A 115,343-nucleotide genomic window follows, 5' to 3' on the forward strand; every position below is an offset into this window, starting at 1 on the left:
GCGGTGCCGGGAACAGCGTTTTCCGGCAGGGCGTCCACGCTGTGCCAGAGGATGCCGTCGCGCTCGTGCACATCGGTCACATTCAGCGTGGTGCCGTCCGGCAGGGTCAGGGTGCCCCGGTCGGCAGGCTGACCGCCGCCCTCCGGGTAAAACACTGTGCCGTCCAGCGCAATGCGCCCGCCGCCGGTCTTTTCATCCGGCTCTGCGGCAAGGATGACGCTCTCGCACTGGGTGCGGAAGGCGTCCGGTTCAAAGTATTTTTCTGTGCGCTGCATGGCGCGGGTACCTCCTGTTCAGGGTGCAGTTTGACGATTTAAAATGGCCGCCGCAGGCTCTGGCCATATTCAGCGGAAAATTATTTTTATTTCGGGATTCAGGAAAGTCTGCGGACTTTCCTGAATCCCATTTTCACGGGTGGGGTCGTAAAGGGAAACAGCCGCTGCAACCTTTAGCGTCCTCGCCCTCTCAGGCGCTCCCGCGCAAGCCGTGACGGAGAGGGCAAGGACGGTTATCCCGTAAAAATAAGTATACCACGTTTTTTGCCTGTGGAAAATAGTCTGCGGATATGTTATGATAAGAAACAACGACATTCCCATAAAATGTTAAAAATGAGGAAGGTAATAGCATGCGTGAAAGTGGAATCCTGATGCCGGTGTCCAGCCTGCCCGGCCCTTACGGTATCGGCTGTTTTGGCAAGGAAGCCTTCGAGTTCGTGGATTTTCTGGCACAAGCGGGCCAGAAGATCTGGCAGATCCTGCCGCTCAGCCCCACCGGATACGGCGACAGCCCCTATCAGAGCTGCTCGGCCTTTGCGGGCAACCCCTATTTCATCGACCTTGACACCCTGAAGGAAGAGGGGCTGCTCACCGCCGCCCAGCTCAAGGCCGAAAAATGGGGCACGAACCCCAAAGAGGTGGACTACGGCACCCTGTACGTGAGCCGCTTTAAGGTTTTGCGCACCGCCTACGCCGCATGGCGCAAGCAGTGCGCAGGGCTGCATGGCTGTGCATATTACTTCCCGGACGATTATTATGCCTTTACCCTTGCCAACGAGGAGTGGCTGGACGACTACGCCCTGTACATGGCCCTGAAGGCAGCCAACGGCATGAAGAACTGGGTGGAGTGGGACAAGCCCTACCGTCTGCGCGACAGGAAGGCCCTTGCCGCCTTTGCCGCCGAAAACGAGGAAGAGATCGGTTTCTGGAAGTTCGTGCAGTACAAGTTTGCGGCCCAGTGGCAGGCGGTGAAGGCCTACGCCAACAAAAAGGACGTGCAGATCCTGGGCGACATCCCCATCTACGTCTCTGCCGACTCGGTGGATGCATGGGTGGGCGGCGCGCTGTTTGAGCTGGATGCCGACGGCGGCTTTGCCCGTGTGGCGGGCTGCCCGCCGGATTACTTCTCTGCCGACGGTCAGCTGTGGGGCAACCCGCTGTACAACTGGGAATACCACAAAAAGACCGGCTACGCGTGGTGGGTGCGCCGGGTGCGCCACGCACTGGGCATCTACGACCTGCTGCGCATCGACCACTTCCGCGGCTTCGATACCTACTGGGCCATCCCGGCGGACAGCACCACCGCCCGCACCGGCAAATGGGAGAACGGCCCCGGCATGGAGCTGTTCGACGCGCTGGAAGCTGCCCTTGGCAAGCTGCCCATCATTGCCGAGGACTTGGGCGAACTGTTTCCCAGCGTGCGAAAGCTGCTGGCCGACAGCACCTTCCCGGGCATGAAGGTGCTGCAGTTCGCCTTCAGCGGTGGGGACAGCGAGTATCTGCCCCACAACTACGTCAAGAACAGCGTGGTATATCCCGGCACCCACGATAACACCACCCTGACCGACTGGTGGGAGAACGGCGCATCGGAAAAGGAAAAGGCTGCCGCTGCCGCTTACCTGCACCTGACCGGCGTAAAGCCCACCGCAAAGGAGCTGGCGGCCATCCGGACCGATGATGTCCGCATTGCTCTGCTGCGCGCAGCGCTGGGGTCGGTGGCCGACCGGGCCATCATCCCCATGTACGACTGGCTGGGTCTGGGCGCGGAAGCACACCTGAACACGCCCGGCAAGCTGGGCGGAAACTGGGCATGGCGCGCCGCAGACGGCTTTGCCGCCAAGGCACTGGCCAAGACCATCCACGACGAGTGCAGTGTGTACTGCCGCGTATAAACAGAAGGCACAGAGCGGCGGGCGCTTAGCAATTTGACGAAAATGTAAAAACTCCGGCAGAAAATTGTGCGTTTTGCTGGTAAAATCAGAAGCTGAATGGTATAATGTTGCTAAAGCGGCATTATGCCATTTTTCTTTGCCTGATGCGTTCCCGGGATTCCCGGAAACAGGGCGGCGGGCGCGGGATGCATAATGCGGCAGATGGTTCCTGAACGTATGGGGAACAGGTGACTGCACGCGGGATACGGGAGCGCCGCGTGCGCAGATGATGGGGAAAATTACATGAAGAAAGAATGTACCGAGCAGGATCTGCGGGAACTTGCGCGCTCAGCGCAGGCCGTATTTGAGGCAGTGACCCTGACCGAAGCGCCGCGTTGTGACGGCTGGCAGGACGATGGCCTGCGGGTGGACTACGAGCTGCGCAATGGCCGTGTGGACTGTGTGCTGCACCGCAGGGTGGAAGCGGACGGCAAATGCTGGGAGCTGGAAATGAGTGCACCGCTGGCAGGCAATGTGCTGCCGGAAGAGCGCATGACGCCCCGGGAGCGGGAGCTGTGCCGCGAGGATATGAGCCACGATTTCCTTACCGGCGTGTACAACCGCCGCTATCTGGAAACGGTGTTTGCCCAAAAGCTGGAACAGTGTGCAGCGCAGGGCCGCAAGGCGGCTGTGGCGCTGGTGAGCATCGACAACGGCCAGAAGCTGCGGGACACCTACGGCCAGCCTGTGATGGATCAGCTGCACTGCTTTGTGGGCAACCAGTGGAAAAAGAGCTTTGATACCCCTGCGGTCCGCGTGGTCTGCCGCCTGACCGGCAGCATCTTTGCGGTGGGCTGTCTGGACACCGACGGCAAACAGCTGGCAGAGGAGATGCGGAACCTGTATCGGCAGATGCCCCGGGAATGCATCACCACCACCGGCATGATGCGCCGGGTGCCCTTTACCCTGAGCTGCGGCGCAGCCGGGCTGGAGGATGTCTCTGCAAAGAACTGGCAGGCGCTGTACGAGCTGTGCGACGCACGCCTGCGGGAGGCACAGAACGCCGGCGGCGATCAGATGCGTGCAGAATAAAACCAGTGTATAAAATCCCCCTTTTGGCGCAGACTAAGGCCAGAAGGGGGATTTTTTGTATGGAAAACCAGAAGAACGACAACCTGAACCTGCTGGAAGCCGTGGTGCAGAACACGGAGATGGGCAAGAATACGTTGGAACAGATCGTGCCGATGACCGATGATGTGCAGTTCAAGGCCGAGCTGCTGCGCCAGCGCAATGTGTACCACCAGCTCAATCAGGAAGCACACACCGCCATCGAGGCCTGCGGCGGCACCGCGCAGGGGCAGAGCGCCATGGCAAAGCTGAACACAAAAATGGGCATCGGCATCAAGACCCTGACGGACAAATCCACCCGCAATCTGGCCGAAATGCTCACGCAGGGCAGCGGCATGGGGGTGGTGGACTGCGTAAAGGCCCAGAAGGATTACCCCAATGCCGCGCCCGGCGCAAAGCGCCTTGCCCAAAGGCTGCAGGAGTTTCAGGAGGACAGCCGGGTAAAGCTGGAACAGTTTTTGTAAAAGAAAACCCTCTCAGGCTCACTTTGTTCGCCAGCTCTCCCGAAAGGCGAGCCATTGGCAAAACGGAAAACGTTTCCGGAATGTCAAAAGCTCCCCCTTTCGGGGGAGCTGGCAATGCGAAGCATTGACTGAGAGGGTTCTTTTTTACAGTGCTTCCACCATCGCGGCCACGATCCTGGTGGCGGTGGCTACATATTCCGCAATGCTGAACTTTTTCACCACCAGCACCTCGTGGCCGTCCTCATCGGCGTTGTCGCTCATGGCGCGCAGGATGACGCAGGGCACACCGTTCTTGGCGGCGATCTGGCTCACAGCGGCACCTTCCATCTCCACGCAGTCAGGGGCGCATTTGGCTTCAATGGCAGCCTTGGTCTCGCTGTCGCCCACAAACAGGTCGCCGGTGGCGATCTTGCCCACCAGAGCCTTCACGCCTGCATCGGCGCAGGCCTTTTCGGCGGCGGCGATCAGCTCCGGGTCGCCGGTGTATTCCTTGAGGAACGGCGGATTCTGGCAGATCATATCCAGCTGGGCGTCATGGTACAGCACGGTCTTGCCGATAACCACATCGCCAATGCCGATCTTCGAGGTCATATTGCCTGCGATGCCGGAGAAGATGATCTTCTCGGCGCCGAATTTTGTGATGAGCACCTGCGTGGTGGCGGCGGCATTGGCCTTGCCCATGCCGGCACAGCACACCACCACCTGTTTGCCGGCCAGCGTGCCCTTGTGGTAATCCACGCCGCCGTAGGGCTCCACGGTGACATTCTCCAGCTTTGCACACAGCTGATCGACTTCATCGGGCATTGCGCCCATAATACCGAAAATCATAGGAAACCTCATTTACGATTTTAAATGGCCGACGCGTGCGCTCTGGCCATATATAGCGGAAAGTTATTTTTGATTTTGTAAGTTCCAAAAGCCTGCGGGCTTTTGGAGCTTACTTTTTCACGGGAAGGGGCGAAACCGAAAGCGGCATCTTTGCCGAAAATCAAACGTTGAACAGGAACTCGATCACATCGCCATCGTTGACAACGTACTCCTTGCCCTCGGTGCGCTGCAGACCCTTGGCCTTGACGGCAGCGTAATCGAAGTTGTTGGCTTCCAGATCGCTGTAGCCAATGACGCTGGCGCGGATGAAGCCGCGCTCGAAATCGCTGTGGATCTTGCCGGCAGCCTGCGGTGCCTTGGTGCCCTTGCGGATGGTCCATGCGCGGCACTCCTTCTTGCCGTCGGTCAGGAAGGAGATCAGGCCCAGCAGGTCGTAGCTGGCGGTGATGAGGTTGTCCAGACCACTGGCTTCAATGCCCATTTCAGCCAGAAAAGCCTTCTTTTCCTCGGGAGAGTAGTCGGCGATATCCTCCTCGGTCTTGGCGCAGATGGGAATGTAGCGTGCGCCCTCTTCCTTGGCGCGTGCGGCCACCAGCGGGACATACTTGTTGTTTTCGATGCCCTCCATCAGGTCGTCCTCGCCCACGTTGCAGGCGTACAGCACCGGCTTAGCGCTCAGCAGACCCATCTCGTGCAGCACGGTCTGCTGCTCGGCATCGCCCTCGTCAAAATCGAAGCTGCGGGCAGGCTTGCCTGCGCTCAGGTGATCGGCCAGCTGCTGCAGCCATGCGGCTTCGGCGGCAGCGCCCTTGTTGTTGCCGCTCTTGGCAGCCTTTGCCATGCGGCCTGCGCGGTTCTGCACCACCTCAAGGTCGGACAGGATCAGCTCGTAGTCGATGGCATCGATGTCAGCAATGGGGTCCACGGCCTCGGCCTTGGAAACATCCTCCACCACATGGATGATGTTGTCATCGTCAAAGCAGCGCACCACATGCACAATGGCGTCGCACTCGCGGATGTGGCCCAGGAACTTGTTGCCCAGACCCGCACCCTGGCTGGCACCCTTCACAAGGCCCGCGATATCCACGAACTCCACGATGGCAGGGGTCTTTTTATTGGTCTGCCAAATCTCGGCCAGCTTGTCCAGACGCTTGTCCGGCACGGCTACGATGCCGCTGTTCGGCTCGATGGTGCAGAAGGGATAGTTTGCGGCTTCTGCGTTTTTGGTGGAGGTGATGGCATTGAACAGAGTGGACTTGCCGACATTCGGCAGGCCGACGATACCTAATTTCATTTTATTATACTCCTTGCGAAAAAGATTTTACGCTGCGGTAAAAAGCGATATTATAACAGAATAATTGTAGCACAATGGACGTTTTTTCTCAATACTCACTTAAGCGGAAACGAAAAGCCGCCCGCGGAAGAGCAGTGCTGCTTTTCCAAGAGCGGTCCTTATAATTCAGGTTGTACGGGCCTTACTTGCTGATGGTAAGGGTGCCGGATGCGGTCTCTTCAAAGTGGCTGGCGTAGAATTCCTCCATCAGCCGGATGAGAGAAACGGTGTCCCGGGCACCGGCGGTCTCGTAGCAGGAGTGCATGGCCAGCTGCGGCAGGCCGATGTCCACGCAGTTCATGGATACCTGCGCCATGGCAAGGTTGCCCAGAGTGCTGCCGCCGACTTTATCGGAACGGTTGGCAAAATACTGCAGCGGGACACCGGCGCGGGCGGCAAGCTCTTTTGCCACGGCCATGCTCATGCCGTCGCTGGTGTACTTCTGGCCGGCGTGGACCTTGACCACAACGCCCTCGTTCATGTAGGTGCAGTTGTTCACATCGGTGTATTCCGGGTGGTTGGGGTGCACGGCGTGGGCGTTGTCGGCGCTGAACATGAAGCTGGACGCCACCGCACGGTGGAAGTCCTCATCGCCGGGGCAGACGTTCTGCGCGATGCGGTGCAGTACATCGTACAGGAAGGTGGAAGCTGCGCCCTGCTTGGTGCCGGAACCCACTTCTTCGTTGTCGAAGAAGGCGGCAACGTTGATGGACTGGGTGCTGTGTGCGTTCAGAAAACCTTTCAGGATGCCGAACACACACTGCTGGTCGTCCAGACGGCCGGAGGAGATGAACTCCTCATTGCAGCCCCAGACGGCGGCCTTTTCACGGATGCAGAGGAACAGGTCGCTGCCAAGGATCTGCTCTTCTGCCACCTGCAGCTCGGCGGCGATCAGCTTTTTCAGCACGCCTTCCTCGGCGGCACCGCCCAGCAAAGGCAGCATATCCACCTGCTTGTTGTAGGAAGCCCTGTCGTTGACGTCGCGATCCATGTGGATGGCTACGCTGGGGATCATCAGCAGGTCGCGGTCCAGCGTGAGCAGGCGGGAAGTGATGGCATTGTTCTCCTTTATCAGCACGCGGCCTGCCACCGACAGCGGCCTGTCCATCCATGTGGAGCAGATCATGCCGCCGTAGCCCTCGGTGTTCAGCTTGGTGTACTTCCGGCTCATGTGGATCTCGGCGTTTTCCTTGATGCGGAAGCAGGGGGAATCCGTGTGGGCAGCAGCCACGTTGAAGCTGTAGTTTTCCAGCTGCTCTCCCATGCGGAACGCAAGGATGCTGGAGCCGTTGCGGCAGACGAAATAGCTCCTGCCGGGTTCCAGCTGCCACCGGCGGCTCTCCAGCAGCTCGGAAAAGCCTTCCTTCAGCAGAATGTTCCGGACGGATGCAGTGGTGTGGTATGCGGTGGGATTGCCGTCAATGAAGGACAGCAGCTCCTGTACTTCTTTTTCGATCATTGGAAGACCCTCCATGGATTTATCGGTTTGGATGCTCCTATTCTACTTCTGCGGTCTGCGCTTTGCAATAGCCGGTCCTGCGGGCGGGAAAGAATTTGTTTTACATTGCGCGGGTTTTATAGTATACTACTCCTGTTGGTAAATATTGAATCGACAGGAAAGGCAGGGAACCGTCATGGAACGCAGTGATCCGCGCTATCAGGCGTATGTAGAAATATTAAAAGAAGAGCTCATCCCGGCAATGGGCTGCACAGAGCCCATTGCACTGGCTTATGCTGCGGCCCGGGCACGCGAGGTGCTGGGCGCACTGCCCGAGAGCGTGCAGCTGCAGGTGAGTGGCAGCATCATCAAAAACGTGAAGAGCGTCATCGTGCCCAACACCGGCCACCTGAAAGGCATGGAAGCCGCTGTGGCAGCGGGCATCATCGCCGGCTCGGCAGAAAAGGAGCTGGAAGTAATCTCGGAGGTCAGCGAGGACAAGAAGGCTGCCATCCGGGACTATCTGCAGACGGTGCCCATTTCCATCCAGCACATCGAGCAGGGGCATGTGTTCGATATCATCGTTACCGAGCGCAGCGGAGATTCCTACGCAAAGGTGCGCATTGCAGATTTTCACACCAACATCTGCCTGATCGAAAAGAATGGCCGGGTGCTCTACGAAAAGCCGCTGCTGAACGAGGAGGCCCGGCGGGACAGCCGGGCTGACCGCAGCCTGCTGAACATGAAGGACATCTGGGACTTTGCCGAGACCGCCGACCTGCAGGATGTGGCAGATCTGCTGGAACGCCAGATCCGCTACAACAACGCCATTGCAGAGGAGGGCCTTCTGGGCGACTATGGCGCGAACATCGGCCAGGTGCTGCTTTCTACTTACGGCAATGATGTGTCCATCCGGGCCAAGGCCAAGGCAGCCGCCGGTTCGGACGCCCGCATGAACGGCTGCGAGCTGCCGGTCATCATCAACTCCGGCAGCGGCAATCAGGGCATCACCTGCTCGGTGCCGCTTATTGAATACGCCAAGGAGCTGCACAGCGGCAAGGAAAAGCTTTACCGTGCCCTCATCATTTCCAATCTGGTGGCCATCCACGAAAAGACCGGCATCGGCACCCTGTCCGCCTACTGCGGCGCAGTCAGCGCCGGTGCGGGCGCTGGCGCGGGCATCGTATATCTGTGCGGCGACGGCTATCAGGCCGCCATCCACACGGTGGTCAATGCGCTGGCCATCGTGTCCGGCATCGTGTGCGACGGCGCAAAGGCCTCCTGCGCGGCAAAGATCGCATCCTCGGTGGACGCGGCGCTGCTGGGCTACAACATGTACAAGTGCCATCAGGAGTTCAAGGGCGGCGACGGCATCGTGATGAAGGACATCGAGACCACCATCAAGGGCATCGGACGTCTGGGCAAGGACGGCATGAAGGAAACCAATGAGGAGATCATCCGGCTGATGATCGAGTAAGGCCGGGCCGGAATCGTGAAAAAATCATACAAATCCTTCTTTATTTTGTCATAACTCTTCCGTATAATAAGAAGTGGAATACTTTGCTGCTCTGTCCGCCCCGGCGGGCATCCGATAAAATGGGAGGAAATCATTATGGCCAACGAAAAGATCCTCGTTGTGGACGACGATACCAATATCTGCGAGCTGCTGCGGCTGTACCTGACTAAGGAGGGCTATCAGGTCACGGTGGCAAACGATGGCGAAGAAGGTCTGGAAAAGTTCAATCAGGTCAAGCCCGATATGGTGCTGCTGGATGTGATGATGCCCAAGATGGACGGGCTGGAGGTCTGCCGCCGCATCCGCAAGGCGGGCAACACCCCGGTGATGATGCTCACGGCCAAGGGCGAGACCTTTGATAAGGTGCTGGGCTTGGAGCTGGGCGCAGACGATTACATGGTGAAGCCCTTTGACGCCAAGGAAGTGGTGGCCCGCATCAAGGCGGTGCTGCGCCGCTGCCAGACCACCACTGCCGCTGCCGAGAGCACCGAGGGCGTGATCGAATTCGACAACCTGCGTCTGGACATGAACAGCTATGAGCTGCGGGTCAAGGGCAAGGTGGTGGAGGCTCCCCCCAAGGAGCTGGAACTGCTGAACTGTCTGGCCTCCCATCCGAACCGCGTCTACACCCGCGACCAGCTGCTGGACGAGGTGTGGGGCTTTGAGTATTACGGCGACAGCCGCACCATTGATGTGCATGTCAAGCGCCTGCGCGAGAAGCTGGCCGGTGCTTCCGACAAATGGGAGCTGAAGACCGTATGGGGCGTTGGCTATAAGTTCGAGGTGCGTCAGTAATGCGCAAAAGTATCTCGGTGGCGTTCTTCTCGCTGGTGTCCACCCTGATGGTGCTGGGCATCGTGCTGATGGGAGCTTCGGAGTGGGTGCTGTTCAAGAACTACTTCGCCAAGGACCGCTACGAAACACTGGATCAGGTGGTGGGCGTCACCCAGCGCACGGCCCAGTATCTGGTCCAGCAGGCGGAGCTGCCGGAAGGCGATGAGCTGGACGCACTGAGCACCAAACTGGAGATCATCGGCGAGAGCGCAGAGGCCTATCTGTTCTTTACCGACAACGACGGCCGGGTGATGATCGCCTCCAGCCCGGACAAGCTGGAAAGCCTGACCGTGCCGGAAGAAATGATGGAGAAGATCGACACTGCCGATGCGGACTACTACCATGTGTTCGGCACGCTGGACGGTATGCTGGACGGGAAAAGCTACATCACGGTCAGCGAAATGCGCAATGAGCACGGCCAGCCCAGCGGCTACCTGTTCCTGTGCTCTTCCGGCGAGCAGCTGACCCAGTTCAAGCAGCAGTTCTGGTCCAACTTCCTGCTGTCGGCCTGCGTGATGCTGCTGTGCGCCAGCATCCTGACCAAGATCCTGATGCGCCAGCTCACCGACCCGCTGCAGAAGGTGACGGACGCCGCCCAGCGCTTTGGCGGCGGAGACCTTTCGGTCCGCGTGGAAGGCGTGGAGGGCGAAGGCGAGGTGGCAGACCTTGCCCGCACCTTCAACCGCATGGCGGACAACATCCAGATGAACGACAACTCCCGGGGCCAGTTCATGGGCAACATCGCCCACGAGCTGCGCACCCCCATGACCACCATCAAGGGCTTTGTGGACGGCATTCTGGACGGCACCATCCCGCCGGATATGCAGAACCACTACCTGCAGCTGGTCAGCGAGGAAACGGGCCGTCTGGCACGGCTCATCCAGAACATGCTGGATCTCTCCAAGCTGGAAAGCGGCGAATATCAGGTGAACGCCCGGATGTTCAACATCTGGGAGACCATCACCGGCGTGGCGCTGTCGGCAGAGCAGCGCATCAACGACGGCATGATCGACATCGACGGCCTGACCATGGACGAAAAGGTGCTGGTCTACGCCGACCCCGACCTGATCCATCAGGTGGTGTATAACCTGCTGGACAACGCCATCAAGTTCACCCCGGCAGGGGGCACCATCCGCTTCAGGGTGGAAAAGCTGGGCCCGGAAGCCGAGATCTCCATCTGGAACTCCGGTCAGGGCATCAGCCCGGAGGCGCTGCCCTACGTGTTCCAGCGGTTCTATAAGGAGGACCGCTCCCGCGGCCTGCACGCCCGGGGCGCGGGTCTGGGCCTGAACATCTGCAAGGTGCTGGTGAACCTTTCCGGCGGGCAGATCGGGTGGAGAGCCAGCAGGGCGAGTGGTGCCGGTTCGTGTTCACCCTGCCCACCGTGGCGCCGAACCCCGGCGGCATGAAGCGCCTGCCGGATGAGGCCGGCGGAGAGCCCGTTGTGGAAGACCCCGCCAGCATGAAGCCCGTAGAATGAACTTCCAGCCAGACTGTCCCATGGAGCGGGGCGGTCTGGCTGTTTGTTGTGTCAACGATTAAAAATAGCCGCCGCGTTCGCTTTGGCTATAAAGTAAGGAAGAAAATTTTTATATTTGCAATTCAGAAAAGCCTGCGGGCTTTTCTGAATTGCGTTTTCACAGGAAGGGCCGTCAGGATAAAAGGCATCTGCTGCCGCTGGCATCCTGCGGGAGCGATCCGCGCAGCAAGGCTGGAAAATGCAGGTTTCCGTACCGACCTTTTTCGTGAAAATGCGTTTGTCGCGCTCAGCAGAGCGCGACAAACGCGAAATGAAAATCAAATTTCCGCTGACTATGGCCAGAGCGAAGCGGAGGCCATTCTGGATGGTTTGGCTGATAAAAGAAATGCCGCAAATGGACAGATCTTTCCAAATACGTCATTTCGGTGAAAAAGCCGTTGGCGGGTTTGATTTTTTGGGCGTTTTCATGTAAACTAAAAGATAACCATGTCCATGCTGTTTCAGAGGCCGTGAACCGGCACAACAGTGGGACAATGGGGAATAATAAACTATAAAATAACGGAGCGTAAAGATAGAATATGGCGATCGTAAGTCCTTCGATTCTTTCTGCTGATTTTGGCAAACTGGGTGCAGACTGCCGCATGGTGCTGGACGCCGGTGCACAGATGCTGCATTACGATGTGATGGACGGCCACTTTGTGCCCAACATCAGCTTTGGTGTGCCGGTGCTCAAGAGCCTGCACAAAAACCTGCCGGATGCTTTTTATGATGTGCACCTGATGATCAGCCACCCGCTGCAGTATGCGGAAGCCTTCATCAAGGCCGGTGCCACCCTGTACAACTTCCACCTTGAGTGCGAGGACGATATTCAGGCCACCATCGATGCGGTCAGGGCGCTGGGCTGCAAGGTGGGCCTGACCATCAAGCCCGGCACCGACCCGCAGGCGCTGGCACCCTATCTTGACCAGCTGGACCTTGTGCTGGTGATGAGCGTGGAGCCCGGCTTCGGCGGGCAGAAGTTCATGCCCTCGGCGCTGGACAAGCTGCGCTGGCTCAAGGCGGAGCGCGCGGCACGCGGCGCACACTACCTGCTGGAAGTGGACGGCGGTGTGGACAGCACCACCGCGCCCCAGTGCGTGGAAGCGGGTGCCGATATTCTGGTGGCGGGCAGTGCGGTGTTCGGTGCAGCAGACCCTGCTGCAGCGGTGCAGCACCTCGCCAGCCTTTGACCCTTGAAAGGAAAACCATTTATGGATGAATCTTTGATCCGGGAACAGGAAGCGCAGCTCCAGAAGACCGGCCGCTACTATAAGCATATCTGCTTTATGGCGGTGCCGGTGCTGTGGATGGCCTGCTTCCTGTACGGTGTGCGCCCGCTGCTGCTGTGCGGCATCGCGGTGCTCACCGGAAATCTGTGCGACCGTCTCGTTTCGCTGCTGCGCCGCCGCGTGTATCAGGCCGGTGACTTTTCCAACGAGAGCTTTGCGCTCGTCATCGCCCTGCTGATGCCGGTAACGGTGGATATCTATGTTCTGATCATCGCAGTGCTTGCCGGTGTGCTCATCGGCAAGGAGATCTTCGGCGGCTACGGCAGCTACCCCTTCAACCCCGCCGCTGTGGGCTATGTGGTGGCGGCGGTGTCATGGCCGGAGCAGGTGTTCCGCTACCCCCAGCCCTACACCAGCATCCCCCTGTGGGACGCTTCCATGGTGCCGGTGTCCAGCACCATTGAGGACACCCTGCGCAGCGGCGGTATGCTGAACATCCGTTCGCTGGTGCTGAGTCTGGGCGAGTATGCCGCCCCCATGGGCACCGGCGCGGCGCTGGTGATCCTGGCCTGCGGCCTGTTCCTGTGGACCCAGAAGGATGCCCACATGTCTGCCTCGGTCAGCTTTCTGCTCACCTGTGCCCTGATCGCCTTCCTCTTCCCGCGGCAGGCGGGTCTGGCCGACAGCGCCGTGCTGGCAAATGTGCTGCCCCGCCTGCGGTGCGTGCGGGACGAGCTGCTCACCGGCGCGATCCTGTTCAGCGCAGTGTTCCTGCTCAACGAACCCTATACCTGCGTGCACCACCGCATGGGCCGCATCCTGTACGGTGTGCTGGTGGGTGTTGTGAGCATGGGCTTCCGCTACTACGGCGTGTATGAGACCGGTGTATGCTTTGCGCTGCTGGTGGTCAACAGTGTTTCGGCATGGATCGACCGCACCGAGGCAAAGCTGTATCACCTGACCCATCTGCAGGCAGATGCCGGAAAGGGGGCAGCACAATGAGACGCGCAAAAGCTGAACTGATCGTAAAAGACCCCGGCAAATTTGCCCACCATGACCGGGTGTTCCTGAATAACCCGGTGGTCATGCAGGGCATGGGTCTGGCCCCGCTGGTGGTGCTTGCCACCAGCGGCCAGAATGCGGTGATGCTGGCGGCGGCGGTGGCGCTGCTGCTGGTGCCCTCCCGCGTGCTGGCCTGCCTGCTGAGCCGCCTTGTGCCCCTGTACGACGAGGACCCTGCCCCGGAAACGCTGCAGAAAAAGCTGCTGCCCCGTGCACTGGTGTACGGCTTCAGCACTGCTGTGGTGTATCTGGCGGTGTACCCCATCCTGAACATGCTGTTCGGCACCGGCCTGCTGAGCCTTGGCATCTATCTGCCCATGCTCACGGTGGAGCCGCTGCTGACCTACCGTTTCGGCCGCGTACAGGAGACGGTGCGCAAGGCCGTTTCCAAGGGCCTGCGCATCACCGTGGGCTATGCTTTGCTGCTGGTGCTGCTGGGCTGCATCCGTGAATGGCTGGCCGCAGGCACCGTGTTCGGCGTGGCAGTCAGCCGCCCGGTGCTGCCCATGGCCGGGATGCCGGCGGGCGGCTTTATCGTGCTGGGCGTGCTTTGCGCGGTATGGCGTGCGCTGGCCGCAAAGCGCAGGGCATATCTCACCAAAGAGGCGGGCAACCTTGTGGATGTGCATTCCCAGAAGGAGGCGGACCGCGAAGGATGAAAGATGTTGTTACGACCAGTGCAGTGTTCTTCAACTATGCACTGCTGGCGGTGTTCGCACAGAACGCCGTCTTTACCCGTGCGCTGGGCGTGTCCCGTCTGGTGCAGCTGGTGGGCGATGACCGCACCAGCAGCTGGCTGTTCGGTATGCAGCTGTGCATCACCCAGATCATGGTAACGCCCTTTGCATGGTATGCCGGCAGCCGGATCGCGCCGCTGGCAAACCGTGTCCAGCTGCGCCCGCTGGTCTATATTGCCAGCATCGCCGTGGTGTGCCTGCTGGAACACGCGGTGCTGTGGCTGGCAAAGGGCCTGCCGCACCGCAGTGCGCTGCTGCGCATCGTTCCGCTGGCGGGCCTGAACAGCTGTGTGCTGGGCACCGTGCTGGTGGAGCGCACCCAGAGCTTTACGCTGGGCCAGTCCCTCGGGTTTGGTCTGGGCAGCGGCCTTGGCTATGTGCTGGCAGTGCTGCTGGTAACGGAAGCCCGCCACCGCCTGCGCAGCAAGGCCATCCCGGAAGCCTTCCGCGGCCTGCCCATCACGCTGGTGTACATCGGTGTGCTGGCACTGGCGATCTATGGTTTTACCGGACATTCTGTGATCCTGTGATTTTTGCAGGGAGGAGGATCGACAATGGCAAAGTATAAACGGCAGAAGGTCAAGCGCTACCACCGCAGCTTCTACAGCCGGGGCGCCCGCATCAAGCGCGGCGTCGGCATCCTGGTGCTGGTGCTGGTGGTGCTGGGCGCGGCATGGCTGGCGGCACCCCATGTGCTGGACTGGGCCACGCACACCTGGTACACCGTGGTGAAGAACCGGGATCTGGAAGCGGAATCTGCATCCCGCGCAGCGGCTTCCTCCGAAGCAGCTGCATCTGCGGCGGCAGAGGAAGCGGCCTCGTCCCAGCCGGAGCCGGAACAGCCCAAGGGACTGGACGGCAGGGCCGTCACCGGCGGCAGCTGGGCTGCGGTGGACGTGAGCGCCCTTGCCGATGACGCATCCATCCGTGCGGCGGCACAGCAGCTCAAGGCACAGGGGGCAGACTACGGCCTTGTGACCCTGAAAACACCGGACGGCAGCATCTGCTACGCTTCGCAGGTGCCGGCTGCCGCCCAGAGCATTGCCGGTACCACCGTGGACCCGGCCCGCATCGCGGCTATCTTCCGGGAAGAGGGCGTGATCCCTGTGGCCCAGCTTGCAGCCTTCAAGGACCCCATCTCCTCCCGCACTGACCGCAGCATGGCTATCCACTACGGCGACGGCCTGTGGCTGGACGCCCAGAAGGACGGCAATGCATGGCTGAACCCCTACTCCGCTGCGGCAGTGGAATATGTAGGCGACCTTGTGGCCGAGGTGCAGGGCATGGGCTTTGAGCAGGTAGTCCTGACCAATGTCCAGTTCCCGAAGCTCAGCCGCAAACAGGACTACGGCGAGACCAGCGGCGTTTCCCGCGCGGATCAGCTCAAGGCGGATATCGCCGCCCTGCAGAGCCGCTTTGCGGGCAGCATGACCCTGTGGTTCAGCTACACGCTGGATCAGTGCAACACCAACAGCGTGTCGCTGGATGTGCCCGCTGTGACGCTGGGCATGGACAACCTGCTGGTGACGGCAGACAAGGCGGTGGACGCCGACAGCCGCACCGCACTGGAGCAGTCTGCCGCCGGACAGGGCGTGCAGCATCTGGTGCTGCACAGCGCCGACATTTTCCAGTAACGTCTCTGGTTTTATAAGAGGGAGGAATCTGCTATGAATACCAAATCCTGCTTTGCACCGGCCCATATCCTTCTGCCTTCGGCACAGATCCCGCTGGAAAAGTGGGGCTGCATCGCCTGCGACCAGTTCACCAGTGACCGGGATTACTGGCAGAAGGCCGAGGCCGCAGCAGCGGGCAGTCCCAGCACCCTGAATCTGATCCTGCCGGAGGTCTATCTGGAGGACGGCGATGCGGACGCCCGCATTGAAAAGATCCACGCCGCCATGGACGATTACGCACAGAATGTGCTCACCCGCGCGGTGGACGGCTTTATCTACGTAGAGCGCACCGAGCAGAGCGGCAAGGTGCGGCAGGGCCTTGTGGGCATGGTGGATCTGGAAGCCTACAGCTACCGCCGGGGCGAGAAATGCACGGTGCGCCCCAGCGAGAGCACCGTGGAAAGCCGCATCCCGCCCCGCATGAAGGTGCGCACCGGTGCCAGTCTGGAAACGCCTCACATCATGATGCTGGCCGATGACCCGGGCTGCACCCTCATCGAGCCGGTGGCGGCGCACAAACAGGAGCTGCCCAAGGTATACGAGGGCGAATTGATGCTGAACGGCGGCCACATTGCGGGCTGGGCCGTGGAAGACCCTGCCCTCATCGCGCAGATCGAGGATGCACTGGCCGTGCTGGGCAGTCAGGAAGAGTTTGACAAAAAGTATCCGGATGCCACCCGCCGCGACCCGCTGACGCTGGCCGTGGGCGACGGCAACCATTCGCTGGCCACCGCAAAAGCCTGCTGGGAGGAGCTGAAAAAGACCCTGACGCCGGAGCAGGCCGCGGTGCATCCCGCCCGCTGGTGTCTGGCCGAGGTGTGCAATGTGCACTCGCCCGCCATCGAGATCGAGCCCATCCACCGGGTGCTGTTCAATGTGGACTGCGCCACGGTGCTGCTGAGCCTGATCACGTGGAGCGACTCCAATATGGTCGGCTGCTGCTTCGGCGGCAGCAAGCAGCAGCCCTTCACGCTGGCAGGGCCGCACATGTCCAACGTGCTCAGCTTCGAGAACCCCACCGAGCCGCTGACCGTGGGCACCATCGACGATTTTATTGCGGACTATATGGAACGCCACACGGAGGCACGGGTGGATTACGTCCACGACGAGCCTGCCGTCCGCGCCCTGTGCAAAAAGGGTGCTGTGGCCTTTCTGATGCCGCCGTTTGCCAAGAGCGACCTGTTCAAGGGCGTTGTGATGGGCGGCGTGCTGCCCCGCAAGACCTTCAGCATGGGCCACGCCGAGGAAAAGCGGTACTACGTGGAGTGCCGGAAAATTACGGAATAAGCCTCTCAGTCAAAACCTGACGGTTTTGCCAGATTCCCCCTTTTGTCGCTGCGCGACATCTTCCCCCGGCCGGGGGAAGTCTTTCCTCTCAGGGGGGCTCTTCGGGATGTGCACAAAAGTGATCCTTCTTGTAAAAGCTCCCCCTTTGGGGGAGCTGGCGAGCGAACGCGAGCCGGAGAGGGTTTGTGTGCCGAACGAATCACATGAGAAATAATTAGGAGAACCATGACTTTTAAAGAATTGAATCTGTCCGCCCCGCTCCTGCGCGCTGTGCAGGAAGCAGGCTATGAGACCCCGTCGCCCATTCAGGCGGCGGCGATCCCGCCGGTGCTGTCCGGCCGGGTATCTGATGGGCTGTGCCCAGACCGGTACCGGCAAGACGGCTGCTTTTGCGCTGCCCATGCTGGACCGGCTCACGGCCAATGCGCCCCGCAGAAAGGGGGCCATCCGCGCCCTGGTCCTGACCCCCACCCGTGAGCTTGCCCTGCAGATCGGCGAGAGCTTTGACGCCTACGGCAAGTATCTCAAGCTGCGCAGCACCGTCATTTTTGGCGGCGTAGGGCAGGCACCGCAGGTGGAAGCGCTCAAAAAGGGGGTAGACATCCTCATTGCCTGCCCGGGACGGCTCAACGACCTGATCGGGCAGGGCTTCATCGACCTGTCGGACCTTGAGATCTTTGTGCTGGACGAAGCCGACCGGATGCTGGATATGGGCTTTGTGCACGACGTGAAAAAGGTGATCGCAAAGCTGCCCGGGGAGCGCCAGAACCTGATGTTCAGCGCCACCATGCCCACCGAGATCGAGCATCTGGCGGCCGGCATCCTGCGCAAGCCCGCCTTTGTCAAGGTGGACCCGGTGTCCAGCACCGTGGACCGTATCCAGCAGAGCCTGTATCATGTGGAAAAGGGCAACAAGAAATTCCTGCTGCCCTGGCTCATCAAGAACCTGCAGCCCCCGGTGGTGAATGCGCTGGTGTTCAGCCGCACCAAGCACGGCGCGGATAAGATCGCAAAAGACCTCACCAAGCAGGGCATCCCGGCTGCGGCGATCCATGGCAACAAGAGCCAGACCGCCCGCGTCACCGCACTGGAAAACTTCAAGGCCGGCAAGACCAAGGTGCTGGTGGCCACCGATATCGCCGCCCGCGGCATCGATATCAGCGAGCTGTCCCACGTGTTCAACTACGACCTGCCCGAGGTGCCGGAGACCTATGTGCACCGCATCGGCCGCACGGCCCGTGCCGGTGCCGACGGTACGGCGGTCAGCTTCTGCGCACCCGAGGAGCAGGAGTATCTGGCGGGCATCGAAAAGCTGAACCGCCGCAAGATCCTGTGGTGAGCGGCCACCCGTGGGACGGCGTGCCCGCGCCGGTGCGCCCGGAGCCGCCCGTGCGCGGCAAAAAGCCCAAGGCCGCTGCCGCCGAACCGGCAGAAAAGCAGGCCGCAAAACAGGCAAAGCCTGCAAAGAGCGAAGCAAAGCCTGAAAAAAAGGCCGCACCCGCACCCAAAGTGCAGGCGAAGCCTGTAAAAATCGAAAAAGAGGAACCACTCATGGATGATACCAAGCGCACTTCCGGCGGACGCAGCAGCGACCGCCGTTCCAATACTGGCAGCCGCCCGCGCCGGGAACAGAATGCTCCTGCCCGCGGCAGCAATGCACAGCCCAAGTTTGACCCGCACTTTGTCAGTGCGCCGGAGGCCACGCCGCTGCGCCCGGCCAAGAAGGCCCCGGCTGCACCTGCCGCCCCGGCCATCCGCACCGCCGCGCAGCCTGTACAGCAGTCCGGCGGCAGTCAGGGCCCGCGCGGCCGCCGCAATGAACGCCCGGCACGCCAGAACGGTCAGCCTGTCGCTCAGAACCAGAACGCGGAGCAGGGCCGCAGCGCAAACAACGGTCCCCGCAGCCGTCAGAACGGCCCCCGCAGCGCCCAGCCCGCAGCGGCCCGCGCACCCAAAACGGAGTCCGGCCGCCGCAGCCGTGCCGCTGTACGGGACGAAGACCCGGGTCTGGTGCTCATCAGCCGCCGCCCGCCGCAGCAGAAGTTCACCAACTTTGAGGAATATATGAATGCCCACGGCGGCGCAACTGCCCCCATTGAGGATCACAGCGACGAAGTATGAGCAAAAATGAACCGTTTGCCCCATGGCAGTGCCCGCTGTGCGGGGAAAAACTGACCGGCGACAGCACCCTGAAATGCACAAAGGGCCACTGCTTCGACCGTGCAAAGGAGGGCTACTGGCACCTGCTGCCGGTGCAGAGCATGCGCACCAAGGCCCCCGGCGACAGCAAAGAGATGGTAGCGGCCCGCCGCGCGTTTCTGAATGCCGGATACTACGGCATCTTCGGCAGGGCGCTGGGAGAGCTGTGTCTGGAATACGGCCTGCCTGCCGCGCCGGATGCGCCGCTGCATCTGCTGGATGCGGGCTGCGGTGAGGGCTGGTACGACCGCTGCATCGCACAGGCTTTTGCCGAAAAGGGCAGCCGGGTGCAGCTGGCGGGCTTTGATATCGCAAAGCCTGCGGTGCGTCTGGCCGCAAAGGCTCTGCCCACGGCACAGTATGCGGTGGCGTCCAGCTTCAGCCAGCCGGTGCGCACCGGCTGGGCCGACCTGCTGCTGAACTGCTTTTCGCCCTTTGCGCAGGAGGAGTTCCTGCGGGTGCTGCGCCCGGGCGGGCGGATCAATCTACGTGGTGCCCGGTGCGGAGCACCTCTATCAGATGAAAGCGGTGCTTTACGAAAAACCGTATAAAAACCCGGTGCAGCAGATCGCCTACGCAGGCTTCCGGGCCATTGGAGAGCGGAAGGTGTCGGGCCGCATCACGGTGCCGCAGGACCAGCTGGAAGCCCTGTTCGCCATGACGCCTTACTACTGGAAAACGCCCCGCGGCGGTGCAGAACGTCTTGCCGCCCTGCCGGAGCTGGAGACTGAGATCTCGTTCCGGTTCCTGCTGCTGGAAAAAGAATGATGATAAAACGCAGGGGCCGTCCACGATTTGTGGACGGCCCCTGCGTCTCTTTTTTTATTTGTTCGCGGCCTTTTCCAGCTCTGCTTCCTCTGCAGCGGCTTCCGCTTCTTCCTGTTTCTGGTATTCCGGGAAGGCCGACCACATGGGCTCGATGTCCTTGCCCTTCACCCTGCGGTCGAAGTAGTTGCGGGTGATGTCCACCACAGTGCCGGACAGCACCAGCACGCCGATGAGGTTCGGGATCATCATCAGACCGTTGAAAGTGTCGGAAAGATCCCACGCAAGACCCAGCTTCATGGTAGCGCCCACCACAGTCATGCACACGAACACCACCTTGTAGATGCGGCTCCCGGCGGCGCCGAACAGGTACTCCACAGCCTTGGTGCCGTAGTGGCTCCAGCCCAGCGTGGTGGAGTAGGCGAACAGCAGGATGGAGATGGCAATGAACTTGGGGCCGAAGCTGCCAAAGGCTGCGGTGAACGCCTGACCCACCAGCGCGTTGTCCTGCACGCCGACCAGCACCGCACCGCTCTGCAGATCCACAACGCCGGTGGTCAGAATGACCAGCGCGGTGAGCGTGCAGACCACGATGGTATCCGCAAACACCTCAAACACGCCCCACATGCCCTGATGCACCGGCTCCTTGACGTTGGAGGCCGAGTTGACCATGACGGCAGAGCCGAGACCGGCTTCGTTGGAGAAGGCACCGCGCTTGAAGCCCCATGTGATGGTCTGGCTGATGCCGTAGCCCAGGGCACCGCCGCCTGCGGCGTTCAGGTTGAAGGCACCCTTGAAGATGGCGGCAAATGCTGCCGGGATATTGCCTGCGTGGAGCACCACGATCACAAGTGCGCCTGCAATGTAGAACAGTGCCATCAGCGGCACCAGCTTCTCGGTGACAGCGGCCACCCGCTTCAGTCCGCCAATGACAATGAGGGCTGTGACCGCCATCAGGCACAGGCCGGTGACGAGGGTCGGCACGCCGAAGGCGGCGTTCATGTTGCCGGCAATGGAATTGATCTGGCTCATGTTGCCGATGCCGAAGGATGCAAGGATGCAGAAGCAGGCAAACAGCACCGCCAGCACTCTGCCGATCTGTCGGCAGCCCTTTTTCGCGCCCAGACCGTCGGTGAGGTAGTACATGGCACCGCCCGACCACTCGCCCTTTTCGTTTTTGCGGCGGTAGTAGACGCCCAGCACATTCTCGGAAAAGCTGGTCATCATGCCAAGCAATGCCATGACCCACATCCAGAAGATGGCACCCGGGCCGCCGGAGACGATGGCCGTTGCCACACCTACGATGTTGCCGGTGCCGATGGTGCCCGCCAGTGCCGTGCACATGCTCTGGAACTGGCTGATGGCCATGTCCTCCTTGCTGGTGTGCGCGGTGATGTCCTTGTTGGTGAAGATCGCGCCGATGGTGTGCCGGAGCCAGTAGCCCATTTTGCGGAACTGGAAAAAGCCTGTGCGGGCGCTCATCCAGAAGCCGGTGCAGAACAGCAGCGCCAGACCAAAGGGCCCCCACACCACACCGTTGACGGCGTTGTTCACCTGTGTGATCATCTCGACCATTCTCTCTTTTCCCCCTATACACAAAACAAAAGCGGACAGAACCCGCCAAAGGCTCTGTCCGCAAAATTCGGAACGCTCTCATTTTCCGCAGCCGGGGCGCGCCGCAATCCCGGCTGCGCCCCATTGCGCAAAGACGATGGCTCTGTCCTTTTGCCTGAGAGATACAGCCGCCTTTCCCTGCGGCCTTACACCTTCGGCACCCGCCGCTCTGAAACGCGGGCTTCTCCAGAGTGCACGGACACTGCCTGCCGTACACGTCTTTTTCAGTTCTTCCGGCGCACAGCTGTGCGCGATAGAAAGACTATACCATATTCTGTCCTTGTGCGCAAGACATTTTGTATATCATATGCTGCTTTTTCATCTGTTATGCAGACAGATGAATTTTATTTTGGTGTGACTTTTCAGGGCCGGTCGATGGGCGGCAGATCATCCCAAGGTTCCAGTGCGGGGCTATCCGGCGCAGCTCCACGGGGGCCGGTGCCCGGCTCTGCGCCGTCAAAGCCAAGACGCTTCCCGTCCGGGCTGGCATCGCCGTTTTCTCTGGCTGTTTCATAGGAATCTGTGCCGTAATAGGCACTGGCCGGGCCGATCTCCAGCCAGAAGTCCTCCCGCTCTTTTTCTGTGGATGGTGCGGTCTCTTTGTTGTGTTTCATCTGCAAACGCCTCCTTTTCTGCATAAAGTCTTGCCTATGGGCCAAAGCTTTATGCAAAAACCGAAAGGCGGTATGTACCATGCGCAGTGGAGGTTGGAGACCTTTCTGGACATCGCTGCTGGCGTCGCTGCTGGTTCTGGTCCCGCTGGTGGGCGGCACGGTGCTGCTGTCCCGCCAGCAGCTGCGTGCCCAGCTGCGGCAGGCGGCCCGCAGCGAGAGCGGCGTGCCCGTTCAGCTGCCCCGGACGACCGATCAGCTCACGGTGCTGTTGTGCGTCTCCGGCGAACAGCCAGGCTTTGTGCTGGCCTACCTGAACGCCAGCCAGAACTGCGTGCATCTGCTCGGCGTGCCCGCTGTGCTCACAGTGCCCTTTGCCGATGAGCAGGCGGCCCTTGCGCAGTGCTATGCCGCGGCAGGCCCGGCCCGCTGCCGGGAAGCACTGATGCAGGTGCTTGCTCTGCCGGAGGATACCCGGTATCTGGCCTTCTCTCCCGATGTGCTGGAGCGCATTGCCAGCCGCTACGGCCCGGTCCGGATCGGCTTTTCCGGCGCGTTGACCGAAAACGAGCTTGCCCGCTATGGCCGCAGCCGGGCGGTACAGGGCATTTCGGCCGGGGATGCCCATGTGTTTCTGTGCCAGTTGCAGGCGGACACTGCGCTCTCGCCCCAGCGCACTGCGGCGGCCCGTGCAGCCGCGTGGGACGCCTTTTTCCGGCAGAATGCAGAGCTGCTGCCCACCACCCTGCCGGACGCGCTGCGGGGCGTCAGCTCTTTGCTGCTCACCGACCTGACCGCGCTGGACTACGACGCGCTGGGCCGCACGCTGGAATTTCTGGCCAACAACGGTGCCGCCGTGGAAGCGCAGGCTCTGCCCGGCCGGTGGGATGCCGCCAGCGGCACCTACACGGTCACGGACGCTTCCCGCGCCGCCGTGCAGACCTTTTTCAACGTTTCGCCCACCGAGGCACAGGCCTCGTCCTTCAAGGAGCCGTAGCCCAGCACCAGCGTGCCCGCCGCCGAGGGGGCTTCGCCGGTCAGGTCATAATCGCTCAGCAGGCCCAGCTGTACGCCTTCGACTTCGGCGGCGCGGCGCAGGGCGTCGTCCGGCGGCGGGTCCCTGAGCTTTGCCAGCAGATGCAGACCGGTGTGCAGGCCCGCAAGGGTCAGCTCCTCCGGCCCGAAGGCTGCCGTCAGCGCTGCAGCCAGTGCGTCCCGCCGGGCCTTGTAGGCCACCCGCTCCCGGGCCAGATGCCGGGTAAAATAGCCTTCTGTGATGAACCGGGCCAGCGTCTGCTGCTCAAAGCGGCTCACGGTGCCGGAATAGAGCCGGTACTTCTCTCTCCATGCGGGCAGAAGGTGTTCCGGAAGCACCATATAGGCAATGCGGATGCTGGGAGCCAGACTGCGGGAGCAGGTGGAGAGGTACACCACCGGGCCGTCTGCACCCGCCATGCCCTGTAAACTGGGCAGGGGACGGGTGTCAAAACGGAACTCGGAGTCGTAGTCGTCCTCTATGATGTACCGCCCGCCCGGCCGGCGGGCTGCCCAGTGCAGAAGCTCGGCTCTGCGTCCCGCCGGCATGGTGACGCCGGTGGGGAACTGGTGGCTGGGCGTGACGTAGCACACCGCCGCATCCGACCGGTTCAGCGCCTCCACCGAGAGACCATCGCCGTCCACCGGCAGGCAGCAGCAGTGCACGCCGCTGTTTTCCAGCACCTGTTTTGCGCGGGGGTAGCCCGGCGTTTCCACTGCGGCCATGCCCGGCAGCAGCGGGGCCAGCAGGCTCAGCAGGTATTCCAGACCGGCTCCCACCACGATCTGGTGCGGCCCGCACTGCACGCCCCGGTATTCGGAAAGATATTCGGCCAGTGCCCGCCGCAGGGCCGGGTCGCCCTGCGCATCGCCGTGGGTGAGCAGCTCCGGCGAAGAGTACAGCAGCTCCTTCTGCAGCCGCGCCCATGTGCGGAAGGGGAACAGCCCCGGGTCCACGCCCCGGGTGGAAAGGTCGTATCGCACCGGCGGCGCGGGGGGCGGCACAGGCGGCGCCGGCGGCTGGGGCAGACCGGCCGGGCGGGAGGGCAGGGCCAGATACTCCTGTACATAAAAGCCGCTGCGCTCCCGGGACTCCAGATATCCTTCCGCCGCCAGCATCTGATAGGCGGCATCCACCGTGTTCACCGAGACGGACAGCTCTGCCGCCAGACGCCGCTTGCCGGGCATCCGGACGCCTGCCGAAAGCGTACCGCTGCGCATCTCTCCGGCAAGGCTGTGGTACAGCTGCTCGTACAGCGGCACGCTGGAAGATGGGTCCAGCGCTGTGGTCAGATGGACCATAAAGCATCCCTCCTGTTTGGGTATTGCGCCAAACTGATACCATAAAAAAACTTTGTTCTGGGTATTTTCATGGTGTCAGTTCTGCGTATAATAGGAGCATACCCGCTGGACACCCAAATGTCAAGTAGGATTGTAGGTAAGCGGTTGCGAAGCAATCAAAGCCCCAGTGGGGCTTTGAAGCGGCGAACGGTCTTGCCGCAGGCAAGATGGAAGGGCCTCGCCCTGACAAGTTCGCATGGGTTTGGGCTGGTATTTTGGAAAATTGGAGGGAAAGTAAATCATGTCTACTACTGCAATGTGGCTGCTGCTGGCAGTCGTTGTCATCGCCATCGTCATTGGCAGTGTGCTGTACAAGCGCACCTTCACCACCGAGGAGCTGGCCCTCACCGGCGTCATGGCCGCTTTGAGCCTTGTGGCCTATCTGTTCTTCCGTGTGCCGTTCTACGGCGGTTCGTCGTTCCATCTGGGCAACACCTTCACCGCCCTGACCGCTCTGCTGCTGGACGGTGTATCCGGCGGTCTGGCCGGTGCCATTGGTCTGGCGCTGGCCGATATCCTGGCCGGTGACCCGGGCTACGCCGTCACCACCTTTGTGCTGAAGTTCATCATCGGCATCACCTGCGGTGCTGTGGCGCACAAGGTCTTCAAGCTGCGCGAGCTGGACAGGCACAGCTCCGGCTATCTGGCAAAGGTGATCGTCTCTGCCGGTTCCGGCCTGTTCCTGAACGTGCTGACCGACCCCTTCCTTGGCTACTTCCGCAATGTGTACATCTTTGGTCAGGAATACACCGTGGCACAGGCGCTGACCAAAATTGCAGGCGGCATCACCTTTGTGAACAGTGTGGCTTCCACCGTGTGCGTGGTGATCCTGTACCTTGCCCTGCGTCCGGCTCTGGAACGCGCCGGTCTGCTGCCCAAGGGCAAAAACTAAGCGATCTCTCTATCCTGATACAGCACTGCTGCCCTCGTCTGCCGGACTTCTCCTATCCCCCGGCGGGCGGGGGCAGTGGTGTTTCTGCCTGCCGGGTCTGTTACGCAGGGAACGAAAAAGCGGACGGCCCTTGCTTTTGCCTGCACGGCTGCCTTATAATAAGCTCAAAAAAGGGGAGGGAGCACCCATGAGCGAATTTTCTCATCTGAAAAACAAGCTTCTGGCCGAGCAGGTGGAGGATGAGATCTACCATTATATTCTGGACACGCCGCTGGAGCCGGGCACCAAGCTGCCCAATGAATTTGAACTGGGCGAAAAGTTCGGCGTGGGCCGCAGCACCGTGCGCGAAGCGGTGAAGCTGCTGTCCAGCAAGGGCATCGTGGAGGTGCGGCGGGGCTCCGGCACCTATGTGGTCACGACCGCCAAGGGCCTTTCGGACCCGCTGAACCTGCGCAGCGTGCAGGACAAGAACGCGCTGGCGCTGGATCTGGTGAATGTGCGCCTGCTGCTGGAACCGGGCATGGCCGAGATGGCAGCGCTGAACGCTTCCGACGAGGACATCGAGCGCATCCAGCGCCTGTGCGACCGGGTGGAGAACAAGATCCACAGCGGCGATCTGTACATTGAGGACGACATCGCATTCCATACCTGCATCGCAGAGAGCAGCAAGAACATGGTGGTGGAGCAGCTGATCCCCATTATCGATACGGCGGTCATGATGTTCGTGAATGTCACCCACAAAAAGCTGACGGAGGAGACCATCCTGACCCACCGCATGATCACCGAAGCCATTGCCCGGCATGACCCCATTGGCGCCCGGTCCGCCATGGTGATGCACCTGAACTTCAACCGCAACTGCATCCGAAAGCTTTACGACGGCGAATGGGAAACCTGACGCCGCTGCATTTTACGTCCCCGCACAGCGCAAGGTCTGTGCGGGGACTTTTTATGTCTGAAGTTGTCTGATGACTTTCCAAGACGAATGACACAGAAAAGTTGGAAAATGGGCTGGATTGTATGATGTATCCAAGATTTCAGAGCAGTATGCACGAAAAACTGGGCTTGTTATTGTCATAAAGTGGGTTCTGACTGCGACAACTTGCAAACGAGGCGGGAGTCGATTAAAATGAACATGTAAGATGTCCGACAGTCAAAAGGACGATTTGCAAAGCAGAAAAAGAGTATTTTGGAGGTATGATCATGGAACTGCGTTCTCAGGCAGTGCGTAAACTGGCACCGGAAAACGATCCGCTGAAGATCGGCATGGGCTGGAAGGTGGACGACCTTTCCAAGCCCCAGATCATGGTGGAGAGCACCTTTGGCGACAGCCACCCCGGCAGCGCCCATCTGGATCAGTTCGTGAAGGAGGCTGTACAGGCAGTCAACACCCACGGCGGCAAGGCTGCACGCTATTTTGCAACCGATATGTGCGACGGCATCGCACAGGGCCACGACGGCATCAACTACTCGCTGCCCCACCGTGACGCCATCGTGAATCTGGTGGAGGCTCAGGCCAACGCCACCGTGTACGACGGCGGCGTGTTCATCGCCAGCTGCGATAAGTCCATGCCCGCCATGCTGATGAGCATTGGCCGCCTGAAGGATATGAGCGCCATCGTGGTCACTGGCGGCGTGATGGAGGCCCACACCCTGCCCAAGAAGTACGTGGTCAACGACCCCGCCTGCGCCATCAACGACCTGCTGACGCTGGAACAGATCGGCAAGTTCGACGCATGGGAAAAGACCGGCGTCATCCCCAACGAACAGCTGGACTACTACAAGCACAACGCCTGCCCCAGCTGCGGTGCCTGCTCCTTCATGGGCACCGCCTCCACCATGCAGATCATGGCCGAGGCACTGGGTCTGATGCTGCCCGGCACCGCCCTGATGCCTGCCACCGCCCCGGAGCTGAAGCAGGCCGCCTATGACGCCGGCGTTCAGGTGATGAAGCTGGTGGCCGAGGGCATCAAGGCCAAGGACATCGTCACCATGAAGAGCTTTGAAAACGCCATCATGGTGCACGCCGCCATCTCCGGCTCCACCAATGCCACCATGCACCTGCCCGCTATTGCCCACGAGTTCGGCTTTGAGATCGACGCCGACACCTTTGACCGGATGCACCGTGGCGCACACTATCTGCTGAACATCCGTCCCTCCGGCGACTGGCCCGCACAGTACTTCTACTATGCAGGCGGCGTGCCCCGCGTGATGGAAGAGATCAAGTCCATGCTGCATCTGGACGTGATGACCGTCACCGGCAAGACGCTGGGCGAAAATCTGGAGGAGCTGAAGAAGAACGGCTTCTACGAGCACTGCGACGAGATCCTGCAGGAAAAGACCAAGGGTCTGGGCATCAAGGTCACCCGCGAGGACATCATCCACAGCTTTGACAACGCCAAGGGCACCGACGGCAGCATTGCTATCCTGAAGGGCAATCTGGCTCCCGAGGGCAGTGTCATCAAGCACACTGCCTGCCCCAAGAACATGTTCCACGCCACCCTGCGCGCAAAGCCCTTTGACAGCGAGGAAGAGTGCATCAGCGCTGTTCTGAACAAGCAGGTCCAGCCCGGTGACGCCATCTTCATCCGTTACGAAGGTCCCCGCGGCAGCGGCATGCCCGAGATGTTCTACACCGGTGAGGCCATCTGCGCCGACCCCAAGCTGGCTTCCAGCGTAGCCCTCATCACCGACGGCCGCTTCTCCGGCGCAAGCCGCGGCCCGGTCATCGGCCATGTCAGCCCGGAGGCTGCAGTGGGCGGCCCCATCGCTCTGGTGGAAGAGGGCGACCTCATCCGCATCGATGTGCCGAACCGTCAGCTTGCCATCGTGGGCGTGAACGGTGAGGAAAAGACCCCCGAAGAGATGGAGGCTATCCTTGCCCAGCGCCGTGCCAACTGGAAGCCCAAGGCTCCCAAATACACCAAGGGTCTGCTGAAGCTCTACTCTCAGCACGCCGTCAGCCCCATGAAGGGCGCCTACATGGAGTAAGAGACGCTCCTGCGGAGGTTGGACACAAACTCAAAAATCAACTGCTCAGCGATGCTTTGCTGAACGGTCTGGTGAAAGTTACGCCAAAAATAAAAAAGCGGATATTGCTTCGTCTATAAAAATCCATCGGAATCCGGCGTCCGTCTGCGGGGACGGCGCTGAAATAAGACCCAAAGCAAACATAACATCAAAAATGGAGGATATGTTTATGACAGCTGTTGCAACCCCGGACGCCGCACGGCTCGTGTTCGCCGCAGTGGCGGGCCTGATCCTTTTGCTCATCCTTATCATCAAGTTCAAAGTCCACGCCATGATCTCCATCCTGATCGGTGCGGTGGGTATCGGCCTGATGGCCGGTATGCCCCTGTCTGACATCATCGGCTCGGTCAACGAAGGCATCGGCAACACCTTAAAGGGTATCGCCCTTCTGGTGGGCCTTGGCTCCATGTTCGGTGCCATTCTGGAAGAATCCGGCGGCGCACAGACGCTGGCCGTGACCATGGTGCGCAAGTTCGGCGACGAGAAAGCCGCATGGGCGCTGGGCATCACGGGTCTGGTGGTGGCCATGCCGGTGTTCTTTGACGCCGGTCTGATCATCCTGATCCCGCTGGCCTTCTCTCTGGCAAAGCGCACCAAGCGCTCGGTCCTGTACTATGTTATCCCCCTGCTGGCCGGTCTGGCGGTCGGCCACGCCTACATCCCGCCCACGCCGGGCCCCGTTCTGGTGGCTACCATGCTGGGCGTTGACCTTGGCTGGGTCATCCTCATCGGCATCTTCTGCGGCATCTTCGCCATGATCGCTGCCGGTCCCATCTGGGGCTCCATCTGCGGCAAGAAGTATATGATCGCGGTGCCTGAGCACGTTGCACAGCAGGCAGATATTGACGAGAGCAAGCTGCCCAAGTTTGGCACCATCGTGGGCATCATCATGATCCCGCTGCTGCTCATCATCGCAAACTCCGTGGCAAAGGTAGTGCCCGCACTGGCAGGCATCCAGCCCGTTCTGGCCTTCCTCGGCGAGCCCTTCATGGCGCTGCTGCTGGCTACCATCGCTGCCATGTATCTGCTGGGCACCCGTCACGGCTATAACAATGCCCAGCTGGAAAAGATCATGACCAAGTCTCTGGAGCCCACCGGTATGATCCTGCTGGTCACTGCCTGCGGCGGCGTGCTGCGCTATATGCTGCAGAACTCCGGTCTGGGCGATGTCATCGGCAACGCCGTGGCAAACGCCAGCCTGCCGCTGGTGCTGGTGGCCTTCATCGTGGCTGCTCTGGTGCGTATCTCGGTGGGTTCCGCTACCGTGGCTATGACCATGGCAGCCGGCATCATCTCCGCCATGCCCGGCCTCAGCGAGCTGAGTCCGCTGTACCTGGCCTGTGTCACCGCTGCCATCGCCGGCGGCTCCACCGTGTGCTCTCACTTCAACGACTCCGGCTTCTGGCTGGTGAAGAGCCTGGTGGGCATGGATGAAAAAACCACCCTCAAGACCTGGACCATCATGGAAACTCTGGTGGGCGTCGTCGGCTTCCTGGTGGCACTGGTCATCTCCTTCTTTGCCTGATCATCCTCATCTGCGGGGCTGTGCCTGCACACAGTCTGCGCAATGCTTTGCAAATTCCTGAAATCTCCTCAGCACAACAGACCCCCGGGCGGTTCACCGCCCGGGGGTCTGCTGCTTTCTGTTTTATAAAGGCTTTCTGTATTATAAAAGAGGTAGGTCCGGCCCGGAGGCCAGCTGGATAAAGGCGTCCATTTCCCGGGTGCAGCATTTATCCTTGTGGTAGAACATCTGGCGGTACATGGTCAGCCGGAAGTCCGACACCTCCAGAATGCGCAGATCTCCTCTGGACGCAGGCTCGGCCACAGCGAAGCGCGGCAGCAGGGAAATGCCGGAGGAGCGCTCCAGCATCTTGATGATAAAGGAGGTATCGCTGATCTCAAGGCTGGGGGTCAGCTCGATCTGGCGGGAAGCCAGAAACCGGTCAAAGGTGCGGCGGTAGTTGGCGTTGCGTTCGGTGAGGAAAAAAGGCTTGTCCAGAAGCTCTGCCACCCGGTAGGGCCCGGGGTGGCCCAGATCGATGTCCGGGGAAGCCACGAACACCACCTCCTCCGGGATCTCGTTGCATTTGTGCCAGCTGTTGGAGTAGCGGGGCTCGTCCAGAATGCAGATCAGGTCCACCTGACCACGCTCCATTTTTTCAATGAGCTCTTCCGGGGAGCCGGTAGTGACCCGCAGGCTGACCTTGGGGTGTTCCACCCGGAACTGATGCATCAGGCCGGGCAGACGGAAAAAGCAGAGGGATTCCAGTGTGCCGATGTGCAGGCAGCCCTCCAGCTCGGCGTCCTCGCTCAGGGCGCGGCGGGCGTTGTGGATGGTGTCCAGAATGCTGTTGGCGTATTCCAGAAAGCACTGGCCCTGTGCGGTCAGAATCACCCGCTTGCCCATGCGGTCGAACAGGCGCACGCCCAGCTCTTCTTCCAGCGCCTTGATCTGCACGGTAACGGCAGACTGGGAATAGCCCAGACTTTCCGCTGCCTTGGAAAAGCTCTGGAACTGGGCGGCACGGATCAGGGTGTTCAGCTGGCGCACTTCCATGGCAAAGCTCCTTTGCTATTAAGATTTTTAAACTATAACTTTATTTTTATGAATTTGAATCATGCATATGTCTATGTTAAACTAAATGTGTCAACACGTCAAGTGAAAATTTGACGTTTCGTGAAAGGCTGGCCGTGCGGGCTGCGGTGGAGAGAGCGCTGTCAGGTGCCGCACAAAGGTCAGGATAGGAAAAGGAGGATTTTATTCTTATGGAAAAGAAAAAATTCAAGCTCGGACTGCTGCCGAAGCTGCTCATCGCCATCGTGCTGGGCATCATCATCGGCCAGTTCTTCCCGGTGTGGTTCTGCCGGGTCGTCGTCACGGCATCCAGCATCTTCAGCTCGTTCCTGAAGTTCATCATCCCGCTGATGATCGTGGCCTACGTCACCATGGGCATTGCCGACCTGAAGAGCGGCGCAGGCAAGCTGCTGCTCATCACGGTGGCTCTGGCCTACGGCTCCACCCTGATCGCAGGCTCGGCATCCTATCTGGTGTCCGCAAGCCTGTTCCCCAGCTTCATGAGCGAAGGCGCTCTGGAACAGATCGCCGCCACAGCTGACAACTCTCTGGCCAGCTACATCTCCATCTCCATCCCTCCGCTGCTGGACACCCTGTCTGCCGTGGTGCTGGCCTTCGTGCTGGGCCTGTGCATGTCCACCTTGCGCGGCAAGACCATCGGTGATACACTTTATAATAGCATGAAGGACTTCTCCGGCATCATTGATCAGGTGCTGCACAGCGTCATCATCCCGCTGCTGCCCCTGTACGTCTGCGGTACCTTCATCGACATGACTAAGTCCGGCAAGACCTACGCCATTCTGGGCATCCTGTGGAAGGTGTTCCTGGTGGTCATCATCATGCATCTGGTCTGCATCTTCCTGCAGTTCTGCGTTGCAGGCGCTGTGAGCCACAAGAGCCCCTTCAAGATGATCCGCAACCAGATCCCCGGCTACACCACCGCTCTGGGCACTCAGTCCTCTGCAGCCACCATCCCGGTCAACCTGCAGTGCGCTGCGGCTGACGGCGTGAGCGAGCAGATCCGCAACTTCGTGGTGCCGCTGTGCGCAAACATCCACATGGCAGGCTCCATGATCACCATTACCGCCTGCGCAACTGCCGTCTGCCTGATGAACCAGCTGCCCATCAGCCTTGCTACCGTGGTGCCCTTCATCATGACGCTGGGTGTTGCCATGGTGGCTTCTCCCGGTGCTCCCGGCGGCTCCATCATGACCGCTCTGCCCTTCCTGTACATGATCTTTGGCGCTGAGGCCGGCGACCCCAATGGCCCCATCTGCGCCATCATGGTGGCTCTGTACATCACGCAGGATTCCTTCGGCACTGCCTGCAACGTCTCCGGCGACAACGCCATCGGTGTCATCGTGGAGACCATCTACCAGAAGTTCATCAACAAGAGCAGCGCAAGCGTCTGATGCGCGGCGCGCGGTTTTTGACCTGACAGGAGTGACACCCCATGGCATTTATCAGTGTTTTTGATGTTCTGGGCCCGAACATGATCGGCCCCTCCAGCTCCCACACCGCAGGTGCGGAGATCATCGCCTTTCTGGCCCAGAAGATGATCGCCCCGCCGCTGAAGCGGGCGGACTTTACCCTCTACGGTTCCTTTGCCAAGACCTACCACGGCCACGGCACCGACCGCGCCCTGCTGGGCGGCATCATGGGCTTTTCGGCCGATGATACCCGCATCCGGGATTCCTTTGCCATTGCCACCGACCGCGGCCTTAGCTACAGCTTCACCCCCAATGAGGTGGAGACCGACATCCACCCCAACACGGTGGATATCCGCATGGAGAATGCGGCCGGTCAGGTAATGACCGTGCGCGGTGAATCGCTGGGCGGCGGCAAGGTGCGCATCGTGCGGATCAACGGCGTGGAGGTGGACTTTACCGGCGAGTACAATGCCCTCATCGTGGTGCAGAAGGACAAGCCCGGCGTGGTGGCGCATATCTCAAAGATTCTCAGCGACCGCGGCGTGAATATCGCATTCATGCGCCTGTTCCGCGAGGGAAAGGGACATACGGCTTATACCATCGTGGAGTCGGATGAGCGCCTGCCCGAGGGTGTGGATCAGCTGTTGCTGGCAAACCCGAACATCAACGATGTAATGGTCGTGCAGCCGTAAGGAGGGACGAGCGATGAACATGGATTTCAAGTCCGCCAAGGAGCTGCTGGACCTGTGCGAGGAAAACCAACTGCCCATTTCGGAAGTGATGCGCCAGCGGGAATGCATTCTGGGCGAAGTGCCCCGGGATGCTGTGGATCACCGCATGGCAAAGGCATGGGAGATCATGCGCGCTTCTGCCACCCAGCCGCTGAAAAAGCCCATCAAATCCATGGGCGGGCTCATTGGCGGCGAGGCCAAAAAGCTGGAAACACATTATAATAAGAAGAAAAACATCTGCGGCGACGTGCTGCAGAAGGCCATGACCTACGCCATGGCCGTGCTGGAAGTGAACGCTTCCATGGGCCTGATCGTGGCTGCACCCACCGCAGGCTCTGCAGGCGTGGTGCCGGGCATGATGCTGGCGCTGCAGGAGTGCTACCGCATCTCCGACCAGCGCATCGTGGATGCCCTGTTCAACGCCGGTGCCGTGGGCTATCTTGCCATGCGCAACGCTACCGTGGCCGGTGCCGTGGGCGGCTGTCAGGCCGAGGTGGGCATTGCGTCCGCCATGGCTGCTTCTGCCGCCGTGGAGCTGATGGGCGGCGACCCGCAGCAGTGTCTGGACGCGGCTTCCACCGTGCTGATGAACATGCTGGGCCTTGTGTGCGACCCCGTAGGCGGGCTGGTGGAGTACCCCTGCCAGAACCGCAACGCTGCCGGTGTGGCCAACGCCCTCATTGCAGCGGAACTGTCCCTGAGCGGCATCCGCCAGCTGATCCCCTTCGACCAGATGCTGGACGCCATGTACGCCGTGGGCAAGCGCCTGCCTGCCGAGCTGCGCGAGACCGCCCTTGGCGGCTGTGCCGCCACCCCCGCCGCCTGTGCCGCCTGCGGCCTGTGCAGCGGGAACTGATCTTTCAACATGCAGCGCCGCCGGTGTGGAAACGCCCGGCGGCGTTTTTGCGCGTTCGTGACCGGAAATGCCGGCCCGAAGGGTGGAACTTTGCATCTTTTTGTGCAAACACGCCGAAAAGATGGCCGGGATGACTGGCGCTTGTCTGCGAAATGTGATAAACTAAATGCAGAAGTGCTCTGCGCAGTCCGTGCAGAGCGGAAAAAAAGATGATAAGTGAGGTCGTTTGTGATGAAGATTATTCGTGCAAAAGATTATGCGGATATGTCCCGCAAGGCAGCCAATATCATTTCGGCACAGGTCATTATGAAGCCCAACTGCGTGCTGGGTCTGGCGACCGGCGGCACCCCCGTGGGCGCGTATGCACAGCTGGTGGACTGGTACAACAAAGGCGATTTGGATTTCTCCGAGGTCACTACTGTCAATCTGGATGAGTACCGCGGCCTGCCCAAGGAGCACCCCCAGAGCTACTGGTATTTCATGAACGAGAACCTGTTCAGCAAGGTGAATATCGACCCGGCCAAGACCAACCTGCCGGACGGCACCAATCTGGACACCGCCGCCGAGTGTGCCCGTTACAACGGTATCATCCACAAGCTGGGCGGCATCGACCTGCAGCTGCTGGGCATCGGCCCCAATGGTCATATCGGCTTCAATGAGCCGGGCGAAGCCTTTGAGCTGGAGACCCACTGCGTCGACCTTGCGCCCACTACCATCGAAGCCAACAAGCGCTTCTTTGACGGCAACGAGGCCCTTGTCCCCAAACAGGCATACACCATGGGCATCAAGACCATCATGCAGGCACGCAAGGTGCTGGTGGTAGCCAACGGTAAAGCCAAGGCACAGGCCGTCAAGGACGCCGTGACCGGCCCTGTGACCCCTGCCTGCCCCGGCAGCATCCTGCAGCTGCATCCGGACTGCATCCTTGTGGCAGACGAGGAAGCACTGAGCCTGATCTGATCGTTCCGCGCTCTGACTGCCGCACGGTGCAATGCCGTGCGGCAGTTTTTTGCTGCCAACGGCTTTACAATCGCGTAAAAAGGCGGTATTCTTTATACGATACTTTTCTCAGGGAGGAAACCATGGATATCCGCCAGCTGCACTACTTTCTGGTATTGTGCGATGAAATGAATTACAGCCGCGCGGCACAGCGGCTGTTTTTGTCACGGCAAGCACTGCGGCAGAGCATCTCTGCGCTGGAAGCCGAGCTGTGCGGGCCGCTGTTCCTCAGCGCCCACCACAAGCTCACCCTTACCGACCGCGGCATGAGCCTGCAGCGCCATGCCGCGCCGGTGGTGGAGCAGTTCCAGCAGATGCAGGCATCCCTGCGGGCCGAGATCCAGTCGGCACAGCCGGTGCGCATCGGCATCAGCGTATCGCTGGTGCCGGACTACCTGCCCGGGCTGGAGACCCAGCTGGACAAGTTCCGCCAGCAGTACCCCCATGTGGAGATGCGCTTCCGCATGATGGACAACGATGCGGTGGCGGACGATGTGGAGCAGGGGGAGCTGGACGCGGGTCTGGTCATCGATCTGGGCTGCGCTGCGCCGGTGCTGGCCCGCACCACCCTGCGGGCAGACCCCGCCTGCCTGCTGGTGCCCCGGGGGCACGCGTTCTGGGATAAGGAGAGCATCCCGCTGACAGAGCTGCGCGGTCAGCGGGTGCTGCTGCCCAGCCTGCGGCAGGATCTGTTCAGCCCGCTGTGGTCGGCCTGCGCCCGGGCGGGCTTTGCGCCGAATGCGGAGATCGGCCCCAGCTTCTATCAGGCCTATTACCTTGTGCAGGAGCAGCTGTGCACCTGTCTGACCCGCTACGAGCCGGGTGCCCGGCGGGAGCTGGACCGCGTGCGGGATGTGCTGCTGGAAGACCTGCCCCCGCTGTGCGTCTCTCTGGTGCAGCGGCGGGATCATTCCTCTGCCTACATCGACCTGCTGCGCGGCTACCTGATGGAGATGCTGGGTGGTTCGGCCAGCCTGCCGCCCCGCCGCGGACGGCCCGCAAAGCCGTTCTACAACTTCCCGGTGCTGTCCAGCGCTGCGGCAAAGGCTGCACCGGCTCACCCGGTGCCCGGCACCCAGCTGGACTTTGCCGGCGGCACCAACTTCCGGGAGCTGGGCGGCTATGAAGCCGACGAGGGCAAGCATGTGAAGTGGGGCCAGATCTGGCGCGGCATCCCTACCTGCAAGCTCACCGGGGAGGCCGACCGCGCGAAGCTGGATGCGCTGGGCCTGCGCCTGATCCTTGATCTGCGCAGCACGGAAGAGGCCCGCAGAGAGCCGGACTATGTGCCGGACGGCGCACGGCTGGTGCAGATCTGCGGCCTGTGCGCCGAGGATGGCCGCGAGATCTCCTTGCGCCGGATGACATCGCCGCCCTGATGAAGGGCCGCAAGGAGAACCCGGACGGCAGCTTTTTTGTGGAGACCATGTACGAGCGGATGCTGTTTGGCAATAAGGCCTTCAAGGAGCTGTTCCGCGCACTGGAAGCGGGCGAGACCCCCATCCTGTTCCACTGCTCGGCAGGAAAGGACCGCACCGGCGTGGCGGCCATGCTCATCCTGCTGGCACTGGGCGCGTCGGATGAGACCATCTGCGCGGACTATGAGCGCACGAACCTCTGCCGCAAGGCGGAGATCGAAGCACGCCTGGCAGCCCACGCCGATGAGATCGCCAGAGACCCGCGCCGCGAGAACTTCCACCGCAGTGCGGCGGGCGTCAGCCCGGAAGCAGCCCCCTTTGTGCTGCACACCATCCGCGCAAAATACGGCAGCGCAGAAAATTATCTGGAAGCCGAATACGGCCTGACCCCGGCGCGCCTGATGCGGCTGCGCAGGATGTATCTGGAATAAAATAGAACAGGGACGGTGCTCCGCAGCGGATGCCGCCCTGTTTTTTGCATAAAATGATCCTGCAGGACGCCTTTCTCCCTTGACAATCGCACAATTGTTTCGTAATATAAATAGTAGTATGGAATAAAAGACGCTGTGTGCAGGTCGTTCCCGTGACTCGTGTCCCTTACAGGCAGAGCCTGCCTGTTTTTATATAAGATAGAACCGTAGATAGAAAAGCTTGCAGCCTGTCCGTGCGGCATTTGCCGTGCGTGTGGTCTTGTTGCCACTTTTTGCATTGAAAGCTCACTTATAAAAAATGTTTGCAGCCTACACCTGCCCTACAGCGTCTCCTGCTTATGATTCAGAATTTTGAATTTTAACAAAGGAGAGTGAAATGCGATGTCCACGATCATCTGGATCGTGATCTTGATCGTCGCGCTTGCTGCGGGCATCGGTGCAGGCTATTTTATTGGTTACAACAACCGTAAAAAGACCGCCGAAGCCCAGATCGGCAGCGCGGAAGCCGAGGCCACCCGTCTGGTGAACGAAGCGATCAAGACCGCAGAACAGAAGCGCAAGGAAGCGGTTCTGGAAGCAAAGGACGAGGCCTTCAAGCTGAAGGCCGAGGTGGATGCCCAGAAGGCAGAAGCCGACAAGGAGATCAAACAGCGCCGTGCGGAGATCAGCCGTCAGGAGAACCGCATCGACCAGAAGGAGACCGCCCTCGACCGCAAGACCGAGGCGCTGGAACGCAAGGAAGAAGAGCTGAAAAAGCGTTCCGCTGAGGCCGAAGAGCGTCTGGCGGAGATCGACGCCCTGCGTGCCAAGGAGATGGAGCGGCTGGAAACGCTGGCCGGTCTGAGCCAGGAGGATGCCCGCGAAGTGCTGCTGCACAAGGTGGACGAGGAGCTGACCCACGAAAAGGCAGTGCGCGTTGCCGCCTATGAGACCGACCTGAAGGAGAACTGCGACAACATTGCACGCAATCTGATCGGTCAGGCCGTCAGCCGCTGCGCTGCCGACCACTGCAGCGAGACCACCGTCAGCGTGGTGCCGCTGCCCAGCGACGAAATGAAGGGCCGCATCATCGGCCGCGAGGGCCGCAACATCCGTGCGCTGGAAACGGCTACCGGTGTGGACCTGATCATCGACGATACCCCGGAGGCCATCACCCTGTCCTCCTTCGACCAGACCCGCCGCGAGGTCGCCCGCATGACGCTGGAACGCCTGATCGGCGATGGCCGCATCCACCCCGCCCGCATCGAGGAGACGGTGGAAAAGTGCCGCCACGATCTGGAGCTGCAGATGAAGCGCGAGGGCGAGCGTGCCGTGATGGAGCTGGGCATCCATGGCCTGCACCCCGACCTCATCAAGCTGATCGGCCGGCTGAAGTACCGCACCAGCTTTGGACAGAACGCCCTGACCCACAGCATGGAGGTGGCATGGGTGGCCGGTCTGCTGGCAGGCGAAATGGGTGTGAACGTGACCATGGCACGCCGTGCCGGTCTGCTGCATGATATCGGCAAGGCACTGGATCACGAGATCGAGGGCAGCCATGTGCAGATCGGTGTGGATATCTGCCGCAAGTACAAGGAAAATACCCAGATCATCCATGCCATTGAGGCCCACCACGGCGACGTGGAGCCCAAGACCCCGCTGGCCTTCATCATTCAGGCTGCCGACGCCATCAGCGCTGCACGCCCGGGTGCCCGCCGCGAGAATGTGGAAAGCTACGTCAAGCGTCTGGAAAATCTGGAGGAGATCTCTTCCAGCTTTGAGGGTGTGGAGCAGGCATTTGCCGTGCAGGCAGGCCGCGAAGTGCGCATCATGGTAAAGCCTGACGTCATCAGCGACGATCAGGTGATCCTGCTGGCACGCTCCATTGCCAAGAAGATCGAGGATACGCTGGATTACCCCGGCCAGATCAAGGTCAACGTCATCCGCGAGAGCCGCGCTGTGGAATACGCAAAATAAAGATTTGGGATCAGAGGGCCGCTGTACGATTGGGTGCAGCGGCCCTTTTTGCTGCGGAAAGCACTTGCGATCCGGCTGCAAAAAGGGTATCATGGAGAAAAACAGCTCGAAAGGGGAGACCACCGCATGAAACACACAAGGATGATCCTGACGGCACTTATGGCGGCGGCACTGGCGCTGGCTGTGCTGGCCGGGTGCAGCAGCGTGCTGGCCGGTACGGTGCACGAGGATACGGAGCAGGCTGCGGCCCTGATGAAGGAGATCGACACCGGTCTTGCCTACAGCACAGACCTGGAAGCTGCGGCCAGCCGTCTGGCAGAATGGCTGGTGGAAGAACCCGGACAGCTGGGCACCCAGTCCGGGCAGCTTGCCCGCAAGGTGGAGCTGACAGCGGACTCCGGCAACATGACGGATACGAACCTGAATGAATTTATCGATCATTCCAGCATATCCTCCAATATCTGGGTCAATATCCCCATCAGCGTGACCATCGGTCTTGTGCTGGATAACCAGAGCCGGGCCTTTACCGGCTACCTGTATGCACCGGCTGCCGGTCAGGCTGCCCGGAGCCTGAGCCGCTGCGCGGCAGGCTGCAGCCGGATGGGCGCCGTGTTCATCCAGTACGGCGGCGAGACCTATGTGGTGGCGCTGTTTGAGTAAAGAATAAAAGCTGCTTTCCCTGCCGGAACCATGGGCCCCGGCAGGGATTTTTTGTGCTCTGTATGCGGACAGGAAAACCCGCAGAAGGCTGTCTTGTGCACGGAAAACACGAATAAACAGATGAAAGTTCTTCATTTGTTTTCCCGAAAAACACAAAAAACTCATGTTTTCACGAAACTGTATTTTCCAGGAATACACAACATCTTCAAATCTGCACAAAAATAAAAACATATTTTTCACTGACCATTGGTCAAAGCACAGAAAAACAGCCGGAAGCCTTTCTTTTTTAGGCGGAACAGCGTATAATGCGGGTATCGCACAAAGGTGTGCAAGGCTCCGGAGGAGGAGTATAAAAACCTTTGTGCATTTTTTAGAACTTACTGCTTTACCACAATAAAGCAATGAGGCATGAGAGAGAGGGAAAAAATATGAAATTCGATCGTCGTATTTCTCGCCGCAGCTTCCTGGCTGCTGCAGGCGTATCGGCTGCTGCACTGGCTCTGACTGCCTGCGGCGGCTCTTCCAGCACCGCTGCTTCCGGCTCCACCGCTGCTTCTGGTGCAGCCGCCTCTGCTGAGGGCGGTGTGCTGAACGTCATGCTGGAGACCGAAGTCCAGTCTCTGGACCCCCAGCTGGCTACCGACGGCACCTCCTTTGAGGTCATCGCCAACTACACCGACGGTCTGATGCAGATGGATGCGAACGGTGCAGCCGTGGAGGCTCTGGCAGAGAGCTATGAGCTGAGCGAGGACGGCAAGACCTACACCTTCCACCTGAAGGATGCAAAGTGGTCCAATGGCGATGCCGTTACCGCAGCCGACTTCGTGTTTGGCTGGCAGCGTGCTGTTGACCCCGCAAACGCATCCGAGTATGCCTACATGCTGAGCGATATCGGTCAGGTGGTCAACGCCGCCGAGATCATTGCAGGCAGCAAGCCTGTCACCGATCTGGGCATCACCGCTGTGGATGACAAGACCCTGAAGGTGGAGCTGAACGTTCCGGTCAGCTACTTCCTGAGCCTGATGTACTTCCCCACCTTCTACCCCATGAACCAGAAGTTCTTTGAGAGCTGCGGCGATACCTACGGCACCAGCGCAGACACCGTGCTGTCCAACGGTGCATTCGTGATGACCAGCTATCAGCCGGCCGCCACCGCTTTTGAGCTGGTGAAGAACGCCGACTACTACGATGCCGACCGCATTGCTCTGGACGGCCTGAACTATCAGGTCATCAAGGACAGCCAGCAGGCTCTGATGAGCTATCAGAACGGCGATCTGGATATCACCCTGCTGAACGGCGAGCAGGTCGAGCAGGTCAAGGACGACCCCGAGTTCACCAGTGTGGGCGCCGGCTACCTGTGGTACATCAGCCCCAACATGGACGCTGTGCCGGAGCTGGCAAACCTGAACCTGCGCCGTGCCATCACCTTTGCACTGGATCGTGATTCCATCACCAATGACGTGCTGAAGGACGGCTCTTCTCCCGCCTACACCGCAGTGCCCGCACAGTTCGCCACCGGCCCGGACGGCAGCGATTTCAGCGCCGACCAGACCAAGTTTGCAGAGTTCTGCGCATACGATCCCGACAAGGCTGCAGAGTACTACGAGCAGGCCAAGGCTGAGCTGGGCAAGGATTCCTTCTCCTTCACCATGGTCGTCGATGCCGACGATGCTCCTCAGAAGGTCGCTCAGGTCGTTCAGGAGCAGCTGCAGACCACCCTGCCCGGCTTCACTCTGGAGCTGAAGGTAGAGCCCAAGAAGCAGCGCGTGCAGGATATGCAGGACGGCAACTTTGAGATCGGCCTGACCCGCTGGGGCCCCGACTACGCCGATCCTATGACCTATCTGGGCATGTGGGTCACCGGCAACTCCAACAACTACGGTCTGTGGAGCGACGCTGACTACGATGCCATCATCGCAGAGTGCACCACCGGTGATCTGTGCACCGATCCCGAGGGCCGCTGGGAGGCTATGTATGACGCCGAGTCCATCGTGCTGGAGCAGGCCGCCATCTTCCCGCTGTATGGTCAGTGCAACGCCGAGATGATCTCTTCTGCCGTGACCGGCGTGGACTTCCACCCGGTTGCTCTGAACCGCGTCTTCAAGGACGCAAAGAAGAGCGTCTGATCCTGATCGAGAACTGAAATGCCGCACAGTGGCAGCGAAAATGCCGCTGTGCGACTTTTTGGCTTTTGCACTGTCCGCGTGCGGTGCACGGCTGACCGCGGCAGGCGGGAGCCGTTCTGCCCCGTGCAGGGCGGAGAAGAAACTTTAAGGGGGTCTACCCAACGTGAAAAAATACACGCTCAAGCGTATCATCACTTCGTTGTTTACGCTGCTGGCCATCCTGCTGGTGTTGTTCATCCTCATGCAGCTGATGCCCGGTTCGCCCTTCAACGATGAAAAGCTGACGCCGGAAATGCGCGCATCCCTGTACGCAAAGTACGGTCTGGATCAGCCCATCTATGTACAGTTCTTCCGCTATGTGACCAACATGCTGCGCGGTGACTTCGGCGTCAGCTACAATATCTCCAAGAACACGCCCATCTCCCAGCTGATCCAGTCCCGTCTGCCCATTTCCATCCGTGTGGGCGGCATGGCTGTTACACTGGGTGCCATCGTGGGCCTTGTGCTCGGCATCATTGCAGCCCTCAAGCGGGACACCATCTTCGACACTCTGGCCACCATCATCTCGGTCATCGGCGTGTCGGTGCCGTCTTACGTGATCGCACTGGCCCTGAGCTATACCTTTGGTTTCAAGCTCAAGTGGTTCCCCATGCTGTTCTCCGCAAAGGATGTGTTCGGCTCCAGTGTGCTGCCCAGCATCTCGCTGTCCATGTTCACCATGGCTTCCATTGCCCGCTTTACCCGCAGTGAAATGATCGAGGTTCTGGACTCCGATTATATGCTGCTGGCCGAGAGCAAGGGCATTTCCGGCCCGGCGCTGATCTTCCGCCACGCGCTGCGCAATGCGCTGATCCCATTATCACCGTGCTGGCCCCGCTGATCGTGGACCTGATGACCGGCTCGCTGGTGGTGGAGAAGATCTTCGCCATTCCCGGTGTGGGCAGCCTGCTGGTGACGGCCATCCAGTCCAACGACTACAATGTGGTCATCAGCCTGAGCTTCATCTACAGCGCCATGTACATTGGCATCATGCTGGTCGTTGACCTGCTGTACGGCATCATCGACCCGCGTATCCGCTTGGCAAAGGGGGACAACTGATATGGCAGAAAAAGCGATTCACCTGGGCGGTGAAGCCACGGCTGATGCCATCGTCAGCGCGGTGGATACCATGTATTCCGAGCATACCTTCAACGAGAAGGACTTTGCGCTCAAGCATAACGACGCAGAGATCGCAATGGACTCGAACTTTGCCGCACAGAGCTTCTGGAAGGATGTGCGGGTGCGCTTCTTCCGCAAAAAGAGCGCGGTGCTCGGCCTGATCCTCGTGGTCTTTATCGTGCTGCTGGCGGCATTTGGCCCCGGCATGAACGAGTATACCTACTCCGGTCAGGAGCTGAGCCAGAAAAACTTTGCGCCCCGCGTGCAGGTGCTGGAAAACTTCGGCATCTTCAACGGTGACGAGAAAATGAGCACCACCACCGGTTCCAAGACGGTCAATGCCTATGTGGAAAAGGGCAAGGAGGATGTCTACTACTGGTTCGGCAGCGACACCTATGGCCGCGATATCTGGACCCGTACCTGGGAGGGTGCCCGCGTGTCCCTGATCATCGCGGTTGCTGCCGCCATCATCGATATGGTCATCGGCATGAGCTACGGCCTGATCTCCGGCTACTTTGGCGGCAAGGTGGATATGATGATGCAGCGTTTTCTGGAAGTTGCCAACGGCATCCCCCGTCTGGTGATCGTCACGCTGCTTCTGCTGGTGCTCAAGCCCGGCATGATCACCATTATCTTTGCCCTGATGCTCACCGAGTGGGTGGGCATGAGCCGCATTGCCCGCGCTGAGATGCTCAAGCTGAAGGATCAGGAGTTCGTGCTGGCTTCCCGCACGCTGGGCGCAGGCAGCTTCTTCATCATCTTCAAGGAAGTGCTGCCCAACATCATCGGACCCATCATCACGCAGGTCATGTTCAGCATCCCCACCGCAATTTTCACCGAGGCATTCCTGTCCTTTGTGGGTCTGGGCATCCCGGTGCCGCAGTGCTCGCTGGGTTCTCTGATCAGCGAGCTGTATAACAGCTTCACCACCCATCCTTATCAGATCATCCCGCCGATGGTGGTCATGAGTCTGCTGATGATGAGCTTCAACCTCGTGGCCGACGGCCTGCGCGAGGCTCTGGACCCCAAGATGAAGAGTATGTAAGGAGGAACACCCCATGCCTGAAAAGAAAAAAGAACAGGTCTTGTCGGTGCGAGACCTTGATATCACCTTTAAGACCACCGCAGGCCCGGTGCACGCCATCCGCGGCGTGAACATCGACCTGTACAAGGGCGAAACAGTGGCGCTGGTGGGCGAATCCGGCTCCGGCAAGTCCGTTACCATGAAGGCCGCCATGGGCATTCTGGCACAGAACGCCATTGTGAACAGCGGCTCCATCCAGTTCAGCTACCATCACGCCGACGGCAGCCCCGAGACGGTGGACCTGCTGCAGAAGGACAAAAAGTGGATCCGCCGCCACATCAACGGCAAGCGCATCGCCATGGTGTTCCAGGACCCCATGACCAGCCTTGACCCCACCATGCCCATCGGCAAGCAGATCATGGAGGGCATGCTGTGGCACTACAAGATGCCCAAGGATGCCGCCTACAAAAAGGCTGTGCAGCTGCTGGAAGAGGTGGGCATCACCGATGCCGAAAAGCGCATGAAGAGCTACCCGCACCAGCTGTCCGGCGGTATGCGCCAGCGCGTGGTCATTGCCATTGCACTGGCCTGCGACCCCGACCTGCTGATCTGCGACGAGCCCACCACGGCACTGGATGTGACCATTCAGGCCAAAATTCTGGAGCTGATTCGCAGCATCCAGCGTGAGCGCGGCATCTCGGTCATTTACATCACCCATGATCTGGGCGTTGTGGCAAAGGTGGCCGATTATGTGGACGTGATGTACGCAGGCAAGATCGTGGAGACCGGCACCATCGACGAGATCTTCTACGAGCCGCGCCACCCCTATACATGGGGCCTGCTTTCCGCCATGCCCGATCTGGACACCGCAGACGACCGTCTGTACACCATTCCGGGTTCGCCGCCGAACCTGCTGCATGAGAAGCAGGGCGATGCCTTTGCGCCGCGCAACCATTTTGCCCTGAACATCGACGACGAAGTGGACCCGCCCATGTTCAAGATCAGCGACACCCACTATGCAGCTACATGGCTGCTGGACCCCCGCGCACCCAAGGTGGACATGCCGCCTGAGCTTGCTCAGCGCATTGCCCGCATGCGTGCCGAGGCAGAAAAGATCAAGGAGGCGGAATAAATGGCAGGACAGAATGCTGCTCCGCTGCTGAAGGTGGAAGGCCTGAAGCAGTATTTCCGCGTGAGCAAGAGCTATACCGTCAAGGCTGTGGACAATGTCAGCTTTGAGATCTATCCCGGCGAGACCTATGGTCTGGTGGGCGAGTCCGGTTCCGGCAAGTCCACCATCGGCCGCAGCGTCATCCGCCTGTATGACCCCACTGCCGGCAAGATCACCTTTGAGGGGCAGGATATCAGCGGCAGGCTGAACCACAGCCAGAACAACACCCTGCGCACCCAGATGCAGATGATCTTTCAGGACCCCATGGCGTCCCTGAACCCCCGCAAAAAGGTGGAGGATATCATCGGCGAGGGTCTGGACATCCACCACATGTACAAGACCCACGAAGAGCGCCGCGAAAAGGTGGAGAAAATTCTGGCCAAGGTGGGCCTTGCGCCTGAACATGCTGAGCGCTATCCCCACCAGTTCTCTGGCGGCCAGCGCCAGCGCGTGGGCATTGCCCGCGCCCTCATCATGAACCCCAAGCTTATCATCGCAGATGAGTGTATCTCGGCGCTGGACGTGTCCATTCAGGCGCAGGTGGTCAACCTGATGAAGGATATCCAGCAGGAGACCGGCACGGCCTACCTGTTCATTGCGCATGACCTTTCCATGGTCAAGTACATTTCGGACCGCATCGGCGTGCTGCATCTGGGCCACCTGCTGGAGACGGGTACCACCGAAGAGATCTTCGAGAACCCCATCCATCCCTACACCCGCAGCCTGCTGTCGGCCATCCCGCTGCCGAACCCGGTGGTGGAAAAACGCCGCGTGGCTGAGACCTATGACTATGCATCTTCCGGCATCGATTACAACAAGGGCACCGATCACCTTGTGAGCGGCAGCCACTATGTCAAGTGCACCGACGAAGAGTTTGCCAAGTGGTGCAGATAAGAACAAAATGAGAAAGGCATCTGCGGCGCTGTTTCGTTGACCGAAACCGCTGCAGATGCCTTTTGTTTGTCATGAACTGCATCCGACACTTTTTGACATTCCTACTGAAACGCCCCTTTTCCATTTTTGCCCTGCCCGGCGGACACGTTTCCGCTGCGGCGGGCCGACTGATGTTTCCTATCCTCTGCTGCGGACCCCCTCTATCTGTCCGCAGCAGAACAACAAAATGCAAAAAAGCCCAGAGCGATACCGCTCCAGGCTCCTTTGTCTGTATGTACATATCATATTATAATGTCCGGGGCGGATATAATTTCTGGGGCGGATATTGTCAAGGGAAGTGAACGGGTTTCATCTCTAGGTGCCCACCGATTCATCTTGTTTGGCGTTTTGCATCCACCGCACCAGCGCTTCGGCGTCCTGTTTGCCTTTGGCGTACATTTTTTCAAGGCCGGCGCGGTTCTTGGTCAGGGTGGACATTCCCTCGGTGCTGTCCGGGGCGATGATGCAGACAAGGCCCTGTCGCTCCAGCTCCCGCGCCCGCTGGACAGCCGTGTTGTACCGCCATACCCGGCGGCGCAGCCCCTCGGCTGCAGCGGGGTAATGCGACTGCAGCAGGTGTGCCAGATGCTTGTCCCGGGCATCACTACTCACCAGCCCGATGGGCTTGGTCAGGATGAGAGCCACCCGGTCGCAGCCGTGGGCAAAGGCCCATTCCAGCGGGACGGGGTCGGCCAAGCCGCCATCAAAACAAGGCACGCCGTCGATGACGCAGGGCTGGTCGATGACCGGGATGCAGCAGGACGCCATGAGGATGCGGTAGTCGTCCGGGTGGAGGTCTGCCTTGGTGAAATACTGCGCCTCGCCGTTCTGTGCATTAGCGGCCACCACGCAGAGCTCTGCCGGGCTGCGGGCAAGCGCCGCGTAATCCAGCGGATTCTCGCCGCCTGCATTGCTGAGGGTGCCGTAGACATAGCCCAGATCGAGATAGGAATGCTTGCGGATGAGGTTGTGCACGCTCATGTACTCCCTGCGGAAGGAGTATTCATCGTAAAAGGGCTTGTTCCGCCCATGCTGGCCTGCCAGATAGGACGTCATATTGGCGCTGCCCGCCGAAACGCCGATGCAGAGATGAAGCGGAGGTCCTCCTCCAGGCAGCGGTCCAGCACGCCAGCGCCGTAAATGCCCCGCAGGCCGCCACCCACATCGATGACACCGTATTTCATGGTCTGTTCCTCCATCGTTTAATTCCATTTCCCTCCCAGTATAACGGGACGGCGGGAAATACTCATTGAGCAAACGGCGGGATCTGATGCAATTTGCGGCAGAAAGCAGGATCTGCCGCAATGGGGGCAAACAAAAACGGCCAGCGTATCATGTGCTCTGTGATATGTACCCCTAATCGAGAAAATCCATCCGCATATGTTCCGGCACGCCTTCGTGAGCATCCTGCTGTCCAATCCCAATATCGGTGTGGCAACGGTGGCCGCAGAAGCCGGACACGCACAGCCCAGTACGACCCTTGCAATTTACACGCAGGTCTATGACAAGCGGCGCAAAGAGATTCGCAAACAGATGAGCAAAGAATTGTACAAGTAAAGCGCCTATTCATGCAAAAAGAAAAGCACGAGAGCAAAATCTCGTGCTTTTTTCTATGGGCCAGCCAGGACTTGAACCCGGGACCAAGCGGTTATGAGCCGCCAGCTCTGACCAACTGAGCTACTAGCCCGCATATTCTGCGCTGCGGCATATATCAGTATACCAAATTCAGCGCAAAATGAAAAGCGTTTTGCCGCAAAAGTTTATTTTGTGCGGTGGGCTGCCAGCTTTTGCTGCATGAATTTGTCCAGCATCTCCTGCGGGAACAGCGGCTCCTTGTAGCCAAAGGCCTCGCGGATGAAGATCAGGGTCACCACAGTCTGACGGCCCGGGTCCAGCCGCAGGGAGTACAGGGTATCCAGCGGCTGCTGGGTGGGCTGGTGCAATGTCAGGTGCAAAAGGAACCCGCCGTCCTTTTCCCGGCGGCACTCATACAAAAACTCGTCCGTGTCCGGATGCTCGTCCAGACGGTCAAAGCATTCGTCAAGGGGCAGGTCGGTGCGGAACTCCGACAGACCGGATGGCCCATACTGGCTGCGGCGGCCGTTCTCGCGCCGGGAGAGCAGAAAAACGATCACGCCCAGCACGGCGGCAAGCAGGACGATGGAAACAGCAGTGTTCATGAAGATCCTCCCAAAGAGTTTTTCTTATTGTAACACAACCCGCATCCATTTGTGCTATAATATTTTTAATTCTTTGAAAATTTTGTCAGGAGCCTGCACTCTGCTGCGGGCGGGAGGAACGCAATGAAGCTCAAATTCACACGCAAGACCTGGTACTTTTTCCTGCTGGCGGCAGCGGCAGTGTCCATGCTGGGCGGCTTTGCCGTGCTGAGCGGCATGGATTTTTCGGGGCTGGAACTGATCGTGTTCTGCATCACCGGCATCGCAGTACTATTTCTGGCGGCGCAGAAGGGGGCACCGGCCAAGGATAAGCGCAATTACACGCTGGTGTTCGTGCTGCTGATGCTCAGCAAGCTGGCGGCAGGCGGCTGGGCGGGCGACCTGTGCTCGGCGCTGGTGTGGCCCGGCCTCCTTGCCATTGAGTACAGCCATGGAAAGCCTATCCAGCGCCCGCTGCAGCTGGTATGCATTTCGGAGGCGCTGCGGCTTTTGTTCTGGCTGCTGACCCGCTATGCGGGCATGAGCGGCCTTGCCTTCTGGACGAACATCATGTTCGTGCTGCTGGCCTGTGCCCGGGGCTGGGCGGCTCTGACCCTGTATAAGACGCAGGAGGAAACCCTGTGACCCAGCGGCGCAGGTCGAAAAAAACGGAAGTGGAGACGCACCGTTTTGGCCGGCGCAGCTTTTTGCTGGGGGCCGGTGCCGCCGCCTGCGTGGGCGCGGGGCTGTGGCTGCGCCGCAAAGAGCTTTCCGAACAGGATAAAACAGGAAAACAACAACAAAACGTTAACAACCCGGCCCTGCCTGCGGGCGAGTGGCGGGCTGTGTGGATCAGCTATCTGGAATGGGCGCTGCTGGATTTTTCCACGGCAGACACCTTCCGCGCCGGGTGCGCACAAATGCTGGACGATTGTGCGGGCCTTGGGCTGAACACGGTGCTGGCGCAGGTGCGGCCCTTCGGGGACGCGCTGTACCGCAGCAGCCTGTTCCCATGGAGCCACCTGTGCACCGGGGTGCAGGGGGCAGACCCCGGTTTTGACCCGCTGGACATCCTCCTGCAGGAGGCCCACGGGCGGGGACTCTCGGTGGAAGCGTGGCTGAACCCCTACCGACTGCGGTCCTCTGCCGCCATGCCGCCCAGCCTTGCGGAGAATAACCTTGCCAACACCCATCCGGAGTGGGTGTGTGCGGTGGGCGACGGGCTGTACCTGAACCCGGCAGAGCCTGCCGCTGCGGATTATGTGGTGCAGGGCGTGGCGGAGCTTTTGCAGAACTATGCGGTGGATGGCATCCACTTTGACGATTACTTTTACCCCACCACCGAGGAAAGCATCGACGCGGTGCAGTTTGCGGCCAGCGGTGCGGTGGACCTTGCCGCGTGGCGGCAGCAGAACGTGACCGCACTGGTAAAGGCGGTGCACGACACGGTAAAAGCCGCAGACCCGACTTTGCGGTTCGGCATCAGTCCACAGGGGAATATTGACAACGATCTCAACAGCCAGTACAGCGCTGTGACCGCGTGGCTGGCCGCAGGCGGCGAAGAGCAGGTGGTGGACTACCTCTGTCCGCAGGTCTACTGGGGCTATGGCTACACGCTGCAGAGCGGCAGCACCCGCTTTGCCTTTGAGAACATCGTGCCCGCGTGGCTGGCGTACCCGCGCGCAGAGGGCGTGGCGCTCTATTTTGGCTTGGGCGCGTACCGCATCGGCGTGGGCGACGGCGGCGCGAACCCGGACAGCGTGAGCGGCTGGAGCACCGGCGATGTGCTGGCCCGGCAGGTGCAGGACCTGCGCGGTCAGAACGCGGGCGGCTGGGCGCTGTACCGGTATGGCAGTCTGTTCGGTGCGGGCGCACCGGAGCAGGCCGCTGCCGAATGCGCTGCGCTGCGGGCGCTGACCGGCAAAGAAGGGTAAAATCGGGCGGCAAACCGCACAAAACAAAGCCGTCTGTCTTGTGCAGTGCGGCGAAATGCGGTATACTATAATTGTATCTGCCCGAAAAATGGGCAGAAGGATGAATAGCAAAGAGAAGCGCGTTGCTTCGTGAGGAAACGTATGAAGATGAAAAAAAGGATTATTGCGCTGCTGCTGGCGGTCCTGCTGGCAGTGGGGCTGATCGGCTGCAAGGATGTCCTGAAGGGTATCGTGCACAAGGCGACGGGCACCTCGGACGAGGTGCAGGAGGAGGACACCACCCGCTGGGCAGATGCGACCGCCGACCCGCTGATCATTCAGGGGATCGCAGACTCCTCTGCCAAGTTTGCCGCGGCCACGGCAGACGGCTGCCTGTACGCCGTGTTCAACGGCATCTGGAGCCGCAGCACCGACTATTTCACTGCGCCCACCGGCAGCCTGAATATCATGGCCTGCGGCACCGCTGAGGGCACCCAGAAATTCAAGGTGGCACTGTGGAAAAAGGTGGATGGCGGCGCAGAGTATGTGCCGGACAGCACCTATTATATCCATACGGACGGCACCAACTACCGCTGCACCGTTTCCGGGCTGGACCCGGCGGCACAGTACCGTGTGACCATCTCCTATGATTCCAGCCGCTACTACCTGTACGGCCTGATGAAGGTGGAGGGCGTCGGCTGATGAATACACAGACTAAGAACTCTCTGCTCCTGCTGCTGTGCTCCCTTATCTGGGGCACGGCCTTTGTAGCCCAGAGCGCAGGCTCCGGGATGGGTGCCTACAGCTTTCTGGCGGGGCGCAGCTGGCTGGCTGTGCTGGTGCTGATCCCCACGGTGCTGGTATTTGACGCCATCCGCCGCAAAAACGGCATGGATGCAAAGCCAAAGACCGCCGCCGAAAAGAAAAAGCTGCTGGCGGCAGGCTTTGTGTGCGGCACCCTTCTGTTTGCCGCATCCGCTGCACAGCAGATTGGCATTACCATCAATCCGTCCACGGCAAAGGCTGGCTTCCTGACCGCCATGTATGTGGTGCTGGTGCCGGTGTTCGGCCTGTTTCTGGGCCGGAAGGGCAATGCGCAGCTGTGGGTCAGCATGGTGGTGGCTGTGCTGGGCCTGTATCTGCTGTGCATGAAAAACGGCTTTGGCAGCATCGAATCCAGCGATTGGCTCCTGCTGAGCTGTGCGGTGCTGTTCAGCTTTCAGATCATTGCGGTGGACCACTTTTCCCCGCAGGTGGACGGCGTGCGGCTGAGCCTTGCCGAATTTCTGGTGGTGTCGGTGGAAAGCACCGCTGCGGCTCTGCTGTTCGAGGCACCTTCCGCAGCGCAGTTCGCGGAGAACGCGCTGCCGATCCTCTACTGCGGCATCATGTCCAGCGGCGTGGCCTACACCCTGCAGATCCTGGGCCAGCGGGACCTGAACCCCGCCATTGCCAGCCTGATCATGTGTCTGGAAAGCGTGTTCAGTGCGCTGGGCGGCTGGATGCTGCTGCACCAGAACCTTTCTGCCCGGGAAGTCTTTGGCTGCGTGCTGATCTTTGCTGCCGTGGTGCTGGCCCAGCTGCCGCTGGAAATGCTGCGCCGGGTCAAAAAGGCGTCCTGACCCATGGCAGAAAAACAGCCGGGGCCGCAGCTGCGCACGGCAGGCGGCATCCGGTACGAGCTGACCCGCAAAAAGGTGAAGAACCTGAACATCCGTGTGCGGGAGGACGGCACCGTGGCGGTGAGCGTGCCGCTGCGCACGAGCGCGGAAGCTGCGGACCGCTTTGTGGCCGAGCGCACCCAATGGGTGCAGGAGGCCCGGGAACGTGCCCGGCGGCGTGCCGCCCGGGACGCACAGCCACTGCCGGACAGGGAGACCGCGCTGGCGTACTTTACGGCCATGAGCGATAAGGTCTACCCGGCCTTTGCCGAAGTGCTGGGCGGGCACAAGCCCGTCATCAAGGTGCGCAGCATGACCAGCCGGTGGGGCGTGTGCTTTATGGCAAAGCGGCAGATCACCTTTGCTTTGCAGCTGTATCATATGCCCCCGGCGGCGCAGATCTATGTGGTAGTGCATGAGTACTGCCACTTTTTGCAGCCCAACCACAGCCCGGCCTTCTGGGCTGAGGTGGCAAAGCTGCTGCCGGACTGGAAAGCCCGGCGGGCGCTTTTAAAGTAATCAAATAGTGGGAAAGCGGATGCGGGCGGTCACAGACCGGCCCGCATCCGAATTGTAAAACAGGAGGGAAGTACCCTTGGAAAACGAAAAAAAGTCCGGCGATAAATATTCAAAGCTTGCCGGCAACACATTGATCTTTGCCATTTCCAGCTTTTCGTCAAAGCTGCTCACCCTGATCGTGCAGCCGTTCCTGACCTATGCAATGGCGGAAATTTCCGATCTGGGCCTTTCCAAGATCCTGAGCCAGTACGCGAACCTGCTCATCCCGTTCGTGTCCATGGGCATGTCCAACGCCATCATCCGCTTTGGTCTGGACAAGGGCAACAGCGAAAAACAGGTGTTCACCAACGGCCTGCTGACCATTCTGGGCGGCTTTGGCCTTCTGGTGCTGTGCTGGCCCATTGCGCAGTTTCTGCCCGATATGGCACAGTACGGCCTGCTCATTTACATCTATGTGCTCATGAGCTGCCTGCGCACCCTGTGCACCCAGTTCGTGCGCAGCCGCCAGTGGAACAAGCTGGTGGCCGTGGACGGCGTGCTGTGCACCGTGGCCACCATGGCCTTCTACGTGCTGTATCTGGTGGGCTTCAAGTGGGGCGCCAACGGCTACCTGCTGGCCATCATCAGCGGCGACCTTGTCAGTGTGCTGTTCCTCTCCGTTACCGGAAAGCTGTGGAACTATGTGGAGCTGAAGGGCGTCAACAAAAACCTCTGGAAGCAGATGCTGCGCTTCTCGCTGCCCATGATCCCGGCACAGATCAGCTTCTGGATCATCAACGCATCCGACCTGTTCTTTGTGCGCGAAATGTGCAGCGGTCTGGACGGCCACAGCGGCGACGCATGGAGCGGCCTGCTTTCCACCGGCTACTTCCTGCCCACCATCCTGACCACGCTGGGCCTGATCTTCTACGATGCATGGCAGCTTTCCGCTGTGACCGAGGAGGAGGGGCGCGCAAAGTTCTTTACCCAGATCTTCCGCACCTATTCCAGCGTGCTGTTCTGCTGTGCCGCCGGCATCATCTGGCTGTGCCGTCCGGTGATGCACGTGATGAAGTCCAACTACTACTATGCATGGCACTTTGTGCCCTTCCTTGTCATGGCGTCCACCTGCAGCTGCTTCAACCAGTTCATGAACAGCGTGTACGTGGTGAATAAAAAATCCACCCGCAGCATGATCACCATGATGGCGGGTGCTGTGAGCAACTGCATCATGAACTACTTCTTCATCAAGTGGTGGGGCCCGGTAGGCGCGACCTATGCCTCCTTCCTTGGCCTTGCGCTGGTGTTCACCCTGCGCGCCATCGATGCCCACAGGATGATCGGGATGCAGGTGCATCCGGGCCGCGTGCTGGTGAATGCGGCCGCACTGGTGGCAGAAGCCTTTGTGCTGCTGGCTGAGACGCCGCTCTACGGCCTGTGGACCGGCCTGATCACGGCGGCTGTTATCCTGTACAACTTTGCAGGCGTGTGGGCCATGGCCCGCATCCTGCTGCCCCGCCTGCTGGGCCGCCGCGGCAAGGCGCTGGTGTCGGCTGTGGATGGCTGGCTGAAACGGTAAAATGTGCAAACGAAAGGCCCCGGGACATAACGTCCCGGGGCCTTTCGCCTTTTATAAATGTGCGATACGGATGAAGCGGATAGCGGTATTACAGGGAGCCGAAGGCTCAGTGTCTGCTGTTCTTGCCCAGCAGGCTTGCCCATGCACCGGCAATCGTCAGTGCAAAGCCGCTGAGAGCCATTGCCAGCGCAGCAAACAGGCTGGTGCCGGTCTGCGGCAGGGCGTGAGCGTCCTGCACAGCGGGATTCGTGTGGTTGGCGGGCAGAACAGAGGAGTCCGGCGTATCGGTCCGTGCGTCCTGTACAGGAGTCAGCTGCGGGTCTTCCGGGGTGACGGAGGTATCCGGGCCGGGCTTCGGTTCCGGCTTCGGTTCCGGCTTCGGGTCGGGGTCCGGGGTGGGAGTGTCGGACCCGTCCGGTTCGGGAGTAGGGGCAGGCAGTTCCGCATGAGCGGCTTTCAGTGCCAGCGGCTCGCCCGTGACGGTGAGGGTGTAGGTGCCGTCGCCCATAGAATCAAGAGCTACATTGCTGTCCAGAAGATCCTGAGCAACGCTCGGGTCGCCATGGAAATTCCAGCGCTGGCCCTCGGCGTCAATGTACCAGCCGTCGATGCCGTCGCCGCAGTCCTGCAGGATATCACCGATGCCTGCATTGCCTACGGAGAAGGTCAGCTTGCCGCCCTTCTCAGTAAAGATGTCGGCGCCTGCCTTGTCAGCACTGTTATTGTTGATGACGGTGCTGCGGCCCAGAACGGCAGAGCAGCCCGCTTCAATGCGCAGGCCGCCGCCAACAGCACCCTTGGCGTTGAAGCCGTTTCTGGGCGTGGCGTTGTTGTTCTGGATGGTGACACGGGAAGCGTCGTCGATGGTCAGGCTGCGGTGGAAACCGCCATAGGTTAGGCATGCAATACCGGTGGCATTGTTATCCGAGATGTTCAGGGTGCTGTTCCGGACGCTCAGCGAACCGTTCAAAAGTCCTGTCTCGGTGTCATTGACACCCCATGTGATCTCAACGGAAGCATTGCCTTTTTCTTCTGTGCCGGTAACAGTGACAGTGGAATTGGTGAACTCGCCCTTGCCGGTGATGCGGATGCCGCCATAGCCGTTGTCGTTGGCCGTGAGGGTGGAATTTTCTACAAGCAGATTATTGGCGTGGATGCCGTAGCCGCCGTGGTTGCCGCTGATGTTGGCGGTAGAGCCGTTCACGATCTTGACATCGGCACCATTGAAGCCGCTGCGGCCCTCCCAATCGCCGCGGTTGGCGCAGTTGGTGACGGTCAGGGTGCTGTTGTCCACCAGAACATCCAGAGCTTCCCTGCCAATGATGCCGCCATTGTTGCCATCGGCGGTGAAGGTGGAGCCATCGGTGATGTTGATGAAGTAGGTGCTGCCTTCGTTGCCGCCGCCAACGCCGTCCCATGCAATGGCATTGAAGCAGTTGTTGATGGTCAGGGTGGAGTGGTTGTTCACATTGAGCTCGTTGCGGCCGCGACCAGCCATGTAGATGCCGTGTGCCTCTGTGGCCAGACCTGTGCCATCCATGGAAAACTTGGTGTTGTCCAGCGTCAGGGCGGCATCGTGGGACATGCAGACGGCGTTCCACTTGTTATAGGTCGTGGAGCTGGCCCCCGTCATGTCAACATCCATATTCTGGAAGGTGAGATTGGAACCCCAGAGCGTGATGCCAACGATCTGGGACTGGCCTTCTTTCGCTATGAACTTCAGCTTGGGCTTGACGGTGGTTTTTTCCTCGGTACCGCTGTCAGTTGCTGTTGTGACCGTTTTGCCTTTGATCGTCAGTTTTTTGTCCCGGAGATCAATGCCGGTGGAAGTGGCATCTTTGACCACTTCAATGGTGTCGCCGTCATTCGCTTTGCTGACAGCTTCGTCAAAGCTTGTGTACCCAGTGGTTTTGCCGTCCTGACCGGTAATGGTGGCAACAGTGTTGTCCTCCGCCGGAGTGGCGGGCGCAGCCGGAGCTTTTGCCAGCATCAGTACCGGGGCCGGAGCTACTGCAAGGTCGTTGTTCTCAACGGCAGCTTGCGGCTTGGACTCGTCAGCAGGATTCTGCTTGGACTCGTCAGTAGGATTCTGCTTGGACTCGTCAGTAGGATTCTGCTTGGTTTCGTCAGTAGGATTCTGCTTGGTTTCGTCAGTAGGATTCTGCTTGGTTTCGTCAGTAGGATTCTGCTTGGTTTCGTCAGTAGGATTCTGCTTGGTTTCGTCAGTAGGATTCTGCTTGGTTTCGTCAGTAGGATTCTGCTTGGTTTCGTCAGTAGGATTCTGCTTGATTTCGTCAGTAGGATTCTGCTTGATTTCGTCAGTAGGATTCTGCTTGGTTTCGTCAGTAGGATTCTGCTTGATTTCGTCAGTAGGATTCTGCTTGATTTCGTCAGTAGGATTCTGCTTGGTTTCGTCAGTAGGATTCTGCTTGGTTTCGTCAGTAGGATTCTGCTTGGTTTCGTCAGTAGGATTCTGCTTGATTTCGTCAGTAGGATTCTGCTTGATTTCGTCAGTAGGATTCTGCTTGGTTTCGTCAGTAGGATTCTGCTTGGTTTCGTCAGTAGGATTCTGCTTGGTCTCGTCAGTAGGATTCTGCTTGGTTTCGTCAGTGGAAGTCGCAGCTGTAGAAGCAGGTTTGTTTACCTCAGCGTCCGCAGATTCTGCATTTGCTGCCAGAGGGCTTGCCGCAACACAGGCGGTCAAAGCCAGAGACATTGCCGCAAGCTTGAATTTTTTGTTGGTCATGATCACTCTCTCCTTCCAGATCTTCACATGTTATAAAAGGGACATAAACCGTACCGGCCCCCCATTGGCCGATCCCGGAGTTTATGCTTGTGATTTGGGTATATCACACTTTTGAAAGCCTGTCAACAAGAGGGAGAGTGCTTGAAAAACACTGAAAATTAGACGGAATATCTAAAAATTACAGGTATAATCCTGACAAATAGCACAAAAAGACAGAAAAATGGTAGAATGTGGGAATTTGAACGGAGCGGTTTGAAACACTTTTGAAACGGTAATGAAACAGTGCTGAGACGGTACTGTTGCAGAACCACCGAAAGAACAAAATGTGAAACATTTGTGAAAAAGCGCGGCGCGCCCGGAAACCGGCGAAAAAAAGAAACCGCCGCACAAAATGCTGTGCAGCGGTTTCGGGATGCGGTTCAGGTCAGCTGCCGGTCCAGCCAGTCGGCAATGTCGGCAAACACTTCCTGCTTGTTCGTTTCCACCAGCAGCTCGTGCCGGGCACCGGGGTACAGCTTGCATTCAATGTTCTGCACTCCGGCGTCTTTCAGGCTCTGGATGGCGCGGCGCACGCCCTTGCCCTGTTCGCCCACCGGGTCGGCGTCACCGGCAAGGAAGAGCAGCGGCAGGTCTTTGGGCATTTTTGCAAGGAAGGCCGGGTCGTGCAGGCGCAGGATGCCGCTGAACATGCTGTAGTAGGCGTTCAGCGTGAAGGTAAAGGTGCAGCGCTCGTCGGCCAGATATTTGTCCACCTCGGCGGGGTCGCGGTTGAGCCAGTCGTGGGTGGTGCGGCCCTCCAGCCCCTTGTTGTAGCCCAGAAACGAGGTGTGCGCCACAAAATTGCTGCGGTAGTGCCAGCCATGAAAGACCGCCAGCACCCGGCAGAGGGTCTTGGCAAACTGCACCAGCGCTTTGGGCTGGAAGCCGGTGCCCATGATGATGGCTCCATCCAGCTCATGGCCGTATTCGCACAAATACTGCCGGGCATAAAAGGAACCCATGCTGTGGCCCAGCAAAAAATAGGGCACTCCCGGGTAAAGCTCTTTGGTGCGCACCGTCATGGCGTGCAGGTCGGCCAGCACCGCGCGGTTGCCGTCCGGCTCGGCAAAATAGCCGTAATCGTCCCTGGTGCGGATGGAGCCGCCATGACCCAGATGGTCGTGGCCGGTGACCAGAATGCCCCGCCCGGCAAGATATTCTGCCAGCGGCTTATACCGGTCGATGTACTCCACCATGCCGTGGGACAGCTGCAGAATGGCTTTCACCTCGCCGTCCGGCACGCAGCGGAAGGCGTGCAGAGACCGCCCCGGCACGGTGGACGGGACGGTGAAATCGATCATCTGGCTCATGGCAGAGCCTCCTTTTTGCGTTTTTTACAGTGCGCTGATCTTGCGGCGGCAGGCCGGGCAGATGCAGTAGCCTGCAAACTGCACCGAGGCTTCGTCCACCTCGCCGCAGAAATCGCAGCTTCCGGCGGGACGGTGCTTTTTGAGCACGATGGAATCACCATCCACAAAGATCTCGAGCTTGGTGTCGGTGTCCAGATGCATACTGGTGCGCAGCTCCTTGGGCAGAACGATGCGGCCCAGCGCATCGATGCCGCGGACAATTCCGGTACTTTTCATAGTATTCTGTTCTCCTTTATCCTTTTCCTTTTCCTGTGATAGCCAATCTGTGACACAATAGGAAAATTGTTCCAGTGGCGCTATGCTCAGTATACAAAAAAGAACAGCGTTCGTCAATGATTCCGTGCTATTTCGACAAAAAATAACCTTTTACGCGGAAAAGTAGAGAAAAAGAAAAGGCTGTCATGCATTGTGCACGACAGCCTTGGATCGGATCGATCAGTTGAATTTGAAGATCTTGCGCAGCTGGCGGTAGACGCCCAGCGTGAGCTTGTCGCCGCCGGGGAACTTCAGGTCGGTCAGACCGCCCAGATTGTAGCGCACGGCGCGGTAAACGCCGGTGCTCACGTGATCCTTGAGGTACTGCCACAGCCCGGTGCGCTTGGCCTTTGCCTCGTCGCTGCCGTCCAGCAGCAGGAAGATGTCGCTCACGGCCATCATCACGGACAGATAGTGCACCATGTAGGCATGCAGACGTCTCTGATCCTTCAGTTCGTCCAGATCCTGACAGTCGATCATATGCTTGGTGACCCGCAGCTGCTGATCCACCCGCTTGACCATGATGCTCTCGTTCACGCTCTGGTCGGCACGGCCGATGAAGTAGCGGTACAGATCCAGATCCATGTAGTACATGCTTTTGACGTAGGGCAGGGGCTGGTAGACAAAGATGTTGTCCACATAGAAGGTGTGCTTGGGCAGCACCATGCCGCACTTGCGCAGCACCTCGGTGCGGTACATCACCGAGTGCATCAGGATGTTCTGGTCCGGGCGGAAGTGGCCCACATGGGTCCAGTTGAACAGGCGGTTCTGCGGGAACACATTGGTGTAGCGCACGGTCAGGGTGGTGTTGTCCTCCACATGCTCGTACACGTAGTTGCAGATCATCATGTCCGGCGCGGTGCCGCGGGCCACCAGAGTGGTCAGGCGGGCCAGAACCTTTTTCAGGGCGTCGGTGTCCAGCCAGTCGTCGCTATCCACTACCTTATAGTACAGGCCGGTGGCGTTGCGGATGCCCTGATTGACGCCCTCACCGTGGCCGCCGTTCTCCTGATGGATGGCCTTGACGATGGTGGGATATTTGGCGGCGTACTCGTCGCAGATGGCGGGGGTATCGTCCTTCACGGAACCGTCGTCCACAAGGATGATCTCGGCCTGCTCTCCGGCAGAAAGCAGGGTCTCGATGCAATGGCGCATATATGCCGCCGAGTTGTAGCACGGAACGGCAAAGGTGATGAGTTTCTGATGCATAAGATGATTGCTCCTTTTTCTATCAACAGTCGGCGCACAAAAAAACCGCCGGACATGGAGTTATGTGCTCCTATTATATCATTTTCGCGCCTGAAAAGCTATCATTTGCAAAAAAATTACTTTTGACATTTCGTGCTTTTTGCTGAAAAACAGGCTCTGTGCCCGCGCAAAATCCCGGCTTTTATGGTATACTGATAGGGCTTTGAGGACACGGCGCAGAGAACTGCCCATCAGATACAACGGAGGGACCCATGGAAAACCCGCACAGCATCCTGAAAAAAGTTTTTGGCTACGACAGCTTCCGCCCCGGGCAGGAGGAGATCGTCAGCCGCCTGCTTGCCGGGCAGGATGTGCTGGCGGTGATGCCCACCGGTGCGGGCAAATCCATCTGCTATCAGGTGCCGGCCCTGCTTCTGCCCGGCATCACCATCGTGGTGTCGCCGCTGGTCAGCCTGATGAAGGACCAGGTGGGGGCGCTGGTACAGGCCGGTGTGGCGGCGGCGTTTCTGAACAACAGCCTCACCGACAACCAGAAGGCCCTCATGCTCCGCCGCGCCCGGGAGGGCTGGTACAAGATCATCTATGTGGCACCGGAGCGGCTGGAAATGCCCGGCTTCCAGCGGTTTGCGCAGGAAAGGACCATCAGTATGGTGACGGTGGACGAGGCCCATTGCATCAGCCAGTGGGGACAGGACTTCCGGCCCAGCTACCTGCGCATCAAGGCCTTTGTGGACAGCCTGCCCAGCCGTCCGGTGGTGGGTGCGTTCACGGCCACGGCTACCGCCCATGTGCGGGACGACATCCGGGAACAGCTGGCCTTGCAGAAACCCTATGAGGTGACCACCAGCTTTGACCGTCCGAACCTCTATTTTGAGACCCGGCGGGCCCTGCCCAGCCAGAAGCCGAAGGAGCTGCTGGATCTTGTGCTGAAAGAGGGCAGCAACGCGGGCATCGTCTACTGCAGCACCACCCGGCAGGTGGATGAGACCGCCCGCCTTCTGCAGAGCAGGGGCATCCGGGCTGCGGCCTACCACGCCAAGCTGGACGCGGATACCCGGCGGCAGAATCAGGACGATTTCCTCTACGACCGGGTGCAGGTCATGGTGGCGACCAATGCCTTCGGCATGGGCATCGACAAGCCCAACGTGCGGTTTGTGATCCACTATAATATGCCCAAGGATCTGGAAAGCTATTATCAGGAGGCCGGGCGTGCAGGCCGCGATGGACAGCCCGCCCGGTGCACGCTGCTCTATTCCGGCACCGATGTGCGCACCATCCGGTTCTTTATTGAAAAGGAGATGGAGGCAGACAACGGCCTGCCCGCCGATGTAAAGGCCGAAGCTGCCCGCAAGGCGGAAGAGCGGCTCAAGTATATGACCTTCTATTCCACCACGCAGGACTGCCTGCGTGGCTTTCTGCTGCACTATTTCGGCGAAGCGGCACCCAAAAAGTGCGGCAACTGCTCCTGCTGTCTGGCTGCAGAGCAGGAAGCTCAGCTGCAGGTGGAGTATTCCCGCCGCCGTGCGGCAGACAATGCAAGACGGCTGAGCGAGAAGCCGCGTCGTGCCAGAACGACCGCTGGAGAGCTGAGTGAGTTCGACCAGAAGCTGCTGAATGCCCTCTATGCTCAGCGCAAGCGGCTGGCTGGAAAACAAAATATCCCGGCCTTTATGGTGTTCAGCGATGCCACCCTGCGGGAGATGGTGGAGAGAAAGCCGCTGAGCACCGACGAACTGCTGAATATCAGCGGTGTGGGCGAGAAGAAAGCCGCCCGCTACGGCAATGCCTTCCTGCGCATCATCGAAGATGCCGTGGGCAGCCGGGAATAAAACATAAAATAAGAGCGCCCTGCTTTTCCACACTTGAAGCCGAACTTGTGGAAAACAGGACGCTCTTTTTGTTTTGATCATTTTTCCATGGTATGGGTGGCGAATACCTTTTCGTCCTCCCACCACACGGGCTCCCCGGCGGCAAGGGTCTTTTTCACATCCAGCAGACGCTGGTTGCTGCTGCCCCGGAACCGCAGGGAGATATCGTGCTTGGCTTCAACAAATTCGCCGTCCACCAGCACATCCAGCAGGCTCAGCAGCTCGTCGGTGGCTTCGCACCGGGCAAGACTTGGCTCTTTGCCGGTCAGCTGCTCCCAGGTGTAGCCGGAATAGCACCACACCGTTTTGTTGGGGTACAAGGCCTTGAAGTTGCGCACGAAGGGCAGCAGCTCCCGCTGATTTTCCGGCTCCATGGGTTCGCCGCCCAGCAGGGAAAGGCCCGCGATATAGTCCGGCTGGCAGGATGCAAACACCTCGTTGCGGGTGGGTTTGTCGAAGGGCTGGCCATAGTCAAAGTCCCACGCCACGGCATTGAAGCAGCCGGGGCAGTGGTGGCGGCAGCCGGACACGAACACGCTGGTGCGCACCCCCGGGCCGTTGGCAATGTCATAGTATTTGATGGTTGCGTAGTTCATAATATGATTCCTGTACTTTACAAAGAAATGGAAGCCTGCCGCTGCAGCCCTTCCGGTGAAAATACGTTTGGAGCGGCCCGCAGGCCGCTCCAAACGTGAAATAGAAAAAATTTTCCGCTGTTATGCCCAGAGCGAAGCGGAGGGCATCAAAATTGTAATTACAGATGCAGCACGCGGTCCTTGATCTCCTGCGTGCGGCCCTGATTCCAGAACTGGGTGCCGATATAGCCGCAGGTGCGGCGGGCAACGTTCAGCTTGTTCTGGTCGCGGTTGCCGCACTTGGGGCACTCCCACACCAGCTTGCCGTCATCCTCCACGATCTTGATCTCGCCGTCATAGCCGCAGACCTGACAGTAATCGGATTTGGTGTTCAGCTCCGCATACATGATGTTGTCATAGATGAACTGCAGCACACTTATGACGGCTTCCAGATTGTCCTGCATGTTGGGTACTTCCACATAGCTGATGGCACCGCCCGGAGACAGGCGCTGGAAGTCGCTCTCGAACTTCAGCTTGGTGAAGGCGTCGATCTGTTCCGACACATGCACATGGTAGCTGTTGGTGATATAGTTCTTGTCGGTAATGCCGGGCACGATGCCAAAGCGCTTCTGCAGGCACTTGGCGAACTTGTAGGTGGTGGATTCCAGCGGGGTGCCATAGAGGGAGTAGTCGATGTTCTCGGCCTTTTTCCATGCGTTGCACTTGTCGTTCATGTGCTGCATCACGCTCAGAGCAAAGGGCTTTGCACCGGCATCGGTGTGGCTCTTGCCGGTCATATACTTCACGCACTCATACAGACCGGCATAGCCCAGACTGATGGTGGAGTAGCCGCCGAACAGCAGCTTGTCGATCTTTTCGCCCTTCTTCAGTCGGGCCAGTGCGCCGTACTGCCACAGGATGGGTGCGGCATCGCTGGGGGTGCCCAGCAGCCGCTTGTGCCGTGCCTGCAGTGCGCGGTGGCACAGGGCCAGACGCTCGTCGAAGATCTTCCAGAACTTTTCAAAGTTGCCCTTGGAGGAGAGTGCCACGTCCACCAGATTGATGGTGACAACACCCTGATTGAACCGGCCGTAGTACTTGGGCTTGCCGGTCTCGGGGTCCACATAGGGGGTCAGGAAGCTGCGGCAGCCCATGCAGGTGTAGCAGTGGCCTTCGCCGTTTTTGTCCACCTTGAGCTCCAGCATCTTCTTCTCGGAGATATAGTCGGGCACCATGCGTTTTGCGGTGCACTTTGCGGCCAGCTCGGTCAGGTAGTAATAAGGAGTGCCGGGGCGGATGTTGTCCTCTTCCAGCACATAGATCAGCTTGGGGAAAGCGGGGGTGATCCACACACCGGCCTCGTTCTTCACGCCCTGATAGCGCTGGCGGATGGTCTCCTCGATGATGATGGCAAGGTCTGCCTTCTCCTGCGGATTGCGCGCCTCACCCAGATACATGAACACGGTGATAAAGGGGGCCTGACCATTGGTGGTCATCAGCGTGACCACCTGATACTGGATGGTCTGCACACCGCGGTTGATCTCGCTGCGCAGGCGGCGCTCCACGATCTCCTTCTTGCGCTCGGCAGAAACGTCCAGACCAGCCATTTCCACTTCTACCTCAGCGGCGATCTTCTTGCGGGAGACATCCACAAAGGGGGCGAGGTGGGTCAGGCTGATGCTCTGGCCGCCGTACTGGTTGGATGCCACCTGTGCAATGATCTGGGTGGCGATGTTGCAGGCGGTGGAGAAGCTGTGAGGCTTTTCGATATAGGTGCCGGAAATGACGGTGCCGTTCTGCAGCATGTCCTCCAGATTCACCAGATCGCAGTTGTGCATGTGCTGGGCAAAGTAGTCGGAATCGTGGAAGTGGATCAGACCCTCCTGATGGGCCTTGACGATCTCCGGGTCCAGCAGCAGACGGGCGGTCAAATCTTTGGAGATCTCACCGGCCATATAGTCGCGCTGCACGCTGTTCACGGTGGGGTTCTTATTGGCGTTCTCCTGCTTGACCTCTTCGTTCTGGCACTCGATCAGGCTCAGAATGCGCTCATCGGTGGTGTTGGTCTGACGCTTCAGGCTCTGGATATAGCGGTAGGTGATATAGTGACGGGCGATGTCGTGGGCTTTGATGTCCATGAGCTGGTTCTCCACCATATCCTGAACCTCTTCCACGCTGACGGCACGGTTCAGTGCCTGGCATTGGTCGGTTACATCTGCCGCGATCTGGGTGATCTGATCCTTGGTCAGACGGCTCTGGCCGCCGACCGAATCGCTGGCCTTGGTAACAGCGGTAATGATCTTGGTGATATCAAAGGGGACCTCTGCACCGTTGCGTTTGATGATCTTCATCGGCTCTCCTCCTTGTAAATAAAAGCACAGTGTGAACGGGTACCTCTTACAATAAGAGATACCCGTCTGCGCGCACGATATCCAACAAACTGAATGTAGCTCTATTCTATCACTATCTAGTGGCAAGTCAAGAAAAATACCACTACATTTTGCGTTTTGGAGTTTTAGCCAAAATTCATGGATAATTTTCAGGATAAAATCTGAGCCAAGACCTCTTGACAACGCACACCCGTTTCCATGGTGTAATATCGCAAAATATTATACGGAGAAAGCCTTATAATACATTATATAAATAAAGAGGGACACTGAGCTGCGGTGCAGTTTTTCCTGCGGTTTGCTGCTGTTTTGGGGTGAACGCAAAAAAGAATGAAAAAAATCTGTCAAAAAGTGTTGACAAGGAGGCGGGGGTGTGGTATTATACTTGAGCGCCAAGCGCTGAGGCAAAAGAATGACTTCCGAAGCCTCAGCAGAAAGCCCTTGAAAAGAACCAATAGACGTCAGGAAAGACCGGTTTGTTCCGAGTAACTTCAAGACATCCAAGTTCAGAAAGTTCAAAAGCTTCTAAAAAATAAGGCTTGACAAAAAACCACTTCGGTGGTACAATAAACAGGTCGTCAGCCGCAAGGCTGAGGCGCACAGGACCTTGAAAATTGAACAATATCGAAAAACTTGTAAGGAACCTTTATGTGTTTGGAAAAACACTTAAAACAATTCCAAAAGTAATTCACACAGGACGCAAGCGATTGCGTGCTGAGCGAACAAGATTTAACACTTTTTAAGTGATAAATATCATTTATAAAGAGTTTGATCCTGGCTCAGGACGAACGCTGGCGGCGCGCCTAACACATGCAAGTCGAACGAGCGAGAGAGAGCTTGCTTTCTCGAGCGAGTGGCGAACGGGTGAGTAACGCGTGAGGAACCTGCCTCAAAGAGGGGGACAACAGTTGGAAACGACTGCTAATACCGCATAAGCCCACGGCTCGGCATCGAGCAGAGGGAAAAGGAGCAATCCGCTTTGAGATGGCCTCGCGTCCGATTAGCTAGTTGGTGAGGTAACGGCCCACCAAGGCGACGATCGGTAGCCGGACTGAGAGGTTGAACGGCCACATTGGGACTGAGACACGGCCCAGACTCCTACGGGAGGCAGCAGTGGGGAATATTGCACAATGGGGGAAACCCTGATGCAGCGACGCCGCGTGGAGGAAGAAGGTCTTCGGATTGTAAACTCCTGTTGTTGGGGAAGATAATGACGGTACCCAACAAGGAAGTGACGGCTAACTACGTGCCAGCAGCCGCGGTAAAACGTAGGTCACAAGCGTTGTCCGGAATTACTGGGTGTAAAGGGAGCGCAGGCGGGAAGACAAGTTGGAAGTGAAATCTATGGGCTCAACCCATAAACTGCTTTCAAAACTGTTTTTCTTGAGTAGTGCAGAGGTAGGCGGAATTCCCGGTGTAGCGGTGGAATGCGTAGATATCGGGAGGAACACCAGTGGCGAAGGCGGCCTACTGGGCACCAACTGACGCTGAGGCTCGAAAGTGTGGGTAGCAAACAGGATTAGATACCCTGGTAGTCCACACCGTAAACGATGATTACTAGGTGTTGGAGGATTGACCCCTTCAGTGCCGCAGTTAACACAATAAGTAATCCACCTGGGGAGTACGACCGCAAGGTTGAAACTCAAAGGAATTGACGGGGGCCCGCACAAGCAGTGGAGTATGTGGTTTAATTCGACGCAACGCGAAGAACCTTACCAAGTCTTGACATCCCTTGACAGACATAGAAATATGTATTCTCTTCGGAGCAAGGAGACAGGTGGTGCATGGTTGTCGTCAGCTCGTGTCGTGAGATGTTGGGTTAAGTCCCGCAACGAGCGCAACCCTTATGGTCAGTTACTACGCAAGAGGACTCTGGCCAGACTGCCGTTGACAAAACGGAGGAAGGTGGGGATGACGTCAAATCATCATGCCCTTTATGACTTGGGCTACACACGTACTACAATGGCGTTAAACAAAGAGAAGCAAGACCGCGAGGTGGAGCAAAACTCAGAAACAACGTCCCAGTTCGGACTGCAGGCTGCAACTCGCCTGCACGAAGTCGGAATTGCTAGTAATCGTGGATCAGCATGCCACGGTGAATACGTTCCCGGGCCTTGTACACACCGCCCGTCACACCATGAGAGCCGGGGGGACCCGAAGTCGGTAGTCTAACCGCAAGGAGGACGCCGCCGAAGGTAAAACTGGTGATTGGGGTGAAGTCGTAACAAGGTAGCCGTAGGAGAACCTGCGGCTGGATCACCTCCTTTCTAAGGAGTCAGGCAAGGACAGGACATCAAAAGATGGACAGTCCTTGGACAGGTTTAAACGAGTAGAGTAGATATTGTTCGATTTTGAGGGCCCTGAAGAGCGAAAGCTCGAAAGAACCTTCAAAGACGTACCTTGAAAACTGAATAATAACTGCGAAACAAAGATTATAGTAAGTTCTTTTTAAGAAATATTACAATTTCAAAAGGAAGGGTAACAATAATCTTCGTTGGCAAGAGAGAATCAAGAGGATACCAAATGTTCCAAGAGAACGTTTGAAAGGTCAAGCGAACAAGGGCGCAGGGCGAATGCCTTGGCACTGGGAGCCGATGAAAGACGTGATAAGCTGCGATAAGCTTCGGGGAGCTGCAAATAAGCATTGATCCGGAGATTTCTGAATGAGGAAACTCACCTGGGTTCATACTCAGGTACGTTATACTGAACTTTAAAATAGGTATATCGAGGGAACCGCCTGAACTGAAACATCTAAGTAGGGCGAGGAAGAGACATCAAACGAGATTCCGTAAGTAGTGGCGAGCGAACGCGGAAGAGGGCAAACCGAGAGTAGAAATACTTTCGGGGTACGGAGCGCATTTAGGACTTAAGTTGTTAACCGAACGGCATGGGAAGGCCGGTCAGAGAGTGTGAGAACCACGTAGGTGAAAACGACAAGAGCCGAGCGAATTCCAGAGTACGGCCAGACACGTGAAACCTGGTCGGAATACGGGGGGACCACCCTCCAACCCTAAATACTACCCAGTGACCGATAGCGTATAGTACTGTGAAGGAAAGGTGAAAAGCACCCCGGGAGGGGAGTGAAAGAGAACCTGAAACCCTGTGCCTACAAGCACCTAGAGCGCGTCAATGCGTGATAGGGTACTTTTTGTAGAACGGTCCGGCGAGCGATTGTATGCAGCAAGGTTAAGGACTTAAGGTCTGGAGCCGAAGCGAAAGCGAGTTTGAAAAGGGCGTTAAGTTGCATACAATGGGCCCGAAACCGGGTGACCTACCCATGGTCAGGTTGAAGTGGAAGTAAAATTCCATGGAGGACCGAACCGACCTCCGTTGAAAAGGCGGCGGATGAACTGTGGGTAGCGGAGAAATTCCAATCGAACCCGGAGATAGCTGGTTCTCCCCGAAATAGTTTTAGGACTAGCCTCAAGTTAGATACCTGGAGGTAAAGCACTGAATAGCCTAGCGGCCGAGAGGTTAGCGAAGCTTATCAAACTCAGAATGCCAGAGTATTGATGCTTGGGAGTCAGACAGTGTCAGATAAATGTCATTGTCAAAAGGGAAACAGCCCAGATCTACAGCTAAGGTCCCAAAGTCAGGTTAAGTGGAAAACGATGTGAAGATACGCAGACAACCAGGATGTTGGCTCAGAAGCAGCCACTCATTCAAAGAGTGCGTAATAGCTCACTGGTCGAGCGTCTTTGCGCGGAGAATTTAACGGGGCTAAACCTGACACCGAAGCTTAGGCAATACAGCAATGTATTGGGTAGGGGAGCGTTGTATACGCGGTGAAACAGTAGCGTAAGCGGCTGTGGAGTGTATAGAAGTGAGAATGCCGGAATGAGTAGCGCGAATGCAGTGAGAATCTGCATGGCCGAAAGCCTCAGGTTTCTGGAGGAAGGTTCGTCCGCTCCAGGTCAGTCGGGAGCTAAGGTGAGGCCTAACGGCGTAGCCGATGCACAGACGGTAGAGATTCCGTCACCACCAAAAGAGTTAAACACAGGGACACATATGAAGTCTCGGAGCCGGGTGTTGGTTCCGGTAGCGATCGAGGGAAATTAGTACCGAAGTCCGGGATGGAAGATGGCGAGAAAAGCTGTGTGTATTTCTGCGGTGCCCGTACCGCAAACCGACACAGGTAGGTAGGAAGAAGATTCTAAGGCCAACGGGAGAAGGGTTGTTAAGGAACTCGGCAAATTGACCCCGTAACTTCGGGAGAAGGGGTGCTGCAGCAATGCAGCCGCAGAGAATCGGCCCAAGCAACTGTTTACCAAAAACACAGGTTTGTGCTAAATCGAAAGATGACGTATACGAGCTGACGCCTGCCCGGTGCTGGAAGGTTAAGAGGAGATGTGCAAGCATTGAATCGAAGCCCCAGTGAACGGCGGCCGTAACTATAACGGTCCTAAGGTAGCGAAATTCCTTGTCAGGTAAGTTCTGACCCGCATGAAAGGCGTAATGATTTGGGCACTGTCTCAACAGCCCGCCCGGCGAAATTGTAGTACCGGTGAAGATGCCGGTTACCCGCGACAAGACGGAAAGACCCCATGGAGCTTTACTGTAGCCTAATATTGGGTTTCGATGTTGCATGCACAGGATAGATGGGACACTGGGAAGCAGGTGCTTTGGCGCTTGTGGAGTGGCCGTTGGGATACCATCCTTGCGATATTGGAATTCTAACCTGCGCCTTTGAATCAAGGCGGGGGACATTGTTAGGTGGGCAGTTTGACTGGGGCGGTCGCCTCCTAAAGAGTAACGGAGGCGTTCAAAGGTTCGCTCAGCTTGAACGGAAATCAAGCAAAAGAGTGCAAACGCAGAAGCGAGCCTAACTGCGAGACTGACGGGTCGAGCAGTAACGAAAGTTGGAGTTAGTGATCCGGTGGTATGTGAGTGGAAATGCCATCGCTCAACGGATAAAAGTTACCCTGGGGATAACAGGCTAATCTCCCCAAGAGTCCACATCGACGGGGAGGTTTGGCACCTCGATGTCGGCTCATCGCATCCTGGGGCTGTATTCGGTCCCAAGGGTTTGGCTGTTCGCCAATTAAAGCGGTACGCGAGCTGGGTTCAGAACGTCGTGAGACAGTTCGGTCCCTATCTGTCGTGGGCGCAGGATATTTGATGGGAGCTGTTCCTAGTACGAGAGGACCGGAGCGGACGTACCTCTGGCGCACCAGTTGTTCTGCCAAGAGCATAGCTGGGCAACTATGTACGGATCGGATAAACGCTGAAAGCATCTAAGCGTGAAGCCGACCCAAAGATAAGATATCCCATTGTTTCAAACAAGTAAGACCCCTTGAAGACTACAAGGTTGATAGGCACGATGTGTAAGTGGAGCGATCCATTCAGCAAGCGTGTACTAATAGGTCGAGGGCTTGACCACAATTCGCTTGAGACTCTCAAGAGTCAACGAAAAAATGTAAGCAGTGATTATTCAGTTTTGAAGGCACGTCCTTCTAAGAAACACTGGACAAAGTAGACCAGTTATGGTATACTAGGCCAGTCAGATCGGTCGGTGTCAATGACGGTGAGGTTCCACCTGTTCCCATTCCGAACACAGAAGTTAAGCTCACTTGTGCCGAAGATAGTTCGCTGGAAACGGCGCGTGAAAATAGGTAGTCGCCGACTTGAACAAAAACGCTTCAGAAGAAATTCTGAGGCGTTTTTTGTTGTCTGAACTGCTGGTTTGAAAAATGTCGTAAAGGATAGAAAATGAGAGCTGCAGAGGAAACCTTTGCACTGCAGTAAAAACAGATGAAACAAGCCCGCGTCCCGGTATGCGCAGTTGCATGACCGGAACGCGGGCCTTTGCTTTTATAGGATCAATCGTCATCGCTGTCCAGCTTGAGCACAGCGGTGAAGGCCTCACTGGGCAGGGAAACGCTGCCCAGCTGACGCATCTTCTTTTTGCCTTCCTTCTGCTTTTCCAGCAGCTTCTTTTTGCGGGAGATGTCGCCGCCGTAGCACTTGGCCAGCACGTCCTTGCGCATGGCCTTGACCGTCTCGCGGGCAATGATCTTGCCGCCGATGGCGGCCTGCACCGGGATCTCGAACAGGTTGCGGGGGATATTGTCCCGCAGCTTCTCGCAGATGCGGCGGCCCTTGGCGTAAGCGTTATCGCGGAACACGATCATGGACAGCGCGTCCACAGGGTCGCCATTGAGCAGGAAGTCCAGCTTGACCAGATCGCTCTCACGGTACTCCTTGAACTCATAGTCGTAGCTGGCGTAGCCCCGGCTGCGGCTCTTGATGGCATCGAAGAAGTCGTACACGATCTCGCCCAGCGGCAGAGCATAGTGCAGGTCCACCCGCACATCGTCCAGATACTTCATGTCGATCAGCACGCCGCGCTTGTTCTGGCACAGATCCATCAGGCCGCCCACATAATCGTTGGGGGTGTACAGATGCACGTCCACAAAAGGCTCTTCCTGCTTGACGATGTTGGAGGGGTCCGGATAGCTGGAAGGATTGTCGATCATCTCCACGGTGCCGTCGGTGAGGGTCAGGCGGTAGCGCACGCTGGGGGTGGTGGTGATGATGTCCAGATCAAACTCCCGTTCCAGACGCTCGGTGATGATCTCCATATGCAGCAGGCCAAGGAAACCGCAGCGGAAGCCAAAGCCCAGCGCCGCACTGGTCTCCAGCTCAAAGGTGAGGGAGGCGTCATTCAGCTGCAGCTTTTCCAGCGCGTCCTTCAGGTCGGGGTACTTGGCACCGTCGGCGGGGTAGATGCCGCAGAACACCATGGGCTTGACCTGACGGTAGCCGGGCAGCGCCTCCGGAGTGGGGCGGTCGGCCAGCGTGACGGTGTCACCCACGCGGGTGTCCTGCACGGTCTTGATGCTGGCGGTCAGGTAGCCCACCTCGCCGGCCTGCAGCTGTGTGCAGGGGGTCAGGTTGGTGGCACCCATGTGGCCTACTTCCACCAGCGTGAACTCGGCACCGGTGGCCATCATGCGGATGGTATCGCCGGGCTTGACCGTGCCTTCAAACACACGGATATAGACGATAACGCCCTTGTAGCTGTCGTAGATGCTGTCAAAGATCAGGGCCTTCAGTGGAGCATCCGGGTCGCCGGTGGGGGCGGGAATGTCGGTAACGACACGCTCCAGCACCTGATCCACATTCAGACCGGTCTTGGCAGAAACACGGGGCGCGTCCAGACAGGGCAGGCCGATCACGTCCTCCACCTCCTGCGCCACCTCGTCCGGGTGGGCACTGGGCAGATCGATCTTGTTCAGGATGGGCACCAGCTCCAGATCATGCTCCAGTGCCATGTAGGTGTTGGCCAGCGTCTGGGCCTCCACGCCCTGCGTGGCGTCCACCACAAGGATGGCACCCTCACAGGCGGCCAGACTGCGGCTGACCTCATAGGCAAAGTCCACATGGCCCGGGGTATCGATAAGGTTGAACTCGTAGGTCTTGCCGTCCTTGGCGGTATAGTTCATGGTGACGGCACGGGCCTTGATGGTGATGCCGCGCTCGCGCTCGATGTCCATGTTGTCCAGAATCTGGTCTTCCATGGTGCGCTCGTCCACGCTCTTGGTCAGCTCCAGAATACGGTCCGACAGGGTGGATTTACCGTGGTCGATGTGTGCGATGATGCAGAAGTTGCGGATATTATCTCTTGCCATTCAGTTCCTCCGAAAAAGTTGAGAAGCTATGATAGAGCGGCCTGTGGTGCCGGTCATGCTTTCAGGATCCAGTCCTCGACATCCACGATCTTTCCGTGCTCAAGGTAAACGCGGGGCACGCGGCGGGACACACCGCACAGCACCTCGTAGGAAATGGTGTCGGTCTTGCGGGCGATGGTTTCGGCCGTATCACTGACGCTGCCGCCCCACAGGATGGCCTCATCGCCCTCGCGGATGTCCGGGATGCCGGTCACATCCACCATCATCTGGTCCATGCACACGCGGCCCAGCACCGGGCAGGCCTTGCCGTGGATCTCCACGATGCCCTTGCCGCAGCTCAGCTGGCGGGGATAACCGTCAGCGTAGCCGGTGCACAGGGTGGCCACCAGCGTGGGCTTTTCGGCGGTGAAGCGGCGGCCATAGCTGGCGCTCTGGCCGGGCTGCATTTCCTTGACCATGCTCACCACGGTCTTGAGGGTCATCACCGGCCGGAACTGCCCGAAGCGCACCTCGTCGCTGGGGTCGTAGCCGTAGAGGATGATGCCGGGCCGCGCCATGCAGCGCTCCCGGGCCAATCCCTCGGGCCAGTCCGGGTGCAGCATCACGCCTGCAGAGTTGTCGCAATGAACGGTCTGCGGCTCATGGCCTGCCGCCTTGAGCGCATGGAACGCTCTGACGAACAGCGCGTGCTGCTCCGCGGTATAGGCAATGTTTTCTTCGGCGGTGTCGTCGGCCACCGAGAAGTGCTGGAACATGCCGGTCATTTCCAGCCCCGGCAGCGCACAGACCGCCAGCATTTCGCGGATGGCGGCGTCAAAATCGGTGCGCAGGGCAAAGCCGATGCGGCCCATGCCGGTATCGGCCTTGAGGTGATCTTTACCCTGCCGCCTGCCTTTACCGCAGCAGCGGAAAGGTTCTGCGCCTGCTCGGTGGAGTAGCATGCCACGGTGATATCCTCGTGGATGAGGGTCTGGGCGTACTCCGGCTGCACATGGCCCAAAATGAGGATGGGCAGCGTCTGCCCGTCCTGACGCAGCTGCATGGCCTCGGTCAGGCAGCTGACGGCCAGACAGACCGCGCCCTCCTCGGCAAAGATGCGGGCACACTGCACGGCACCGTGGCCGTAGCTGTCGGCCTTGACCACCGCGCACAGCGGCAGGGCACCGGCCCGGGCCTTGACGGCCCGGAAGTTATGACGCAGGGCGTCCAGGTCGATCTCGGCCCAGACGTGTTTTTCAAAAGGTTGAGTCTGCATGATTCATTCTTCCTCGTTTGTAATTGCAAAGCTGCCGCGTCCGCTGTGGACGGGACGCCAGCCGTCGATGCCGCTCTCCTGCAGGGCGTGCAGGGTCTTTTGCCGGAAGGCGTGGTCGGTGCGGCAGCGCTCCTTGACGAACTCCTTGGTCTGTTCGCGCACGGTCACGCCGTCGGCAGGGCAGACGCTCTTGACGATGGGCAGCCCCTCGGCGTGCACTGCGGAAATGACCTCCTGCTCGGTGGCCAGCAGCATGGGCCGGATGAGGGTCAGGTCCCGGCGCGAAAGATAAGTGACCGGCGAGAAACAGCCGATGCGGCCCTCCCGCCAGAGATTCATGTAAAAGGTCTCCACGGCATCGTCCAGATGGTGGCCCAGCGCCACCTTGTTGCAGCCCAGTTCCTGCGCCGCCGTGTGCAGTGCACCGCGCCGCAGCTTAGCGCACAGGGCGCAGGGGTTCTTCTCCTTGCGGTAGTCGAACACCACGGGGCCGATCTCGGTGCGGCGGATCTCATAGGGGATGTCGTACCGGGCAAACAGCTCCTGCAATACGGTGTAATCCATGGGCTTGCCGCCAAACTGCGGGTCCAGCGTGACAGCCTGCACCGTAAAATCAAAGCCGATATACTTGCGCAGCTCCGCAAGGCCAATGGTCAGCGCTACGCTGTCCTTGCCGCCGGAAACGCCCACCATCACCTTGTCGCCGGGGGCGATCATTTCATAGTCCTGCACAGCCTTGCGCATCAGGCCGCACAGACGCTGCATCGCACGGGAACTGCTCATGACAGGGTCACACTTTCCACAAGATTCACAATGTCGTTGATGGAGGCCAGTTTGGTCAGGCCGGAAACATACACCACGTCACCGCTGGGGTAGGTAATGGTGGCCAGAACCGCATAATACGCCTGAATGTCGCAGCGCACGGCCTCCACCTCGGCACCGTCCACGGTCAGGTTCACCTTGCGGGGCTTGATAACGCCATAGGCCTGCTTGAGGTCTTTCTCGGACGCATTGATAAAGTCCGCGTAGCTGTCGGCGGTGCCGCGCTGCAGCAGCACGGCTTGGTAGTCCTCGCCGTCGGCGCTGTCTGCCGTGGCAAGTTCCAGCACGGTGCCAAGGGTGCTGTCCTCGGTCATCCGGCATACCTTCCAGATGGAACTGTCGTAGTAAACGGAAACGCCGTTGGAGCCGGTATAGTGGGTGTCCGGGTTTGCGGGCACACTGCGGTTGACCAGCAGCGTTAATATAATGTAAGCGACGATGCCAAGGGCAACAAAGATGCCCATGGCGGCCAGCAGTTTGGAGGTGCGGCGCTGGGCAGAAGCATTGCGGTCGATCTCGTTTGACATGTAGAAAGCTCTCCTTATCCGTGTGCACAGCAAAAGCTGCCATATCCTTTATAGTATACCACACCAAGGGGCAAAATTGTAGCGGGCAGAGGCAGAAAATGTGCGGCGGCGGGCAGAAAATTTTACAGAAAATGCGTTTTTAGAAAACGAGAGCATTCAAGAGAAAACGAGAGCATTCGAGAGATTGAAAAAATTACAGCGAAAAAATCAAAAAATGCTGTTGACAGGTGCCTTTTTATGATGTATACTGACACTCGCGCCCCACAAAGGCGCCTGAAACGTTACAAAAAGCTTATCAGGAGGAAATAGATATGAGCACTACTCTCGTAAAGCCCGCTGAAGTCGAGCGCAAGTGGTACCTGCTCGACGCTGCCGGCAAGAGCCTGGGCCACGTCGCTGCTGAGGCCGCTGTTCTGCTGCGCGGCAAGCAGAAGGTCGATTACACCCCCAACGTGGACTGCGGCGATTTCGTTGTTGTCATCAACTGCGATCAGGCTGTTCTGACCGGCAAGAAGGCCGAGCAGAAGTTCCACATCACCCACAGCAAGTACATCGGCGGCCTGAAGAAGGTCCAGTACAGCAAGCTGATGGCTGAGCACAGCGATCTGGCCATGACCTACGCTGTCAAGGGCATGATCCCTTCCAACACCATCGGTGCTAAGGCTCTGACCCGCCTGCACTGCTACCAGGGTGCCGAGCACGCTCACGCAGCTCAGAAGCCCGAGAAGATCGAGTTCTAAGAAGGAGGCAATCGAACATGTACGAAACCAAACCTTATTTCTACGGCACTGGTCGTCGTAAGGATTCCGTTGCCCGCGTTCGCGTTTACACCGGCACTGGCAAGATCACCATCAACGATCGTGATATCGACAACTACTTTGGTCTGGAGACCCTGAAGCTGATCGTCCGTTCTCCGCTGGTCCTGCTGGGCCTGGAGGGCAAGTACGACGTCGTCGTCCGCGTTTCCGGCGGCGGTGTTTCCGGTCAGGCTGGCGCTATCCGTCACGGCCTGAGCCGCGCTCTGCTGCAGCAGAACGAGGAGAACCGTCCTGTCCTGAAGAAGGCTGGCTTCCTGACCCGCGATCCTCGTATGAAGGAACGTAAGAAGTACGGTCTGAAGGCTGCACGTCGTGCACCCCAGTTCTCCAAGCGCTGATTATATTTCAGATGCATTTTTACGGCTCTGCTTCGGCAGGGCCGTTTTTTGCTGTCTGCGTTCCACAGAACGGAGCATACAACAAAGCGCCCCCACTCCGGTTTTGGAGCGGGGGCGCTTTGTCTGTGAGGGTTTACAGCCGGAAGGCTGTATGCGGAATAGGAGATTGGGACATATCAGCCAGAGCGATCCGGCTCAGTCTGTCCGGCGGTGCAAAGCAGGGAGACACAGGTTTGTGAAAGGGGGGAAGCGCGGCTCAGTGCTTTGCGTTTTTGCCGAGCAGGCTGGCGAACGCGCCAGTGATCATCAGGGTCATGCCGCTGAGGGCCAGACCGATGGCGGCCAGCCAGTTCACGCCGGTCTGCGGCAGGGCATGTGCGTCCTGCACAGCGGGCAGAGCGGGGTCAGCAGGCAGAACGGGGGCGTCCGGCTTTGCGTCCTGCACGGGCGGCAGCTCAGGGGTGCCGGGCAGTACGGGCGAGTCGTGATCCTTTTCCTCAATGATCTCGTCGCCGCCGTCGTCGTCGTCGCCGTCGGGATCAATGTGCACGATCTCGGTGCCGGGGATCAGGACATCCCGGCTTTCCACGGTGGTGCTGTCGTAGGTGATGTGGGCTTTCTTTTCCACATCGGTCATCTTGGCGTAGGCAGACAGCTTGGCATCCTTCTCGGTGCGGTAGGTGTAGCGGAAGCTGCCGCTGTCCTTGTGGCCGGTGCCGTTACCGGTGAAGGTGCGGATGAGCAGATCACGGTAGCTGTAGTAGGTATCCTCGCCGGTGCCCGTGACCGGGCTGCCCAGCGTATCGGTGTGATCCTGCGTGTAGGTGTAGGAGTAATCGCCGTTCGTGGTGCTGCTACTGCCGCTGTCGAAGTTGGGATTTTCGTTGGTCGTGGTGGTCTCGGTGGTCTTTTTGAGCAGCTGCAGCCACTGGTCGGCCTTCTGATCACGGCTGAGGATTCTCCACGGAGCGGTGATGGTCTGGATGTCAGACGAGGTCTGCCCAACGACCATGCCATCGCGTACCTGAATGAGCTTGGAGATCATCAGGTCATAACCGCCGCCGTACCCGAAGCTGTCATACTGGCGCTCGTAGGTCTGATTGACGCAGGTGTTGGCGTCACGGGTCATATAGCCGTAAGCTTCCAACTGGGAGCTCTTGGTATACACCTGAAATTTGTCGCCAACTTTCACCACATACTTGGCAAAATCTTCCTCGCTGACGGTGTTGTATGCACGCCCGGTTTCAGCGCAATAAGCAAGTTTGGCATCTTCTCGGTTCCAATATTTTGTAACGTTACCGTCACTGCCCTTCACAGCATCATATACAACGGTGCCGGTCAGTTTGTAGTAAGCACTCTTGGTCGGGAGGGTATTCTTGTAATTGCTGCCGCGGTTGTACTCGTAATGGCCGCTGCCCTTTTTGCCATCCTCGGGGTCGAAAGTGATTTCGTCCTCCAGACTAACCGTTGTGTTTGTGTTGTTTTTGTCTTTGACAAGGTCATCGGCCTTATAGTTCCATTCCAGCTTCAGGCCTTTGCCGATCAGCACACAATCGGTGGTTTCAACATTGTTCTGCTCATCGGGCAGAAGCTCAAGCTGAGAGTCGGAAGCAAGGTCAAGATGCTTGATATAGTCGGGGTGGTTGTAGGTGACGATGTCTTTGGCATCAGGGTAAACGTACTTACCGGAAGAAGAATCCCAGTAATAGTATTTTTCTGTCCAATAGTCATATTTGAGTTTCTGAACAGAACCGTCCGGCTTGACGTAATAAGTGCCCTTTTTATCCGCGCCGGAGTAGTAGTTCCTGAGCGTTTCCTCATAGGAACGGCCATACTTATCGGTTTTGCCTTCGTTGACCTTGACATCGGTTTTATGGGCTTCGGCGGCCTGAGCCTGCAGAGCTTTGATGAGCTCGTCCTTGCTCATGTCCTTAAAAGAAACCGCCTTTTTAAAATAGTTTATGAGGTCTTCGTTCAGTGTGGTAGATGCGGTGATCTGGGTGTTGCCGATCCAGAGTTCGTCGCCCTTATCCTTGTCAAGCTTCGGGAGAATCTCGGTCTTGATGTCCTCAAGCAGTTTTTCGCAGGCGTTCCGGAAGTTCTTGTCGTAGTTTTCGTCCTTTTTGATGGTCACGACTGTGCTGGAGGTGTGATGCTCTTCCGTCATCACGTCCAACTCTTTGCTCAGCCTGCTGTAATCGATCGTAACGGTCTTGCCGTTCTTTGTATTTGTATAGGATGCGGTCTTGCCGTCGGCGCTCAGCTGGATGTCCTCTGTGGTGATGCCCGGGAAGTCGCTTGCCAGCTTATCGACCAGCAGTGCTTTGACCTGAGAGCCGGTCAAGGAAGCGGTGCTGTCCTTTTCGGTAAAGGTATAGGTGGTCTTTTGATTGTTCGCATCAATGACGTCACAGGTGTACGAACCATCCGCGTTCTTATGCGTGATCGTATAAGGCTTTCCGTCAACGGTGATCGTACCAGCCGCTTCGTTAATGGTCCACTTCTTGTTGCCGTCAACATAGATAATGTCGCTGACAGACTCCTCGGTTTTGCTGGTCGTTGTCTGCTTTTGGGTAGCAGTCCAGCTGATCTTTCTGGTGCTGCCGGTGAAGACCGGACTGGAGATCTGATAGCCGTCTGCTTCCAACTCTGCGCGGGTCTTGCTGGTTTTCTGTTCCAGCTGCTCCCAGGCAAGCCGCTCTGCAAGCTCGTTCTTCTCAGCATCGCTGAGCGGAACGTCTTCCTCGGTGACCACATAGGTGGTGACGGTCTTGCCATCCGCAGAAGTGACCCGATAGGTCGTTATGGTCTTGTTGCCGTCTTGCTCGGTCTTGACCTTCGTAGCCCCTTCCGGCTCTGTCCACGTATCGCCGGAACTTACAGAATACGAATCGCCTCCGGAACCGCTATCCGTCCACGAGACCGTACCGGTAGTGATCTGAGCCGTGCCGGTAACGGTGTGCGTCTTGCGGTCGGTCGCGTCCGGGGTATCGGGCAGATCGGTGACTTTAGAGGGATCCTCAGAGGTAGTGGGGTCGGTGTAGTTCAGGGTATAGGTCTTACCGTCGAGAGTGTAGGTGAAGGTGTGATCGGTTTCGTTGAACTTGCCGTTCCTCAGCGCTTCCCCTGCCTGATCGTCATTAAGTCCCAGCTCTTTCAGAGCGTCGATCACCGCATTGTTGAGGGCGTCGGTCTTTACAGTGATTTCGGCTTCGTTCTTACCCGAAACCATTTCTTCTTCCGATTTCTTCGTCTCCGTGACCGTGACGGTGTAAGACAAAGTCTTGCGGAGGGTGTCATTCTGCTCTTTGGTCAGTTCGGCGTGTTCATCACCGTTGCCGATGTAGTAGATCGTATCGGTGGTTTTATCATACTGGTACTTGCCGCTGTCCATTTTTTCCAGTTTTTCAAAGATCTGGGCGTTGGTAAGTTCTTTAGCGGCTCCCTCATCCACCTCAATGGTATACTCACGATCACCGTTTTTAACAGTGTAAGTCTTCTTGGTGCCCTTAGTGGTGGGGGTGGTGCTGTCCATCAGTCGTTCGAGTTCCGCAGCACTGATGGTGGTTTTCGGTTTGCCGGTTTCATCGGTCACCTCAATGCTATCGGGCAGCTTCACATGGGAAATGTCCTCCGAACCAACGTCATGCTTGCCCTTCTCAAGGGCCACGATGAGGGTGATGGTGGTGTCCACGGTCACCTCGTTTTTCTTCACATGCAGGGTGGTGGTGCGGGTGCGCTGCTGGCCGTCTTTATCGGTGTAGGTCTCGGTGCGCACCAGATCGTAGGTGCCGTCGCCGTGGTCGATCTTGGTGGAATTGGTGAACTTTTCCAGCTCGTCGGAGCCCATCTTGCCCTCAAGGTGCTCGGTTTTGGTCAGGGTGAGGGTCTTGGAGTTGCCATCATCAGAAGGTTCCACTTTGTCCACCTTGTAGCCGTTGAACTCAGTGCCCGTCCCAGTGCTCCAGTCGGGCTTTTTCTCGCCCAGCTCCGTGTTCAGATCGATCTGATCTCCCGAGATTTCTTCCCCGGTGTGAGATTCTGCCTTCACCTCGCCGCTGGCGGTGGTCGTGGTAGTCTCGGTGCCGGGGGTCAGGGTCGGTGTCTCAATATCAACAGAACCGTCCGGGTTCGTCGTTACCTTAGGGGGCTTGGTGGTGTCCGGTTTCGACTCTGCGCCGGGGTTGGGGGTCACGACGGTGGTGCTTTCCCCCGGTTTCTCGGTCAGGGTGGAATCACCGATCTTGATTTGCTCTTTTATTTCGCTGCCGGTGCCGCTATCGGTGTTGCCGGTGTTGTCGGTGTTGCCGGTGTTGTCGGTGTTGTCGGTGTTGCCGGTGTTGTCGGTGTTGCCGGTGTTGTCGGTGTTGCCGGTGTTGTCGGTGTTGCCGGTGTTGCCGGTGTTGTCGGTGTTGCCGGTGTTGTCGGTGTTGTCGGTGTTGCCGGTGTTGTCGGTGTTGCCGGTGTTGTCGGTGTTGTCGGTGTTGCCGTTGTCGCCGGTGCCGTCGTTGTCGCCGGTGCCGTCGATCTCAGGCTCCCGCTCCTGTTCGGGCGCGTCCTTGGTAATGTCGGCCTTGGAGCTGGAGTTGCCATCGGTATCCGTCTTGGGTTTGCTGTATTCGCTCAGATGCTCGTCCGGGGCCAGCATGTCCTGCTTCTCCTCAGCCTTTACCTCGGTGTTGGAGCTGCCCTCAGATGCAGCAGCAACGGGTGCAGAAACAGAGCTTCCCTCTGTCGATTGAGGCGCGCTGTCGGTTGGCTCATTCGAGACGGCGTTCACATCATCTGCCGCATTCGCGATCAGGGGCTGGGCCGCAACACATGCGGTCAGTGCCATAGACATTGCAGCAACTTTAAATTTTTTATTCGTCATGATCCCAGGTCTCCTTTCCTGTCGCCATGTGTATGATAGTCCGATAAATCGGACTGCTGAAACTGTTTCCCCCAACTACTTACGTTATAGCATTTTCGGAAATTTTCGTCAAGAAAAACTATCCCGTAACGTTGAAATTCTGCGTTCTGTATAAATCAGCATCCCGCAGATTTGGTACTAATTCCAAGGGCTTGTTGCACGTTTGGTGCGACTTGTTGCAGACGTGTGCGTTTATGTGACGTTTGTGTTGCAGATGCATGGAATTACCATAGAAATTCCTCCCTTTCGCTTCTGTCTGGATTATACATGATTTGGGCGCGAAAATCATCAAAACCTGCGTGAATCGCCCTCGAACCTGCGTGAATCGCTCAAACGGACAGCAAAAAAGCCCCGGGAAGGGCCGCTGCGCACCTCCCGGGGCTGCTGTGAAAGATGACTAAAAAAGTAATACTTTCAATTTAAAAAGTGCTACTTTTGCACCGTTCGGGTGCTGTTTTACTCGCCTTTCTGCTTCAAGCGGGCGTATTCGGCGTCTGCCTGAATGGCGGCGGCGGTGAAACTGTTGTTGTTCCACCAGCTCACCAGCGCGGCCACGGTGGTGATGCCGGCGGTGACCAGCTGCTCCACGGTCTGGCTCTCGATGGGCAGCACGGGCTTGCCGCAGGCGCTCAGCAGCTGATTGGTCAGGGCCAGCAGCAGGCAGGCGGTGCGGGCGATGGTTGCGGCGGAGATCTTATGGATGTTCATGTCAGTTCCTCACTTTCTCGTTGTGTTCAAGGTCTGCGATGCGGTGGTTGGCCACCTTCATCTGTTCTTCTAAGATGGGTACGCGGCGGGCAAAATTGTTATGCTCGCGCACCTCGCGGGTCAGTTCTTCCAGCTTGGTGTCGGTCACGGCCTGACTGCGGCTGTTGGCGATCAGCACACCGATCAGGGTCACGGCACCGGCGATCACGGCGGACAGGATGCTTTCCACTGGTCTCACCCCCTCAGCCTGTCCATCGGCTCTTGACGGGGCGCACGTCCACATGCACCCAGCCCGCTGCCCGGCCCGCCTTTACCGGGTAGCGGCCAATGCCGCCGGTGCCGGGCAGCAGAGTCTCCGCGTAGGCGGCAAGCTGCTCCACCGGAACACCGGCCACCCGGATGTCGGCGGCTCTGCCGTAGCAGTGCTGGCTGTAGGGGGCACCGCCCACGGCCCTGTTGTGGGCGGCGGTGCGGTAGCCGCTGGTAATGACCACCGGCGCACCGAAGTGATCCCGGATGCTCTGCAGCAGCTGTACCAGCGCACTGTCCACGAACAGCGGGTCAGAGCCGTCCCTGCAGGCAAATTCCCGCACCCGGAAGCTGCGGCTCAGCAGGGCATTGCCGTCCTTCCGACGGGAATAGGCGTTAAGCATGGGCATCCCCCTGCAGCAGGGCTGCCACCGCGTCCCGCAGCCGGGCGGGGACATCGTCCGGCGTTTTGAGCCCCTTGCGGATCAGGGCCGCATAGATCTTTGCCATCAGGCATCACTCCTTTCGTACAGTTCACACAGGGCAAGCTGCAGGTCGGTCAGCTGCTGCATCAGGTCGGCCACCGTCTCCGGCAGCTTGTCCTTTGCTTCCTGCTTTTTGCGCGCTTCTTCCTGCGCGGCCAGCTCTTCGGCGGTATAACGGATGTACCTTTTAATGGGCAGCTGCTCGGTCCACGCGGGCCTTGCCGGTACGCCCGGCACATCCACCACCCGCTGCACGTCCTTGCCGCCGCCGGGGTATTCGGCCACTGTCTCGTAGTGGGCCACCTCAGCCACAGCCTCCTGTGCCGGGTGCTCCAGCGGCTGGGTGTCGTCGGTCAGATACCCAAGGGTCAGGTCCGGGTTTTCCACGACCGCGCCGGTCTCATCAATGATCTTCATGGTTCAAAACCTCCTTTCTCAGGCCACGCGGTGCCAGATGTGCACATAGTAGGCGGCGGGCTGCACGGTGCTGCTGCGTCCGTAGATGGCATTGGACTTGGATGCGTCAAAAGATACGGTGCAATTACTGCCGTATGAACCGCCTTCGTAACCAGCCAAACCGCCATTGTTTGTGTTCATAGAAAGAGCGCCACTGTTAGATAAATTTGGGTATGCTGTGCTCGCCACACCAGAGAATGAGCCCTTGAGGTTCGGCAGACCGGCCTTAACAGTGCTGCCTGCTGCGTGGGTGCTGGACGCACCCATCAGCACTCGCTCGGACGCGATCTCTTCCCAGCTGCCGCCGAACAGTGCGGCGGGGCTGGTGGGGTCGGTGCTCTGGTAGATGCTGCCCACGGGATACGCGCCGGAGCTGGGGGCCGAGAGCAGCGTGTCGATATCTTCCTTTGTATAATAGGAGGAAAGATCGGCACCGAGGGTGCGTAGGGCAGCGGCCTTCTCGTCCGCCGTCCATTCCCCGGCAGAGGCGGCAGCGGTCAGGGCCTTTTTCACGCCGTAGGGCAGCAGGGCGGGGGTCAGCGGCAGAACGGTGCTGTCCATGCTGTCCAGCTGGCTGCGGTCAGCGGGGGCCGTGGTCAGGGTGCCGTCACTGCGCACGTTGATGCCGCAGGCCGGGTCCACCCGCACCGCTCCGGGAACCGATGCGGTGGGTACGGTGCTGCTGCGCAGATAGGGGGACAGGTCCGGCATGGCGGCGGTGTCGGTGAGCACCGCTCCGGTGTTGGGGTCTACGCTCAGCACCCGCAGCAGCTGGCCGGACACCGGCTGCGCAGGGCAGGGCAGTGCGCCTACCTCCTGCGCGGTGAGCTTTACGATGCCGCTTTTGCCGTTGACGCTGACCACCTGCCCGTCCGTGGGCACAAGCTCTTCGGCGCGGGCGGCAGCGGCCTCTGCACGGGCAGCGCACTGGGATGCATTGGCGCTGTCGGTGCTGGTGCGCTGTGCGGCGGTCTGGGCCTGCGCTGCGTTGGCCGCGGTGGAAGCTGCACTGGCTGCGGCACGCTGTGCCGCTGTGGAGGCGCTGCTGGAGCTTTCCAGCACGCGGGCCACGAACTGCTCGTACAGCGAGGGCGGCAGCTCCTCTGCGTCATCATCGATGGGCAGAATGGCGTAGCAGTCATAGCTGCCGGGCCGGGTGTAGGCGGTGTAGCCGTTTTCACCCATGGCGGCCAGCATCCACTGCCCGCCGGTGCTGCCGGTCAGGCGGCGGTCCACCGTGACACGGTGCTGGGTGTCCAGCGCCACCGGTGCCAGCAGGGTGCCGTCGCTGCGGCGCAGATACAGCGCAAGAGTGCACCCGGCCCATGCATCCGGCAGCTGGAACAGCAGTTCGTCCACCCCGGCGGCGTTCTGCGCACCGAGATGCAGCCGGTGCGGCTGGGCAAGGAACTCGGTGCCGCCGCACTGCTTTTGAATGATCTGGATCTTCACTTGAAAACCTTCCTTTCTGTTTTTTGTTTGATTGTATCGCGGCCGGACAGCGGCGGCGAGAGTGTACTTTGTTTCCACAAGTTTCTGTGCTTCGGCATTTTGCCGGAAGGCATTTTTCGGGGGAAATTCGCACAGATTCCGGTGGGGCAAAGGCGGGGCAGCGGAAGGAAATGCCGCTGTGCAAAACCAGCGATTCAGGGCCGCTTGCCGTGCTGCCGGAACGGCCCAAAAGTGCAGTTTCCGGTGCGAAAAATCCAAAATAAATGTTAAAAATTCATGAACAAAACATCCCACAAAACAAAAGGAAAATCGGAAGGAAATAACCGAAATAACAATAATTTGGAGAAAACAATGTATAAATTGCACAAAAAATATCGTCAAAAAACTAACGAAAAGCGGCCCCCTGATTTGACAAACGGCCTCCGGGCTGGTAAAATAAGACCCGCTCAACGGAGCCAACAAACGTTGCAGCGTCTAAAATTTATCTGGATGAAGTGAAAACCATCTCACACATGGTGCGGCGCGGGCAGATGCGGCTCGGGCCGGGAGGGAAATGACACCTTCCGCAGCGGAGTCCAAATTGCATACGATGCTCGGTCTTATCATAAAGAGGGCATCGTATTTGATTGTGGGGCCAGAGTGCTTCTGCCCGCCCTGCAGTCCGGGCGGCCGGGGCATGGAACACCGTGTCTGCGGCCGCACCCAACTTTGAAAAGAGAGGAGTTGTCTCGTATCGCTTCCGTAAAAGTAAAGAAAGCTCTGACCGCCTGCAAGCAGGCTGTCTCTTCCCGTGTGCTGGCGTTCTGTGTCATGGTCGTGTGCCTTGTGGCTACACTCAGTGTGACCGCTGCGAATCTGCGGCTGACCTACGTCACAGACTCCAATGGTGCCCGGCAGGTGATCCTCACCTCCGAGACCGACCCTGCACAGGTCATGAACCTCTCCGGCATCCAGTCCGAAGAAGGTGATCGGGTCTATTACACGGCCTACAGCGGCAACCTTGCCGCCCTGAACATCGAGCGCGCATTCTCCGTCAGCATCACCGCCGACGGTCAGGAGTACCCCGTCAAGATGGTGTTCGGCACCGTCGCCGACGCTCTGAAGCGCGCAGGTATCACTCTGGAGGGTGACGACTACACCGAGCCTGCTCTGGACCAGCTGGTGAGCGCAGGCTCCACCATCACGGTGCACCGCGTGGACTACACCGACCGTGTGGAGACGCAGGCCATCCCCTATGATACCGAGTACGTCTACACCAGCCTGTATTTCCGCAACACCGGCCGCGCCACCACGGTGCGCCATGGTGCGGAAGGCCAGCAGACCATCACCACCCGCGACCGCTATGTGGACGGCGAACTGGAGAACAGCATCGTGGTGGATTCCACCACTACCGTGGAGCCTACCAACCATGTCATTAAGACCTATGGCGCGGGTGCACCGGTCTCCCCGCTGACCGGCCCGGACGGCACCACCAATGCACCGGCTTCCTACAGCAAGGTGCTCACCGGCAAGGCTACCGGCTACTACTCCAGAACCGGCAAGGGTTCCTCCGGCCTCGGCCTTGGCTATGGCACGGTGGCCGTGGACCCGGATGTGATCCCCTACGGCACCAAGCTGTATATCACTTCCACCGACGGCAAGTTCGTGTATGGCTACGCAGTGGCCACCGACACCGGCATTGCAGTGCAGAAGGGCGAGATTTTGGTAGACCTGTTCTATGAGACCTACGCCGAGAGCGTGATCAACGGTGCCATTCAAGTCAACGTCTACGTTGTGGGCTGAGAAACCTGAAAAAGCCCGGAACCGAAAATTTTTAACAGAAACAGAGAGCTTCTGTGCATCCTCCCCTTGGGGGAGGGTGCGCAGAGGCTCTTTTTGTTTGCGGATTGGTAGGATTCACCATAAAATTTGCAAAAATTTAGAGGGTGTGTATATAAGGGAGAAATATCACCGAAAAGATTATGGTAAATTTTGATGAAATCCCCTTGAAAAACAGTCCGAAATTCTTTAATATAAAAGAGTAAAAAGCTACAGGTGCGCTTTCCGGCGCATCTGTACGGGGAGGAGCAGTCTATGAAACCGACCGAGGAAAAGATCCAGAGCAATGCATCGGACCTTCCGGTGTATCTGTTTAAACAGGGCAATAACTGTGAAGCATACCGCTACTTCGGCGCACACATGGAAACGCGCGCCGGTGAATCGGGCGTGGTGTTCCGCGTGTGGGCACCCCATGCTGTGGCGATCAGCGTGGTGGGCGACTTCAACAGCTGGAAGCCGGGCAGCCACCCGATGCGCAAGGTGGATGGCGATTCCGTATGGGAATTGTTCATTCCGGGCATGAAGGAATATGATGTTTACAAATATTGCGTGACCACCCGTGCAGGGGATCTGGTCTATAAGGCCGATCCCTATGCATTCCACGCCGAGACCCGCCCGTCCAACGGCAGCAAAGTCTACGATATCACCGGCTTTGTGTGGCACGATGACGCATGGCAGGCAGCACAGAAAAAGGCGGACGTGATCAACGGCCCCATGAACATCTACGAGATGCACGCCGGCAGCTGGAAGATGAAGGAGGGCGGCAAGCCCTATAACTATTCCGAGCTGGCAGACGAGCTGATCCCGTATATCACCGATATGGGCTATACCCATGTGGAGCTGCTGCCGGTCATGGAATACCCCTTTGATGGCAGCTGGGGCTATCAGGTCACAGGCTATTTTGCACCCACCAGCCGCTACGGCACCCCCAAGGACTTTATGGCCTTTGTGGACAAGCTGCACGCCGCCGGCATCGGCGTGATCATGGACTGGGTGCCTGCTCACTTCCCGAAGGACCAGTTCGGCCTGTACAATTTTGACGGCGAGGCCTGCTACGAGGACCCGAACCCGAAGCGCGGCGAACATAAGGAGTGGGGCACCATGGTGTTCGACTTCGGCCGCAGCGAGGTGCAGAGCTTCCTGATCTCCAGCGCACTGTACTGGCTGGAGCAGTATCACATCGACGGCCTGCGGGTGGATGCCGTGGCATCCATGCTGTATCTGGACTATAACCGCAAGCAGGGCGAGTGGGAGCCCAACAAGGACGGCGGCAAGGAAAATCTGGAGGCCGTTGCCTTCCTGCGCAAGCTGAACGACACCGTGCTGGGCCGTCATCCGCACAAGTACATGATCGCAGAAGAGTCCACCGCATGGCCCATGGTCACAAAGCCTGCTTCGGACGGCGGCCTTGGCTTCAACTTCAAGTGGAACATGGGCTGGATGAACGATATGCTCAGCTACATGAAGACCGACCCGCTCTTCCGTTCCGGCAACCACAACAAGGTCACCTTCAGCTTCTTCTACGCCTTCAGCGAGAACTTTGTGCTGCCCATCAGCCACGATGAGGTGGTGCACGGCAAGGGCAGCCTGATCAACAAGATGCCCGGCGAGTACGACGCCAAGTTTGCAAACCTGCGTACCTTCTTCGGCTACATGATGGCCCACCCGGGCAAGAAGCTGCTGTTCATGGGACAGGAGTTCGGCCAGTTCGCCGAGTGGAACGAGACAAAGCCGCTGGACTGGATGCTGCTGGGCTACGATAAGCACAACGAACTGCAGACCTATGTCAGGACCCTGAATGCCTTCTACAAGGAGCACCCCGCCTTCTGGCAGGTGGACTACAGCTGGGAGGGCTTCCAGTGGATCGTGCCGGACGACTCGCAGCAGAGCGTGATCGCCTTCCTGCGCAAAGACACTTCCGGCAAGCAGATCCTGGTGGTCTGCAACTTCAACCCCGTCCTGCGTGAGGGCTACGCTCTGGGCGCACCGGTGGCAGGCTCCTACAAGGAGATCCTGAACAGCGACGATGCAGAGTTCGGCGGTTCCGGCGCAGTCCACAACAAGGCCGTGCGCACCCACAAAAAGCCGCTGCACGGGTTTGAACAGAGCATCACGATCACCCTGCCGCCCATGAGCACGCTGTACTTTGAGGTGCCCGCCAAGCGCACCCGCAAGGCTGCAGAGGACAAGACCGGTAAGGCGGGAAAAAAGACCGCAGCCAAAAAGGCAAAGACCGCTGCTGAACCGGAAAAGACCGTGAAAAAGACCACCCGCAAGGCCAAGGCTGAGCCGGAGACCACTGCAGAAGCACCCAAAAAACGCGGCCGCAAGCCCAAGGCAGAAGCTGCCGCTGCAGAGGAAAAGCCGGTGAAAAAGACCGCCCGCAAGGCCAAGACTGAGCCGGAGGCTGCCGCAGAGGCACCCAAAAAGCGCGGCCGCAAGCCGAAGGCAGAGGCTGAGCCTGCAGCGGAAAAAGCACCCGCAAAGCGCACCCGCAAACCGAAGGAGCCCAAGGAATGACCCGGCACTTCGGCCGACCCATACCGCACACGTTGACGATCATTTCCGAATTACGGAAATGTTAATGTTAAAGGGGAGAATAAAGCTATGGCAAAAGAAATTGTGGCAATGATCCTTGCCGGTGGACGTGGCTCGCGCTTGTACGCGCTGACACAGAAAACGGCAAAACCTGCAGTGTCCTTCGGCGGCAAGTACCGCATCGTGGACTTCCCGCTGTCCAACTGCGTGAACTCCAACATCGACACCGTTGGCATCGCGACCCAGTATCAGCCCCAGAAGCTGAACGAGTACATCGGCAATGGCCAGCCCTGGGATCTGGACCGTCTGCACGGCGGCGTGCACACCCTGCCGCCCTACGAGCAGGCAAAGGGCACCGACTGGTACAAGGGCACTGCAAACGCCATCTACCAGAACATCGGCTTCATTGACAGCTATGATCCCGAGTATGTGATCATCCTGTCCGGCGATCAGATCTGCAAGCAGGACTATGCCGACTTCCTGCGCTTCCACAAGGAGAAGGGCGCAGAGTTCTCTGTGGCTGTTATGGAAGTGGACTGGAAGGAAGCCTCCCGCTTCGGCCTGATGGTGGCTGACGAGAACGACCGCATCACCGAGTTCCAGGAGAAGCCCCCGGTACCCAAGTCCAATCTGGCTTCCATGGGCATCTACATCTTCAACTGGGATGTTCTGAAGAAGTATCTGGAAGAGGATGAGGCAGACCCCAACTCCAAGAACGACTTTGGCATGAACATCATCCCGGCCCTGCTGCGGGACGGCCGCAAGATGTATGCTTACCGCTTTGCCGGCTACTGGCGTGACGTGGGCACCATCGACAGCCTGTGGGAAGCCAATATGGAGGTCCTGGACCCCGAAAACTCCGGCATCGATATCTTTGACGAGAAGTGGAAGATCTACAGCCGCAACCCGGTCCTGCCTCCGCAGAAGATCGGTCCCCGCGCTGTGGTGCAGGATTCCCTCGTCACCGAGGGCTGCAAGATCTACGGCAATGTGCATCACTCTGTGCTGAGCGCAGGCGTTGTTGTGGAAGAGGGCGCTACCGTTGAGGACGCAGTCCTGATGGACGGCGTTGTGGTCAAGGCTGGTGCTGTTGTCAAGCGCTGCATCCTGGCGGAGGATGTTGTGGTCGGCGCAGGTGCACGTGTGGGCGGCGATGGCCCCATTGCCCATGTGGGCACCGGCCTGACCGTCGGCGCAGGCGCAACCGTCAAGGAAGGCGCCAAAGTCTTTGAATCCGTCAAGGAGGGTATGGAAGTATGCTGAGCCAGAACACCAATGCGTTGGGTATTATTTTCCCCAACAGTTATGATAATACCGTCCCCGAGCTGGTGACCGAGCGCGCAATGGCTTCGATCCCCTTCGCGGGCCGCTACCGTATGGTGGACTTTGTTCTGTCCAGCATGGCAAACTGCGGTATCTCCAATGTTTCCATCGTGGTGCGCAAGAACTACCACTCCCTGATGGATCATCTGGGCACCGGCCGTGAGTGGGATATGGCCCGCCGTCACGGCGGCCTGAACATCGTGCCTCCTTTCGCCGAGAAGGGCGTGCGCATCTATTCCGGCCGTGTGGAAGCTCTGGGCTCCATCATGAACTTCCTGGAGAACCAGAAGGAAAAGTACGTGGTCATGAGCGACGCCAATGTTGCCCTGAACTACGACTTCAACGCCCTGCTGGCCGCCCATCAGGCAAGCGGTGCCGATGTGACCGTCGCTTACCAGAAGACCGAGATCCCCGAGGGCCGCAAGAATGACAACTACACCCTGACCGTTGATGCCGACGGCCGTGTGACCGAGCTGCTGTTCAACGATTACCGCCCCGGCGTGCAGAACCTTGACCTGAACATCTATGTTCTGGAGCGCGAGACCCTGCTCAAGCTGGTCCGGGATGCGACCTCCCGCGGCCTGATCTACTTCGAGCGCGATATTCTGGCCCACAATGTCAACATCCTGAACATCCACGCTCTGGAGTACACCGGCTATGTGGCACATGTCTGTGACATGAAGAGCTACTTCGACGAGAACCTCAAGCTGACCGATGACGAGAATCTGGAAAAGCTGTTCCCCAAGACGAGCCCGGTCTACACCAAGATCCGCGACGACAACCCCACCCGCTATGTGCCGGGCTGCAAGGTGACCGACTCCATTCTGGCCGACGGCTGTGTGATCGAAGGCACAGTGGAGAACTGCGTGCTGTTCCGCGGCGTCAAGGTCAAGAAGGGTGCCGTCGTCAAGAACTGCGTGCTGATGCAGGATACGGTGGTGGAAGTCAATGCCGAGCTGGACTGCGTTGTTACCGATAAGAACGTGAAGATCACTGCCGGCAAGAAGCTGTCCGGCACCGAGAGCTTCCCGGTGTACGTGCAGAAGAACCACACCGTCTGATCTGTTGCATTATCCATAGGGGCGGCTTCCTCCCCGGTAGCCCCTCTTGAGAGGGGCGGGGGCACCTGTGTGCCCCCGCCTGCTCTTTTGCAAAATGGTTCGTGCCGCTGAAAAATGCGGCGGGGAGCACGAAATGACCCAAACATATGAAAGGAGCGATCCTATGAGAATCCTGTATGCTGCTTCGGAAGCTGCACCCTTTGCAAAATCCGGTGGTCTGGCCGACGTTGCGGGCGCACTGCCCAAGGCTCTGGTCAAGGACGGCGTGGACGCCCGCGTCATCATGCCCCTGTACGGCGATTTGAAGTTCCGCGATACGCTGGAGTACGTGACCAATTATTCCGTCCCCGTGGGCTGGCGCAGCCAGTACTGCGGCCTGTTCAAGACCGAGCGGAACGGCGTGACCTACTACTTCCTGGACAATGAGTATTACTTCAAGCGCCGCGGCCTGTACGGCTTCTACGATGACGGCGAGCGTTTCGCCTTCTTCTCCCGCGCCGTTTTAGAGACCCTGTTCTACATCGATTTCACCCCCGATATCATCAACTGCAACGACTGGCAGACCGCACTGGTGCCGGTGTACCTGAACCTGTACTACCGTCATCTGGATAAGTTCAACCGCATCAAGACCATTTTCACCATCCACAACATCGCTTATCAGGGCAAGTACGGCACCGACATTCTGGAGGACACCTGCGGCATCGGCCGCCGGGATCAGCACATCGTGGAGTACGATGGCTGCGCAAACTTTATGAAGGGCGCCTTCGAGACTGCCGATAAGATCACCACCGTCAGCCCCACCTATGCTATGGAGATCCTCGACCCGTGGTTCAGCTATGGTCTGGACGCCCTGCTGCGGGAGAAGCAGTACAAGCTGTGCGGCATTCTGAACGGCATCGATACCGATTCCAACGATCCCGCTACGGATAAGAACATCCCCTTCAACTACGACATCACCAACTTTGAAGAGGGCAAGGCAAAGTGCAAGGAAGCCCTGCAGGATAAGTTCGGCCTGAACAAGGACGGCAGCCCCGTCTTTGCCATGGTCAGCCGCATGGTCGGCATGAAGGGCTTTGATCTGGTGCAGAGCATCGCCGATGGTCTGGTGGACCGCGGCATCGAGCTGGTCATTCTGGGCAGCGGCGAGAGCCAGTATGAGAACTTCTTCTCCGACCTGTGCGCACGCCACCCGGGCCGCGTGGGCACCTACATCGGCTTTGAGCCGGCCCTGTCGCAGGAGATCTACGCAGGCGCAGATGCCTTTATCATGCCTTCCAAGAGCGAGCCCTGCGGTCTGGCACAGATGGTGGCCTGCCGCTACGGTACGCCTCCCATCGTCCGCGAGACGGGCGGCCTGCGCGACTCCATCCACGACAGCACCATGGGCGAGGGCAACGGCTTCACCTTTGCGGGCTACAATGCCCACGAGCTGTATGTGGCCTGCTGCAACGCACAGAATGCTTACTATGACAAGGAGAACTGGAAGAACCTCGTGCATCACTGCATGGAGTGCGATTTCAGCTGGGATGTCTCCGCCAAGAGCTACGAGGGCCTGTACAACGAGACGGCAAACCTCTGGTAATGTTCTGAAAACTGCATAACAGCTGCCGCCCGGTTCCCAAAGAGCCGGGCGGCTTTTTTGTGTGACCCTCTCAGCTTCGTTTCGCTCAGCAGCTCCCCCGAAAGGGGGAGCTTTATTTGTGCTGCCCGAAAGATGCATAAAAGCTCGCCCTTCGGGAGAGCTGGCGCGTCAGAGCCTGAGAGGGTTCGCCCGCTTTTTTGCATTCTGCACAACAGAACCATCAAACTTTTGGTATTGATGTGCCCGCAGACGCACAAACTCAATACAGGGCGTACAGTTACGGCATTAGTGTGAACAAACTATGAAATTTTACTAGAAAACAGTGGAAAATTGATTGAAAAAACGGCCGGTTTGAATTATACTATCGTTATAAGATTTTTTGCTGATTGCAAATCTGTGGCATAAAATCCAGAATCTGGCTTTTGCACAGGAAGACCACACAGGGAGGAATTGCAGATTGAAGGGCTGGTATAAGGCGCTGGAGGATCTTGTCTGGCTGACCCAGCTGGGCCTGAATATGCTGCTGCCTCTGGTCATGTGTCTGGGCGGTGCATGGTGGGCGGTGAACAGCTGGAGCTGGCCGGAATGGGTGTTCCTTCCGGCGATCCTGCTGGGCCTTGCTGCCGGGGCACAGAACTTCTGGTATTTTGCCAAGGAACACATGGACCGCACCAAAAAGGAAAAACCAAAGCGGGTGGGGTTCAATTCGCATCAGTAAACTTAACAGGAGGTTTCCCTTTATGAAACTGCAGCCGGAATCCAAAAAGGAGCTGACCCGCATCGCCTGCGGCACGGCCATCTGTACCGCCGTCATGTGGGTGATCTTTGCAGCTCTGCACCTGGTTGGCTGGGTGAAATTTGATTACACTGTTGTTCTGGGCAGTCTCATCGGCGCGGCGGTGGCCATCGGCAACTTTGCGGGCATCTGCATCGTGTGCCAGAAGGTCATCGACGAGCAGGATGAGAAACGGCGCAAAGCGACATTGCAGGCTTCCTACAATGTCCGGATGCTTCTGCAGGCGGTGTGGATCATCGTGTCCATCGGGGCACCCTGCTTCCAGCCCTTTGCCAGTGTTCTGCCCCTGCTTTTCCCGCGCGTTACGATCTACTACCTGCAAATAACCGGAAAGTACAAGCCTCTTGCACCGGCCGGACCTTCGGTGGACGTCTCTGTGGAGGACGACCCCGAACCCGCACCGGAGCCGGAAGCCGGACCCCGTGACGAAGGGGGTGAAACGTAACAAATGGAACTGAACGGCGCAAAGATCCTGTATACCATCCATACGGACATTCCCCTGCTGGGTGATTTCAAGATCTCCCAGACCCTCGTCAGTACCTGGATCGTCATGGCGCTGCTTTCGGGTCTTGCCATCTGGCTGGGCAGAAATCTCAAGCTGGAAAATGTCTCAAAGCGGCAGGCCGCAGCTGAGTTCATCGTAGAACGGCTGGACCAGTTCGTGCACGACAACATGGGCTATCACTTTGATCAGTATATCCCGCTCATCGGCGCGATCTTCGCTCTGAGCATCGGCTGCAACCTCATCAGTGTCATCGGCCTGTGGAGCCCCACAGCCGACCTGAACACCGAGGCGGCATGGGCCATCGTGGTGTTCGTGCTGATCATGTACTACAAGATCAAGACCAACGGCATCCTTTCCTACCTGAAAGGTCTTTTGGACCCCATCTTCATCATGGCACCCATCAATGTGCTGTCGGAGGTTTCCACCCCCGTCAGTATGGCGTTCCGTCACTTTGGCAACATCTTGTCCGGTACGGTCATCTCCACACTGCTGTACTGGGCGCTGGCAAGCCTGAGCCACGTCATTTTCGGCTGGCTGCCCGGTGCCTTGAGTCAGATCCAGCTGTTCCAGATCGGCATCCCGGCCTTTACGGGCCTGTATTTCGATTGGTTCGGCGGCTGCATTCAGGCGTTCATCTTCTGTACCCTGACCGCAATTTTCATCAAGCGTGCTGCCGGTGAGGACTAAGCCCTCACAACGGCATCTCCCAAAACAAAAAAATTTTTTGGAGGACAAATCTTATGACTGACTTTCAGTACCTCGCTCGTGGTATCGCTCTGGCAGGCTGCGGCATCGGCGCAGGCTGCGCACTGATCGCAGGTATCGGCCCCGGTATCGGCGAAGGCAACGCAGCAGCTGCTGCCTGTGAAGCTGTGGGCCGTCAGCCCGAGTGCAAGAGCGACGTTACCAGCACCCTGATCCTGGGCGTTGCACTTTCCGAGACCACCGGTATTTACGGCTTCGTCACCGGCCTGCTGCTGATCTTCCTGGCACCCGGTATGTTCATGAAGTTCCTGGCATAAGCGGAACCTTTTACAAAATAACGAAAGGAGACGCTTATGGAACTGTACCAGGCGTTGATCACGCTGGACGGCTGGACCTTTCTGGCCCAGATCTGCAACCTGATGATCCAGCTGTTCATCTTCAAAAAGTTCCTGCTGAATCCGGTCAAAAACGTGATCGCAGAGCGCAAGGCGAAGGCAGACAGCCAGATCGCTGATGCCACCAAGCTGCGCACCGAAGCCGAAGCCATGAAGGCAGAGTACGAGCAGAACCTGCAGAATGCCCGCGCCGAGGCCAACGAGATCGTTGCCAATGCGCAGAAGACGGCCACCGCCCGCGGCGAAGAGATCGTGGGCGAGGCCCGCGCACAGGCTGCTGCCCTCAAGCAGAAGGCCGAAGCCGACATTGCGCAGGAGCGCAAGAAGGCCGTGAACGAGGTCAAGGACGAGATCGGCGGCATCGCCATGGAGATCGCCTCCAAGGTGGTGGAGCGTGAGATCAGCGAGAAGGACCACAAGGATCTGATCGACGAATTTATCAAAAATGTGGGTGAAGCATCATGACCGAGACTGCAAGGATGTACGGCGGAAGCCTGTACGATCTGGCGGCGGAGGAAGGACTGGAGGCCCGCATTCTGGGTGAGCTGGACGAAGCCGTGGCGCTTTTTAAGGCGAACCCGGACTATCTGCATCTGCTCAGCACCCCCAGCATCCCCAAAAAGGAGCGCTGCGGCCTGCTGGATGAAGCGCTGCGGGATCAGGTCCACCTCTATGTGCTGAACTTTTTGAAGATCCTGTGCGAGAAGGGCACCCTGCGGGAGCTGTCCGGCTGCGCACGGGCTTACCGTGTGCGCTACAATCAGGCGCACGGCATTCTGGAAGCAACGGCGACCACTGCAGTGGCAATGACGGAGCAGCAGGCAAAGAGCCTGCACGAAAAGCTGGAAAAGCTCACCGGCAAGACCATCGACCTGAAAACAAAGGTCGATCCGGCAGTGCTGGGCGGCATCCGGCTGGATATCGAAGGCACCGAGCTGGACGGCACGGTGCACAACCGTCTGTCCGCCCTGCGCAGGGATATTGCTTCCGTGACACTGTGATCGAATTTCCACCCGAAAGATTTTTAAGAATTGAGTGGTGAACAAACAAAGATGCAACTGAAACCTGAAGAGATCTCCAAGATCATCCGTGCGCAGATCAAGCATTACGAAAACGCCATCGAGCAGAGCGAGACCGGCACGGTCATTATGGTGGGCGACGGCATCGCCCGCGCCAGTGGTCTGGAAAAGTGCATGGCAGGTGAGCTGCTTCAGTTTGATAACGGCGAATACGGCATGGCCCAGAATCTGGAGGAGAATACCGTCTCCATCGTTCTGCTGGGCTCCGACGTCGGCATCAAGGAAGGCAGCACTGTCAAGCGCACCGGCAAGGTGGTGTCCGTGCCGGTGGGCGAAGCCATGATCGGCCGCGTGGTCAACGCGCTGGGCCAGCCCATCGACGGCGCAGGCCCCATCGAGACCGCCGAGTTCCGCGCCATTGAAAGCCGCGCTCCCGGCATCATCGACCGTCAGCCGGTCAAGGAGCCGCTGCAGACCGGCATCAAGGCCATCGACTCCATGATCCCCATTGGCCGCGGTCAGCGCGAGCTGATCATCGGCGACCGCCAGACCGGCAAGACCACCATCGCCTCCGATACCATCATCAACCAGAAGGGCAAGGACGTCATCTGCATTTACGTTGCCATCGGCCAGAAGCGCTCTACCGTGGCAAATCTGGTGCAGAGCCTGACCGAAGCCGGTGCCATGGGCTACACCATCGTGGTGTCCGCAACGGCATCCGAGCTTTCGCCCCTGCAGTATATCGCACCCTACTCCGGCTGTGCCATGGGCGAATATTTCATGCATCAGGGCAAGCACGTCCTCATCATCTACGACGACCTGTCCAAGCACGCCGTGGCCTACCGTGCACTGTCGCTGCTGATTCGCCGTCCCCCGGGACGTGAGGCTTACCCCGGCGATGTGTTCTATCTGCACTCCCGTCTGCTGGAGCGCGCGGCCAAGCTCTCCAATGAGCTGGGCGGCGGCAGCCTGACGGCTCTGCCCATCATCGAGACGCAGGCGGGCGATGTTTCCGCCTACATCCCCACGAATGTCATTTCCATCACCGATGGTCAGATCTTCCTGGAGACGGAGCTGTTCCACTCCGGCGTCATGCCGGCAGTCAACCCCGGCATCTCGGTGTCCCGCGTGGGCGGCAACGCCCAGATCAAGGCCATGAAGAAGGTGGCCGGCACCCTGAAGCTGATCTACTCCCAGTACCGCGAGCTGCAGAGCTTTGCACAGTTCGGCTCCGATCTGGACGCCGACACCAAGGCCCGTCTGGCACAGGGCGAGCGCATCGTGGAAGTGCTCAAGCAGAACCGCTCCGCTCCCGTGCCTGTGGAAAAACAGGTGGCTGTCCTGTATGCGACCATCCACGATTACCTCGTGAAGGTCAAGGTGCCGGATGTGGCCGAGTATGAGAAGGGCCTGTACGAGCATCTGGACAACGATGCCGCCGGTGCCGCCGTCATGGAGACCATCCGTACCACCGGCAATCTGGATAAGGATACCGAGGAGCAGCTGAAAAAGGTGCTTGCGGCCTATACCGACAGCTTCGTCAAGGCACACTAAGGAAGGAGGCGTAACGCATGGCTGGTTCCATGAAGGACATCAAGCTGCGCATCAAAAGCGTAGAGAGCACCATGCAGATCACCAAGGCAATGGAACTGGTGGCTTCCTCCAAAATGCGCCGCGCCAAGGAACGGGTGGAGCACAGCCGCCCCTACTTTGAAACGCTGCATGAGACCCTGACCAAGATCGCTGCGGCAGACCCCCGTGCCCGCAACCCCTACCTGCGCCGTGACGAAGTGAAGCGCACGCTGCTCATCGTCATTGCAGGCGACCGCGGCCTTGCCGGTGGATACAATTCCAACGTGCTCAAGCAGGCTGCAGCCGAAGAGGGTGAGGTGCTGGTGCTGCCCATCGGCAAGCGCTCGGCAGAGTATTTCGTCCATCACGAAGTGCCCCTGTTCACGCAGGAGGTGTTGCTGGCGGCAGATGTCTCGGTGGGCGAGTGCTTCCAGCTGTCCCGCCAGATCACCGAGGGCTACCGCAAGGGCGAGTACGATGCGGTGAAGATCTGCTACACCCGGTTCGATTCCATGATGACCCAGACCGCAGCCACCATGGAGGTGCTGCCGCTGTCCATCGAACCCACCGAGCAGCAGAAGGCAGAAGCCCGCCGCAGCCAGATCCTGTACAAGCCCAGCAGCGAGGAAGTATTCAGCGCGATCATCCCGGAGTATGTGGCCGGCATCGTCTACGGCGCCGTGTGCGAGAGCGTGGCAAGTGAGCTTGCCGCCCGCCGCACCGCCATGGATGCCGCCACCAAGAACGCCGGTGAGATGATCGATCATCTGAACCTGTATTATAACCGTGCCCGTCAGGCCGCCATCACGCAGGAGATCACCGAGATCGTGGCCGGCGCGGAGATTTAACAACCTATCAAGAAGGAGTTGTAGCCTATGTCCGAAAAACATATCGGCAAGGTGCTCCAGGTCATCGGCCCGGTGCTGGACATCCAGTTTGAGGATGGCCAGCTGCCGGAGCTGCTCAACGCCATCGAGATCGACAACCACGGCGAAAAGCTGGTAGTCGAGGTGGCACAGCACACCGGCGATAACGTGGTGCGCTGCATTGCAATGAACAGCACCGATGGTCTGGTGCGCGGCACCGAAGCCGTGGATACCGGCGAACCCATCAAAGTGCCCGTGGGCGACCAGTGTCTGGGCCGCGTGTTCAACCTGCTGGGTGAGCCCGTGGACAACAAGCCCGCCCCGGCCCCGGAGGCCTACTGGCCCATCCACCGCCCTGCTCCCAGCTACGAGGAGCAGCAGTCCACCACCGAGATCCTCGAGACCGGCATCAAGGTCGTTGACCTGATCTGCCCCTACGCAAAGGGCGGCAAGATCGGTCTGTTCGGCGGTGCAGGCGTCGGCAAGACGGTCCTGATCCAGGAGCTGATCTATAACATCGCCACCGAGCACAACGGCTACTCGGTGTTCACCGGCGTTGGCGAGCGCACCCGTGAGGGCAACGACCTGTACGGTGAAATGACCGAGAGCGGCGTTATCAACAAGACTGCGCTGGTCTACGGCCAGATGAACGAACCTCCCGGAGCCCGTATGCGCGTGGCACTGTCCGGCCTGACCATGGCGGAGTATTTCCGCGATGTGAAGAATCAGGATGTGCTGCTCTTCATCGATAACATCTTCCGCTTCACCCAGGCAGGCTCTGAGGTGTCCGCACTGCTGGGCCGTATGCCCTCTGCCGTCGGCTACCAGCCCACGCTGGCCACCGAGATGGGCGCTCTGCAGGAGCGCATCACCTCTACCCGCAAGGGCTCCATCACCTCGGTGCAGGCCGTCTACGTGCCCGCCGACGACCTGACCGACCCGGCCCCTGCCACCACCTTTACCCATCTGGATGCCACCACGGTCCTGAGCCGTGACATTGCTTCGCAGGGCATCTACCCCGCTGTGGACCCGCTGGATTCCACCAGCCGCATCCTCAGTCCGGAGGTCGTGGGTCAGGAGCACTACGAGATCGCCCGCGCCGTCCAGAAGGTGCTGCAGCGCTACAAGGAGCTGCAGGATATCATTGCCATCATGGGCATGGACGAGCTGAGCGAGGAAGACAAGCGCACGGTCAGCCGCGCCCGCAAGGTGCAGCGCTTCCTGAGCCAGAGCTTCCACGTGGCAGAGCAGTTCACCGGTATGCCTGGCCAGTATGTGCCGCTCAAGGAGACCCTGCGCGGCTTCAAGATGATCCTGAACGGCGAGTGCGACGAGCTGCCTGAGAGTGCATTCCTGTTCGCGGGCACCATCGATGACGTGTTCGCAAAAGCGAAGAAAGGGTAAACCATGACGACCTTTCATCTGACGGTGGTCACGCCGGACGGCTGCGCCTTTGACGGGCAGGCCGAGCGCATCGTCTGCCGCGCCATCGACGGCGATATCGCCATCCTTGCCCGACACGGGGATTACTGCACCGCGCTGGGCATGGGCGAAGCGCATATCGTGGACGCGGACGGCCAGCGCCGCCGCGCCGCCTGTATGGGCGGCCTCCTGAGCGTGCTGGACGGCGAAGTGCGTCTGGTCGCAACCACATGGGAGTGGGCCGAGGAGATCGATCAGGCCCGCGCTGAGGCTTCCAAAAAGCGCGCGGAGGAGATGGTTGCGCAGAAGAACCTCGACCAGCGGGACTATGAGCTGGCTCAGGCACGCCTCAAGCGCGCTCTGGTGCGCACCTCTATCCACTGAACCCTGTATACAAAAAGGCACCCGCAGCGATCCGGCTGTGAGTGCCTTTTGTTTTGCATGGGATGATTTTAAATGCGCGCCGCCGCTTCCCGAAGGAAGCAGACGCGGCCCATGCCGTTTTCCTCCACGACCCCTCTCGTGAAAAAAGGGGTTCGGGAAAGTCCGCAGACTTTCCTGAACCCCCAAAATTTAAATAACTCTTCCGCTGAATATGCGCAAAGCGAACGCGGAGCGCATTCCCAATCGTCTCACAGCCGATTTGCCTTCTCGATCAGGTTGCGGATGTGATGGGCCAGCATCTCCACCGCAGCGGTGTTCTCACCGCCGTTGGGCACAATGATGTCTGCGTTGCGCTTGCTGGGCTCCACAAAGGCCTCGTGCATGGGCTTGACGGTGGTCAGGTACTGATCGATGACGCTGTCCAGACTGCGGCCCCGCTCCTTCACATCCCGCACCAGACGGCGCAGGATGCGCTCGTCGGCGTCGGTGTCCACATAGATCTTGTAGTCGAACAGGGCACACAGCTCCGGCTCCACAAAGGGCAGGATGCCTTCCACGATCAGCACCGGTGCGGGTTCGATGTGCTGCACCTTGTCGCTGCGGTTGTGGTTGGAGTAGTCGTACACCGGGCAGTCGATGGCGCGGCCTGCCTTCAGCTCCTGCAGATGGTAGATCAGCAAAGCGTTGTCAAAAGCGTCCGGATGGTCGTAGTTCAGCTTGCAGCGCTCCTCAAAGGGCAGCTCATCGTGGCGCTTATAGTAGCTGTCATGGGAGATCAGGCGCACTTCATCCTCGCCAAAACGCTCCTTCAGCCGCAGAGCAAGGGTGGTCTTGCCGCTGCCGGAGCCGCCTGCAATGCCAATAATCAGATTATTCATAGGGGTCCCTCCTGCATCATCCTGCCGCTTTGGGTGGAAAAAAGGGCAGGAATGGATTATAATAGGTGCAAAGCTGCCTGTCCGGGACACAGCGCCGGGCGGGCTTGTTCCTGTACATCATAACACAAACCGGCACATTTTTACAGCCCCGGAGCTGCAAATGTGCGAGATAAGGGAAAATGCCATGCAGAAAAAACAATTTCAGCAAAATATGAAGGACAAGGTCCGGGTGTTTGAGGATGGCGGCATCCGCCTGCTCAAACGGGGACAGAAGGGCGTGGTACACGCTATTTTCAGCCGTTTTGGTCTGGTGCTGGTGCTGCTGCTTTTACAGGCGTTCGCGCTGTTCAGCCTGCTGCAGTGGTTCGGCGGGCTGCTGCCGCATTATTTTGGCGGCACCCTGCTGGTAACAGCGGCAATGATGGTCTATCTGCTCAATCAGGACATGGACAACAGCGTGCGCATCACATGGCTGGTGGTCACGGCGCTGATGCCGGTGCTGGGCGTGCCGCTGTTCTGGTACACCAAAAGTGATGTGGGCCACAATGCCCTGAAGCGCCGCCTGCTGGATCTGGAGGGCTGGACCCGCGCCCAGCTGCCGCAGAATGAGCAGACCGTGGAGCTTTTGCAGGAGCAGGCACCCGAGGCGGTGCCGCTGGCACGGTATCTGCGGGGCAAGGGCGGCGGCTTTCCGGTCTATGCCGACACGACGGCCACCTACTTCAACGGCGGCGAAGCCATGTTCGATGAAATGCTGCGCCAGCTGGAAACGGCAAAAAAGTACATCTTTCTGGAATATTTCATCGTGGATGAAGGCCTGATGTGGGGCCGCATTCTGGAAGTGCTGGCCCGCAAGGCGGCGCAGGGGGTGGATGTGCGTGTGATGTATGACGGCACCTGCGAGTTCTCCACCCTGCCGCGGGATTACCCCAGCCGGCTGGAAGCGCTGGGCATCCAGTGCAAGGTGTTCTCGCCGGTCACGCCCTTCGTCTCCACCCACTACAACTACCGCGACCACCGCAAAATTCTGGTCATCGATGGCCGGGTGGGCTTTACCGGCGGCGTGAATCTGGCAGATGAGTACATCAACCACATCGAAAAGTATGGCCGCTGGAAGGACTCGGCCCTGATGCTGGAAGGCGAAGGCGTGCGCTCCATGACGGCGCTGTTCCTGCAGATGTGGAGCATCCTGCGCCAGCCGGAGTTTGAGCAGTTCCTGTCCGATCCCATCCCGGCGGCAGCAAACGCCAAGGGCTTTGTGGTGCCCTACGGGGACTGCCCGCTGGACGGTGAGCGGGTGGGCGAAATGGTGTACATGGATATGCTCAACCGCGCCCGGAAGTATGTGCACATCATCACGCCGTATCTGATCCTGGACGGCGAGCTGGAAACAGCCCTGCGCTTTGCGGCAGAGCGCGGTGTGGATGTGCACCTGATCCTGCCCGGCAAACCGGATAAGTGGTTCGCTTATGCACTGGCAAAGACCCACTACAAGGCACTGCTCTCCTCGGGCGTGAAGATCAGCGAGTGGACGCCCGGCTTTACCCATGCCAAGGTAGTCATTGCGGACGGTGTGGAAGCCGTGGCAGGCACCATCAATCTGGACTACCGCAGCCTGTACCATCACTTTGAAAACGCGGTCTGGATGCGCGGCACCGACTGCATTGCCAACATGGAAGCAGATTTTCAGGATACGCTCACCCGGTGCCGCAGGGTGGAGCGGACGAAAGAAAGCATCTGGCAGGGCAAAAAGCTGCTGCATCTGGCGGGCATCCTGCTCAAGTTCATTGCGCCGCTGGTGTGAAAGACTCCTTCCGTCATGGCTGCGTAAGCAGACTGAAGAAGCTCTGAATACAAAAAGGCCCGCTGCCTTTCGACAGCGGGCCTTTTGTTACCGATTTAAATAAAAATCAGCGCTTAGTTCTGCTTCATGCGAGCGAAGCAGTCAGAGCAGTAGACCGGACGGTCCTCACGGGGCTGGAAGGGAACCTTGCAAGCCTTGCCGCAAGCTGCGCAGACAGCGTCGAACATCTGACGCTCACCGCTGTTGCTGCGTGCGCCGCCGTTCTTGCGGGCGTCACGGCAGGGCTTGCAGCGCTGGGGCTGATTCTCGAAGCCGCGAGATGCGTAGAACTCCTGCTCACCAGCAGTCCAAACAAATTCCTTACCGCAGTCCTTGCAGACCAGAGTCTTGTCTTCAAACATAGTAGTATCTCCTCTTTAGTTAGTTCTTGCCCACGGAAGGATTGTAACCATACCTTTGGTTTTGGGACCATCGCGCTGATCAGTAAGCTTACCAGGGGCTTGAATGAATAGACGTCCTCCAATTGAGGACTTTTCTATTGTACCGTTCTTTTTGAAATTTGTCAACCAAAAAACAACCATTCGCCTTGTTATTTGTATAGATAGCACAATCCGACAGGGCTGATTTGGGTAAAATAACTGCCGGAAGTCAGAAAAGTGGAATGCTGCACAGTCTTTTCGCAGCGGCAGCTTTTGGACGCAGACGATTGGAAATGGCCTCCGCTTGCGCTCTGGCCATAAATAAAGGAAGATTTGTTTATACTTTGCGTTTGTTGCGGCCTGCGGAGCTTGTCGGGGCAAAGCCCCTCCATCTGCTAGCGCAGACCACTCTGCCGCTTAAAAGCCCCACTGGGGCTTTCATTGCTGCGCAAACGCGGGCCGCTCCAAACGCATTTTCACAGAAGGGGCCGTAAAGGAAAACGGGAAATTTTCCCACCGAGAAGTCGTTTACGGTTGGGATCTTTCTCGTGAAAAAGTGGTTCAGAAACACCCGCAGGTGTTTCTGAACCACAAATTAAAAATAATCTTTCCGCTGAAAATGGCCAGAGCGCAGCGGAGGCCATTCCAATCGTTCTACGCAAAAGGGGCTGCCGCACATTCCGTGCGGCAGCCCCTGCAAAGCCCTTTGGGAAACGATTACTTCTCGAGGACTTCCTTGGTGTCGCGGGCGATCATCAGCTCCTCGTCGGTAGCAATGACCAGAGTGCGCACCTTTGCGCCCCAGGCAGTGATCTCGCACACATCGCCCACGGGGTGCTTGTTCTTCTCGGTATCGATGCGGATGCCCAGCCAATCCATGTGGTGGCAGACCTTTGCACGGGCAATTGCGTCGTGCTCGCCGATGCCGCCGGTGAAGACGATGGCATCCACGCCGCCCATTGCAGCGATGTAAGCGCCAACGGTCTTCTTGATCTGGTAGTTCAGCATGTCGGAAGCCAGCTGTGCGCGCTTGTTGCCGGCAGCAGCTGCCTCTTCCACGTCACGCTTGTCGCTGGAAACACCGGAGATGCCCAGCAGGCCGGACTTCTTGTTCAGGATCTCGTCCAGCTCGTGGCCGGTGATGTTCAGGGTGTACTTCAGGTAGTTGACCACAGAGGGGTCCAGGTCGCCGCAGCGGGTGCCCATCATCAGGCCGGCCAGCGGGGTCATGCCCATGGAGGTGTCCACGACCTTGCCCTGGTCCACAGCGGCAATGGAGGAACCGTTGCCCAGATGGCAGGTGATCAGCTTCAGGCGCTCAATGGGCTCTTCCAGATACTCGGCAGCCTTGTGGGCAACGTACTTGTGGCTGGTGCCGTGGAAGCCGTAGCGACGCACGCCGTACTTCTCGTAGTACTCATACGGAATGGCGTACATATAAGCCTTCGGAGGCATGGTGCTGTGGAAAGCGGTATCGAACACAGCCACCATGGGGATGTTGCCGAACACCTTGCGTGCGGCCTCGATGCCCAGAATGCCGGCGGGGTTGTGCAGGGGAGCCAGAGGGCTCAGCTCGCGGATGGTCTCGATGACCTCGTCGGTGATCAGGCAGCTCTCCTTGAACTTCTCGCCGCCGTGCACGACACGGTGACCGATGGCATCGATCTCGCTGACGTCGTTGATGCACTTGCCTTCGCCGGTGGTCATCTTCTTCACGACCTCGGCAAATGCCTCGGTGTGGGTGGGGAAGATGGCGGGCGTGGTGGCCTTGTGGCCGTTGGCCTCGTGGGTGATCATGCTGCTTTCCATGCCAATGCGCTCGCAAAGGCCCTTGCAAAGCACCTTCTCGCCGTCCATATCGATCAGCTGATACTTCAGGGAAGAAGAGCCGCAGTTAATAACCAGAACTTTCATCTGTGTTGCCTCCTGTATGTTTTTGCTCTGCCCACGTGTGAGGACAGAATTTTACAGATTCCTGTGTTTATTATATAATAGGGTGGGCAGCTTTTCAAGCCGCAACCCGGGCAAAGCGATAAAACTTGTGTACAAGGTTTTTGTATATCCTGCCTATTATTGCAGAAAGGCTAGGCTTTTTTCTGTGAATGCGATATAAATTTAACAATCTTTTCGGGACACAGCGGCCCTTTTAAGGAGAACTCTATGAAGTTTGCAGGCATCATCGCGGAATACGACCCCTTTCACAACGGCCATGCATGGCAGCTGGCGCAGGCAAAAGCGCTGGGCGCAGAGCATGTGGCGGTGGCCATGAGCTGCGGACTGACCCAGCGCGGGAGCCTGCCGCTGCTGCCGGAAGCGGTGCGGGTGCAGGCCGCACTGCAATGCGGGGCAGATTTGATATTTGCCCTGCCTGCACCCTGTGCCTGTGCGGGGGCAGAGGCTTTTGCCCGGGCGGGGGTGCGCATCCTTGCAGCCGCCGGGTGTGATGCGCTGGTGTTCGGGGCAGAGACGCCGGACGCGGCCCTGCTGATGGAAGCGGCCCGGGTGCTGTGCAGCACAGCCTACCGCACCGAGTTGAAACAGCAGCTGGCCGCCGGTGCCCGAAGCTTTGCCGCCGCGCGGCAGGCAGCGGTGGAAGCGCTTTGTCCGGGCACGGCGCTGGCCGCACTGCTGGATAAGCCCAACAACAATCTGGCAGTGGAATACTGCAAGGCCATTCTGGAACAGGAAGCACCCATGACCCCGGTGCCGCTGCCCCGCGTGGGGGCGGGCCACGGGCAGGCCCTTGCCGAAAGCGGCCACGCACAGTTTGCCAGCGCCAGCGCGCTGCGCGCCCTCTGGGCAGAGCAGGGAGCGGATGCGCTGGCTCCTTATGTGCCGGAAAAAGCACTGGAACTGTATAAAAAAGCGGAAATTGACGGAACGTATACCGACTACACCGCAGCGGGCCGGTGTCAGCTGACTCTGCTGCGGGCGGCCTGTGCCCGGCCGGAACCTTTTGCCGCAGTGCGGGGCGTTTCCGAGGGGCTGGACCACCGGCTGGAAAACGCCGTGCGCAGCTGTACCGGCCTGCCCCAGCTGCTGGACGCGCTGACCACGGTGCGTTACCCCCGGGCCCGGATGCGCCGTCTTGCCATGGACGCCGCACTGGGCTATGAGGTGGAGACAGCGCCCGCGCTGCCGCCGTATCTGCACCTGCTGGGGGCCCGGCGGGAAGCTCTGCCGATGCTCAAAAATACGGCCCTGCCGGTGAGCCATTCGCTGGCAAAGCTGGAAAAAGAAAATGCAGACTGCGCCCGCATGGCGGCGGCACAGGCAGCAGCCAGCGATTTTGGCGCACTGTGCCGCCGGGTGCCCGGTCCGATGGGGGGAGTATATCGTCAAAAAATTATCTTTTTGACGAATTGACAAAAAATAATCGAAAAAAACTTATGCAGAAACACTTGTGTCCGGACGGTTTGTGGTGTATGATTAGAGCAGTGCAATGTTGGATACAACAAATGAGAATGGAATCAGAAAACCGCACGCAATAAGGAGGAAACTTCATGGCACTTCACGTTCTGGACGAAGCCAACCGCTGCCTGGGCTGCAAAAAGCCGCTGTGCCAGCAGGGCTGCCCCATCCACACCAATATCCCGGAGGTCATCCGTCTGCTCAAGGCAAACCAGATGGACGAAGCCGGCAGGATGCTGTTTGAAAATAACCCGCTGACCACCGTTTGTGCGCTGGTGTGCAACCACGAGAACCAGTGCGAAGGCCACTGTGTGCGCAACCGGATGCCCAGCCACGACCCGGTGCACTTCTCCATTATTGAAGATTACATTTCCACGACCTACGCCAACAAAATGACCGCCGGCCCTGCCCCCAAAAACGGCATGAAGGCGGCAGTCGTTGGCTCTGGCCCGGCGGGCCTGACCATTGCGGTGCTGCTGGCACGCTGGGGCTACGATGTGACCATCTTTGATGCCCGCGATAAGATCGGCGGCGTCATGCGCTACGGCATTCCCAACTACCGCCTGCCGGACAGCGTGCTGGACGATTTCCAGTACCGCCATCTGGAGCTGAAGGGCATCAAAGTGCGGCCCAACACCACCATCGGCAAGACCATCACCATCGATGACCTGTTCCGCGACGGCTACAAGAGCGTGTTCATCGGTGCCGGTCTGTGGAAGGCAAACGCCATGCATATCAAGGGCGAGACGCTGGGCAATGTAGCCTTTGGCATCGACTATCTGGCAAACTCCAAGGCGTTCCGTCTGGGTGATGATATTGCTGTGATCGGCGTGGGCAACTCTGCCATGGACTGCGCCCGCACCGCCATCCGCAACGGTGCCCGCCACGTCACCTGCTATGCCCGCCGTGACGAGAGCTGCATCAGCGCCTCCGAGTACGAGGTGAGCTATGCAAAGCTGGAGGGCGTGGGCTTCCGCTTCTGCAAGGCACCGGTGGAGATCCGGGAGAACGGCCTGATCTGCCGCGATACCGTCAAGGGCGAGGACGGTAAATTTACGCAGGTGGAGGGCAGCGAGACCTTCTACCCCCACACCGGCGTCATCGTCTCGGTAAGTCAGGGCTCTGAGAGCAACCTCGTCAAGACCACCACCGGCATCGAGACCAACCAGAAGGGCCTGCTCACCGTCAGCGAGGACGGCAGCACCACCCGCGAGGGCGTGTTTGCCGGCGGCGACGCCGTGATGGGTGCCCGCACCGTGGTGGAGGCGGTGGCTGTGGCCAAGAAGGTGGCCGAATCCATGGACGCCTACATGAAGAGCCTGCCCGCAGAAGAAGCAGCTGATCCCTATGCCGATATCCCGGTGTTCCAGACCCCCACCTCGGACGTGCTGGCAAAGCAGGAGATTTGACGAAATAAAGACAAAGTTGGAAGAAACTGTAAAGCTTCTGCGTCTTTGCCGATCTTTGCCGCTCCGTTTGTTGACGGGGCGGCTTTTGCCTTGTATACTATTCATATACTTGTTTCCGATTTGTACAAACTGGAAACAAAGAACAGCGAAAGGCGGTGGACGCTATCCTGAAAGCATCCCTCCCGAAACTGCGGGAAAAACTATTGGAAGCGCTGCAGGCAGTGCTGCCCATTGCAGCCATCGTGCTGGTGCTCTGCTTTACCATTGCACCGGTGTCACCCAGTATCCTGCTGTGCTTTCTGCTGGGCGCAGCCATGATCGTGCTGGGCATCATGTTCTTCACACTGGGCGCAGAGATGAGCATGACCCCCATGGGCGAGCGAGTGGGCGCGGTGATCACCAAAAGCCGGAAGCTGCCGGTGATTTTGGGCATCGGCTTCCTGCTGGGCTTTCTCATCACCATCTCGGAGCCGGACCTGCAGGTGCTGGCAAATCAGGTACCCGCGATCCCCAACACGACCCTTATCCTGTCGGTGGCGGCAGGCGTGGGCCTGTTTCTGGTGTTTGCCTTCCTGCGAATGCTCATCGGCATCTCGCTGCCCCGGCTGCTGGTGCTGTTTTACAGCATCATCTTTCTTCTGGCGGTCTTTGTGCCCCGGGAGTTCCTTGCGGTGGCCTTTGATTCCGGCGGCGTGACCACCGGCCCCATGACGGTGCCCTTCATCATGGCACTGGGTGTGGGTGTGTCAGCTATCCGCGGCGACCGCCACGCGGCGGATGACAGCTTTGGCTTGGTGGCCATGTGCTCCATTGGCCCCATTCTGGCTGTGCTCATTCTGGGCATCGTATTCCGCGCCTCGGACAGCACCTATATCCCGCCGGTGCTGCCGGAGGTGAGCGACTCGGTGGAGCTGTGGCAGCTGTTCCATGTCAGTCTGCCTACTTATTTAAAGGAGATCGCCGGTTCTCTGCTGCCTATCATCGTGATGTTCGGCATTTTTCAATTTGTGGCCCTGCACATGGATGGCCGCTCTCTGGGCCGCATTGCGGTGGGCCTTGCCTACACCTATGTGGGTCTGGTGCTGTTCCTCACCGGTGCAAACGTCGGCTTTATGCCTGCCGGTAATTATCTGGGTCAGGTGCTGGCCGGGCAGAGCTTCCGCTGGATCATCATTCCCATCGGAATGCTCATCGGTTACTTCATCGTCAAGGCCGAGCCGGCCGTCTATGTGCTGAACAGGCAGGTGGAAGAGGTGACCGACGGTGCCATCTCGGCGCAGGCCATGGGCACAGCCCTTTCGGCAGGCGTGTCCATTTCGGTGGGCCTTGCCATGGTGCGGGTGCTCACCGGCATTTCCATCCTGTGGTTCCTCGTGCCGGGCTATGTGTTTGCCATCGGCATCTCCTTTGTGGTGTCAAAGCTGTTCACCGCCATTGCGTTTGACGCGGGCGGCGTGGCATCCGGCCCCATGACGGCCACCTTCCTGCTGCCGCTGGCACAGGGCGCCTGCGTGGCCGTGGGCGGCAATATCGTCACCGATGCCTTTGGCGTGGTGGCAATGGTCGCCATGACGCCGCTCATCACGGTGCAGCTGATGGGCCTTGTGGCACAGCTCAAGACCCGCAAGGCACGGCAGGCGCAGCATGCCGCCGCACAGGCCTTTGCCTTTGCCGGTCTGGCGGACGATGATATCATTGAACTGTAAGGAGGGCGCGGCATGAGTTCGTTGTTTTTGATGGTGACCATCACCGACCGCCGCTCCACCGATGCCTTTTTGCAGCTGTATGAGCAGCGCGGCGTGGATGTGAACCTGCGCACGGTGGGCAGCGGCACAGCGGTGCGGGAGACTCTGGCCACGCTGGGTCTGGAAAAGACCGAGAAGGCGGTGCTGCTGGCGGTGGCGACAGAGGATACATGGAAGGCCGTCCGGACAGACCTGCGCCGCAAAATGCGCATCGACGTGCCGGGCACCGGCATTGCATTCACGGTGCCGCTGAGCAGCATCGGCGGCAGAAGGGCGCTGATGTTCCTCACCCAGCACCAGCCGCTGACATTGAAGGAGGAGAGCACCTTGAAGGATACCCGTTACGAACTGCTGCTGGTGATCGCCAATCAGGGCCACACCGGTGCCATTATGGATGCCGCCCGCGCCGCAGGTGCCGGCGGTGGCACGGTGATCCATGCCAAGGGCACCGGCATGGAGGGCGCAGCCCAGTTCCTTGGTGTGGAGCTGGTGAACGAAAAAGAGCTGGTGCTCATCGTGGCCCGCACACCGGAAAAGAACCGCATCATGAAGGCCATCATGGACGGTGCCGGGCCCAAGGCGGGCGCGATCGTATTCTCGCTGCCGGTAACGGATACTGCCGGTCTGCGTCTGCTGGAGGACGAGGAGCCGGTGCAGGAAACCTCTGCGCAGTAAACAACAAAATGTAATTTATTCCGGGAATATTCCGCATTTATGGGCGAAACGCTTGATAAATGCGGAATTTTTCGTTATCATAGAAGAAAGAAATTCAAGAATGAGGGACAAAAGATGATAAAGCTTTCATATGAGCAGCAGATCGCATTCAATTCGCTGTCCATCATCGTGGGCAATGCACTGTATGCGCTCACGGTGGTGCTGTTTCTTGTGCCGTCAGGCCTGATCACCGGCGGTGCTACCGGCATCGCACTGGGTATCAACCGTGCATTGGGACTGCCGGTGTCCGGTGTGCTGTTCGTCATCAACATGACCATGCTTGCGGTGGGCTGGGTGCTGCTGGGGCGGCGCTTTGCGGTCACCACCGTTGCCAGCACCCTTCTGAGCCCCCTGTTTCTGGCCCTGTGGGAGCGGGTGTTCGCGGACTTTGTGCTCACCGATGATCTGGTGCTCAACACCATCTTTGCAGGCTTTGGCGTAGGCATTTCGCTGGGCATCACCATCCGGGCAGGCGCATCCACCGGCGGCATGGACATCCCTCCGCTGGTGCTGAACAAATATTTCCACATCCCGGTGTCGGCCAGTATGATGGTGTTCGATATGCTCATCCTCTGCCTGCAGGCGGCGTTCAGCCCGCTGCAGCAGTGTCTGTACGGCATCGTGATGGTGATCGTGTATACGGTGGTGCTGGACAAGGTGCTTCTCTTCGGCACCACCCGCACCGAGGTGAAGATCATCAGCCAGCACGCCGATGACATCCGGGAAGCGATCTTCACCCAGCTGGACCGGGGTGTGACCGTGCTGCATGGCGAGGGAGGCTACAGCCACGAGCCGGAGCAGGTGCTGCTGAGCGTCGTGAGCAACCGCCAGCTGCCGAAGCTGGAAAAGCTGGCCCATGCCATCGACCCCACCTGCTTTATGATCGTGAGCCATGTAACGGAAGTGAGCGGGCGCGGCTTCTCGCTGGAAAAGGACTATCAGGCAGGAGAGTGAGCGAATCCTCTCAGTCACGCCTGACGGCGTGCCAGCTCCCCCTGAGAGGAAAGACTTCCCCCGGCCGGGGGAAGATGTCGTGCAGCGACAAAAGGGGGAATCTGACGAACGGAGTGAGCCTGAGAGGGTTGACTGCAAAAGCCTTCGGAGGCGGGCGGATTTTCCGTAAGGCTCTTGCAAAACTGCCCCGGTTTGGGGTATATTATAGAGGAACAGCAGGGTTTGCTGTCAATGCCCCCAAACAGAAAGGAAAAACATCATGTTTGATATTTTCAATATGCTCAAAAAGGAAGAACACAAGGACGCAAAGCAGGTGACCCGCGATACCATCATTGGCGATATCCTGGATATGGACCAGACCACCGCTCCCTACTTCATGGAGATCGGCATGCACTGTCTGGGCTGCCCCGCATCCCGCGGCGAGAGCATCGAGGAGGCCTGTGCTGTCCACGGCGTGGACTGCGATGAGCTGATCGAGAAGCTGAACGAGCATCTGGCAGCAAAGAAGGCATAAATTGCTGCCCACACTGGATGCGCGTCTGGCTGCCGCCGCAGAGCTTGTGCGGCCGGGAGAGCCGGTGGCGGACATTGGCTGCGACCACGGCAAGCTGACAGCGGTGCTGGCAGCTTCGGGCCGGTACCCGAAGGTGATCGGTGCCGACCTGCGGCCCGGCCCGCTGGCAAAGGCAGAGCAGACGCTGGAACATGCAGGCTGTAAAGACCGCGCTGAGCTTCGGCTTGGCGACGGTCTTTCTGTGCTTACGGAGAATGAGGTGGGCAGCATCGTGCTGGCGGGCGTTTCCGCTCAGACCACATGGGAGATTTTGGAGAAGGCACCGTGGGTGTTCACTGCACGCGGGCCGCGGATGATCATGATCCCGGCCACCCGCCACGACGCGCTGCGCCGCTGGCTGTGGGAGCACGGCTTCCGTTTTGTGGCAGACCGCCCGGTGCAGGCGGCGGGCCGCTGGTATGCGGTGATGGCGGCAGAGTACACCGGCGAGGTGTATGCGCCCACCTTTGCCGAGTGCCTGTTCGGCGGCACAGGCGTCTGGCCCGAGGGAAAAGGCTATGCCGACTGGCAGAAGGCAAAGCTGCCCCGGATGCGCCTTGGCGTACCGGATGGCAGCGCACTGGCGCAGGAAATCGATCGTTTATTAGCTGGCTTGCCCTCTCAGGCCGCTTCGCGTCCAGCTCTCCCAAAGGGAGAGCCTTTGGCAAAATGATGAACGCTGCATGGAATGCCAAGGTCTCTCACCATGGGAGAGGTGGCATTGCGTAAGCAATGACGGAGAGGGCGAGGATGGTGAAGATATGATAACAGTTAATCAGGTATACGAAGCAATGCAGGCCATCGCGCCGCTGGAACTGGCCGAAAGCTGGGACAATCCCGGCCTGCTGGTGGACTGCGGCGGCGCGGTGCACCGGGTGCTGACGGCGCTGGACATCACCCCTGAGGTGGTGGAGGAAGCCGCCGCAAAGCAGTGTGAGATGATTGTGTCCCACCACCCGGTCATTTTTGACCCGCTCAAAAGGCTGGGCCCGCAGGATGTGCCGTTCCAGCTGGTGCGGGCGGGCATTTCTGCCGTCTGTATGCACACCAATCTGGACGCTGCAGAGGGCGGCGTGAACGAGGTGCTTGCGGGCATTTTCGGCATGAAGGACATGGAAACCTTTGCCGAGGGCTGCGGCCGCGTGGGTGCCATTGAGAAGATCACGGTCCCGGAGCTTGCCCGCAAGGCGCAGCAGGAGCTTGCCGTGCGCTGCAACGCACCCGCCGTCGGCCCGGTGGTGCAGGTGAAGTTTGCGGATGCCGGCCGGCCGGTGAAGCGGCTGGCGGTCATCAGCGGCGCAGGCGGGAGCCTGTTTGCCGATGCCCTCGCCATGGGGGCCGACTGCCTGCTGACCGGCGAAGCCAACCATCACCATGCCATCGACGCAAAGCGGCTGGGGCTTTCGCTCATTGCTGCGGGCCACTACGCCACCGAATTCCCGGTGACCGCCGTTGTGGCGGCAAAGCTGCGTGCCGCCCTGCCGGAGCTGGACGTGCTGGTGAGCACCGAAAACCGGGACCCGTATACGTATTTGTGAGGGAAAGCCGCTGCTTTTTCTTGCAGCGATTTTCCGGCTGAGATGAAGATTGCCGCTGCGGCCCCTTCTGTGAAAGAGTAATTCGGCAAAGCCCGCAGGCTTTGCCGAATTACAAATACAAATAAAAATTCCGCTGATTATGGCCAAAGCGAACGCGGCGGCCATTTAAAATCGTTAAACGAGGTAAACACTATGGCATTGGATGCCGCGACACTGGCCCTTACGGCAGCAGAGCTCAAAGCAACGCTGACCGACGCCAAGATCGCAAAACTATTTGAACCCACCCGCGATGAGCTGGTGCTCACCCTGCGCACCCGCACGGATACCTATGCGCTGCTGCTTTCGGCCCGCAGCGGTTCCGCCCGGGTGTGCCTGACCGAAGAAAGCTTTGAAAACCCGGAGACGCCGCCCTCCTTCTGCATGCTGATGCGCAAGCACCTGACCGGCGGCAGGCTGCTGGATGTGCACATGGAGCCGGGAGACCGCATCGTCTACTTTGATTTTCAGTGCACCAACGAAATGGGCGACCTTGTGCGCAACACCCTGTGTGCCGAGCTGATGGGCCGCTACTCCAATCTGGTGCTGGTGCAGAACGGTAAAATCATCGATGCACTCAAGCGGGTGGATTTTGAGGACAGCGATGTGCGCCAGCTGCTGCCGGGCCTGCCCTATACTACGCCCCCCAAGCCCGCCCGTCCGGATTTTCTGCTGGTGAGCGCGGCGTCCATCGTGTCGGCCGCCTGTGAACAGGATCTTCCGGTAGCAGATGCCCTGAACAAGACCGTGGCTGGCGTGGGCCCGGTGGTCTGCCGGGAAGCCGCATGGCGCGCCTTCGACGGGGAGCACTTGATCGCCAACGAGCTGACCGGGGAGCAGAAGCGCCGCCTGATGGCCTCCATCGATGAACTGAAGGAGATCCATGAGAACGGCGGCTGTCCCTGCAGCGTCACCGACCCCAGCGGCAAGCCCATCGAGTATACCTTCTTCCGCCCGCAGCAGTACGGCGAAAAATATATAATAAAGGAGTGGCCCTCCTTCAACGCCATGCTGGAGGGCTACTACGCCGAGAAGGACCGCGCGGAACGCCTGCGCACCAAAAGCAAGGAGCTGCACAAGGCGGTGCACAATATGTACGAGCGTGCCGTCCGCAAGCAGGCGGCACGTCAGGAAGAACTGGCCGCCAGCGGCAAGAGCGAAAAGCTGCGGCTGTACGGCGAGCTGCTTTCCGCCAACCTCTATCTGGCCCAGAAGGGCATGAAGAGCATCACGGTGCCCAACTGGTACGACGAGGGCAAAGAGGTGACCATCCCGCTGGACCTGCGCTTCACCCCCAGCCAGAACGCCCAGAACTTCTTCAAGAACTATAAAAAGAAGCAGACCGCCGCCCGGATGCTGGTGGACCTGCTGGCCGAGGGTGAAAAGGAGATCGCCTATCTGGAAACGGTGCTCTACGAGGTGGAGTCCGCTTCCGGTGAAGCGGCCCTCAACGAGATCCGGGCAGAGCTGAAGAGTCAGGGCTACCTGAAATACTACAAGCAGCGGGATAAGCGCCAGAAGCCTGCAGATTTCCTGCGGTTCACTTCCACCGATGGCTTTGAGATACTGGTGGGCCGCAACAACGCCCAGAACGACAAGCTCACCCTCCACACCGCCCGGGGCAAAGACCTGTGGTTCCATGTGCAGAAAGCCCCCGGCAGCCACGTTGTGGTCATGAGCCGGGGCGAGGAGATCCCGGACACCACCAAGCAGGAAGCTGCGGAGCTGGCAGTCGTCTACTCCAGCACCTACAAGGCAGGCACCGGCGCCAAGGTGGCGGTGGACACCACTGAGGTGAAGAACATCTGGAAAGCCAGCGGTGCCAAGCCCGGCAT

95 protein-coding genes, 1 tRNA gene, 3 rRNA genes, 4 pseudogenes and 1 riboswitch (2 of these 104 only partly in view) are annotated in these 115,343 nt (G+C 58.8%); of the genes and pseudogenes, 71 read left to right on the forward strand and 32 right to left on the reverse strand.

Going from position 1 to position 115,343, the window contains the following annotated elements; genetic code table 11:
- A protein-coding gene (locus tag ACKXF7_RS05040) for an alanyl-tRNA editing protein (RefSeq protein WP_423742317.1) crosses the window boundary here: on the reverse strand, positions 1–275 show its 5' portion. The gene continues 910 nt to the left of window position 1, outside the view; 275 of the gene's 1,185 nt are visible here — the first part of the coding sequence; its start codon is at positions 273–275; the stop codon falls past the left edge of the window.
- Positions 276–625: 350 nt separating this feature from the next.
- On the opposite strand from ACKXF7_RS05040, the gene malQ reads away from it, so the two are divergent.
- The 3 genes from malQ (at position 626) to ACKXF7_RS05055 (ending at position 3,738) form a co-directional block, all read left to right on the forward strand.
- Positions 626–2,167, forward strand: coding sequence for a 4-alpha-glucanotransferase (malQ, locus tag ACKXF7_RS05045; RefSeq protein WP_423742318.1), 1,542 nt, complete (start codon positions 626–628; stop codon positions 2,165–2,167).
- A gap of 282 nt (positions 2,168–2,449) precedes the next feature.
- Positions 2,450–3,238 (forward strand): GGDEF domain-containing protein, encoded by a 789-nt coding sequence (locus ACKXF7_RS05050; protein ID WP_348584779.1) that lies wholly within the window; start codon positions 2,450–2,452, stop codon positions 3,236–3,238.
- 59 nt (positions 3,239–3,297) lie between these two features.
- Entirely contained in the window at positions 3,298–3,738 is a 441-nt protein-coding gene (locus tag ACKXF7_RS05055) for a hypothetical protein (protein WP_249237563.1), read from the forward strand.
- A gap of 144 nt (positions 3,739–3,882) precedes the next feature.
- Here the strand turns inward: ACKXF7_RS05055 and ACKXF7_RS05060 are convergent, their stop codons facing one another.
- From ACKXF7_RS05060 to ACKXF7_RS05070, 3 genes are all read right to left on the reverse strand, one after another.
- Positions 3,883–4,566, reverse strand: coding sequence for a 5'-methylthioadenosine/adenosylhomocysteine nucleosidase (locus ACKXF7_RS05060; protein ID WP_348584780.1), 684 nt, complete (start codon positions 4,564–4,566; stop codon positions 3,883–3,885).
- A 160-nt stretch (positions 4,567–4,726) separates the two neighbouring features.
- Complete coding sequence (gene ychF, locus ACKXF7_RS05065; RefSeq protein ID WP_097777075.1) at positions 4,727–5,860, reverse strand: redox-regulated ATPase YchF; 1,134 nt, start codon at positions 5,858–5,860, stop codon at positions 4,727–4,729.
- A 181-nt stretch (positions 5,861–6,041) separates the two neighbouring features.
- Positions 6,042–7,358 (reverse strand): M18 family aminopeptidase, encoded by a 1,317-nt coding sequence (locus ACKXF7_RS05070; RefSeq protein ID WP_423742319.1) that lies wholly within the window; start codon positions 7,356–7,358, stop codon positions 6,042–6,044.
- A 175-nt stretch (positions 7,359–7,533) separates the two neighbouring features.
- On the opposite strand from ACKXF7_RS05070, the gene ACKXF7_RS05075 reads away from it, so the two are divergent.
- From ACKXF7_RS05075 to ACKXF7_RS05130, 12 genes and pseudogenes are all read left to right on the forward strand, one after another.
- Positions 7,534–8,814 carry a serine dehydratase subunit alpha family protein gene (locus tag ACKXF7_RS05075; protein WP_423742320.1) on the forward strand — a complete coding sequence of 427 codons (1,281 nt, stop codon included), beginning with the start codon at positions 7,534–7,536 and terminating at the stop codon, positions 8,812–8,814.
- Between the two features lie 135 nt (positions 8,815–8,949).
- Positions 8,950–9,648, forward strand: coding sequence for a response regulator transcription factor (locus tag ACKXF7_RS05080; RefSeq protein WP_005938284.1), 699 nt, complete (start codon positions 8,950–8,952; stop codon positions 9,646–9,648).
- A complete protein-coding gene (locus ACKXF7_RS05085) occupies positions 9,648–11,096 on the forward strand; it encodes a HAMP domain-containing sensor histidine kinase (protein WP_423742321.1) in 1,449 nt (482 codons plus the stop codon). Before ACKXF7_RS05080 ends, ACKXF7_RS05085 begins: the two co-directional genes overlap by 1 nt.
- Before the next feature lie 119 nt (positions 11,097–11,215).
- Positions 11,216–11,596, forward strand: coding sequence for a hypothetical protein (locus tag ACKXF7_RS05090; RefSeq protein ID WP_423742322.1), 381 nt, complete (start codon positions 11,216–11,218; stop codon positions 11,594–11,596).
- 149 nt (positions 11,597–11,745) lie between these two features.
- Positions 11,746–12,396: a ribulose-phosphate 3-epimerase gene (gene rpe, locus ACKXF7_RS05095; RefSeq protein ID WP_249237557.1), complete on the forward strand. Its 651-nt coding sequence runs from the start codon at positions 11,746–11,748 to the stop codon at positions 12,394–12,396.
- Between the two features lie 21 nt (positions 12,397–12,417).
- Complete coding sequence (locus ACKXF7_RS05100; RefSeq protein ID WP_348584785.1) at positions 12,418–13,437, forward strand: RnfABCDGE type electron transport complex subunit D; 1,020 nt, start codon at positions 12,418–12,420, stop codon at positions 13,435–13,437.
- Positions 13,434–14,156 (forward strand): Rnf-Nqr domain containing protein, encoded by a 723-nt coding sequence (locus tag ACKXF7_RS05105; RefSeq protein ID WP_423742323.1) that lies wholly within the window; start codon positions 13,434–13,436, stop codon positions 14,154–14,156. Before ACKXF7_RS05100 ends, ACKXF7_RS05105 begins: the two co-directional genes overlap by 4 nt.
- Positions 14,153–14,764 (forward strand): Rnf-Nqr domain containing protein, encoded by a 612-nt coding sequence (locus ACKXF7_RS05110; protein ID WP_423742324.1) that lies wholly within the window; start codon positions 14,153–14,155, stop codon positions 14,762–14,764. Before ACKXF7_RS05105 ends, ACKXF7_RS05110 begins: the two co-directional genes overlap by 4 nt.
- A 24-nt stretch (positions 14,765–14,788) precedes the next feature.
- Entirely contained in the window at positions 14,789–15,868 is a 1,080-nt protein-coding gene (locus tag ACKXF7_RS05115) for a putative glycoside hydrolase (protein ID WP_249237553.1), read from the forward strand.
- Positions 15,869–15,901: 33 nt separating this feature from the next.
- On the forward strand, positions 15,902–17,194 hold the full coding sequence (locus ACKXF7_RS05120) for a DUF1015 domain-containing protein (protein ID WP_339396007.1): 1,293 nt from the start codon (positions 15,902–15,904) through the stop codon (positions 17,192–17,194).
- A gap of 225 nt (positions 17,195–17,419) precedes the next feature.
- Positions 17,420–19,315 (forward strand): annotated as a pseudogene (locus tag ACKXF7_RS05125) (DEAD/DEAH box helicase).
- A pseudogene (locus ACKXF7_RS05130) lies at positions 19,312–20,161 on the forward strand (putative RNA methyltransferase). Before ACKXF7_RS05125 ends, ACKXF7_RS05130 begins: the two co-directional pseudogenes overlap by 4 nt.
- Before the next feature lie 54 nt (positions 20,162–20,215).
- Here the strand turns inward: ACKXF7_RS05130 and ACKXF7_RS05135 are convergent.
- Positions 20,216–21,733: an alanine/glycine:cation symporter family protein gene (locus tag ACKXF7_RS05135; protein ID WP_423742325.1), complete on the reverse strand. Its 1,518-nt coding sequence runs from the start codon at positions 21,731–21,733 to the stop codon at positions 20,216–20,218.
- Between the two features lie 132 nt (positions 21,734–21,865).
- A riboswitch (glycine riboswitch) is annotated at positions 21,866–21,972 on the reverse strand.
- A gap of 162 nt (positions 21,973–22,134) precedes the next feature.
- Positions 22,135–22,386 carry a hypothetical protein gene (locus ACKXF7_RS05140; RefSeq protein ID WP_423742326.1) on the reverse strand — a complete coding sequence of 84 codons (252 nt, stop codon included), beginning with the start codon at positions 22,384–22,386 and terminating at the stop codon, positions 22,135–22,137.
- A gap of 79 nt (positions 22,387–22,465) precedes the next feature.
- Here ACKXF7_RS05140 and ACKXF7_RS05145 point away from each other — a divergent pair, with 79 nt between their 5' ends.
- Positions 22,466–23,380 carry a hypothetical protein gene (locus ACKXF7_RS05145; protein WP_423742327.1) on the forward strand — a complete coding sequence of 305 codons (915 nt, stop codon included), beginning with the start codon at positions 22,466–22,468 and terminating at the stop codon, positions 23,378–23,380.
- On the opposite strand, the gene ACKXF7_RS05150 is transcribed toward ACKXF7_RS05145, so the two are convergent.
- A complete protein-coding gene (locus tag ACKXF7_RS05150; RefSeq protein ID WP_423742328.1) occupies positions 23,287–24,720 on the reverse strand; it encodes a PLP-dependent aminotransferase family protein in 1,434 nt (477 codons plus the stop codon). The two genes, ACKXF7_RS05145 and ACKXF7_RS05150, sit on opposite strands and share 94 nt — an antisense overlap.
- Positions 24,721–25,000: 280 nt before the next feature.
- Here ACKXF7_RS05150 and ACKXF7_RS05155 point away from each other — a divergent pair, with 280 nt between their 5' ends.
- The 4 genes from ACKXF7_RS05155 to ACKXF7_RS05170 all read left to right on the forward strand — a co-directional run bounded on the left by ACKXF7_RS05155 (position 25,001) and on the right by ACKXF7_RS05170 (position 30,203).
- Positions 25,001–25,651 carry an ECF transporter S component gene (locus ACKXF7_RS05155; RefSeq protein WP_348584795.1) on the forward strand — a complete coding sequence of 217 codons (651 nt, stop codon included), beginning with the start codon at positions 25,001–25,003 and terminating at the stop codon, positions 25,649–25,651.
- Positions 25,652–25,838: 187 nt separating this feature from the next.
- Positions 25,839–26,546: a FadR/GntR family transcriptional regulator gene (locus ACKXF7_RS05160; protein ID WP_339396015.1), complete on the forward strand. Its 708-nt coding sequence runs from the start codon at positions 25,839–25,841 to the stop codon at positions 26,544–26,546.
- A 305-nt stretch (positions 26,547–26,851) separates the two neighbouring features.
- Entirely contained in the window at positions 26,852–28,639 is a 1,788-nt protein-coding gene (ilvD, locus tag ACKXF7_RS05165; protein ID WP_423742329.1) for a dihydroxy-acid dehydratase, read from the forward strand.
- Positions 28,640–28,847: 208 nt separating this feature from the next.
- On the forward strand, positions 28,848–30,203 hold the full coding sequence (locus ACKXF7_RS05170; protein WP_249237542.1) for a GntP family permease: 1,356 nt from the start codon (positions 28,848–28,850) through the stop codon (positions 30,201–30,203).
- A 141-nt stretch (positions 30,204–30,344) separates the two neighbouring features.
- On the opposite strand, the gene ACKXF7_RS05175 is transcribed toward ACKXF7_RS05170, so the two are convergent.
- Entirely contained in the window at positions 30,345–31,238 is an 894-nt protein-coding gene (locus ACKXF7_RS05175; RefSeq protein ID WP_423742330.1) for a LysR family transcriptional regulator, read from the reverse strand.
- A 209-nt stretch (positions 31,239–31,447) separates the two neighbouring features.
- Between ACKXF7_RS05175 and ACKXF7_RS05180 the strand changes: the two genes are divergently transcribed.
- The 13 genes and pseudogenes from ACKXF7_RS05180 to ACKXF7_RS05240 all read left to right on the forward strand — a co-directional run bounded on the left by ACKXF7_RS05180 (position 31,448) and on the right by ACKXF7_RS05240 (position 46,110).
- Entirely contained in the window at positions 31,448–32,668 is a 1,221-nt protein-coding gene (locus tag ACKXF7_RS05180) for a dicarboxylate/amino acid:cation symporter (RefSeq protein ID WP_348584797.1), read from the forward strand.
- A 41-nt stretch (positions 32,669–32,709) separates the two neighbouring features.
- Positions 32,710–33,378, forward strand: a complete 669-nt coding sequence (gene sdaAB, locus ACKXF7_RS05185; protein ID WP_423742331.1) for an L-serine ammonia-lyase, iron-sulfur-dependent subunit beta — start codon at positions 32,710–32,712, stop codon at positions 33,376–33,378.
- A gap of 19 nt (positions 33,379–33,397) precedes the next feature.
- On the forward strand, positions 33,398–34,273 hold the full coding sequence (gene sdaAA, locus ACKXF7_RS05190; protein WP_249238725.1) for an L-serine ammonia-lyase, iron-sulfur-dependent, subunit alpha: 876 nt from the start codon (positions 33,398–33,400) through the stop codon (positions 34,271–34,273).
- A 231-nt stretch (positions 34,274–34,504) separates the two neighbouring features.
- Positions 34,505–35,233 (forward strand): glucosamine-6-phosphate deaminase, encoded by a 729-nt coding sequence (gene nagB, locus ACKXF7_RS05195; RefSeq protein WP_423742332.1) that lies wholly within the window; start codon positions 34,505–34,507, stop codon positions 35,231–35,233.
- A 122-nt stretch (positions 35,234–35,355) separates the two neighbouring features.
- Complete coding sequence (locus ACKXF7_RS05200; protein WP_423742333.1) at positions 35,356–36,651, forward strand: LysR substrate-binding domain-containing protein; 1,296 nt, start codon at positions 35,356–35,358, stop codon at positions 36,649–36,651.
- Positions 36,651–37,121: a tyrosine-protein phosphatase gene (locus tag ACKXF7_RS05205; protein ID WP_423742334.1), complete on the forward strand. Its 471-nt coding sequence runs from the start codon at positions 36,651–36,653 to the stop codon at positions 37,119–37,121. The genes ACKXF7_RS05200 and ACKXF7_RS05205 overlap by 1 nt, the downstream gene beginning before the upstream one ends.
- 381 nt (positions 37,122–37,502) lie before the next feature.
- Positions 37,503–39,077 carry a ribonuclease Y gene (gene rny, locus ACKXF7_RS05210; RefSeq protein ID WP_249237536.1) on the forward strand — a complete coding sequence of 525 codons (1,575 nt, stop codon included), beginning with the start codon at positions 37,503–37,505 and terminating at the stop codon, positions 39,075–39,077.
- 126 nt (positions 39,078–39,203) lie between these two features.
- Complete coding sequence (locus ACKXF7_RS05215; RefSeq protein ID WP_423742335.1) at positions 39,204–39,737, forward strand: hypothetical protein; 534 nt, start codon at positions 39,204–39,206, stop codon at positions 39,735–39,737.
- A 428-nt stretch (positions 39,738–40,165) separates the two neighbouring features.
- Positions 40,166–41,863 carry a peptide ABC transporter substrate-binding protein gene (locus ACKXF7_RS05220; RefSeq protein WP_423742336.1) on the forward strand — a complete coding sequence of 566 codons (1,698 nt, stop codon included), beginning with the start codon at positions 40,166–40,168 and terminating at the stop codon, positions 41,861–41,863.
- A gap of 226 nt (positions 41,864–42,089) precedes the next feature.
- Positions 42,090–42,961 (forward strand): annotated as a pseudogene (locus ACKXF7_RS05225) (ABC transporter permease).
- A gap of 1 nt (position 42,962) precedes the next feature.
- Positions 42,963–44,066, forward strand: coding sequence for an ABC transporter permease (locus ACKXF7_RS05230; protein ID WP_097780984.1), 1,104 nt, complete (start codon positions 42,963–42,965; stop codon positions 44,064–44,066).
- Positions 44,067–44,079: 13 nt separating this feature from the next.
- Entirely contained in the window at positions 44,080–45,177 is a 1,098-nt protein-coding gene (locus ACKXF7_RS05235) for an ABC transporter ATP-binding protein (protein ID WP_005936870.1), read from the forward strand.
- Positions 45,178–46,110, forward strand: a complete 933-nt coding sequence (locus ACKXF7_RS05240) for an ABC transporter ATP-binding protein (RefSeq protein ID WP_423742337.1) — start codon at positions 45,178–45,180, stop codon at positions 46,108–46,110.
- Between the two features lie 354 nt (positions 46,111–46,464).
- Here the strand turns inward: ACKXF7_RS05240 and ACKXF7_RS05245 are convergent, their stop codons facing one another.
- Both ACKXF7_RS05245 and ACKXF7_RS05250 read right to left on the reverse strand, forming a co-directional pair.
- A complete protein-coding gene (locus ACKXF7_RS05245; protein ID WP_423742613.1) occupies positions 46,465–47,232 on the reverse strand; it encodes a patatin family protein in 768 nt (255 codons plus the stop codon).
- Positions 47,202–47,333, reverse strand: coding sequence for a hypothetical protein (locus ACKXF7_RS05250; RefSeq protein WP_423742649.1), 132 nt, complete (start codon positions 47,331–47,333; stop codon positions 47,202–47,204). The genes ACKXF7_RS05245 and ACKXF7_RS05250 overlap by 31 nt, the downstream gene beginning before the upstream one ends.
- A 184-nt stretch (positions 47,334–47,517) precedes the next feature.
- On the opposite strand from ACKXF7_RS05250, the gene ACKXF7_RS05255 reads away from it, so the two are divergent.
- Positions 47,518–47,706 carry a tyrosine-type recombinase/integrase gene (locus tag ACKXF7_RS05255; RefSeq protein ID WP_423742614.1) on the forward strand — a complete coding sequence of 63 codons (189 nt, stop codon included), beginning with the start codon at positions 47,518–47,520 and terminating at the stop codon, positions 47,704–47,706.
- A gap of 56 nt (positions 47,707–47,762) precedes the next feature.
- Here ACKXF7_RS05255 and ACKXF7_RS05260 read toward each other — a convergent pair.
- Positions 47,763–47,836 (reverse strand) — tRNA-Ile (locus ACKXF7_RS05260).
- Between the two features lie 73 nt (positions 47,837–47,909).
- Positions 47,910–48,329, reverse strand: a complete 420-nt coding sequence (locus tag ACKXF7_RS05265; RefSeq protein ID WP_249237530.1) for a hypothetical protein — start codon at positions 48,327–48,329, stop codon at positions 47,910–47,912.
- 123 nt (positions 48,330–48,452) lie between these two features.
- On the opposite strand from ACKXF7_RS05265, the gene ACKXF7_RS05270 reads away from it, so the two are divergent.
- The 6 genes from ACKXF7_RS05270 (at position 48,453) to ACKXF7_RS05295 (ending at position 53,959) form a co-directional block, all read left to right on the forward strand.
- Positions 48,453–48,953: a conjugal transfer protein TraD gene (locus ACKXF7_RS05270; protein WP_249237529.1), complete on the forward strand. Its 501-nt coding sequence runs from the start codon at positions 48,453–48,455 to the stop codon at positions 48,951–48,953.
- Positions 48,950–50,242, forward strand: a complete 1,293-nt coding sequence (locus ACKXF7_RS05275) for a glycoside hydrolase family 10 protein (protein ID WP_423742338.1) — start codon at positions 48,950–48,952, stop codon at positions 50,240–50,242. Before ACKXF7_RS05270 ends, ACKXF7_RS05275 begins: the two co-directional genes overlap by 4 nt.
- A gap of 147 nt (positions 50,243–50,389) precedes the next feature.
- Positions 50,390–50,923: a hypothetical protein gene (locus tag ACKXF7_RS05280; RefSeq protein WP_348584806.1), complete on the forward strand. Its 534-nt coding sequence runs from the start codon at positions 50,390–50,392 to the stop codon at positions 50,921–50,923.
- Complete coding sequence (locus ACKXF7_RS05285; protein ID WP_423742339.1) at positions 50,923–51,843, forward strand: DMT family transporter; 921 nt, start codon at positions 50,923–50,925, stop codon at positions 51,841–51,843. The genes ACKXF7_RS05280 and ACKXF7_RS05285 overlap by 1 nt, the downstream gene beginning before the upstream one ends.
- A gap of 3 nt (positions 51,844–51,846) precedes the next feature.
- On the forward strand, positions 51,847–52,401 hold the full coding sequence (locus ACKXF7_RS05290) for a M48 family metallopeptidase (RefSeq protein ID WP_423742340.1): 555 nt from the start codon (positions 51,847–51,849) through the stop codon (positions 52,399–52,401).
- 76 nt (positions 52,402–52,477) lie between these two features.
- Complete coding sequence (locus ACKXF7_RS05295) at positions 52,478–53,959, forward strand: lipopolysaccharide biosynthesis protein (RefSeq protein WP_339396030.1); 1,482 nt, start codon at positions 52,478–52,480, stop codon at positions 53,957–53,959.
- A gap of 106 nt (positions 53,960–54,065) precedes the next feature.
- Here the strand turns inward: ACKXF7_RS05295 and ACKXF7_RS05300 are convergent, their stop codons facing one another.
- From ACKXF7_RS05300 to ACKXF7_RS05315, 4 genes are all read right to left on the reverse strand, one after another.
- Positions 54,066–56,705, reverse strand: a complete 2,640-nt coding sequence (locus ACKXF7_RS05300) for a hypothetical protein (RefSeq protein WP_423742341.1) — start codon at positions 56,703–56,705, stop codon at positions 54,066–54,068.
- Positions 56,706–57,124: 419 nt separating this feature from the next.
- On the reverse strand, positions 57,125–58,054 hold the full coding sequence (locus ACKXF7_RS05305) for an alpha/beta fold hydrolase (RefSeq protein WP_423742342.1): 930 nt from the start codon (positions 58,052–58,054) through the stop codon (positions 57,125–57,127).
- Between the two features lie 24 nt (positions 58,055–58,078).
- The gene (locus ACKXF7_RS05310; RefSeq protein ID WP_249237520.1) at positions 58,079–58,330 is read right to left on the reverse strand and encodes an AbrB/MazE/SpoVT family DNA-binding domain-containing protein; all 252 of its coding nucleotides are present in this window, start codon (positions 58,328–58,330) and stop codon (positions 58,079–58,081) included.
- 219 nt (positions 58,331–58,549) lie between these two features.
- On the reverse strand, positions 58,550–59,578 hold the full coding sequence (locus ACKXF7_RS05315) for a glycosyltransferase family 2 protein (protein ID WP_423742343.1): 1,029 nt from the start codon (positions 59,576–59,578) through the stop codon (positions 58,550–58,552).
- A gap of 251 nt (positions 59,579–59,829) precedes the next feature.
- Here ACKXF7_RS05315 and ACKXF7_RS05320 point away from each other — a divergent pair, with 251 nt between their 5' ends.
- Positions 59,830–61,407 carry a RecQ family ATP-dependent DNA helicase gene (locus tag ACKXF7_RS05320; protein ID WP_423742344.1) on the forward strand — a complete coding sequence of 526 codons (1,578 nt, stop codon included), beginning with the start codon at positions 59,830–59,832 and terminating at the stop codon, positions 61,405–61,407.
- A gap of 77 nt (positions 61,408–61,484) precedes the next feature.
- Here ACKXF7_RS05320 and nrdG read toward each other — a convergent pair whose 3' ends face one another.
- Both nrdG and nrdD read right to left on the reverse strand, forming a co-directional pair.
- Positions 61,485–62,042 (reverse strand): anaerobic ribonucleoside-triphosphate reductase activating protein, encoded by a 558-nt coding sequence (gene nrdG / locus ACKXF7_RS05325; protein WP_423742345.1) that lies wholly within the window; start codon positions 62,040–62,042, stop codon positions 61,485–61,487.
- 158 nt (positions 62,043–62,200) lie between these two features.
- On the reverse strand, positions 62,201–64,372 hold the full coding sequence (nrdD, locus tag ACKXF7_RS05330) for an anaerobic ribonucleoside-triphosphate reductase (protein WP_423742346.1): 2,172 nt from the start codon (positions 64,370–64,372) through the stop codon (positions 62,201–62,203).
- A gap of 792 nt (positions 64,373–65,164) precedes the next feature.
- On the opposite strand from nrdD, the gene ACKXF7_RS05335 reads away from it, so the two are divergent.
- The 3 genes from ACKXF7_RS05335 (at position 65,165) to rrf (ending at position 70,033) form a co-directional block, all read left to right on the forward strand.
- Positions 65,165–66,675 (forward strand): 16S ribosomal RNA (locus tag ACKXF7_RS05335).
- A 279-nt stretch (positions 66,676–66,954) separates the two neighbouring features.
- A 23S ribosomal RNA gene (locus ACKXF7_RS05340) occupies positions 66,955–69,788 on the forward strand.
- A gap of 128 nt (positions 69,789–69,916) precedes the next feature.
- A 5S ribosomal RNA gene (gene rrf / locus ACKXF7_RS05345) occupies positions 69,917–70,033 on the forward strand.
- Together the 16S, 23S and 5S rRNA genes form the textbook arrangement of a ribosomal RNA operon.
- A 194-nt stretch (positions 70,034–70,227) precedes the next feature.
- Here the strand turns inward: rrf and lepA are convergent.
- The 4 genes and pseudogenes from lepA to ACKXF7_RS05365 all read right to left on the reverse strand — a co-directional run bounded on the left by lepA (position 70,228) and on the right by ACKXF7_RS05365 (position 74,643).
- Complete coding sequence (gene lepA / locus ACKXF7_RS05350) at positions 70,228–72,039, reverse strand: translation elongation factor 4 (RefSeq protein ID WP_423742347.1); 1,812 nt, start codon at positions 72,037–72,039, stop codon at positions 70,228–70,230.
- Positions 72,040–72,092: 53 nt separating this feature from the next.
- Positions 72,093–73,294 (reverse strand): annotated as a pseudogene (gene alr / locus ACKXF7_RS05355) (alanine racemase).
- A gap of 3 nt (positions 73,295–73,297) precedes the next feature.
- The gene (locus ACKXF7_RS05360; RefSeq protein WP_423742348.1) at positions 73,298–74,077 is read right to left on the reverse strand and encodes a tRNA 2-thiocytidine biosynthesis TtcA family protein; all 780 of its coding nucleotides are present in this window, start codon (positions 74,075–74,077) and stop codon (positions 73,298–73,300) included.
- On the reverse strand, positions 74,074–74,643 hold the full coding sequence (locus tag ACKXF7_RS05365; protein ID WP_423742349.1) for a hypothetical protein: 570 nt from the start codon (positions 74,641–74,643) through the stop codon (positions 74,074–74,076). Before ACKXF7_RS05365 ends, ACKXF7_RS05360 begins: the two co-directional genes overlap by 4 nt.
- Positions 74,644–74,954: 311 nt before the next feature.
- Here ACKXF7_RS05365 and rplM point away from each other — a divergent pair, with 311 nt between their 5' ends.
- Both rplM and rpsI read left to right on the forward strand, forming a co-directional pair.
- On the forward strand, positions 74,955–75,383 hold the full coding sequence (gene rplM / locus ACKXF7_RS05370; RefSeq protein WP_005938158.1) for a 50S ribosomal protein L13: 429 nt from the start codon (positions 74,955–74,957) through the stop codon (positions 75,381–75,383).
- Between the two features lie 17 nt (positions 75,384–75,400).
- Positions 75,401–75,799, forward strand: a complete 399-nt coding sequence (rpsI, locus tag ACKXF7_RS05375) for a 30S ribosomal protein S9 (protein ID WP_249237512.1) — start codon at positions 75,401–75,403, stop codon at positions 75,797–75,799.
- 256 nt (positions 75,800–76,055) lie between these two features.
- On the opposite strand, the gene ACKXF7_RS05380 is transcribed toward rpsI, so the two are convergent.
- The 7 genes from ACKXF7_RS05380 to ACKXF7_RS05410 form a co-directional block, all read right to left on the reverse strand.
- Positions 76,056–80,672 (reverse strand): hypothetical protein, encoded by a 4,617-nt coding sequence (locus ACKXF7_RS05380; RefSeq protein WP_423742350.1) that lies wholly within the window; start codon positions 80,670–80,672, stop codon positions 76,056–76,058.
- A 495-nt stretch (positions 80,673–81,167) separates the two neighbouring features.
- Entirely contained in the window at positions 81,168–81,419 is a 252-nt protein-coding gene (locus tag ACKXF7_RS05385) for a phage holin (protein WP_249237510.1), read from the reverse strand.
- 1 nt (position 81,420) lies between these two features.
- Entirely contained in the window at positions 81,421–81,648 is a 228-nt protein-coding gene (locus ACKXF7_RS05390) for a hypothetical protein (RefSeq protein WP_249237509.1), read from the reverse strand.
- Between the two features lie 13 nt (positions 81,649–81,661).
- Positions 81,662–82,072: a YcbK family protein gene (locus ACKXF7_RS05395; protein ID WP_423742351.1), complete on the reverse strand. Its 411-nt coding sequence runs from the start codon at positions 82,070–82,072 to the stop codon at positions 81,662–81,664.
- Positions 82,065–82,178, reverse strand: a complete 114-nt coding sequence (locus tag ACKXF7_RS05400) for a CD1375 family protein (protein WP_423742352.1) — start codon at positions 82,176–82,178, stop codon at positions 82,065–82,067. The genes ACKXF7_RS05395 and ACKXF7_RS05400 overlap by 8 nt, the downstream gene beginning before the upstream one ends.
- A complete protein-coding gene (locus ACKXF7_RS05405; RefSeq protein ID WP_423742353.1) occupies positions 82,178–82,570 on the reverse strand; it encodes a hypothetical protein in 393 nt (130 codons plus the stop codon). Before ACKXF7_RS05405 ends, ACKXF7_RS05400 begins: the two co-directional genes overlap by 1 nt.
- An 18-nt stretch (positions 82,571–82,588) precedes the next feature.
- On the reverse strand, positions 82,589–84,061 hold the full coding sequence (locus tag ACKXF7_RS05410; RefSeq protein WP_423742354.1) for a phage baseplate protein: 1,473 nt from the start codon (positions 84,059–84,061) through the stop codon (positions 82,589–82,591).
- A 723-nt stretch (positions 84,062–84,784) separates the two neighbouring features.
- On the opposite strand from ACKXF7_RS05410, the gene ACKXF7_RS05415 reads away from it, so the two are divergent.
- From ACKXF7_RS05415 to atpC, 15 genes are all read left to right on the forward strand, one after another.
- On the forward strand, positions 84,785–85,843 hold the full coding sequence (locus tag ACKXF7_RS05415; RefSeq protein WP_249237505.1) for a 3D domain-containing protein: 1,059 nt from the start codon (positions 84,785–84,787) through the stop codon (positions 85,841–85,843).
- 291 nt (positions 85,844–86,134) lie between these two features.
- Positions 86,135–88,399 (forward strand): 1,4-alpha-glucan branching protein GlgB, encoded by a 2,265-nt coding sequence (glgB, locus tag ACKXF7_RS05420; protein WP_423742355.1) that lies wholly within the window; start codon positions 86,135–86,137, stop codon positions 88,397–88,399.
- A gap of 87 nt (positions 88,400–88,486) precedes the next feature.
- Complete coding sequence (locus ACKXF7_RS05425) at positions 88,487–89,680, forward strand: glucose-1-phosphate adenylyltransferase (protein ID WP_005938116.1); 1,194 nt, start codon at positions 88,487–88,489, stop codon at positions 89,678–89,680.
- Positions 89,674–90,801, forward strand: a complete 1,128-nt coding sequence (glgD, locus tag ACKXF7_RS05430; RefSeq protein ID WP_348584825.1) for a glucose-1-phosphate adenylyltransferase subunit GlgD — start codon at positions 89,674–89,676, stop codon at positions 90,799–90,801. The genes ACKXF7_RS05425 and glgD overlap by 7 nt, the downstream gene beginning before the upstream one ends.
- A gap of 163 nt (positions 90,802–90,964) precedes the next feature.
- Positions 90,965–92,383, forward strand: a complete 1,419-nt coding sequence (locus ACKXF7_RS05435; protein ID WP_097774381.1) for a glycogen synthase — start codon at positions 90,965–90,967, stop codon at positions 92,381–92,383.
- 457 nt (positions 92,384–92,840) lie between these two features.
- Positions 92,841–93,101: an AtpZ/AtpI family protein gene (locus tag ACKXF7_RS05440; protein WP_249237502.1), complete on the forward strand. Its 261-nt coding sequence runs from the start codon at positions 92,841–92,843 to the stop codon at positions 93,099–93,101.
- A 22-nt stretch (positions 93,102–93,123) separates the two neighbouring features.
- Positions 93,124–93,624, forward strand: coding sequence for an ATP synthase subunit I (locus tag ACKXF7_RS05445; RefSeq protein WP_249237501.1), 501 nt, complete (start codon positions 93,124–93,126; stop codon positions 93,622–93,624).
- 3 nt (positions 93,625–93,627) lie between these two features.
- Positions 93,628–94,371: a F0F1 ATP synthase subunit A gene (locus ACKXF7_RS05450; protein ID WP_298638766.1), complete on the forward strand. Its 744-nt coding sequence runs from the start codon at positions 93,628–93,630 to the stop codon at positions 94,369–94,371.
- 53 nt (positions 94,372–94,424) lie between these two features.
- A complete protein-coding gene (gene atpE / locus ACKXF7_RS05455) occupies positions 94,425–94,706 on the forward strand; it encodes an ATP synthase F0 subunit C (RefSeq protein WP_005930278.1) in 282 nt (93 codons plus the stop codon).
- Between the two features lie 36 nt (positions 94,707–94,742).
- Positions 94,743–95,249, forward strand: coding sequence for a F0F1 ATP synthase subunit B (gene atpF, locus ACKXF7_RS05460; RefSeq protein WP_097774383.1), 507 nt, complete (start codon positions 94,743–94,745; stop codon positions 95,247–95,249).
- Entirely contained in the window at positions 95,246–95,785 is a 540-nt protein-coding gene (atpH, locus tag ACKXF7_RS05465) for an ATP synthase F1 subunit delta (protein WP_339394951.1), read from the forward strand. The genes atpF and atpH overlap by 4 nt, the downstream gene beginning before the upstream one ends.
- Before the next feature lie 51 nt (positions 95,786–95,836).
- The gene (atpA, locus tag ACKXF7_RS05470) at positions 95,837–97,357 is read left to right on the forward strand and encodes a F0F1 ATP synthase subunit alpha (protein ID WP_423742356.1); all 1,521 of its coding nucleotides are present in this window, start codon (positions 95,837–95,839) and stop codon (positions 97,355–97,357) included.
- Between the two features lie 17 nt (positions 97,358–97,374).
- The gene (gene atpG / locus ACKXF7_RS05475; protein ID WP_249237497.1) at positions 97,375–98,223 is read left to right on the forward strand and encodes an ATP synthase F1 subunit gamma; all 849 of its coding nucleotides are present in this window, start codon (positions 97,375–97,377) and stop codon (positions 98,221–98,223) included.
- A 27-nt stretch (positions 98,224–98,250) separates the two neighbouring features.
- On the forward strand, positions 98,251–99,645 hold the full coding sequence (gene atpD, locus ACKXF7_RS05480; RefSeq protein ID WP_005938088.1) for a F0F1 ATP synthase subunit beta: 1,395 nt from the start codon (positions 98,251–98,253) through the stop codon (positions 99,643–99,645).
- 3 nt (positions 99,646–99,648) lie between these two features.
- Positions 99,649–100,047 carry an ATP synthase F1 subunit epsilon gene (gene atpC, locus ACKXF7_RS05485; RefSeq protein ID WP_423742357.1) on the forward strand — a complete coding sequence of 133 codons (399 nt, stop codon included), beginning with the start codon at positions 99,649–99,651 and terminating at the stop codon, positions 100,045–100,047.
- Between the two features lie 248 nt (positions 100,048–100,295).
- On the opposite strand, the gene udk is transcribed toward atpC, so the two are convergent.
- Positions 100,296–100,925 carry a uridine kinase gene (gene udk / locus ACKXF7_RS05490; RefSeq protein ID WP_423742358.1) on the reverse strand — a complete coding sequence of 210 codons (630 nt, stop codon included), beginning with the start codon at positions 100,923–100,925 and terminating at the stop codon, positions 100,296–100,298.
- A 184-nt stretch (positions 100,926–101,109) separates the two neighbouring features.
- On the opposite strand from udk, the gene ACKXF7_RS05495 reads away from it, so the two are divergent.
- Entirely contained in the window at positions 101,110–102,729 is a 1,620-nt protein-coding gene (locus tag ACKXF7_RS05495; RefSeq protein ID WP_423742359.1) for a phospholipase D-like domain-containing protein, read from the forward strand.
- Between the two features lie 113 nt (positions 102,730–102,842).
- On the opposite strand, the gene ACKXF7_RS05500 is transcribed toward ACKXF7_RS05495, so the two are convergent.
- Complete coding sequence (locus tag ACKXF7_RS05500) at positions 102,843–103,130, reverse strand: zinc-ribbon domain containing protein (RefSeq protein WP_005921120.1); 288 nt, start codon at positions 103,128–103,130, stop codon at positions 102,843–102,845.
- A 735-nt stretch (positions 103,131–103,865) separates the two neighbouring features.
- Positions 103,866–105,062 (reverse strand): acetate/propionate family kinase, encoded by a 1,197-nt coding sequence (locus ACKXF7_RS05505; protein ID WP_097781256.1) that lies wholly within the window; start codon positions 105,060–105,062, stop codon positions 103,866–103,868.
- A gap of 246 nt (positions 105,063–105,308) precedes the next feature.
- Here ACKXF7_RS05505 and ACKXF7_RS05510 point away from each other — a divergent pair, with 246 nt between their 5' ends.
- From ACKXF7_RS05510 to ACKXF7_RS05550, 9 genes are all read left to right on the forward strand, one after another.
- Positions 105,309–106,514, forward strand: coding sequence for a nucleotidyltransferase family protein (locus ACKXF7_RS05510; protein ID WP_423742360.1), 1,206 nt, complete (start codon positions 105,309–105,311; stop codon positions 106,512–106,514).
- Positions 106,515–106,651: 137 nt separating this feature from the next.
- The gene (locus ACKXF7_RS05515; protein ID WP_249237491.1) at positions 106,652–107,968 is read left to right on the forward strand and encodes an NAD(P)-dependent oxidoreductase; all 1,317 of its coding nucleotides are present in this window, start codon (positions 106,652–106,654) and stop codon (positions 107,966–107,968) included.
- 155 nt (positions 107,969–108,123) lie between these two features.
- Complete coding sequence (locus tag ACKXF7_RS05520) at positions 108,124–109,674, forward strand: DUF1538 domain-containing protein (protein ID WP_423742361.1); 1,551 nt, start codon at positions 108,124–108,126, stop codon at positions 109,672–109,674.
- A gap of 12 nt (positions 109,675–109,686) precedes the next feature.
- The gene (locus ACKXF7_RS05525; protein ID WP_423742362.1) at positions 109,687–110,388 is read left to right on the forward strand and encodes a P-II family nitrogen regulator; all 702 of its coding nucleotides are present in this window, start codon (positions 109,687–109,689) and stop codon (positions 110,386–110,388) included.
- A gap of 114 nt (positions 110,389–110,502) precedes the next feature.
- Positions 110,503–111,381, forward strand: coding sequence for a YitT family protein (locus ACKXF7_RS05530; RefSeq protein ID WP_423742363.1), 879 nt, complete (start codon positions 110,503–110,505; stop codon positions 111,379–111,381).
- Between the two features lie 259 nt (positions 111,382–111,640).
- Positions 111,641–111,895, forward strand: a complete 255-nt coding sequence (locus ACKXF7_RS05535) for a DUF1858 domain-containing protein (RefSeq protein WP_249237487.1) — start codon at positions 111,641–111,643, stop codon at positions 111,893–111,895.
- Between the two features lies 1 nt (position 111,896).
- Positions 111,897–112,607: a class I SAM-dependent methyltransferase gene (locus ACKXF7_RS05540; RefSeq protein WP_423742364.1), complete on the forward strand. Its 711-nt coding sequence runs from the start codon at positions 111,897–111,899 to the stop codon at positions 112,605–112,607.
- Positions 112,608–112,695: 88 nt separating this feature from the next.
- Positions 112,696–113,472, forward strand: coding sequence for a Nif3-like dinuclear metal center hexameric protein (locus ACKXF7_RS05545; RefSeq protein WP_423742365.1), 777 nt, complete (start codon positions 112,696–112,698; stop codon positions 113,470–113,472).
- A 192-nt stretch (positions 113,473–113,664) separates the two neighbouring features.
- A protein-coding gene (locus ACKXF7_RS05550; protein WP_423742366.1) for an Rqc2 family fibronectin-binding protein crosses the window boundary here: on the forward strand, positions 113,665–115,343 show its 5' portion. Its footprint extends 76 nt past the window's final position; only the first 1,679 of its 1,755 coding nucleotides appear in the window; its start codon is at positions 113,665–113,667; its stop codon lies off the right edge, out of view.

The organism is Faecalibacterium sp. 7, assembly GCF_049562865.1.
Taxonomy (GTDB): Bacteria; Bacillota; Clostridia; order Oscillospirales; family Ruminococcaceae; genus Faecalibacterium; species Faecalibacterium wellingii.

Coding starts and splice junctions, on each gene's coding strand:
- ACKXF7_RS05425 (WP_005938116.1), top strand. CDS start 88,487: ATGGCAAAAGAAATTGTGGCAATGATCCTTGCCGGTGGACGTGGCTCG.
- ACKXF7_RS05445 (WP_249237501.1), top strand. CDS start 93,124: ATGAAACTGCAGCCGGAATCCAAAAAGGAGCTGACCCGCATCGCCTGC.
- ACKXF7_RS05215 (WP_423742335.1), top strand. CDS start 39,204: ATGAAACACACAAGGATGATCCTGACGGCACTTATGGCGGCGGCACTG.
- ACKXF7_RS05235 (WP_005936870.1), top strand. CDS start 44,080: ATGCCTGAAAAGAAAAAAGAACAGGTCTTGTCGGTGCGAGACCTTGAT.
- rny (WP_249237536.1), top strand. CDS start 37,503: ATGTCCACGATCATCTGGATCGTGATCTTGATCGTCGCGCTTGCTGCG.
- ACKXF7_RS05530 (WP_423742363.1), top strand. CDS start 110,503: ATGATAAAGCTTTCATATGAGCAGCAGATCGCATTCAATTCGCTGTCC.
- ACKXF7_RS05145 (WP_423742327.1), top strand. CDS start 22,466: ATGCGCAGTGGAGGTTGGAGACCTTTCTGGACATCGCTGCTGGCGTCG.
- ACKXF7_RS05500 (WP_005921120.1), bottom strand. CDS start 103,130: ATGTTTGAAGACAAGACTCTGGTCTGCAAGGACTGCGGTAAGGAATTT.
- ACKXF7_RS05310 (WP_249237520.1), bottom strand. CDS start 58,330: ATGAAAAGTACCGGAATTGTCCGCGGCATCGATGCGCTGGGCCGCATC.
- ACKXF7_RS05050 (WP_348584779.1), top strand. CDS start 2,450: ATGAAGAAAGAATGTACCGAGCAGGATCTGCGGGAACTTGCGCGCTCA.
- ACKXF7_RS05160 (WP_339396015.1), top strand. CDS start 25,839: ATGAGCGAATTTTCTCATCTGAAAAACAAGCTTCTGGCCGAGCAGGTG.
- ACKXF7_RS05175 (WP_423742330.1), bottom strand. CDS start 31,238: ATGGAAGTGCGCCAGCTGAACACCCTGATCCGTGCCGCCCAGTTCCAG.
- ACKXF7_RS05250 (WP_423742649.1), bottom strand. CDS start 47,333: ATGAAATACGGTGTCATCGATGTGGGTGGCGGCCTGCGGGGCATTTAC.
- ACKXF7_RS05060 (WP_348584780.1), bottom strand. CDS start 4,566: ATGATTTTCGGTATTATGGGCGCAATGCCCGATGAAGTCGATCAGCTG.
- ACKXF7_RS05300 (WP_423742341.1), bottom strand. CDS start 56,705: ATGACCAACAAAAAATTCAAGCTTGCGGCAATGTCTCTGGCTTTGACC.
- atpD (WP_005938088.1), top strand. CDS start 98,251: ATGTCCGAAAAACATATCGGCAAGGTGCTCCAGGTCATCGGCCCGGTG.
- ACKXF7_RS05525 (WP_423742362.1), top strand. CDS start 109,687: ATGAGTTCGTTGTTTTTGATGGTGACCATCACCGACCGCCGCTCCACC.
- ACKXF7_RS05395 (WP_423742351.1), bottom strand. CDS start 82,072: ATGCTTAACGCCTATTCCCGTCGGAAGGACGGCAATGCCCTGCTGAGC.
- nrdG (WP_423742345.1), bottom strand. CDS start 62,042: ATGAACTACGCAACCATCAAATACTATGACATTGCCAACGGCCCGGGG.
- malQ (WP_423742318.1), top strand. CDS start 626: ATGCGTGAAAGTGGAATCCTGATGCCGGTGTCCAGCCTGCCCGGCCCT.
- ACKXF7_RS05240 (WP_423742337.1), top strand. CDS start 45,178: ATGGCAGGACAGAATGCTGCTCCGCTGCTGAAGGTGGAAGGCCTGAAG.
- atpC (WP_423742357.1), top strand. CDS start 99,649: ATGACGACCTTTCATCTGACGGTGGTCACGCCGGACGGCTGCGCCTTT.
- ACKXF7_RS05100 (WP_348584785.1), top strand. CDS start 12,418: ATGGATGAATCTTTGATCCGGGAACAGGAAGCGCAGCTCCAGAAGACC.
- ACKXF7_RS05120 (WP_339396007.1), top strand. CDS start 15,902: ATGAATACCAAATCCTGCTTTGCACCGGCCCATATCCTTCTGCCTTCG.
- atpF (WP_097774383.1), top strand. CDS start 94,743: ATGGAACTGTACCAGGCGTTGATCACGCTGGACGGCTGGACCTTTCTG.
- ACKXF7_RS05285 (WP_423742339.1), top strand. CDS start 50,923: ATGAATACACAGACTAAGAACTCTCTGCTCCTGCTGCTGTGCTCCCTT.
- ACKXF7_RS05075 (WP_423742320.1), top strand. CDS start 7,534: ATGGAACGCAGTGATCCGCGCTATCAGGCGTATGTAGAAATATTAAAA.
- ACKXF7_RS05495 (WP_423742359.1), top strand. CDS start 101,110: ATGCAGAAAAAACAATTTCAGCAAAATATGAAGGACAAGGTCCGGGTG.
- ACKXF7_RS05140 (WP_423742326.1), bottom strand. CDS start 22,386: ATGAAACACAACAAAGAGACCGCACCATCCACAGAAAAAGAGCGGGAG.
- ACKXF7_RS05365 (WP_423742349.1), bottom strand. CDS start 74,643: ATGTCAAACGAGATCGACCGCAATGCTTCTGCCCAGCGCCGCACCTCC.
- ACKXF7_RS05385 (WP_249237510.1), bottom strand. CDS start 81,419: ATGAACATCCATAAGATCTCCGCCGCAACCATCGCCCGCACCGCCTGC.
- ychF (WP_097777075.1), bottom strand. CDS start 5,860: ATGAAATTAGGTATCGTCGGCCTGCCGAATGTCGGCAAGTCCACTCTG.
- rpsI (WP_249237512.1), top strand. CDS start 75,401: ATGTACGAAACCAAACCTTATTTCTACGGCACTGGTCGTCGTAAGGAT.
- ACKXF7_RS05205 (WP_423742334.1), top strand. CDS start 36,651: ATGAAGGGCCGCAAGGAGAACCCGGACGGCAGCTTTTTTGTGGAGACC.
- ACKXF7_RS05110 (WP_423742324.1), top strand. CDS start 14,153: ATGAAAGATGTTGTTACGACCAGTGCAGTGTTCTTCAACTATGCACTG.
- ACKXF7_RS05510 (WP_423742360.1), top strand. CDS start 105,309: ATGAAGTTTGCAGGCATCATCGCGGAATACGACCCCTTTCACAACGGC.
- sdaAB (WP_423742331.1), top strand. CDS start 32,710: ATGGCATTTATCAGTGTTTTTGATGTTCTGGGCCCGAACATGATCGGC.
- ACKXF7_RS05535 (WP_249237487.1), top strand. CDS start 111,641: ATGTTTGATATTTTCAATATGCTCAAAAAGGAAGAACACAAGGACGCA.
- ACKXF7_RS05155 (WP_348584795.1), top strand. CDS start 25,001: ATGTCTACTACTGCAATGTGGCTGCTGCTGGCAGTCGTTGTCATCGCC.
- ACKXF7_RS05055 (WP_249237563.1), top strand. CDS start 3,298: ATGGAAAACCAGAAGAACGACAACCTGAACCTGCTGGAAGCCGTGGTG.
- ilvD (WP_423742329.1), top strand. CDS start 26,852: ATGGAACTGCGTTCTCAGGCAGTGCGTAAACTGGCACCGGAAAACGAT.
- lepA (WP_423742347.1), bottom strand. CDS start 72,039: ATGGCAAGAGATAATATCCGCAACTTCTGCATCATCGCACACATCGAC.
- ACKXF7_RS05360 (WP_423742348.1), bottom strand. CDS start 74,077: ATGAGCAGTTCCCGTGCGATGCAGCGTCTGTGCGGCCTGATGCGCAAG.
- ACKXF7_RS05180 (WP_348584797.1), top strand. CDS start 31,448: ATGGAAAAGAAAAAATTCAAGCTCGGACTGCTGCCGAAGCTGCTCATC.
- ACKXF7_RS05405 (WP_423742353.1), bottom strand. CDS start 82,570: ATGAAGATCATTGATGAGACCGGCGCGGTCGTGGAAAACCCGGACCTG.
- ACKXF7_RS05230 (WP_097780984.1), top strand. CDS start 42,963: ATGGCAGAAAAAGCGATTCACCTGGGCGGTGAAGCCACGGCTGATGCC.
- ACKXF7_RS05150 (WP_423742328.1), bottom strand. CDS start 24,720: ATGGTCCATCTGACCACAGCGCTGGACCCATCTTCCAGCGTGCCGCTG.
- ACKXF7_RS05435 (WP_097774381.1), top strand. CDS start 90,965: ATGAGAATCCTGTATGCTGCTTCGGAAGCTGCACCCTTTGCAAAATCC.
- ACKXF7_RS05505 (WP_097781256.1), bottom strand. CDS start 105,062: ATGAAAGTTCTGGTTATTAACTGCGGCTCTTCTTCCCTGAAGTATCAG.
- ACKXF7_RS05070 (WP_423742319.1), bottom strand. CDS start 7,358: ATGATCGAAAAAGAAGTACAGGAGCTGCTGTCCTTCATTGACGGCAAT.
- atpE (WP_005930278.1), top strand. CDS start 94,425: ATGACTGACTTTCAGTACCTCGCTCGTGGTATCGCTCTGGCAGGCTGC.
- ACKXF7_RS05515 (WP_249237491.1), top strand. CDS start 106,652: ATGGCACTTCACGTTCTGGACGAAGCCAACCGCTGCCTGGGCTGCAAA.
- ACKXF7_RS05545 (WP_423742365.1), top strand. CDS start 112,696: ATGATAACAGTTAATCAGGTATACGAAGCAATGCAGGCCATCGCGCCG.
- ACKXF7_RS05115 (WP_249237553.1), top strand. CDS start 14,789: ATGGCAAAGTATAAACGGCAGAAGGTCAAGCGCTACCACCGCAGCTTC.
- ACKXF7_RS05085 (WP_423742321.1), top strand. CDS start 9,648: ATGCGCAAAAGTATCTCGGTGGCGTTCTTCTCGCTGGTGTCCACCCTG.
- ACKXF7_RS05380 (WP_423742350.1), bottom strand. CDS start 80,672: ATGACGAATAAAAAATTTAAAGTTGCTGCAATGTCTATGGCACTGACC.
- ACKXF7_RS05400 (WP_423742352.1), bottom strand. CDS start 82,178: ATGGCAAAGATCTATGCGGCCCTGATCCGCAAGGGGCTCAAAACGCCG.
- ACKXF7_RS05290 (WP_423742340.1), top strand. CDS start 51,847: ATGGCAGAAAAACAGCCGGGGCCGCAGCTGCGCACGGCAGGCGGCATC.
- ACKXF7_RS05280 (WP_348584806.1), top strand. CDS start 50,390: ATGAAAAAAAGGATTATTGCGCTGCTGCTGGCGGTCCTGCTGGCAGTG.
- atpH (WP_339394951.1), top strand. CDS start 95,246: ATGACCGAGACTGCAAGGATGTACGGCGGAAGCCTGTACGATCTGGCG.
- ACKXF7_RS05220 (WP_423742336.1), top strand. CDS start 40,166: ATGAAATTCGATCGTCGTATTTCTCGCCGCAGCTTCCTGGCTGCTGCA.
- glgD (WP_348584825.1), top strand. CDS start 89,674: ATGCTGAGCCAGAACACCAATGCGTTGGGTATTATTTTCCCCAACAGT.
- nagB (WP_423742332.1), top strand. CDS start 34,505: ATGAAGATTATTCGTGCAAAAGATTATGCGGATATGTCCCGCAAGGCA.
- udk (WP_423742358.1), bottom strand. CDS start 100,925: ATGAATAATCTGATTATTGGCATTGCAGGCGGCTCCGGCAGCGGCAAG.
- ACKXF7_RS05305 (WP_423742342.1), bottom strand. CDS start 58,054: ATGAGCCAGATGATCGATTTCACCGTCCCGTCCACCGTGCCGGGGCGG.
- atpG (WP_249237497.1), top strand. CDS start 97,375: ATGGCTGGTTCCATGAAGGACATCAAGCTGCGCATCAAAAGCGTAGAG.
- nrdD (WP_423742346.1), bottom strand. CDS start 64,372: ATGAAGATCATCAAACGCAACGGTGCAGAGGTCCCCTTTGATATCACC.
- ACKXF7_RS05080 (WP_005938284.1), top strand. CDS start 8,950: ATGGCCAACGAAAAGATCCTCGTTGTGGACGACGATACCAATATCTGC.
- ACKXF7_RS05450 (WP_298638766.1), top strand. CDS start 93,628: ATGGAACTGAACGGCGCAAAGATCCTGTATACCATCCATACGGACATT.
- ACKXF7_RS05200 (WP_423742333.1), top strand. CDS start 35,356: ATGGATATCCGCCAGCTGCACTACTTTCTGGTATTGTGCGATGAAATG.
- rplM (WP_005938158.1), top strand. CDS start 74,955: ATGAGCACTACTCTCGTAAAGCCCGCTGAAGTCGAGCGCAAGTGGTAC.
- ACKXF7_RS05105 (WP_423742323.1), top strand. CDS start 13,434: ATGAGACGCGCAAAAGCTGAACTGATCGTAAAAGACCCCGGCAAATTT.
- ACKXF7_RS05270 (WP_249237529.1), top strand. CDS start 48,453: ATGAAGCTCAAATTCACACGCAAGACCTGGTACTTTTTCCTGCTGGCG.
- ACKXF7_RS05315 (WP_423742343.1), bottom strand. CDS start 59,578: ATGCATCAGAAACTCATCACCTTTGCCGTTCCGTGCTACAACTCGGCG.
- rpe (WP_249237557.1), top strand. CDS start 11,746: ATGGCGATCGTAAGTCCTTCGATTCTTTCTGCTGATTTTGGCAAACTG.
- ACKXF7_RS05170 (WP_249237542.1), top strand. CDS start 28,848: ATGACAGCTGTTGCAACCCCGGACGCCGCACGGCTCGTGTTCGCCGCA.
- atpA (WP_423742356.1), top strand. CDS start 95,837: ATGCAACTGAAACCTGAAGAGATCTCCAAGATCATCCGTGCGCAGATC.
- ACKXF7_RS05320 (WP_423742344.1), top strand. CDS start 59,830: ATGGAAAACCCGCACAGCATCCTGAAAAAAGTTTTTGGCTACGACAGC.
- ACKXF7_RS05265 (WP_249237530.1), bottom strand. CDS start 48,329: ATGAACACTGCTGTTTCCATCGTCCTGCTTGCCGCCGTGCTGGGCGTG.
- sdaAA (WP_249238725.1), top strand. CDS start 33,398: ATGGATTTCAAGTCCGCCAAGGAGCTGCTGGACCTGTGCGAGGAAAAC.
- ACKXF7_RS05135 (WP_423742325.1), bottom strand. CDS start 21,733: ATGGTCGAGATGATCACACAGGTGAACAACGCCGTCAACGGTGTGGTG.
- glgB (WP_423742355.1), top strand. CDS start 86,135: ATGAAACCGACCGAGGAAAAGATCCAGAGCAATGCATCGGACCTTCCG.